This window comes from Staphylococcus pragensis (genome assembly GCF_004785665.1).
GTDB lineage: Bacteria > Bacillota > Bacilli > Staphylococcales > Staphylococcaceae > Staphylococcus > Staphylococcus pragensis.
The window spans coordinates 922,744-1,038,086 of record NZ_SRPJ01000001.1 but is presented as its reverse complement, the minus strand read 5'-3'; the positions used below and the strand labels follow the sequence as shown (position 1 = coordinate 1,038,086).

Sequence of the window (115,343 nt, the reverse complement as noted above, 5' to 3'; positions counted from 1 at the left end):
CTCTGAATCGAGCCATAATAAGACTCCTCCTTTTTCTTTTTTGTTGTTATGAAAAAACAAAAAAGAGTGTTGTATGCTCATCAAGATATGTTGTTTTATGTGTCTTCACCTTATAGCTCCAGTTACATGACACGTCCGCTTCGGGAACAACATAGCGCTCAATAATATACAACTGCTATTTTCGTTAATTCACACAAATTCCATTGTACCAGTATTTTTATATGTGTCAATACATTTATCGTTATTTTGATAATTGATTTTCTAAAATAGATACAATCGCTTCTAAACCTTGTTGGTCTTCTTTTGTGAAACGATTTTTTATAGGAGCATCAATATCTAATACACCAATAATTTCTCCATTTTTATGGATAGGAACTACAATTTCAGAATTACTATTAGCATCGCAAGCAATATGACCAGGAAACGCGTGAACGTCTGCAACTAATTGTGTTTTATCTTCTGATACAGCTGTGCCACATACGCCTTTACCAATTGCGATATGAACACAAGCTGGATGGCCTTGGAAAGGTCCTAAGATAAGTTCATTATTTTCTATTAAATAGAAACCTACCCAGTTTACTTGATCTAACGTATCATTAAGTAAAGCAGATGTATTACTTAAGATGGCTATTAAATTTGATTCATCTTCAATTAGACTAGCAAGTTGCTTTTCTAACAGGCTATAATTTGTTTCTTTGATAACTGTCATAAGAATACCTCATTCAATTATTTTACAAATAAGTATAAAGTGAAAAAATAATCTATCAATTCATTTAATTTTTATTTTAATGAAAGGGAAAGTTACGTTATAATGATGTTAACATAGGAGGAGAATGAGATGGCTGTAATCATTATATTAGCAATATTAATCATCATATTGATTGCTGTTGGTATTATGTTCTACATGCGTTCTAGCAAGAGAAAAATTGTTGAAGAAGCTGAAGAACGTAAATTAAAAATCCAACAACTACCTTTTGAAAAAAATTTAGAGAAACTTTCTGAATTAAACTTAAAAGGTGAAACTAGAACTAAATATGATGCTTTAAAACAAGACACCTTAGATCATACAAACAATTATTTAGCACCAGTTGAAGAAAAGATTCACGATGCTGAACTTCAACTTGATAAATTCCAATTTTCAGGAGCGCAAACAGATATTGATGATGCGCATGAATTAATGGACAGATACGAAGCGGGTTATCAAGCTCAAGTAGATGAAGTAAACGAAATCCTAGCTTTACATAAAGAAAATGAAGAAGTTTATAACAAATGTAAAACGGATTATCGTGAAATGAAACGTGATGTATTAGCGAATAGACATCAATTTGGGGAGGCAGCAGCACCCCTTGAAAAACAAATTGAATCATTTGAGCCTGAATTAGAACAATATGACATGCTTAAAAGTGAAGGTAATTACGTTCAAGCGCATAATCATATTATGGGATTAAATGAATCAATGAATGAAACAAAAGAATATATGGCTGAAATTCCTGAGTTAATTAGAGAAGCTCAAAAAGAATTACCAGGTCAATTCCAAGATTTAAAATACGGTTGTAGAGATTTAAAAGTAAATGGCTACGATTTAGATCATGTTAAAATTGATGGTACATTACAAAGTTTGAAAACAGAATTGAATTTCGTTGAACCAATGATTAGTCGCTTAGAATTAGATGAAGCGAATAATAAACTTCAACAAATCAATGATAAACTTGATGAAATGTATGATTTAATCGAACATGAAGTTAAAGCAAAAAATGAAGTAGAAGAAACTAAAGAAGACATCACTAATGAATTATTTAAAGCTAGAGAAATGAACTATACGTTACGTACTGAAATTGATTATATTCGTGAGAATTACTTTATTAATGAAAGTGACGTTCATAGTATTCGTCAACATGAGAATGAAATTCAAAATTTAGTGACTGTATATGACGATATTCTTAAAGAAATGTCTAAATCGGCTGTAAGATATAGTGAAGTTAAAGACAATTTAGAATATCTAGATGACCATGTAAAAGTCATTAATGAAAAACAAGAAAAATTACAAAATCATCTTATTCAAATGAGAGAAGATGAAGCTGATGCAGAAGATCATCTTTTAAGAATTCAATCTAAAAAAGAAGAAGTTTATCGTAGATTGCTTGCTTCTAATTTAACTAGTGTGCCAGAACGTTTCGTGATTATGAAGAATGAAATTGATCATGAAGTCCGAGATGTAAATGAACAATTTAGTGAGCGTCCAATTAATGTTAAGCAATTAAAAGATAGAGTATCTAAAATTGTGATTCAAATGAACACATTTGAAGATGAAGCAAATGATGTTTTAGTAAATGCAGTTTATGCTGAACGTTTAATTCAATATGGTAACCGTTACCGTAAAGATCACAATAATGTAGATAAAAGCTTAAATGAAGCGGAACGTTTATTTAAAAATAATCGTTACAAACGCTCAATTGAAATCTCAGAACAAGCACTAGAAAGTGTTGAACCTGGTATTACGAAATATATTGAAGACGAAATTACAAAAGAATAAAGATTAGCACATATAATAGGCATGTATCCCTTAAAAATAGGATACATGCCTTTAATTTTTGTTAAAAAATAGTATAATGCTTTAGTGTCTATTTTAAAAAATTATAAAAGGGGAGTTATGAGTATACTAAATCCCGTTTTTTAAATAGTATATTTGATTTGAAAGTGAGTGTTGCAAATGATTTATTTGGACAATGCCGCAACTACTAAACCTCATAAAGCAGTATTAGATTCGTTTGTTAAAGTTAATGAATCTGTTTATTATAATCCAAATAGTCCACATAAAATGGGCTTACAAGCTGAAAAAGTATTAAACCAAGCTAAAGAGCGTATTAATCAACTTTTATTTGGTAAACAACAATTTGATGTCATATTTACAAGTGGGGCAACAGAATCTAACAATATCGCTTTAAAAGGCGTGGCATTACGTAAAAAGCAATTTGCGAATGAAATTATTACCTCTGTCTTAGAACATCCTTCTGTGTTAGAAGTAATGCGTTATTTGGAAACACAAGGCTTTGTTTTAAAATACGTCAATATCAAAGAGAATGGTCAAATTGATATGGAGCATTTATCTTCTCTAATGAATGATAAAGTAGGACTCGTTACTTGTATGTACGTGAATAACATTATGGGACAAATTCAACCCATTGACCAAATAGTAGAATTATTAAAGCAGTATCCGAAAGCGCACTTACATGTAGATGCTGTTCAAGCTTTAGGAAAAGTTCCGATGACGCTTTCAGGTGTGAATAGTGTAAGTTTTAGTGGTCATAAATTTAATGGTCTTAAAGGACAAGGATTGTTATTAATAGATAATAAAGAAAAACTTGAGCCAATCGTTCATGGCGGAGGTCAAGAATATGGTGTGCGTAGTGGTACAGTTAATCTAGCAATGGATGTTTCATTAGTGAAAGCAATTGACATAGCTGTAAATAATTTAGACGAACGCCATAATAAGTTAGCGTCATATAATGAAGAATTACGTTCATATTTTAAAGATTATCAGGGTGTCTATATTAATTCACCTGAAAATGGTGCACCGCAAATTTTAAACATTGCCTTTCCGGGTGTGAAAGGAGAAGTACTTGTCAATGCCTTTTCGAAACTAGATATCATGGTTTCGACGACAAGTGCTTGTTCATCAAAACGAGGTAAATTAAATGAAGTATTATTAGCCATGAACATTCGTGAAGAAAAAATAGAAGGCAGTATACGATTATCACTTGGAGATACAACGACGCAGGAAGATATTAATCAATTTAAAGAAAAGTTTAAATCAATATATATTGAAATAAAGGAGTTGCTTAAATAAATGAAATTTGATCATTTATTAGTAAGGTATGGCGAATTAACGTTAAAAGGAACTAATCGTAAAAAATTCGTCAATGCATTAAAAGATAATGTAATTCGTTCAATACAACCACTTGAAGGTACGCATGTACATGGAAAACGAGACAGAATGTATATTTCACTAACGGAAGAAGCCGATGTTCAAGAAGTCATTTCTCGTGTAACTAAAATTTTCGGAATTAAATCCGTAAGTCCAGTGCATAAAACGACTCAAGATTTAGATGAAATGAAAAACTTATGTGTGAAACTTGCCCAAAATTTTAATAGTGGAGATACATTTAAAATTGATGTTAAACGTGTGGATAAGACGTTCCCACTAGATACGTATGAACTACAAAGAGAATTAGGCGGTACAATATTAAAAGCAACGGAAGATATTACTGTAGATGTTAAAAAACCCGATCATAACGTTAGAGTAGAAGTGCGCATGGACGGTGTTTATATTTTTACAGAAGTATATGAAGGCGCTGGGGGCTTACCAGTTGGTAGTGGTGGAAAAACATTATTAATGCTTTCAGGTGGTATCGATTCCCCAGTAGCAGGTATGGAAATTATGAAACGTGGTGTTCGAATAGAAGCTATTCATTTCCATAGTCCACCATTCACTAGTGAAAAAGCTAAAGATAAAGTTATTGAATTAACACGTATCTTGTCTGAACGCGTCGGCCCTATTAAATTACACATTGTACCGTTTACTGAACTTCAAAAACAAATTAATAAAGTGGTACACCCAAGATATACGATGACATCAACACGACGCATGATGCTTAGAGTGGCTGATATTGTATTAGAACGTATTGGAGCGCATGCGATTGTCAATGGGGAGAATTTAGGACAAGTAGCGAGTCAAACATTAAAAAGTATGTACGCTATCAATAACGTGACTTCGACGCCAATTTTACGTCCGCTTGTTTCTCTTGATAAAGAAGATATCGTCAAGAAAGCTCGTGAAATCGGAACGTTCGATGTTTCAATTCAACCATATGAAGATTGTTGTACTATTTTCACACCTAAAAACCCAGTTACCGAACCAGATTTCGATAAAGTAATTAAGTATGAAAGTGTTTATAATTTTGATGAAATGGTTCAACGTGCTGCGGACAATGTTGAAACAATTACAATTAATAAAGATTATAAGAGTGAAAAAGACAAAGATACTGATGCATTAATAGATGAATTATTTTAAAATTGGTTTAAATAGAAACTAATTTTAGGGGATGGCATCATGGATATCAGTTTAAATATCATTATTATCATTATTGCTTTTGGTTTCTTAGCAGCATTTATTGATGCTGTAGTAGGGGGTGGCGGGTTAATATCTATTCCTGCATTGCTAGCTATAGGCATGCCACCTTCTATAGCATTGGGAACTAATAAGTTAGCGAGTTCATTTGGTTCATTAACCAGTGCGATTAAATTTATTCGCTCAGGAAAAGTGGATTTGTCAATCGTACTAAAGCTTTTTCCATTTATATTTATATTTTCAGCAGGTGGTGCAAGTCTGGCAACGTTTTTACCAGCTCAAGTTTTAAAACCACTTGTTATCGTTATATTAACACTCGTCCTAATTTATACGATATTAAAAAAAGATTGGGGAGACGTTCGTACTTTTTCTAAACTAACGATTGGTAAAGCTATTATTTTTGTAGGGTTGCTATTGTTAATAGGATTTTACGATGGTTTTTTAGGGGGCGGAACGGGTTCTTTCATGCTATTTGTATTATTAATGTTTGGATTTGATTTTTTAAGTGCTGCTGGGAATGCAAAAGTACTTAACTTTGCTTCTAATATAGGGGCATTAATTCTTTTCATTATTTTAGGACAAGTCAATTTCGTATACGGTTTAATCATGGGAGTTAGTATGATTGTTGGATCATATATAGGGGCGCAATTAGCTATTAACAAAGGTGTGGGCTATGTTAAAATATTGTTCATTACAGTCACTGCATTATTAATTTTAAAAAATACTTACGATTATATTGTTCAATTACTAGGAAAATAGTTATATTGAATTTGTTACGACAGTATCAATTAATTGATTTAAGATTTACTACTATCGTATTATTATAGATATAATTTATTAACCAACTTTGGAGGTCGTAACAACATGGCACAAATTACTTTTAAAAATAACCCTATTCATTTATTAGGAACAGAAGTTTCAGAAGGACAACAGGCTCCAGACTTTAAAGTATTAGATAATAATCTAAATGAAGTTGATTTAAGTCAATTTGAAGGACAAAAGAAATTAATTAGTGTAGTACCTTCAATTGATACAGGTGTATGTGATCAACAAACTCGTAAATTTAATGAAGAAGCATCTCAAGAAGATGGTGTTGTCTTAACAATTTCAGCTGACTTACCATTTGCTCAAAAAAGATGGTGTGCGTCAAACGGTTTAGACAATGTCATTACATTAAGCGACCATAAAGATTTATCTTTCGGTAAAAATTATGGTGTAGTAATGGAAGAATTAAGATTATTAGCACGTTCAGTCTTTGTTCTAGATAAAGATAATAAAGTTGTTTATAAAGAATTAGTAAGTGAAGGTACGGATTATCCTAACTTCGAAGCGGCTTTAGAAGCTTACCGTAATATTTAATGATTATATAAATAAATGATTGAAAAGACATAAACACAGGTGTCCATATTTATTTCAAAAACAAGAATGTAGAAACAGTGGTTACATTTTAAAGAAATAAAAAGTATGGACGCTTTTTTATTGGAAAGGAAGTTTATATGACTGAAGAACAAACAATTATGGAAACGTTATTCCGTACGCTTGATGAGAAGGCTAAAGCTTTAAACGAAGAAAATGGTCAAAGCTTTATTGAAAACTTAGGTTTAGCAATGGAAGATGTGTATCAAAATCAAAGAGAGTTGCTTGAACAAGCAACTTTACAGGACAGACGTAAAGCATTCCAATTTGCTTATTTAAGTTTATTACAAGAAGAAACGATTCAAGCGAATCATCAAATTACACCAGATTCAATAGGTTTAATCTTAGGTTTTTTAGTTCAAAAATTTACAAAAGATAGTGATGAATTGCACGTGGTTGATATTGCAAGTGGGGCAGGACATTTAAGTGCTTCAGTTAATGAAGTATTGAAAGATACTACAGTCATGCATCATTTAATCGAAGTGGATCCAGTCTTATCTAGAGTAAGTGTGCATTTAGCTAACTTCTTAGAAATACCGTTTGATGTTTATCCTCAAGATGCAATTATGCCATTACCATTAGAGGAAGCAGATGTCGTAATTGGAGATTTCCCAATTGGTTATTATCCAGTAGATGAACGTAGTAAAGAAATGAAATTAGGTTTTAAAGAAGGTCATAGTTATTCTCATTATTTATTAATTGAGCAAGCTATTACAGCTTTAAGAGCGACTGGATATGCTTTTTTAGTTGTGCCTAGCAATATTTTTGAAGATGAAAATGTAAAACAGTTAGAAAATTTCATTGCTACAGAGACAGAAATGCAAGCGTTTCTTAATTTACCTAAGACGTTATTTAAAAATGAGAAAGCGCGTAAATCTATCTTAATTTTACAAAAGAAAAAAGCAAATGAGACTAAGCCAGTAGAAGTCTTACTTGCAAACATTCCTGATTTCAAAAATCCAAATCAATTTCAAGGATTTATTAGCGAATTGAATCAATGGATGGAAGAAAATCATCCTAAAAAATAAACTGTCATATTCTTGAATTATAACTGTATTAATGGTTAAATAAATATGGATATTTAATTAATAAATTGGAGGACAATAATTTATGTCTAAATTAGTTTTAGCGATTAATGCTGGTAGTTCTTCTTTAAAATTCCAACTTATTAGAATGCCTGAAGAAGAATTAGTTACTAAAGGATTAATCGAACGTATTGGTATTAAAGATTCAATTTTTACTGTTGAAGTCAATGGTGAAAAAGTTAAAGAAGTTCGTGATATTAAAGATCATGAAGAAGCAATTAACATTATGTTAGATAGCTTCAAAAAACACGGTATCATTGATGACATTAATGACATCGCTGGTACTGGTCACCGCGTTGTTCACGGTGGTGAATTATTCCCTGAATCAGCTTTAGTAACTGACGAAGTGGAACAAAAAATTGAATCATTAAGTGAATTAGCACCTTTACACAACCCTGCTAACTTAATGGGTATCCGTGCATTCAAAAAATTATTACCAAATATTCCTCATGTAGCAGTATTTGATACATCATTCCATCAAACTATGCCTGAGCAATCATATTTATACAGCTTACCTTATCAATATTATAAAGATTATGGTATCCGTAAATATGGTTTCCACGGTACAAGCCATAAATATGTATCTCAACGTGCAGCTGCAATCTTAGATAAACCAATCGAAGAATTACGTATCATTTCTTGTCATATCGGTAATGGTGCATCAATCGCAGCTATCGATGGTGGAGAATCAATCGATACTTCTATGGGATTCACTCCATTAGCCGGTGTAACAATGGGTACTCGTTCTGGTAACATTGACCCAGCGTTAATTCCATTCATTATGCAAAAAACTGATCAAACTGCAGACGAAGTACTTAATGTATTAAATAAAGAGTCTGGTTTACTTGGTATCTCAGGTACTTCAAGTGACTTACGTGACCTTGAAAGTGATGCTGAAGAAGGTAAAGAACGTGCTCAATTAGCATTAGACGTATTTGCTTCAAGAATTCACAAATATATTGGTTCTTATGCTACAAGAATGCATGGCGTAGACGTTATTGTCTTCACTGCTGGTGTAGGTGAAAACTCATCAACAGTACGTGCTAAAGTATTAGAAGGTTTAGAATTCATGGGTGTTTATTGGGATCCTAAGAAAAATGAAGCGATTCGCGGCGAAGAAGCTTTCATTAACTACCCACATTCACCTGTAAAAGTAATTGTAATTCCAACTAACGAAGAAGTTATGATTGCAAGAGACACTGTAAAATTCGGTGAATTATAATTTATAAATTTAAGCCATGGTTATGTCTTTTTAAGATATGGCCATGGCTTTTTTTGTTGAACCAGAAAAGGGTGCCTCTTTAAAATGAGGCACCCTTAAATTTAATAGTAATGGTTTTTAGCTTTAAGAATATTGTTGTCTAAATTCTGGTGTAGCTACTTCTGGATGGAAATCTTCTGGAATTTCTTCAGTACGTACGACTAATACATCACAAGGTGAGTGACGTACGATTGCTTCAGATACAGAACCTACGATAAATCGCTCTACTGCATTTAAGCCTGAAGTACCACACATAATTAAATCTACTTTAAGTTCACTTGCTAATTTTTTAGGGATAATGGCTTTAGGAGAACCAAATTCTAAGCGTGTTTCTACATTAGTTACTCCGGCACGTGTTGCGACTTCTTGATAACCTTTTAATAATTCTTCAGAGAAATCACGAGATTTCTCAGTAAATTGAGCATCATAAACTTCATATGAAGAATATGTTCTTGAATCGATAATGTTTACAATAGTTAATTTGGCGTCGTTACGTTTAGCTACGTCTACGGCTTTGTTGAAAGCCCACTCTGCTTCATGTGAACCATCAACTGCGATTAAAATGTTTTTATAAGTTAACATCTTAATAACCCCCTTAGCTTTTCTTACTTATATTTTACCACAAATTTCAGAATATTTAATATTTATATTTTAACAATAATGTGTACTTTTTCTGATTGCGCTTTCATCGGTTTAGCGTTACGATGGTGTTGGAGGTGGATGGAATGAAAATTGGTATTCCAAAAGAGATAAAAAATAACGAAAACAGAGTTGGTTTATCACCAAGTGGTGTACATGCATTAGTTGAACAAGGACATACAGTACTTGTTGAAAAAGATGCAGGTTTAGGTTCATACTTTGAAGATGCAGATTACAAAAATGCAGGTGCTGAAATTGTATCTGATCAATCTGCAGTTTGGGATGTAGAAATGGTAATCAAAGTTAAAGAACCTTTAGAAGATGAATACAAATACTTCAGAGAAGGATTAATCTTATTCACATACTTACACCTAGCTAACGAAGAAAAATTAACTCAAGCGTTAGTTGATAATAAAGTAGTAGGTATTGCATACGAAACGGTTCAATTACCTGACCGTTCATTACCATTATTAACACCAATGAGTGAAGTAGCGGGACGTATGTCTGCTCAAGTTGGTTCTGAATTCTTACAAAAAATTAATGGCGGAATGGGAATTTTACTTGGCGGAGTGCCTGGAGTACCAAAAGGTAAAGTAACGATTATCGGTGGCGGTCAAGCTGGTACAAACGCTGCTAAAATCGCTTTAGGTTTAGGTGCAGATGTGACTATCTTAGACGTTAATCCTAAACGTTTAGCAGAATTAGAAGATTTATTTGATGGCCGTGTAAACACTATTATGTCTAACCCATTAAATATCGAAGAACAAGTTAAACAAAGTGATTTAGTTATCGGTGCGGTGCTTATTCCTGGTGCTAAAGCGCCTAGCTTAGTTACTGAAGATATGATTAAACAAATGAAAGACGGTTCAGTAATCGTTGATATCGCTATCGACCAAGGTGGTATCTTTGAAACTACTGATAAGATTACTACTCATGATGATCCTACTTATGTTAAACATGGGGTAGTTCATTATGCTGTAGCTAATATGCCAGGTGCAGTACCTCGTACGTCTACAATTGCTTTAAATAATGCTACATTACCATATGCTCAATTATTAGCAAACAAAGGTTACCGTGAAGCATTTAAAGCTAACCATGCATTATCTTTAGGTTTAAACACTTATAAAGGTCATGTTACTCATAAAGGTGTAGCTGAAGCATTTGATTTAGAATACACTACTATCGAAGACGCTTTAAAAGAAGATTAATCGATATATTAAAATTAAAAATCCAGTTGAGAAGGGAATTAACCGTCTCAACTGGATTTTTTTATTATTTTTCATAGTGAGTTAAAATTTCATAGCCATCTTCAGTTACTAATATATCATCTTCAATTCGGACGCCTGCCACACCTGGTACATAAATACCTGGTTCAATAGTAATAACCATGCCCGCTTCTAACTGATTAGTATTTGTACTTGATACATCTTGATATTCATGCTCTTCAAGTCCTAATCCATGACCAAGACGATGAGGGAAGTACTCGCCATAGCCTGCATTTGTAATAATATCACGTGCAATTTTGTCGATTTCATTTAATGATACGCCAGCTTTAATTGCACGAATTGCTTCTGTTTCAGCTTCTAAAACAATATTATAAATTTTTTGAGCTTTATCTGAAGGTATTCCGAATTGGACAGTACGTGTCATATCACTACAATAATGATTATAAATAACGCCTAAATCAAATAGAACATATTCATTATCGTTTAAAGTTCTATCGCCTGGTGTTCCATGAGGAGAAGCAGCGTGATCCCCGAATAATACCATCGTATCAAAGCTCATTTCACTTACGCCGAACTTTTTAATTTCATTTTCAATATGATTGACGACTTCTCGTTCTGACACGCCTACTTTTAAGAAATCAACGCCAATTTCAATACATTTATCAGCTAACTCAGCTGCTTTCTTAATATTATTAATTTCATCAGTATTTTTAATATTTCTTAAATTCTTAATAGTTTGGTCGATATCGCCATATTCAGTGACGTTGAAATTCTCAGTTAGTTCACGTTGACGTTTTACTGTCAAATGTTCACTTTCAATTAATAATTTGTTAAAAGTATGAGGTTCAATATCAAATGGATTTTCTGTATCTAAGTAGCCAATGATTTTACCATCGAAAGGTGAAGCTTTAGCTTCTTCAACTTCCATTTTAGGACAGTAAAGTGTTTTCTCACCAGAAGCAGTAATTAATACTGCTAATAATCTTTCGTGAGGCTCACTTCTATAACCAGTAAAGTAAAAGACGTTAAGTGGAGTCGTAATCCATGCTGCATCAGCATTTTCATTATGTAATGTTTGTGTAATTTCGTCTATTTTTGTCATAAAATAAGTATCCTCCTTCAATGCTTTGATTTTAATTTTACGTCTAATAAAGAATAATTTCAAAATTATTGAATAATTTCTAAAGAGATTGTTATTAGGCTTTTTTAGAAAAATGAACTACTACGATCACGTTATCTCGCGCATTTTCTTTAAAAAGTGTTATAAAATTTATGTGCTAGGGTATACTACAACTAACAAGCTATTAGGAGGCTATCAATTATGAAACTTTCATTTCATGGTCAATCTACTATTTATTTCGAAGGAAACGGAAAAAAAGTAATTGTAGATCCGTTTATATCTGGTAATGAAAATTGTGATTTAGATGAACAAAGATTAGATGTGGATTACATCATCTTAACGCATGGTCACGCTGATCACTTTGGCGATGTAGTGGAACTTGCTAACCGTAATCATGCGACTGTCATTGGTTCGGCAGAATTACAAGGTTATTTATCAACATATCATGGCGTTGAGAATGTTCACGGCATGAATATTGGAGGAAAAGCCAAGTTTGATTTCGGTACTGTAAAATATGTTCAAGCATTCCATAGTTCAAGTTTCACACATGAAGATGGCATTCCAGTTTATCTAGGCATGCCTATGGGTGTGATTATTGAAACTGAAGGTAAAACAATTTATCACACTGGCGATACAGGTTTATTCAGTGATATGAAATTAATTGCAGAACGCCATCCTGTAGACGTATGTTTCGTACCAATTGGTGATAACTTCACAATGGGTATTGATGATGCTAGTTATGCAATTAATGAATTTATTAAACCTAAAATTTCAGTACCAATTCATTACAATACGTTCCCATTAATTGAGCAAAATCCTCAAGAATTTAAAGATGCAGTAACAGAAGGGGAAGTTCAAATCTTAGAACCTGGAGAAGCTGTAGAGTTTTAAATAAATAGAAGAATGTTTCGTATTCTCAATATACGATAAATAGAAAAACTCCTATTATATGAGTGGATAACATATGTTTCAAGTCACTCTATAATAGGAGTTTTCTAATATTGAATAAAGTCATTTAACAATTAATACTGGAATAGTCGCACGTTTAGCTACTTTATGACTGACACTACCAAGTACAAATTTCTTTTGAGTTTCAGCTTTACGGTTACTTAGCACAACGATTTCGTATTTACCACTATTAGCATGTTTAACAAGTTCATCTTTAGGATTTCCTCGCACGATGATTTGATCAAAATTAATGCCATAGTCTTCTAAAATATTTCGTGTTTTTTCAAGTTCTCCACTGCGTTTCTCAGTGAGTTCTTCTAAATGTGTGCCACCTTTAATAGATGCTTGAGCATCTTGTTCTCCAATTACATTAAAGATAGTAACAACTGTATCTTCACCAGCTAATTTTGATACTTCTTTCAATGCTTTTTCATTTTTTAAATGTGTGTCAACGCCTAATAATATATGTTTATACATAGGACATTCCTCCTTTAATATAATTATATATAATGTAAATTTATTTTTCCAACGAATATATTTATAATTATTAAATAACGATAATCATTAAATTATTTTGATATTATTATTTTTTATCCGGAAAATGTGTGAAAAAGGAGATTTACTAGGTGTTTTACCAAAAATCGATTTTTTCTAAGTAAAAAGTTATAATATATAGGACATTGTCAGTTTAAAGAGGTAGTTGAATGACTAAACATGAACAAATAATAGCGTATATTGAATCTTTAAAAATCGGTCAAAAAATTTCAGTTCGAAAAATAGCAAAAGTCTTGAGTGTATCTGAAGGTACTGCTTATAGGGCGATAAAGGATGCAGGTCAATTAGGATTGGTAACAACGATTGATCGCGTAGGAACTGTGCGTATTGATAAGAAAAACCGTGAAGAAATTGAAAATTTAACATTTAATGAAATCCTTAAAATTATCGAGGGGGAAGTCATTGGTGGTAAAAATGGCTTAAGCAATAGTGTATCTAAATTTGCCATAGGTGCAATGGAGCTTAAAGATGTCGTAAAATACATCAGTCACCAGACTTTGTTGATTGTAGGGAATCGATCTGATGTACAGTTAGAAGCTCTAAAGAAAGGAAGCGGAATACTCATTACCGGAGGTTTTAAACCCTCTCAAAATATAATTGATTATGCCGATAGTCATAATTTACCAATTTTATCCTCGAATTATGATACGTTTTTAGTGGCTAATATTATTAATAGAGCAATGTACAATCAAATGATACGTAAAGAAATCTTAGTTGTAAATGATATAGTTAAACCTATTAATGATATGACAGTTATATTTGATGAGATGGGTATTGAGGATTATAAAGCACGTGCGAAAGTGACAGGTCATTCTCGTTTTCCAGTTGTAGATAGAAATTGGAAATTAGTAGGCATTATTACTAGTAAAGAGGTTATTCACATGCAAGCTGAAGATACAGTTAGTAAAGTGATGACTAAACGACCTATCAATGTAGAATTAACAACAACTGTGGCAAGTTGTGCGCATCTGATGATATGGGAAGGTATTGAAATTTTGCCAGTAACTACGAGAAATAAAAAAGCAATCGGAGTCATAACTAGAGATGATGTATTAAAAGCGATGCAATTAATTGGTAGACAACCTCAGATTGGTGAAACAATTAATGATCAAATTGCTAAACATATCACTATCACTCAAAATGATATTACAGTAGAAGTTTCGCCATTATTAACGAATCAATACGGTACATTAAGTAAATCTGTATTTGTAGCAATAATTGAAGAAACAATTAAACACGAGTTACGTAAGTTTAAAAAAGTAGATGTAATGATTGAAAGTTTGAATATCATATATATTAAAACTGTCCCTATTGAAACATTCATAAATGTTTCGTATGAAATGTTAGATGTAGGTAGAAACTTTGCGAAGTTAGAAGTTACAATGATGAGTGGTAACGAAAGGGTAGCGAACGCAATGATTATTTGCCAAATGTTTGAGGATATTTAATTAGTAAGTCATGCAGTCTGTTTGGAGCTGCATTTTCAAAAAATAAAAATTGAGGAGAAATCATTTATGGTAGGAATATTTAATGAAATTATGCAAAAAATTGAAGAAGCGGATACGGTCATCATTCACAGACATGTTCGACCAGATCCTGATGCGTACGGTTCACAACTTGGATTAAAATTATATTTAGAACGCAAGTTTCCTGAAAAAACAATATATACGGTAGGACAACCAGAAGTATCGTTAGAATTTATCGGTAGTTTAGATGAAATTGCGGATGAGGTTTATGAAGATGCATTAGTAATTGTATGCGATACGGCGAATGCGCCACGAATTGATGACCAAAGATACAGTAATGGTAAAGGGTTAATTAAAATTGACCATCACCCAGCTACTGACCAATACGGTGAAATCAATTATGTAAATACTGAAGCTTCATCCACAAGTGAAATCATCTTTGACTTTATTACGCATTTTAATGACTTCAATATTATCGATGATGCTGTTGCACGCGTCCTTTATTTGGGTATAGTCGGCGATACTGGTAGATTTATGTTTAATAATACAACACCGCATACGATGGAAGTAGCGAGTCAATTATTGAAATTCTCATTTGATCATAATGCAGAATTAAATAAAATGTCGGAAAAAGATCCTAAAGTGATGCCTTTCCAAGGTTATATCTTCCAAAACTTTGAATTGAGTGAAGATCATGCATTTTGCCAAGTGAGAATTACTAAAGAAATATTAGAAGAATATCAATTATTGCCGAATGAAGCATCTCAATTTGTAAATACTGTAGCTGATATTCAAGGCTTAAAAATTTGGGTATTCGCTGTTGATGAGGGAGACCAAATAAGATGTCGCATACGCTCAAAAGGCATTATCATTAATGATGTTGCTAATCAATTTGGTGGGGGCGGCCACCCGAATGCGTCAGGCGTTTCTGTTTATAGTTGGGAAGAGTTTGAGAAGTTAGCAGAAGCATTACGTCAAAAATTATAAATTTTAAAATGAAAGGAAGTCATGTATGGTTGCACATTTAAATATTCACACAACGTATGATTTATTATATTCAAGCTTGAAAATCGATGATGTTGTTAAAAAAGCGCAACAAAATGGCTATGAGGCGTTAGCAATAACAGATACGAATGTTTTATATGGCTTCCCGAAATTTTATGATGCTTGTAACGAACATCACATTAAACCCATCTTCGGTATGACCATTCACTTGTCGAATGGATTAAATACCGTTGAAACAGTGTTACTTGCCAGAAATAATAAAGGGTTAACTGCTTTGTATCGATTATCATCTGCTATTAAGATGAAGGAGAAAGACCTTGTGCCCTTAGATTGGTTACATAAATATAGTGCTGATCTTGCTATTATTTTTAAAGAGGCTCAAGAAGATCATCAATCTATCATTAATGAATTTGCTAATCATGAAGCGATATATATCAATCACACAAGTGATGCATCAATATATGATTTAAAAACAGTTTGGCTAAAAAATGCTAGGTATCTTGATGCGAAAGATATAGATACTATACCAGCTCTAGAAGCAATTAAAAACAATACAAAGTTAGATTTAGTCAACGATGTCGAGGATATTGAGGAACATTTTTTATCAGAAAATGAACTTCAAGAAATGAAGTTATCTGATAAAATACTGCACAATACTGCAGAACTTGTAAATCAATGTACAGCTGAAATTGAATATCATCAAGATTTATTACCTAAATTTGAAACACCAACTGGCGAAAGCTCTAAAGATTATTTATGGTCACTGTTGCAACAAAAGTTACAGGAATTCGATTTACATCGAGATGAACGTTACGAAGCTCGCTTAAAGCATGAATATAAAATTATAACAGATATGGGTTTTGAAGATTATTTCTTAATCGTAAGTGACTTAATTCATTATGCAAAAACTCATGATGTCATGGTAGGGCCAGGGCGTGGTTCATCAGCAGGATCACTAGTTAGTTACTTACTTGGCATTACAACAATTAACCCGATTAAATATAATTTGCTATTTGAACGTTTCTTGAATCCTGAGCGTGTAACGATGCCAGATATCGATATAGACTTTGAAGACACCAGACGCGAAAAAGTGATTCAATATGTTCAAGAAAAATATGGGGAGCACCACGTGTCTGGTATTGTAACATTTGGTCACTTATTGGCTCGAGCGGTTGCTAGAGATGTTGGGCGAATTATGGGGTTTGATGATATTACTCTTAATGAGATATCTAAGCTTATTCCACACCGTTTAGGAATCACTCTGGATGAAGCGTATCAAAACGATGATTTTAAGCAGTTCGTTCACCGAAACCATCGTCATGAGAAATGGTTTGAAATCAGTCGCAAATTAGAAGGGTTACCTAGACATACTTCTACTCACGCAGCAGGTATTATCATAAATGAGAAACCACTTTATAATTATGTGCCATTAACAACAGGGGATACAGGCTTATTAACGCAATGGACAATGACTGAAGCAGAGCGATTAGGCTTATTAAAGATTGATTTCTTGGGTCTTCGAAATCTTTCAATTATTCACCAAATTATTACACAAGTTAAGAAAGACTTAAATATAGATATTGATATTGAAAAAATACCGATGAATGATGAGAATGTATTTGCGTTACTTTCAAAAGGTAATACCACTGGCATTTTCCAATTAGAATCAGAGGGTGTGAGAAAAGTACTGGTTAGACTTCAACCAGAACATTTTGAAGATATCGTCGCTGTAACCTCTTTATATAGACCAGGTCCTATGGAAGAAATACCAACTTATATTTCAAGAAGACATAATCAAAGTGATATTCAGTATTTGCATCCTGATTTAGAGCCTATATTAAAACGTACGTATGGAGTTATCATTTATCAAGAGCAAATTATGCAAATTGCTAGTCAATTCGCAAGTTTTAGTTATGGGCAAGCGGATATTTTACGTCGCGCAATGAGTAAGAAAAATAGAACCGTATTAGAAAATGAGCGTCAACATTTTGTAAATGGTGCCGTTGAAAATGGTTATGATGAAGCGGTAAGTAAACAAATCTTTGATTTAATACTTAAATTTGCTGATTATGGTTTCCCAAGGGCGCATGCAGTTAGTTATTCAAAAATAGCCTATATTATGGCTTATTTAAAAGTACATTATCCTAATTATTTTTATGCCAATATACTCAGCAATGTAGTAGGAAATGAAAGTAAAACTGCGACTATTATTGATGAAGCAAAAAGTCAAAACTTAAATATTTTGCCTCCTGATATAAATAAAAGCCATTGGTTTTATAAAGCGACTGAATCTAATATATATCTGTCGCTTGGTGCTATTAAAGGTGTAGGCTATCAGAGCGTGAAATTAATCGTCGATGAACGATATCAGAATGGGAATTTCAAAGACTTCTTTGACTTTGCTAGAAGAATCCCTAAACGAATTAAGACAAGAAAATTGCTTGAAGCACTTATATTAGTTGGCGCATTTGATAGTTTAGGTAAGACTCGGGCTACATTGCTAAGTGCTATTGATCAAGTTTTAGATGACGTTTCTAATGTAGAACAAGATGACTTTTTATTTGATATGTTGACGCCTAAACAGACATATCAAGATAAAGAAGAACTCAGTGATCAAATGATTAGCAATTATGAAAAAGAATATTTAGGATTTTATATTTCAAATCATCCTGTTGAAAAATTATTTAACAATAAACAATACTTAGGGATTTTTAAGCTTAAACATCAGATGAATTCTAAACCAATTTTAGTGCAAATTGATAGAGTTAAACAGATTCGCACTAAAAACGGTCAAAATATGGCATTTCTAACGCTTAATGATGGTCGTAATACTATAGACGGGGTCATCTTTCCTGATAAATTTAAGCAATTGGAAACCGTTTTGAAAGAAAATGAAATTGATGTCGTATATGGCAAATTTGAAAAAAGAAATCAACAAATTCAATTAGTGGTCAATTATTTAACTACGATGGATGATTTTGAAGAGAACCAAATTAAAAAGGCGAATCAAATTATTATTCGAAATGTAACAGATATTGAGGAAGTAAAACAGCATCTTTCAAATAGCAAAGAAAATAATATTGAAGTAATGATTTATAACGAAACGTCTAATAAAACAATGACATTAGGTTTCATTAAAAGAGAAAGGGACTACCTCAGTCAATTTATTAATCTATTTAAACCGAGCGATATAAGGATTGTATAACTTTTATATGTAAAAATTTTATGATATAGTTAACTGATGATTAATAAGATAAAATCATCAGTTAATTTTATTTTATATACACATTTGAGTTAAGATAAAAAATAAGTTGTTCGCAATTTTCGTTTAAAAAATATAGATGATTAACAGGGGTTGATTTGATGTCTTTAAGAGATGACGCTTTACAAATGCACAAAGAAAATCAAGGTAAATTAGAAATAATGCCTAATGTAAAGGTAACGAATAAAGAAGAACTGAGCTTAGCTTATTCACCGGGCGTAGCTGAGCCATGTAAAGAGATTCATGAAGATCCTCGTACTGTATATGATTATACTATTAAAAGAAATACAGTTGCTGTTGTCACAGATGGTACAGCAGTATTAGGTTTAGGAAACATTGGCGCTGCTGCTAGTATTCCAGTTATGGAAGGGAAAGCAGTTCTATTTAAAAGTTTTGCAGGAATTAATGGTGTACCTATCGCATTAGATACAAAAGATACTGAAGAAATAATTAGAACAGTTAAACTTATTTCACCTAACTACGGTGGTATTAATTTAGAAGACATTTCAGCGCCACGTTGTTTTGAAATTGAAGAGAGATTAAAGAAAGAAACAAATATTCCAGTATTCCACGATGATCAACATGGTACTGCTATTGTTACAATGGCTGGTTTAATTAATGCCCTAAGAATTGTTAATAAAGATTTATCAGATATTAAAGTAGTGCTTAATGGAGCTGGCGCTGCTGGTATTGCAATTGTAAAACTTTTAGATGCATATGGTGTTAGAAATATGGTTATGTGTGATTCTAAAGGTGCTATTTATGAAGGACGTTCTCATGGTATGAATGAGACTAAAGAATACGTTGCTAAATTTACAAATAAAGACAAAGTAGATGGTTCTTTAGAAGATGTTATCAAAGATGCAGATGTATTTATTGGTGTATCTGTAGCAGATTTATTATCTAAAGAAATGGTACAAACTATGGCTGATGATGCAATCATCTTTGCTATGGCTAACCCTAATCCAGAAATCAAACCTGATGATGCTAAAGAAGCTGGGGCTAAAGTAGTTGGTACTGGACGTTCAGATTTCCCTAACCAAATTAACAACGTACTTGCATTCCCAGGTATCTTTAGAGGCGCTTTAGAAACTGAATCAACTCACATTAATGAAGATATGAAGAAAGCAGCGGTTGAAGCGATTGCTAATTTAATTGAAGAAGATGAATTGAACCCTGACTACTGCATTCCTGGACCATTTGATAAAAGAGTAGCACCTTCAGTGGCCCGTGAAGTTGCTAAAGCAGCAATGGAATCAGGTGTAGCTCGTATTGATGTTGACCCTCAAAAAGTGTACGATAAAACAATGAAATTAACTGATTTAAAATAATAAAAAGTTATTTAATCCAACTTGTTAAATAATTAACCAATAATTCAGTTTGCTATATTTACAGAGAAATTATGAATTAATATTTATTCATAATTTCTCTCTAATATTTTGCAAGCGATTAAAGACGCAAATTCAACATTTTTGTAAACTATAAGGTTGTTTGATAGGTTACGTGGAGGTTTACACATGTTTAAAGATTTTTTTAATAGAAGTAGTAAGAAAAAGAAATATTTAACAGTACAAGATTCAAAACAAAATGAAGTTCCAGCAGGGATAATGACTAAATGTCCTAAATGTAAAAAAATTATGTATACAAAAGAATTATCCGAAAATTTAAATGTATGCTTTAATTGTGATCATCACATTGCATTACCTGCTTATAAAAGAATAGAAGCGATTTCAGATGAACATACGTTTGAAGAATTTGATAAAGGAATGACATCTGCTAACCCATTAGATTTTCCAGGTTATCAGGAAAAAATTGAAAAAGATCAAAAGAAGACAGATTTAAATGAAGCAGTGGTAACAGGTACTGCAGAATTAGAAGGCATCAAATACGGAATTGCTGTTATGGATGCACGTTTCAGAATGGGTAGTATGGGTTCTGTAGTTGGAGAAAAAATTTGTCGTATTATTGATTATTGTACTGAGCATCGTTTGCCTTTCATTTTATTCTCAGCTAGTGGTGGTGCGAGAATGCAAGAAGGTATTATATCATTAATGCAAATGGGTAAGACGAGCGTCTCTTTAAAACGCCATTCTGATGCTGGTTTGCTATATATTTCTTATTTAACTCATCCGACAACGGGCGGGGTATCAGCGAGCTTTGCTTCTGTAGGAGATATAAATTTAAGTGAACCAAAGGCTTTAATTGGCTTTGCTGGTCGTAGAGTCATTGAACAAACTATTAATGAGAAATTACCAGATGATTTCCAAACTGCTGAATTTTTATTAGAGCATGGTCAACTTGATAAAGTTGTGCATCGTAAAGAAATGAAAACAACGCTTGCTCAAATTTTAAAAATGCACCAAGAGGTGAAACCGAATGCTTGATTTTGAAAAACCATTATTTGATATAAAGAATAAAATTGAATCTTTAAAAGAATCTCAAGAAAAAAATGATGTTGATTTGCAAGATGAAATTGATTTATTAGAAGCTTCTCTTGAGAGAGAAACGAAAAAGATTTATACAAATTTAAAGCCGTGGGATAGAGTACAAATCGCACGTTTACAAGAAAGACCTACTACACTTGATTATATACCTCATATTTTTGATTCTTTTATTGAGTTACATGGAGACAGAAATTTCAGAGACGATCCAGCAATGATAGGTGGCATCGGTTATTTAAACGGACAAGCAGTAACAGTAATAGGACAACAACGTGGTAAGGGTACAAAAGATAATATTTATAGAAACTTCGGTATGGCTCATCCAGAAGGATATCGTAAAGCTTTAAGATTGATGAAACAAGCTGAGAAGTTTAAGCGTCCTATTTTTACCTTTATTGATACTAAAGGTGCTTATCCGGGTAAAGCTGCAGAAGAAAGAGGTCAAAGTGAATCTATCGCTAGAAATTTAGTTGAAATGGCTTCACTTAAAGTTCCAGTAATCGCTATTGTCATTGGTGAAGGCGGTAGTGGTGGCGCACTAGGTATCGGTATTTCTAATAAAATTTTAATGCTTGAAAATAGTACATATTCAGTTATTTCTCCTGAAGGTGCATCGGCATTATTATGGAAAGATAGTTCATTAGCTAAGATGGCTGCAGAAACGATGAAAATTACTGCTAAGGATTTACATCAATTAAATGTAATTGATGAAGTAATCAATGAACCACTTGGTGGCGCTCATAATAATATCGAACAACAGGCTAAAGACATTAAAACTGCATTTGTTAAACACTTAGATGAATTAAATAAGCAAAGCGCGGATGAATTAGTCGAAAATAGATTTAACAAGTTTAGAAATATCGGTTCTTATAATGAAAATTAATTTTAAAACTAGAAATCAATACTTTGATTTCTAGTTTTTTTATATTGAATAAGTTAATTTTAATATATAAAACGTTTACATCAATATAAAGCACCTATATTAATGGAACACCTAAAAAAATTGTGGTAATTTAATACTAAAGATAATTCTAGTTAGGAAAGGGTATGTCGTCATGAAGAAAATTGCGGTATTAACAAGTGGTGGAGATTCACCAGGCATGAACGCTGCTGTTAGAGCAGTAGTGCGTAAGGCGATTTATAATGATATTGAAGTTTATGGAATTTATCAAGGTTATCAAGGTTTATTAGACGATGATATTCATAAACTTGAATTGGGCTCAGTTGGAGACACTATCCAACGTGGAGGCACCTTCCTTTACTCTGCTAGATGTCCACAATTCAAAGAAGCTAGTGTTCGTAAAAGAGGAATAGAGAACTTACACAAGCATGGAATTGAAGGTTTAGTTGTAGTAGGTGGAGATGGTAGTTACCGAGGGGCACAACGAATTAGTGAAGAAACGAAGGATATTAAAACTATTGGTATTCCTGGTACGATTGATAATGATATTAATGGTACTGATTTTACAATTGGGTTTGATACAGCTTTAAACACTATCATTGAGAGCGTCGATAAAATTCGTGATACAGCGTCAAGTCATGCTAGAACTTTTATTGTTGAAGTAATGGGGCGTGACTGTGGTGATTTAGCTCTATGGGCTGGATTATCAGTAGGGGCTGAAACTATTTTAGTACCTGAGGCGCACACAGATATTAAAGACATTGCTGAAAAAATTGAAAAAGGTATCAAACGTGGTAAAAAACATTCTATAGTGATGGTCGCTGAAGGTTGTATGACTGGACAAGAATGTGCGGATGAATTAATGAAATATATTAATGTTGATGCACGTGTTTCTGTTTTAGGTCATATCCAACGTGGTGGTAGTCCATCAGGTGCTGATAGAGTACTTGCTTCACGTTTAGGTGGTTATGCTGTAGAGTTATTAATGGAAGGACAATCTGGTAAGGGCGTTGGTATTAAAGACAACAAACTTACTGCAACACCGTTTGAAGACATTTTCAATAAAGATGATCATAAATTTTATAAAGATATTTATGAATTAGCTAAAGAGTTATCTATTTAATTTAGGAGGCTTTTATAATGAGAAAGACTAAAATCGTATGTACTATTGGACCTGCATCAGAATCAGAGGAAATGTTAGAAAAATTAATGAAAGCTGGAATGAACGTTGCGCGTTTAAACTTCTCTCATGGTAGCCATGAAGAACATAAAGCGCGTATCGATACAATTCGTAAAGTAGCTGATAAATTAGGTAAAACTATTGGTATCTTACTTGATACTAAAGGACCTGAAATTCGTACTCACGACATGAAAGATGGCTTAATTACACTTGAAAAAGGTAAAGAAGTTATCGTAAGCATGAATCAAGTGGAAGGTACACCTGAGAAATTCTCTGTAACATACGGTGATTTAATTAACGATGTTGACTTAGGATCTTATATCTTACTTGATGACGGTTTAATTGAATTACAAGTTAAAGACATTGATAAAGCTAAAGGCGAAGTTAAGTGTGATATTTTAAATACTGGTGAATTGAAAAATAAAAAAGGTGTTAACTTACCAGGTATTAAAGTTAATTTACCAGGTATCACTGATAAAGACGCTGCGGATATCTTATTCGGTATTAAAGAAGATGTAGACTACATTGCTGCAAGCTTCGTACGTCGTCCAAGTGACGTATTAGATATTCGTGAGATTCTTGAAAGAGAGAATAATCACAATATTACAATTTTCCCTAAAATTGAGAACCAAGAAGGTATAGATAACATCGAAGAAATTCTTGAAGTTTCTGATGGATTAATGGTTGCTCGTGGTGATATGGGTGTTGAAATTCCACCTGAATCAGTACCAATTGTTCAAAAAGATTTAATTAGAAAATGTAATAAACTTGGTAAACCAGTTATTACTGCTACTCAAATGCTTGATTCTATGCAACGTAACCCACGTGCTACAAGAGCAGAAGCAAGTGACGTAGCCAATGCGATTTACGATGGTACTGATGCAGTAATGTTATCTGGTGAAACTGCTGCAGGTTTATATCCTGAAGAAGCAGTTAAAACAATGAGAAATATTGCCGTATCTGCTGAAGCAGCTCAAGATTACAAAAAATTATTATCTGACCGTACTAAATTAGTTGAAACATCTCTTGTAAATGCAATTGGTGTATCAGTAGCACACACTGCTCTTAACTTAAATGTTAAAGCTATCGTAGCTGCTACAGAAAGTGGTTCTACAGCGGTAACTATTTCTAAATATCGTCCTCATTCAGATATTATCGCAGTTACACCTAGTGAACACACTGCTCGTCAATTAGCATTAGTTTGGGGTGCTTACCCTGTAATTAAAAAAGGTCGTAAAACTACAGATGATCTTTTAAATAATGCGGTTGCAACTGCTGTTGAAACTGGAAGAGTAAGTAACGGAGACTTAATTATTATTACTGCAGGTGTACCAACTGGTGAACAAGGTACAACTAATATGATGAAATTACACTTAGTAGGCGACGAAATTGCTAAAGGTCAAGGCGTAGGACGTGGATCAGTTGTAGGTAAAACTGTTGTTGCGAATAGCGCTAGTGACTTAGAAGGTAAAGACTTAAGTGAATCAATTATTGTTACTAACTCTGTAGATGAAACTCTAGTACCATACGTAGAACAAGCAGTTGGTTTAATCACTGAAGAAAATGGTATTACATCTCCAAGTGCTATTATTGGTCTTGAAAAAGGTATTCCAACAGTAATTGGTGTTGAAAATGCTACTAAAGAATTCAAAAATGATATTTTAGTAACTGTCGATGCTGCCCAAGGTAAAATCTTTGAAGGCTATGCTAACGTTTTATAATTAATTAAAGCCATATAAAATATTAAGCTTTACAATCAATATCATAGGCTAAACCATTACTATTAAATGGTTTAGCCTATTTTTTATGCTTAAAGGAATCACGTGTAAAAGGGTGACGTATGTTTTAAGAAGGAACGATTAAGAATAAGCAATACTAGATTAATTGTTACATAAAAAAACCTTAACTTACCGAATTCGATAAGTTAAGGTTTATGAGCAATATAATTATTTAGTTCTTTTAGCTACTTTTTTATATCTTAAATACATTAATCCTAAAATGATAAACCATAATGGTGTTAAGAAAATCGCATTTCTAGTAGTTTCATTCACGAATAATAAACAGAATACTAAAATGAAGAACACTAGAATTGCATATCCCATATATTTACCACCAGGAAGTTTATAATTAACTTTTTTATGTAGCTCAGGATTTTTTCTGTGATAATTGATATAAGCAATAATAATTAATGCCCATACAATAATGAATAATACAGTAGAAATAGTTGTTACATAAGTAAATACTAGAGTAGCATCAGGGAAGATGTAATTTAGCAATGCTGTAACCAACAATAACGCTGATGATACGATAATTGCAATATGTGGTACACCGTTTTTATTTGTCTTTCTAAAAGAAGGAGGTGCTTGTTCTTGTTCAGATAACCCAAATAACATACGGCTATTTGAGAAGATACCACTGTTACAAGATGATGCTGCTGCTGTTAATACTACGAAATTAATTAATCCTGCTGCAAACGGAATACCAATTAATGAGAATAATCGTACAAATGGACTTTCAGCAGGATCCACTTTATCCCAAGGGATAATTGACATGATTACTGCTAATGCACCCACATAGAATACTAAAATTCTTAATGGTACCGCATTAATTGCTTTTGGAATAGTTTTCTCTGGATCTTTAGCTTCTCCGGCTGTCACACCAATCATTTCGATACCTACGAATGAGAATAGTGCCATTTGGAATGACATAAAGAAACCTGAAGCGCCATCAGCAAAGATGCCATGTTTATATAAGTTAGTGAAACTTGCATGACCAAATTGTGTATTAAACGCGAATAGAATCATAATTAAACCTACAACTATCAAAGCGATGATTGTAACGATTTTGATAATCGCAAACCAGAATTCTAATTCACCAAATATTTTAGCACTTAATAAGTTGAATGCCATTAGAATTAATACACAGAATAATGCTGAAATCCAGTTTGGAATGTGTGGGAACCAGAAACTTACATACTTTGCAACAGCTGTAACTTCGGCCATTCCTGTAATAATCCAACATAACCAATAAGTCCAACCAGTTACAAAACCGGCGAAAGGTCCTATGTATTCATTAGTCACGTCTGCGAAAGAGTGGAAACGGGTATTTTGAATCATAATTTCTCCGAGACCTCTCATGAACATGAATAACATGAAGCCTATAATAATATAGGTGAATAAAATAGATGGACCTGTCATTGCTATCGTTTGTCCAGCTCCCAAGAATAACCCTGTACCAATTGCGCCGCCAATGGCAATTAATTGCACATGACGATTACTCAACCCTCTTTGTAATTTTTCTTCAGCCATAAGACAACTCCCTTACATTTAATTAATATTTATTATGCACTTATATAACCAATTCGACAATTATTTTTATAATTTTTTCTAAAATTTCCTTTAATATTTAGTTAACAAATTGTAATCATTCTTGATAAAAAAATTAAAATTTTCAATATTTTCTTACTAGTTACATTTTAAATTGAAGCATAAAGCCATTGATAACGGGGATTATAGGTTATAAAAGTATCATAATAGTAAATTGGATACACATTAGTTTGATTGTGAAAAGGTATATATTCATTCACAAAATTTAGACAATTAGCTATAATGTTCTTGAAAGCCATTACATTAAGTTAAAGAAAAGGGGAATTGCTTATGGCAGAATTACAAAAAGGTTTAGAAGGGGTAATTGCAGCTGAAACTAAAATCAGTTCAATTATTGATAGTCAATTAACATATGCGGGCTATGATATTGACGACTTAGCAGAACATGCGCAATTCGAAGAGGTTATCTTCCTTTTATGGAATTATAGATTACCAACTCAAGATGAATTAGATACATTAAAAGAAAAATTAAATAAATATATGACATTAAATCCAAGAGTGTATAAACACTTCGAGGAATACGCAACTGATAATGTACATCCAATGACAGCATTACGTACATCAGTTTCTTATATTGCACACTTTGATCCAGATGCTGAAGATGAAACAGAAGAGAATCGTAAAGAAAGAGCGATTCGTATTCAAGCTAAAATTGCATCATTAGTTACTGCATTTGCACGTGTGCGTGAAGGTAAAGAACCTGTAAAACCTAACCCAGAGTTAAGTTATGCAGCTAACTTCTTATATATGCTAAGAGGGGAATTACCAACTGATACAGAAGTTGAAGCATTCAATAAAGCATTAGTTTTACATGCTGATCATGAACTAAATGCTTCAGCATTTACAGCACGTTGTGCCGTTTCTTCTTTATCTGATATGTATTCAGGTATTGTAGCTGCTGTTGGTTCTTTAAAAGGACCTTTACATGGTGGTGCAAATGAACAAGTTATGAATATGTTATCTGATGTTAAATCAGTTGATGAAGTAGATGCTTATTTAGATGAAAAATTCAAAAATAAAGACAAAATTATGGGCTTCGGACATCGTGTATACAAAGACGGAGACCCACGTGCTAAATATTTACGTGAAATGAGTCGCAAAATCACTTCTGAAACAGGAAGAAGTGAATTATATGATATTTCAATTGCAATCGAAAAACGTATGCGTGAAGAAAAAGGCATTATTCCAAACGTAGATTTCTTTAGTGCAACTGTATATCACAGTATGGATATTCCACATGATTTATTCACACCAATTTTCGCAGTGAGCCGTACTTCTGGTTGGACTGCTCATATTCTTGAACAATATCGTGATAACAGAATTATGAGACCACGTGCTAATTATATTGGTGAAAAAAATCGCAAATATGTACCAATCGAAGAAAGATAAATTAATTTATTAAAATAATTTAATTATAATTAATCTTGGAGGTTAAAGTTATGTCAACAGAAAAAATTACTAGAGCTAATGAAGGATTAAATGTACCAAATGAACCAATCATTCCATTTATTATTGGTGATGGTATTGGACCAGATATCTGGAAAGCAGCAAGTCGTGTTATTGATGCTGCTGTTGAAAAAGCATATAACGGTGAAAAACGTATTGAGTGGAAAGAAGTTTTAGCAGGTCAAAAAGCTTATGATGAAACTGGCGAATGGTTACCACAAGAAACATTAGATACGATTAAAGAATATTTAATCGCAATTAAAGGGCCTTTAACTACACCAATCGGCGGTGGTATTCGCTCACTTAACGTTGCTTTACGTCAAGAATTAGACTTATTCACTTGCTTACGTCCTGTACGTTGGTTTAAAGGTGTACCTTCACCAGTTAAACGTCCTCAAGATGTTGATATGGTTATCTTCCGTGAAAACACTGAAGACATCTATGCTGGTATCGAATTTAAAGAAGGTACTGATGAAGTTAAGAAAGTCATCGATTTCTTACAAAATGAAATGGGTGCTACTAATATCCGCTTCCCAGAAACTTCAGGTATTGGTATTAAACCAGTTTCTAAAGAAGGTACTGAAAGATTAGTAAGAGCTGCAATTCAATATGCTATCGATAATGATCGTAAAGCTGTAACTTTAGTTCATAAAGGTAACATTATGAAATTTACTGAAGGTTCATTCAAACAGTGGGGTTATGATGTAGCACATAATGAATTTGCAGATAAAGTATTTACTTGGCAACAATATGATGAAATTGTTGAAAAAGATGGCAAAGATGCTGCTAATGAAGCTCAAAACAAAGCAGAACAAGAAGGCAAAATCATTATTAAAGATTCAATTGCGGATATCTTCTTACAACAAATTTTAACTCGTCCAGCTGAGCATGATGTAGTTGCTACTATGAACTTAAATGGTGACTATATTTCAGATGCTTTAGCAGCACAAGTTGGTGGTATTGGAATTGCACCAGGTGCTAATATTAACTACGAAACAGGACATGCGATTTTCGAAGCAACACATGGTACTGCTCCTAAATACGCAAACTTAAATAAAGTTAATCCTTCATCAGAATTATTAAGTTCTGTATTAATGCTTGAACATTTAGGATGGCAAGAAGCGGCTGATAAGATTACAGATGCTATTGAAGCAACAATCGCTTCAAAAATCGTTACTTATGACTTTGCTCGTCTAATGGATGGCGCTAAAGAAGTTTCTACTTCTGAATTTGCTGATGAACTTATTAAAAATTTAAAATAATCATTAAGTATTAATATCACTCACTTGAAGCTTAGATATAGGCTTCAAGTGAGTTTTTTTGATTAATCTTATAAAAAATTATAATTTAATGACTAAATTTGTTAATATTAAGTTAAGGTTAGTAAAATAATTTCTTAATAAATAGAAAATATTATATTAATTGTTAAGTTTATGTAAATTTAATATGTGGTATGTTATTTTTATTTAAACATCAGTTATAATGTACATGAATGTTATTTCTAATCAGGGAGGCACATTATGTCACAAAAAGTATTAGTGGTGGATGACGAGCAATCCATTGTAACTTTACTAAAATATAATCTAGAAACAGCTGGTTACATCGTTGAAGTTGCATACGATGGGGAAGAGGCACTTGAAAAAGTAAATGAAGTTCAACCTGAACTGATTGTTTTAGATGTAATGTTACCGAAAAAAGATGGAATTGAAGTTTGTAAGACAATTCGATCTGACAAAAACTTAGTTCCAATTTTAATGTTAACTGCTAAAGATGATGAATTTGATCGTGTATTAGGGTTAGAATTGGGCGCAGATGATTATATGACTAAACCTTTTTCACCTAGAGAAGTAGTAGCGAGAGTTAAAGCTATCCTTAGAAGATCGAAATTTGCTAGTGAAGTAGAAAAAGATGATGTGGATGAAGAAGATATAGTAATAGAAAATATCAGAATTAGACCGGAATTCTTTGAAGTCTACAAAGATGATGAATTATTAGAATTAACACCTAAAGAATTTGAATTACTTCTATATTTAATCGAAAGACAAGGGCGAGTGATCACAAGAGAACATATGCTTAATTCAGTATGGAATTACGAATTTGCTGGAGATTCTAGAATAGTTGATGTACATATTAGTCACTTAAGGGATAAATTAGAAGAAAATCCTAAGCAACCTAAATTAATTAAAACTGTACGTGGTTTAGGTTATAAATTAGAAAGACCTAAAGGGTAATGTTAAAGTTTCATCATAGATTACTTCTTCTATTAGGTACCATCACGATTATCAGTTTTATAGGTTTAGGAGCTATTATACATCATACGATTTATCAAATATTATCTACAACACAAAGTGCTGAATTAACCCATATTTCTGAAAATTTTATAAAATTAAATAACCAAAAGAACAATAAAGAAATTACTAATATTGCATCTGACCAACATTTAACGGTTTATATATATAAAAATGACAAGGTTATCTATAAATTGGGTAATCATCATAATTTAAATAAAAATATAGATAATGCTGCTAATCCTTCTGAAATTGTTTATCACAATGAAAATGGACAATTAAGATATACGTTTAAACATAGTATGAATGATAAAAAGATATACATAAGCGGCTTAAATAATGAAATTATTGAGTTACAAAAAAGTATGTGGAAATACTTGTCTATCATTGGCATCTTTGTATTATTGGCAGTTTACTTAGCAGTTAGAAGTATTAATAGAACCTATATCAGACCGATTAATGAAGTTACATATGCAACATCACTTATTGCGGATGGTTATTATCATGTTCGCGTACCAGAAAGTAACGTTAAAGAAACGCGAGCACTTTTTGTTACAACAAATGATTTAGCGAGACGACTTCAAAAGCTTAATAATAAGCAAAAAATGCAATCTAATCGTTTAAAAACAACCCTTGAGAATATTCCAAGTTCAGTCTTAATGATTGATAAGCAGGGAGAAATCGTGATAGCTAACCATGCATATTATGAAGTGTTTAGACCAGGTAAAAAAGTAGAAAGTAAAGACTATACCTCATATCTAGATGAAGAAATACAACGTTTAATACTTGAAGCGTTTAAAACTGAAAAACAAATCTACGATCAGATAGAATTATATATTAATGATGTACATCAAAAATACTTTGATGTTTCATGTATACCAATTCTAAGTAAATCTAAAAAACGTCTACAAGGGCTAGTAGTCGTTATGCATGATATTACAAATTTAAAGAAACTTGAAAATCTAAGACGAGAATTTGTAGCAAATGTTTCTCATGAACTTAAAACACCAATTACGTCAATTAAAGGTTTTGCTGAGACTTTAATTGAAGGTGCTAAAAATGATGAACAATCACTTGAAATGTTTTTAAATATTATTTTAAAAGAATCAAATCGTATTGAATCACTAGTGATGGATTTACTAGATTTATCACATATTGAACAACAAACGGAACTTGAAACAACGTACGTTAACCTTTCAGAATTAGCTTGTAATACGATTGATAATCTTCAAAACCAGGCGAGATATAAAAACATTGCTATTATTTCAGAAATTGAAAAAGATGTGATTATTGAGGCCCATGAAAATAAACTAGCACAAGTGATTACTAATTTATTATCTAATGCGATTAATTATTCTTTTGAAGATAATAAAGTTATAGTGAGAGTTTATCGAGAAGATATTAAAGTTAACTTGGAAATTCAAGACTTTGGTATTGGTATTGATAAAGATGAACAAAAACACATCTTTGAAAGATTTTATCGCGTAGATAAGGCAAGAAGTCGTGATTCAGGAGGAACAGGATTAGGACTATCAATTACAAAACATATTGTAGAAGCACATCATGGTACGATTAATGTTGAAAGCCAACTTGGTAAAGGTTCATTGTTTAGAGTGTCATTTATAGATGAAAAACAATAAAATTTTAAATTACCTGTTTATTTGTATATCGCAAATAGACAGGTTTTTTATTGTTTAGATTTACAGTAAAGTCATTAATTCGTGATGATACAGGGAATATGCTAAAATATAATTAAATTCATTCTGGAGGTTTGCACTTTGAATAAATTAATCTTAATAGATGGTAATAGTTTAAGTTTTAGAGCTTTCTATGCCTTGCCACTGCTTTCTAATAAAGCAGGTATTCATACAAATGCAATCTATGGATTTGCTATGTTACTAGAAAAAATTATGAGAGAAGAACAACCGAGCCACTTTTTAGTAGCATTTGATGCAGGTAAAACGACATTCCGTCATTCCAAGTATAGTGAGTATAAAGGTGGCAGACAAAGTACACCACCTGAATTAAGCGAGCAGTTTCCATATATACGTCAATTATTAGATGCTTATCATATTAAACACTATGAATTAGAAAATTACGAGGCCGATGATATTATCGGTACACTAAGTAAAGAAGCGGATAAGCAAGGTTTTGAAACGATTATAGTAACCGGAGACCGAGATTTAACTCAATTAGCGACTGATAATGTCACTATTTATTATACGAAAAAAGGTGTTACTGACGTCGATCATTATACTCCAGAATTTATTGCCGAAAAATATGACGGATTAACGCCACATCAAATTATTGATATGAAAGGGTTAATGGGAGATACGTCAGATAATATTCCAGGTGTTGCTGGAGTGGGTGAAAAAACTGCGATTAAACTTTTAAAACAATTTGAAACTGTCGAAGGTGTTTATGACAATATTGAATCAGTTTCAGGAAAAAAACTTAAAGAGAAACTTGAAAACAGTCATGATGATGCATTAATGAGTAAAGACCTAGCGACAATAAATTGTGAAAGTCCTATTGAAGTAAATTTAGAAGATACACAACTTAAAAATCAAGAAGACAATAAAGATAAAATTGAGTTATTTAAAAAATTAGAGTTTAAGCAGTTACTTGCTGATATGGATAGCGACGTTCCTGAGACTGAAGATAATTCAGATAGAACATTTGAAATTGAACCTACTTTTGAACATATCGATCTAAAGCATTTAGATGAAGCAGTAATACATTTTGAAATAGATGGTTCAAACTATTTAAAAGATGAAATATTAAAATTTGGTTTCTATACAGGTGAACAACATATTGTTATCAATGCTGACAGTATTAATGATTATCCTGATTTAATCAAATGGCTTGAAGATGAGAATACGATCAAATGTGTTTATGATGCTAAGAAAACGTATGTCGTAGCTCATAGATTAGATATAGATATTAAAAATATTCAATTTGATGTAATGCTAGCAAGTTACATTATAGAGCCTTCAAGAACAATAGATGACGTCCGTTCTGTTGTAACGCATTATCGTCAAAATTATGTAAAAGATGATATTTCTATATATGGTAAAGGTAAAAAACGTAGCATCCCTGATGATGACGTTTTAAACATTCATATCGCTTCTATAACTGAAGCTATTCATGAATCACAACCTTTAATGTTAAAAGAGTTAGAAGCGCATAATCAAATAGAATTATTACAGAACTTAGAACTTCCACTTGCGCGCATCTTAGGTGAAATGGAAGAGACAGGTATCTATACAGATGTCAATGATTTACAACAAATGCAACATGAAATTCAAGAAAAATTGGATACACTTATTAGTAATATTCATAATGCAGCTGGAGAAGAATTCAATATTAATTCGCCTAAACAACTAGGTGTTGTATTATTTGAAACGCTTAAACTTCCAGTCATTAAAAAGACGAAAACGGGTTATTCTACAGCAGTTGATGTGTTAGAACAACTCCAAGGGGAACACCCAATCATAGATTATATTTTAGATTATCGCCAATTATCTAAATTACAATCAACTTATGTTGAGGGATTACAAAAAGTAATTAGTGATGACAAACGTATTCATACACGTTTCAATCAAACATTAGCTCAAACTGGACGCTTGTCTTCAGTAGACCCTAACTTACAGAATATACCTGTTAGACTTGAGGAAGGACGTAAAATTCGTCGTGCATTTAAACCAAACTCAGATGACAGAGTCATACTTTCAGCGGACTATTCTCAAATTGAGTTACGTGTATTAGCTCATATTACGCAAGATGAAAGTATGAAAGAAGCGTTTATTCATGGTCATGATATTCATACTGCTACTGCTATGAAAGTCTTTGGCGTTGAAGCGGATGGCGTAAATGATTTAATGCGTCGTCAAGCCAAAGCTGTTAACTTTGGTATTGTTTATGGAATAAGTGACTATGGTTTAAGTCAAAGTTTAGGAATAACTCGTAAAAAAGCAAAAGCATTTATTGATGATTATTTAGCTAGTTTTCCAGGTGTAAAACAATATATGTCAGATATTGTAAAAGATGCGAAAGCAAATGGTTACGTTGAAACACTATTACATCGTCGTAGATATATACCAGATATTACTAGTCGTAATTTTAATTTAAGAGGCTTTGCTGAAAGAACTGCGATGAACACACCAATACAAGGTAGCGCAGCTGACATTATTAAACTAGCAATGGTTGAATTTGATAAGCAAGTTAAAGAGACTTCTTATCATGCGAAATTATTACTTCAAGTTCACGATGAATTGATATTTGAAGTACCTAAAGATGAAATTGAAGATTTTAGTGCGTTTGTAGAAGACATAATGGAACATGCACTAGATTTAGATGTACCTTTAAAAGTAGATTCAAACTATGGCTCTACTTGGTATGATGCGAAATAGAGAAAGGAAATTGAAATGCCAGAATTACCAGAAGTTGAACATGTTAAAAGAGGTATAGAACCATATATTAAAAATGCTACTATTAAAAGTGTAACCTTTTCAAAAAAAGTAATTGAAGGGAAACGCCAAGGTAAAGAAACTATCATTAAAGGGATAAATCTAGATGGTTTCTGTTTAAATAGTGAAGGTTATACATTAAAAAAAATTGAACGTCGTAGTAAATATATCGTATTTAATATCGAGAAAAATAATAATGAACGTATTTTATTAAGCCATTTAGGTATGGCAGGTGGGTTTTTCATCGTTAATCAATTATCTGAAATAACGACACCTAATTATAGAAAACATTGGCATGTTATTTTTCACTTAGATAATGGCAAAAAACTTGTCTATTCAGACATACGTCGATTTGGAGAAATTCGTAACTTAGCTTCCTTTGACGATTATCCTTCATTTTTAGAAATAGCGCCGGAACCGTTTGATGATGAAGCGCTTGAACATTTTAAAGATTATTTAAATCAAAAGAAAGTACAGAATAAGCCAATTAAACAGATGTTATTAGATCATAAGATTGTCGCTGGCTGTGGCAATATTTATGCGTGTGAAGCGCTGTTTAGAGCGGGAATTCATCCTTCAAGAAAAGTTAAAGGTACAACTGAACTTGAACGTAAAATGGTGTTCTATTATGTTCAAGAAGTTCTAAAAGAGGGTATTGATAATGGAGGTACTAGCATTTCAGATTATCGACATGCAGATGGTAAAACTGGTGAAATGCAACTTCATTTAAATGTGTATAAACAAAGTAAATGTAAAGTATGTGGGCATGACATAGAACAAAAAGTAGTAGCAGCTAGAAATAGTCATTTCTGCCCGCAGTGTCAGAAATAGAAATGAGTGGTGATATTTATGCCTAAAGTGATTGGGTTAACAGGTGGTATAGCAACAGGTAAATCTACAGTTTCTGAACTTTTAACTGCATATGGCTTCAAAATTGTAGATGCGGATATAGCAGCGCGTAAAGCTGTAGCTAAAGGTTCAAAAGGTCTAGAACAAGTTAGAGCGCAATTTGGTGAGGAAGCAATTATTGAAGAAGGTGAAATGGATCGTAAATACATGGGAGAACTCGTGTTCAATCATCCTGAAAAACGCCTCGAATTAAATAAAATCGTGCATCCAATTGTAAGAGAAATTATGGAAGAAGAAAAACATGAATATTTACAACAAGGTCATAATGTAATTATGGATATTCCGCTTCTATATGAAAATGACTTACAAGATACAGTAGATGAAGTTTGGTTAGTATATACTTCAGAAAGTGTTCAAATTGATCGTTTAATGGAACGCAATAATTTGACTGCGGAAGATGCTAAAGCAAGAGTATATAGTCAAATTTCAATTGATAAAAAAAGCAGAATGGCAGATCATGTCATAGATAATCTTGGAGACAAACTTGAATTAAAACAAAATGTTGAAAATTTATTAACTGAACAAGGATTTTTAAATAAAGAATAATTTTAAGCCCCAAATCTTAGTGAAAAAGAAGTTATTAATCATAACACTTTTCGCTAAGATTTTTTTAATAACTAAAACTTATTAAAGTTATATAAAAATAAAATATTTAAATTAGTGGAAAACGCTTTCAAATTCAAATAATTATGTTACACTAATTTTATAAAGTATAACATATAAACAAACAATCAAGGGGTGCTTTAAATGTCAACAAATATAGCAATTAATGGTATGGGTAGAATCGGTAGAATGGTATTAAGAATTGCATTACATAAAGATAACTTAAACGTAGTAGCAATCAATGCTAGCTATCCACCAGAAACAATTGCGCATCTAATTAATTATGATACAACTCACGGTAGATACGATAAAAAAGTAGAACCAATTGAAAATGGTATCCGTGTAGATGGTCATGATATTAAATTAGTGTCAGATCGTAATCCAGAAAACTTACCTTGGAAAGATTTAGATATTGATATCGTCATTGAAGCGACAGGTAAATTCAATCATGGAGATAAAGCAATCAGCCATATTAATGCTGGCGCTAAAAAAGTATTATTAACTGGTCCATCAAAAGGTGGCCACGTTCAAATGATTGTTAAAGGGGTAAATGACGATAAATTAGATGTTCAAGAATATGACATTTTCAGTAATGCTTCTTGTACAACAAACTGTATTGGTCCAGTTGCAAAAGTGTTAAATGATAAATTTGGTATTGTAAATGGCTTAATGACAACAGTTCACGCTATTACTAACGACCAAAATAACATTGATAATCCACATAAAGACTTACGTCGTGCGCGTTCATGTAACGAAAGTATCATTCCAACTTCTACTGGTGCTGCTAAAGCATTAAAAGAAGTTTTACCTGAAGTAGAAGGTAAATTACATGGTCTTGCTTTACGTGTGCCAACTAAAAACGTTTCTTTAGTAGACTTAGTTGTTGATTTAGAGAAGAACGTTACAGTGGATGAAGTGAACGATGCATTCCGTAATGCTGGTTTAGAGGGTATCTTAGATGTTGAGGACGCACCATTAGTATCTGTTGATTTTAATACTAATCCTAACTCAGCTATTGTTGATGCTCAAAACACTATCGTTATGGGTGACAATAAAGTTAAAGTTATTGCTTGGTATGATAATGAATGGGGTTACTCAAATAGAGTAGTTGAAGTTGCTGAACAAATTGGTAATTTAATTGCTTCTGAAAATGCAGTACCTGCTAACTAATTATATATAATAATCTCAATTCTTATTCATAAGGGAAATGAGTCAGACTGTCGACAAAGTATTGATCTTTGCCGGCAGTTTTATTTTTTACATGTATTTGTAGTTATTAGGTAGGTGTTTATTTGTTAAGTAGTGGTGCTTTTTCGGTGGAAAAGGCTTGTGTATGAATCACTCGATACTTTTTTTATTAGGCGTCTGCACAACTACACTTCATCACTCACTTCAGAACTACTAATAAGATTTAAGTTTAATTTAAAATTATTATGTAAACTTTTGAAGGTATATTTACTCATCTGAAGTTTAAGAGTGTTTGGAATAGTTATCTAAGGAAGTACAAATTTTTTATTTTCAATTATTGGACAATATATTGCATCAATATAAGTAAAATAAATAAGGTTTAGATATATAATACCAATTTTAGTTGAAATAAATACAGATTTGGTATTTTAGCTCATAAGTCGACTTCTTTTGTCTCAATTACATTTATAGTATAATGAAGCATAATCTATTCAAGAGGGTGAAAGATATGAAATGCCCAAAATGTAATTCAACGCATTCACGTGTCGTTGATTCACGTCATGCTGATGAAGCTAATGCAATTCGTAGAAGACGTGAATGTGAAAATTGTGGAACTCGTTTTACGACATTTGAACATATAGAAGTTAGTCCGCTTATAGTAGTGAAGAAAGATGGCACACGTGAACAATTTTTAAGAGAAAAAATATTAAATGGACTTGTAAGGTCATGTGAAAAAAGACCTGTACGTTATCAACAACTGGAAGATATTACTAATAAAGTTGAATGGCAATTGCGTGACACAGGTCATACTGAAATCTCATCTAGAGATATTGGGGAACATGTGATGAATTTACTTATGCATGTGGATCAAGTGTCCTATGTACGTTTCGCTTCTGTGTATAAAGAATTTAAAGATGTAGACCAATTACTGGCCTCTATGCAAGGTATATTGAATGAAAATAAACGGAGTGATTCATAAATGAGTTTGCAATCTTATGAATATGGTTTAAGACCTCACGATGGGTTTGAAGTTTATCGCTATTTTTTCTTTAATCATAATCATTTAGATATACTAAATCGTTTATATGTTCCACTAATTGGTACGCAAGCGATTGGTGTTTATCATTACATGAATCAATTTGTAAATGAATCAGTAAGTGAAGCACTAACGCACTACACTATCATGAACGAATTAAAGATCAATTTATTAGAGTTTAGAAAGTCCATGGATGCATTAGAAGCAATTGGTTTAATTAAGACGTATGTGAAACATAGTCATGAACAATCTTTTTTTATTTATGAACTCATTCAACCACCAACAGCATATCAATTCTTTAATGATCCGATGTTGTCTGTTTATCTATACAACGAAGTAGATAATAAAAGATATAAGCGTTTAAAAGCTTATTTTGAAAAGAATGAACCTAATTTAGCAAGGTTTCAACAAGTGACACGTAAATTTACCGATGTTTTTAAAGTGCCTCAAAATAATATAAGTGTAGATTCATCTCCAATAATCAAAGAATCTAATTATTCAGGTATCGATTTATCAAATGAAACATTTGATTTTGATATGCTAAAAGAAATGTTGCAAACGCATTTTATTAGTAGTGAAATTCTTAATAAAGAAGCACGTCAATTAATTATTCAGTTAGCTACATTATACGGCTTAACGCCAGATTCAATGAAACGCATCATTCTGAACTCAATTACAAGTAATCAACAACTTTCTTTTGAAGATATGAGAAAGCATGCTCGTTCCTATTATTTAATAGAACATAATCAGCAGCTTCCTGAATTGCAAGTGAAAACGAGTGATAGTCATCAATCATTACCTGAGACGCAAAATGAGAATGCGCTAAAAGATGATAAAACATCTACTAATGAATGGTTTGATTTATTAGAACAAACGAGTCCAATTGATATGCTTTCATCATGGTCAGAATCTGAGCCAACTTTACAACAAAAAAGAATGATTGAAGAATTAATAGAACGCGAAAAATTGTCATTTGGTGTTATTAACATTCTGCTACAATTTGTCATGCTTAAAAATGATATGAAGCTTCCTAAAACTTATATATTTGAGATTGCCTCAAACTGGAAAAAGTTAGGCATTAAAACAGCTCAGCAAGCATATAATTATGCTCTAAAAACAAAAGAAGATAGTTCTTCTAAAACTTATAATTCAAATCAGTCACGTCGACGCTATTCGAAACATCGTGAAATTGTTTCAAGAGAGAAAACACCAAAATGGCTACAAAATAGAGGACAGCAATCAACGACTAAGAAAGAAGATAATGATGAACAACTTGAGAAAGATAGAGAAGCTTTTCGTGCTCAACTAGCTCAAGACTGGGAGGAGGATTAGATGAAATCTTTTAGTAGTATCATTGGAACAAACAATGAATTAGAACGCCGAATTGCTAAGATAAAGCAACAAGTTTTAAATGATGAAGACGTTAAACATTTTTTAACTCAGCATCAATCAGAATTGACGAATAAAATGATTGATAATGATTTAAATATACTACAAGAGTATAAAGACCAACAAAAGCATTATGATGGGCATGATTATGAACATTGTCCGAATTTCGTTAAAGGGCATATACCTGAACTCTATATTGAAAATGAACGCATAAAAATTAGATATAAACAATGTCCATGCAAAATTAAACATGATGAGGCACGTATTAATTCTCAACTCATTACTGCTCATCATATGCAACGTGATACTCTAAATGCGAAGGTTAAAGATATTTATACAAACGGAAGACATCGCTTAGATATTGCAATGGCGGTTAATGATATTTGTAAAAAGTTAGTGAACAAGGAAAATGTTAAAGGACTATATATTCATGGACCATTTGGAACGGGTAAATCGTTTATATTAGGCGCGATAGCGAATCAATTAAAATCTAAAAACGTTCCATCTACAATTGTTTATCTTCCAGAATATATACGTACATTAAAAAGTGGATTCAAAGATGGAAGTTATGAGAAAAAATTGCAACGCATTAGAGAAGCTAATATTTTAATGTTAGATGACATTGGAGCTGAAGAAGTGACACCATGGGTAAGAGATGAAGTTATTGGCCCTTTACTTCACTATCGCATGGTGCATGAACTACCAACATTCTTTTCTTCAAATTTAAATTTAGATGAACTAGAGCACCATTTAGCTAATACACGTGAAGGTGCTGAGCAAACTAAAGCGGCTAGAATTGTCGAAAGAATTAAGAGTTTAACGAATGCGTATTATTTAGACGGAGAAAATTTACGAAACAATTGAAATTTACAATAAGTGATGTATAATAAACTTAAATCTAAATCGTTGAAATTAATGAAGATATGATAATTTAATTTATATTATACAGAGAGCTAATGTATGGTGTGAATTTAGCTAATATATTAAATTGTTACTCCTTCATTTTAAGGTGCTAGTAATTAGTGCCCGGCTCAAGACCGTTATCTTATGTAGAGATATTTAGTGCTTACTAAATAACTAGGGTGGTGCCGCGACGAACTCGTCCCTTTTTTAGGGGGCGAGTTTTTTTAATTTTCAACGATAATAGAATTTATAATTGGAGGGTTATATAATGGATCAAATTAATATTCAATTCCCAGATGGCAATTCAAAAGCGTTTGATAAAGGAACTACTACTGAAGATATCGCGCAATCAATTAGTCCTGGATTAAGAAAAAAAGCTGTAGCGGGTAAATTTAATGGACAAATGGTTGATTTAACAAGACCATTAGAAGAAGATGGTGAAATTGAAATCGTTACACCTGGAAGTGAGGAAGCTTTAGAAGTTTTACGTCATTCTACTGCTCACTTAATGGCACAAGCTTTAAAACGTTTGTATGGTGATGTGAAATTTGGTGTAGGTCCAGTTATTGAGGGCGGTTTCTATTACGATTTTGATATGGATGAAAAAGTGTCATCTGATGATTTTGAAAAAATCGAAAAAACAATGAAACAAATTGTTGATGAAAATCATAAAATCGAACGTAAAGTTGTTTCTAGAGAAGAAGCTAAAGACTTCTTTAAAGATGATCCTTATAAATTAGAATTAATTGATGCAATTCCTGAAGATGAAAATGTAACTTTATATTCTCAAGGTGAATTTACAGATTTATGTAGAGGGGTACATGTACCATCTACTTCAAAAATTAAAGAATTTAAATTATTATCAACTGCTGGTGCTTATTGGCGTGGTGACAGTGACAATAAAATGTTACAACGTATCTACGGTACTGCATTTTTCGATAAGAAAGAATTAAAAGCGCATTTACAAATGTTAGAAGAACGTCGTGAACGTGATCACCGTCGTATCGGTAAAGACTTAGAATTATTTACTAACAACCAATTAGTAGGTGCTGGATTACCTTTATGGTTACCTAATGGTGCTACTATTCGTCGTGAAATCGAACGCTATATTGTAGATAAAGAAGTAAGTATGGGTTATGATCACGTCTATACTCCAGTGTTAGCGAATGTTGAATTATACAAAACTTCAGGTCACTGGGATCACTATAGAGACGATATGTTCCCACCTATGAAATTAGATGAAACAGAAGAAATGGTATTACGCCCAATGAACTGTCCTCATCATATGATGGTTTACAATAATAGACCACATTCATATCGTGAGTTACCAATTCGTATCGCCGAATTAGGTACTATGCACCGTTATGAAGCAAGTGGCGCTGTATCAGGTTTACAACGTGTACGAGGTATGACTTTAAATGACTCTCATATCTTTGTTCGTCCAGACCAAATCAAAGATGAATTTAAACGCGTTGTACACATGATTCAAGATGTATATAAAGACTTCGGATTCGAAGAGTATACTTTCCGTTTAAGTTATAGAGATCCAGAAGATAAAGAAAAATACATGGATGACGATGAAATGTGGAATAAAGCTGAATCAATGCTTAAAGAAGCGGTTGATGAAATGGGCTTACCATATGTTGAAGCAATTGGTGAAGCAGCATTCTATGGTCCTAAGTTAGACGTTCAAGTTAAAACAGCAATGGGTAAAGAAGAAACTTTATCAACTGCTCAAATTGACTTCTTATTACCTGAACGTTTTGAATTAAATTACATTGGTAGTGACGGCGAAAACCATCGTCCAGTAGTTATTCACCGTGGTGTTGTATCAACAATGGAACGTTTTGTAGCTTTCTTAACTGAAGAAACTAAAGGTGCCTTCCCAACTTGGTTAGCACCAAAACAAGTTGAAATCATTCCTGTAAATGTTGATTTACATTACGATTATGCGAAAAATCTTCAAGATGAATTAAAATCTCAAGGCGTTCGCGTAGAAATCGATGATCGTAATGAAAAAATGGGTTATAAAATCCGTGAAGCACAAATGCAAAAAATTCCTTATCAAATCGTTGTAGGGGATAAAGAAGTTGAGAATAACGAAGTGAATGTACGTAAATACGGTTCACAAGATCAAGAAACTGTTGAAAAAGATGAATTTATTTGGAATTTAGTCGATGAAATTCGTTTAAAAAAACGTAGATAGTCTTGATAAAAATGGATGCTTAATGTATATTACAAATTAGTTAAAATAAAAAAATGAGTTAGAGGTTGCAACTTTAATCAGTAACTCTTCAGAAGTTGTTATGGAACGTACGTTGAAAGAGTGAAAGGTAAAGTTGCCGAAATGAATGATAACCATAATTATCATTTGTTGGGACAGTTATCGAATAGAAACTGTACTGTCACAATTTGTGATGTGCTACCGATATAGATTAAGCAAAAGGTTGCATATCTCTAAGGTATGCAACTTTTTTTATTTCGATTTTTAATTTTACATAAATAAAAGTAAAATATAAATTTGATAAGTTAATTATCAACACATAGCAAATAAAATATTTCTAGTTAGCCTCTACTGTAGGAAAGGAAGCTTCTATGAGTAAAGTCAAAAATCAAGATGACGGCATCAAACGTGGTTTGAAAGACCGTCACATATCCATGATAGCGATGGGAGGATGTATAGGTACAGGTTTATTTATGACATCTGGAGGCGCTATTCATGATGCAGGTGCACTTGGTGCATTAATTGCATATGCTATTATTGGTGCCATGGTATTTTTCTTAATGACTTCATTAGGTGAGATGGCAACTTATCTTCCTGTATCAGGATCATTTAGTACATATGCTACTCGATTTGTGGATCCATCATTAGGATTTGCTTTAGGATGGAATTATTGGTTTAACTGGGTAATTACAGTAGCAGCAGATGTCACTATAGCTGCTCAAGTTATTCAATATTGGACTCCTATGGCTGGTATTCCTGCATGGTTATGGAGTTGTATCTTTTTAGTAATTATTTTTGCCCTTAACTCTTTATCAGTAAGAGTGTATGGTGAAAGTGAGTATTGGTTTGCATTAATTAAAGTAGTAACAGTTATCATATTTATCATTATAGGCTTACTAACAATTTTAGGTATTATGGGTGGCGAGTTTGTAGGATTTGAAACATTCACGAAAGGCGAGGGTCCTATCTTAGGAGGCAACCTTGGCGGTAGCTTATTATCTATTTTAGGTGTATTCCTTGTAGCAGGTTTCTCTTTCCAAGGTACTGAATTAATCGGTATTACTGCTGGTGAATCTGAGAATCCAGAACGTGCTGTTCCTAAAGCAATTAAACAAGTATTCTGGAGAATTTTATTATTTTACATCTTAGCCATTTTTGTAATTGGTATGTTAATTCCTTATGATAGTAATGCTTTAATGGGTGGAGATGACAGTATCGCAACTTCTCCATTCACACTTGTATTTAAAAATGCTGGTTTAGCTTTTGCTGCTTCATTCATGAACGCAGTTATTTTAACTTCAGTTTTATCTGCTGGTAACTCAGGTATGTACGCTTCAACACGTATGTTATATTCAATGAGTAAAGATAAATTAGCATTTGATACTTTTGGTAAAACGAATAAACACGGTGTGCCATATTTAGCATTAGTTGCTACAGGCGTGTTAGTTATTGTTATTTTCTTAGTTCAAAAGCTTAGCGGTGGCGCATATGAATACATTGTTGCAGCAAGTGGTATGACTGGATTTATTGCATGGGTTGGTATTGCCATTAGTCATTATAGATTCAGAAGAGCCTTTGATAGACAACACCATAATAAGAGTGAATTAAAATATAAAGCTAAATGGTTCCCATTTGGTCCTATATTTGCAGGGATTTTATGTGTGATTGTTATTATTGGACAAGACGTAGATTTTATTAAAACAGGGCATTTTGATTTAAATCGCTTTGTTATTACTTACATGGGTATTCCAGTATTTTTAGCATTTTATATCTACCATAAAATTAGATATAAAACAAAATTAATACCGCTTGATAAAGTGGATTTACGTCAAGATGTTAAAATGGATGATATTAAACATCATTAGATAAAAAATAATTGTTGACTTACATGATAAATGCTGATATGATTATTAACGTTGAATACGAAACGAACCAAGTAGAAACACCCGTTTCTCACCTGTAGCGACGCTTTAGGCAGTTGGCAGGTTAATCATGTCACACATTTATTGTGTATGAGTGAAGAGCGGGCGTTATACGTCCGCTCTTTTTACTTGGAACATTTCGTAAAATTTTGGGAGGTGTCAACCATAGCAAAAGATCAAACGCAAGTTAACGAAAAAATTCGTGCAAAAGAATTACGTGTCATTGGCCAAAACGGAGACCAAATCGGTGTTAAATCTAAACGTGAAGCTTTAGAAATGGCTGAACGTGTAGAATTAGACTTAGTGGTAGTAGCTCCAAATGCTAAGCCACCTGTTGCGAGAATCATGGATTACGGTAAATACAAATTCGAACAACAGAAAAAAGAAAAAGAAATGAAAAAGAAACAAAAAGTTATCAACGTTAAAGAAATTCGCTTAAGTCCAACAATTGAGGAACACGATTTCCAAACTAAATTGAAAAACGGACGCAAATTCTTATCTAAAGGCGATAAATGTAAAGTTTCAATTCGTTTCAGAGGTCGTGCGATTACGCATAAAGAAATTGGTCAACGTGTATTAGAAAAATTTGCTGACGAATGTAAAGATATTGCAACTGTTGAACAAAAACCTAAAATGGAAGGGCGTCAAATGTTTATCATGTTAGCGCCTGTAAACGAAAAATAATTCATAATTAGTAGGAGGAAATGAATCATGCCAAAAATGAAAACTCACCGTGGAGCAGCTAAACGTGTTAAAAGAACTGGTTCAGGTCAATTAAAACGTTCAAGAGCTTTCACATCTCACTTATTTGCAAACAAAAATACTAAACAAAAACGTAAATTACGTAAAGCTAAATTAGTTTCTAAAAGCGATATGAAACGCGTAAAACAATTATTAGCTTACAAAAAATAATTGTAGACGTTAAATAAGAACGATAATAAACAGTTATATCTAAGGAGGAATTTAATATGCCACGAGTTAAAGGTGGAACAGTAACAAGAGCCCGTCGTAAAAAAACTATTAAATTAGCTAAAGGTTACTTCGGTTCAAAACACACATTATATAAAGTAGCAAAACAACAAGTTATGAAATCAGGTCAATATGCATTCCGTGACCGTCGTCAACGTAAACGTGACTTCCGTAAATTATGGATTACACGTATCAATGCAGCTGCACGTAAACACGATATCAGCTATTCAAGATTAATGAACGGATTGAAAAAAGCTGACATCAACATCAACCGTAAAATGCTTTCTGAAGTAGCTATTTCAGACGATAAAGCATTCGCTGAATTAGTATCAAAAGCTAAAGAAGCTTTAAAATAATATAAGATAGAAGATTTTATTAAGTCTTCACATATTGTCGACAAAGGTGTTTATACTTTGTCGACATTTTTTTATAACATATTTAATCGACTAGTTATATCAAACAAACCAGTTCTTAATAAATTAAAGCGCTACGAACTAAGAAATAGAAATTGCTTTAATTGTTGTTCGATAGAGGAGTTTGATAAAATACATAAAAAGAATACATTAAATAAGGAGAATAGTATGTCTAAATACGATGAACAAATTATAGTAGTTCCTAGAAAAACAATTTTTGAAGATGAAAAAAATACATTTAATGGATTTTTGTCTAAAAATGATCCTCAAGGAGATAGTATTTTTAATGCTTTACCACACTACGAAGTAAAACGTCGTGGAGATATGGAAGAAGATCCTTCATATAAACAATTAATTTCGTATTGCTTACTTGAAAATGAAAATAATGAATTACTAGTTTATAAACGTTTAAGTGGTGGAGGAGAAAAACGTTTACATGGACAATCTTCAATAGGTGTAGGTGGCCATATGAATGATGTAGTAGGCGCACAATCTATTAATGAAATCTTGCGTGTTAATGCGCAACGTGAACTAGATGAAGAGGTTGGTTTATCAGAACAAAATTCACAAAATATGGATTATATCGGTTTTATTAATGATGATACTAATGAGGTTGGCAAAGTTCACATCGGAGTTGTGTTTAAAATTAAAGTCAATTCCCAAGATATTGAAGTTAAAGAAACTGATACTTTAAAAATTGAGTGGGTTGAACAAGAAAAAATTGAAGACTATGATAACTTCGAAACATGGAGTGCATTAATTTTAAAAGATTTATAAAAAAGGGGGCAAAATAGTGTCAGATATCATCCCTTTTCCTAAAGCGCAAAATAAACTTTATAACGATATTATCGAAATGGATAATCGACAAAATTATGATAAGTTATATAAGTTGTTTGAAGATTACGAAGCACAATACGAATTAGATGACAAACTAGCTTTAATTAAATGTGATATGTTGTATCAGCTTAAGTCATTTTTAGAATTGCGCGAAGAAGCCATCGTTCTTTTGAAAAAAGGTTTACCTTATTATGATGAACTAATGATTTATTATATCAAAGCTTTAAATGGTCTAGGTCAGTACTATGAAGCTATTGAAGTCATCACTCAAATAATTGATGAAGTAAAAGATCATAAAACAAGAATGGCTTTATTTCCTATAAAAGAATATGCACAGTCTCAATTAAATGAAGATAAACATTTAACTAGTCAGTTATTATCCCAATTCAATACTTTAAATTTAAATGAACAAATTAAATTGATAATGAAATTAATTGATAACGGGCACTACGAATTTAAAGAAACGGTAGCATTTTTACTTACAAATGAGGTAAAAGCTAATAATTTGAAAAGTATAATGCTAGAGTATTTGCGATTCGCAGAATATGAAGAATCAATTTCGATAAATAAATATGGATTCTCAATAAGTATCAAACCTTCAAAATTGAAAGGTCTTGAACATACTGAAATGAAGAATAATGTGATACCTAAAGTGACTGAACTACTTAGTGAAGGCGCGCTTAATATATCTAACGAAGCACATCATATTATGAATAATCATTCCATATTGCTTTATCCATTAAATATATTTGAGTTATATAGTGAATTAGATTGGGTAAAAACATATGAAGATTATTTTAAAACAATGATTGGCTTGGAAACAAATGAAGCTAATTCAGAAGTATTACAACTTATTTATATTTTAGATGGTCAAAATTGAGCAAATTAGTTTATATTATATTCAATATTCGTTAAAGTAAGGTTATTGATTTTCTTAAATAAGAGTGAGAAAAGCCCTATAAAACAATGTTTGTTTCCATATTAGACGTATGATATAATAGGGAAGTTGAAAAAATAAAAAATGTAATCATGGAGGTATTATACATGACAGCAACTTGGGAAAAAAAGGAAGGTAACGAAGGATTATTAAAAGTTACAGTTCCAGCAGAAAAAGTAGACAAAGCATTAGATCAAGCATTTAAAAAAGTAGTTAAACAAATTAACGTGCCTGGTTTCCGTAAAGGTAAAGTGCCTCGTCCAATTTTTGAACAACGTTTCGGCGTTGAAGCATTATATCAAGATGCAGTAGATATTCTTTTACCAGAAGCTTATGGTGAAGCTATCGATGAAACTGGAATTAATCCAGTAGCACAACCAGAAATCAATGTTACTCAAATTGAAAAAGGTAAAGACTTCGAATTCGAAGCTACTGTAACAGTTGAACCTGAAGTTCAATTAGGTGATTACAAAGGTTTAGAAATTGAAAAACAAGATTCTGAATTAACAGATGAAGACTTACAAGAAGCCATTGATCACAGTTTAAGTCACTTAGCTGATATGGTAGTTAAAGAAGACGGCGCTGTTGAAAACGGCGATACAGTTAACATTGACTTCGACGGTTATGTTGACGGTGAACAATTTGAAGGTGGCCAAGCTGATGGTTACGACTTAGAAATCGGTTCAGGTGCATTCATTCCTGGATTTGAAGATCAATTAGTAGGATTAAAAACTGGCGAAGAAAAAGACGTAGTTGTTACTTTCCCAGAAGAATATCATGCTGAAGAATTAGCTGGTAAAGAAGCTACTTTCAAAACTAAAGTAAACGAAATTAAATATAAAGATGTTCCAGAATTAGACGACGAAGTTGCTAATGAATTAGATTCAGAAGCTAACTCAGTTGACGAATATAAAGAAAACTTACGTAAACGTTTATCTGAACAAAAAGCTACAGAAGCTGAAAACGTTGAAAAAGAAGAAGCTATTAATAAAGCAACTGAAAATACAACAATCGACATTCCACAAGCTATGATTGATACTGAATTAGACCGTATGGTTCAAGAATTTGGTCAAAGAATTCAACAACAAGGTTTAGATTTACAAACTTACTTCCAAATCTCAGGTCAAGATGAATCTCAATTAAGAGAACAAATGAAAGACGATGCTGAGCAACGTATTAAAACTAACTTAACTTTATCTGCAATTGCTGATAAAGAAAACATCGAAGCTACTGATGAAGACATCGATAAAGAGTTAGAAAAAATGAGTCAACAATTCAACATTTCAGTTGAAGATATCAAAAATACTTTAGGTAATACAGACATCATTAAAAATGACGTACGTATTCAAAAAGTTATCGACTTATTAAGAGACAATGCTAAATACGTTGAAACAACTAAAGAAGATAAATAATTAATTTTCAAAATTAATATATTAAAATTTAAGTAGCAGGTGCATCAATAAATGTATCTGCTACTCTATATTTTAAGCATTATAGTTGTTTACTATAAATTTGCATTGTAGAATGCTATCTAGTATAGTCGTTTAAGAATAGAGGTGTAAATGAATGTTTAAATTCAATGAAGATGAAGAAAATTTAAAATGTTCTTTTTGCGGTAAGGACCAAGATCAAGTTAAAAAATTAGTTGCAGGTAGTGGTGTTTATATCTGTAATGAATGTATTGAATTATGCTCTGAAATAGTAGAGGAAGAATTAGCACAATCTAATTCTGAAGAGTTTACTGAATTACCTACACCTAAAGAAATTATGGATCACCTTAACGAATATGTTATTGGTCAAGAAAAAGCCAAAAAGTCTTTAGCTGTTGCAGTATATAATCATTACAAACGTATTCAACAATTAGGACCAAATGAAGATGATGTTGAATTACAAAAAAGTAATATCGCTTTAATCGGCCCTACAGGTAGTGGTAAAACATTATTAGCGCAAACACTTGCTAAAACACTTAATGTACCATTCGCAATTGCAGATGCTACAAGTCTTACAGAGGCTGGTTACGTAGGTGACGATGTTGAAAATATCTTATTACGTTTAATCCAAGCTGCTGATTTCGATATTGATAAAGCTGAAAAAGGTATTATCTATGTCGATGAAATTGATAAAATTGCACGCAAATCTGAAAACACATCAATTACACGTGATGTTTCAGGTGAAGGTGTACAACAAGCTTTACTTAAAATTTTAGAAGGTACAACTGCTAGTGTGCCTCCTCAAGGTGGACGTAAACACCCTAACCAAGAACTTATCCAAATTGATACAACAAATATCTTATTTATCTTAGGTGGCGCATTTGATGGTATTGATGAAGTAATTAAACGTCGCTTAGGTGAAAAAATTATTGGATTTGCTAGTAATGAAGCTGATAAATATGATGAAGAAGCTTTACTTGAACAAATCCGTCCAGAGGATTTACAATCTTATGGTTTAATCCCTGAATTTATTGGTCGTGTTCCAATTGTTGCTAATTTAGAAACTCTTGATGTAGAAGCATTAAAAAATATTTTAACTCAACCGAAAAATGCATTAGTTAAGCAATATACTAAAATGCTTGAATTAGATAATGTGGAGTTAGAATTCACTGAAGAAGCTTTAGCAGCTGTGAGTGAAAAAGCAATTGAACGCAAAACTGGTGCACGTGGTTTACGTTCAATTATTGAAGAAGCATTAATCGACATTATGTATGATGTGCCTTCATCAGATGATGTAGCTAAAGTAGTGATTACTGCTGAAACTATTCAAGATGAAATCGAACCTGAATTATATGATTCAGAGGGTAATTTATTAAACGATAGTAAAACATCTGCTTAACATAATTAATTATATTTCAAACCCAAATCGCTCTTTAAGATTTGGGTTTTTCTTTTTTACATTAAAAGAGAATTGTTGAGTAGTTACATATTCTTTTAGGTTTACGTTAAAATATATTATAATAAAACAGTTATAATAAACTTTAAAGAGAGAGGATATCATATGAATATTAATCCTAATAATATAGATTTAATTATCAGTGCAGTTCAAGAGGCACAATATCCAGAAACTGGTCTAGCTGAAGTAGCATTAAGTGGTCGTTCAAATGTAGGTAAATCTTCATTTATTAATAGTATGATTGGTAGAAAAAATATGGCTCGTACATCACAACAGCCAGGTAAGACTCAGACTTTAAACTTTTTTAATATTGATGATCAATTAATCTTCGTAGATGTTCCTGGTTACGGTTATGCAAAAGTAAGTAAGTCACAGCGTGAAAAGTTTGGAAAGATGATTGAAGAATATTTAACTAAAAGAGAAAGTTTAAAATTAGTTATACAACTTGTAGACTTACGCCATAATCCTACAGAAGATGACGTATTAATGTATGATTATTTAAAGCATTTTGATATTCCTACATTAGTAATTTGTACGAAAGAAGATAAAATTGCAAAAGGTAAAGTACAAAAGCATATTAAAAATATAAAAGAAAAATTAGATTTAGATCCTGAAGATACCATTATTAGTTATTCATCAATCCAAAATACAAAACAACAACAAATTTGGGATTTAATTTCTTCTTATTTATATTAATTATAATCACTACTAAAGTAAAATATTCTAGTGTGATGAAAGTATGACAATTAATGACAAAAAATTGACGTTAGATTAGAATCTTTCTAATTTATTTGAGCAATCGACTTAAAATCAAAGGTATATATGTTATACTAACATTATTGTTAGTATATGGAGGGCGTTATAAATGCATTTTATTGCTTTAAGTATAAATCATCGTACTGCCGATGTAGCACTTAGAGAGCAAGTTGCTTTTAGAAATGATGCCTTACGATTAGCCCATGAAGATTTATTCGAAACTAAATCTATTTTAGAGAACGTTATTTTATCTACATGTAATCGTACAGAAGTATATGCTGTAGTAGACCAAATTCATACAGGACGTTATTATATTCAAAGATTTTTAGCACGTTCATTTGGATTTGAAGTAGATGATATAAAAGCGATGTCAGAAGTAAAAGTGGGGGACGAAGCAGTAGAACATTTATTGCGTGTCACTTCTGGCTTAGATTCAATTGTATTAGGTGAAACTCAAATTCTTGGACAAATGAGAGATGCATTCTTTTTAGCTCAAGAAACAAATACAACTGGAACAATTTTTAATCATTTATTTAAACAAGCAATTACTTTCGCTAAAAAGGCGCATAGTGAAACTGATATTGCAGATAATGCAGTGAGTGTTTCTTATGCAGCTGTTGAATTAGCTAAAAAGGTATTCGGTAAACTTAAAAGTAAACAGGCTGTCATTATCGGTGCAGGGGAAATGAGTGAGTTATCACTTCTTAACTTATTAGGTTCAGGCATTACGAATATTACTGTCGTTAATAGAACTGAAGAAAATGCAAAAATGTTAGCACAGAAACATAATGTTAAATATGATTCACTTAATTCTTTACCTACCTTATTGGCTTCTGCTGATATTGTGATTAGTTCAACTAGTTCACCAGAATTTATTATTACAAAAAACATGATGAAAGAAGCGGTAGCGCTTAGAAAAGCTAAATCATTATTGTTAATTGATATTGCTGTTCCTAGAGATATTGAGCCAGGTATTAACTTAAATGATAATGTATTTAGTTATGATGTAGACGATTTGAAAGGATTAGTTGATGCCAATTTACGCGAGCGACAAATGGCTGCAGAAATGATTGCAGATCAAATTCCTAATGAAATTCAAAGTCATAATGACTGGGTTAACATGTTAGGTGTAGTTCCAGTTATTCGAGCATTACGTGAAAAAGCTATGGCAATCCAAGCAGAAACAATGGAAAGTATTGATAGAAAGCTTCCTGATTTGTCAGATAGAGAGCGTACAGTTATTTCTAAGCATACCAAAAGTATTATTAATCAAATGCTTAAAGATCCAATTAAACAGGCTAAAGAATTAAGTAATGATAAAAAAAGCAATGAAAAATTAGAGCTATTTCAAAGTATTTTTGATATTGAAGCTGAAAATCCCTACGAACAAGTTAAGGCTCGTAAAGCAGAAAGAGAAAAGGAGCTTTCAGTACGACATATCTTAAGTTTTGAATAAGCATATTTATATGGTGATAATATGCAAGAAACCCTGTTTATTAGATTTCATGAAATTATATTAGTCATATATTTGATAAGTATTCTTTGTTATTTTATAGATTTCGTTAGAAAAAGCTATAAAATTCGAGAGTTAGGTATATACACACTAGGGATTGTTTGGATATTACAAACAATCTCTTTGTCTATATATATGACATCGCATAGTCAGATACCACTCAACTCTCTTTTTGATGTATTTTTCTCTTTGTCATGGATTATTATATCTATTTCGCTAATATTAAATGTTGTGAAAGCATTAAGCTTTTCCGTATTCTTTTTAAATGTCATAGGTTTTATTTTATTAATGATGAATACTTTCCAACCAGAACATTATTCTACGAATGGACAAAGAGTTACAATTATCAATGAGTTACTCTTAATTCATATAGGTTTAGCTGTCCTAAGTTATGCATTTTTTGCATTAGCATTTGTTAATGCATTGTTATACATCATTCAATATCGCAATTTAAGAGAGAAAAAATTTGACCAGAAGTACTTTAGAATTGGAAGTGTAGCTACTTTAGAAACTATTGTATTTTATTCTTCATTGAGTGGCTTAATTATTTTAATTTTTAGTATTATATTAGGAGCGCAATGGGGATTTTATGCAGTAGGAGAAAGTATCTTCACAGATCCTAAAGTGATTTTATCTACAATAATTACAATCCTTTATAGTATGTTTGTAATTGTTCGTCTTAATCAGTGGCTCAAATCAATTCATTTAATCTACTTTAATATTGTGTTATTTTGCTTATGTATGATTAATTTATTTTTTACAGCTCATTTCACTTAATATTTGAAAAGCAATAGGAGGCAGCATGTATGCGCAAATTAGTTGTAGGTTCGCGAAGAAGCAAACTTGCTTTAACGCAAAGTCAACAATTTATTGATAAACTTAAAGAAGTTGATCGAACTTTAGATATAGAAATAAAAGAAATTGTTACTAAAGGGGATCGAATTGTAGATAAACAATTATCAAAAGTTGGAGGCAAAGGTCTTTTCGTTAAAGAAATTCAACATGAGTTGTTTAATAAAGACATTGATATGGCAATCCATTCCTTAAAAGATGTTCCAAGTATTATTCCAGAAGGCCTCACGTTAGGTTGTATCCCAGATAGAGAAGTACCTTTTGATGCGTATATTTCTAAAAACCATACACCTTTAAATGAATTACCTGATGGCAGTATTATTGGTACTAGTTCATTAAGACGTGGTGCACAAATACTATCTAAATATCCTAATTTAAAAATAAAATGGATTCGAGGAAATATTGATACGCGACTTCATAAGTTAGAAACTGAAGATTATGATGCAATTATTCTTGCTGCAGCAGGTTTACGTCGTATGGGTTGGTCTGATGATATTGTAACGACTTACCTAGATAAAGATGTCTTATTACCGGCAATTGGTCAAGGTGCTTTAGGTATAGAATGTCGTAGTGATGATAAGGAATTATTAGAATTACTTCAGAAAGTTCATAATAAACAAGTGGCAGCTTGTGTTACTGCTGAACGTACATTCTTAGCTGCGATGGATGGAAGCTGCCAAGTTCCTATTGGTGGTTACGCCACTAATAATTCAAATGGAGAAATTGAATTCACAGGGTTAATTATGACACCTGACGGCTCTGAGAGATATGAACATACTGAAATAGGCACTGATCCAGTAGAATTAGGAAAAAAAGTAAGTGATGTACTAATTGAACAAGGTGCCTATGAAATTATTAGAAAGCTAAATGAAGAACAACCGCACTAATAGTTAATGTATTTAAACATTAATATAAAATTTAGAGGGGTAAAACAAATGAAACCAGTTATAGTAATGACGCAAACGAGTAATATACAAAGTGATTTAGTGGAAATTGTGCATAAGCCCTTTATCCAAATTCAACCACTTGAGATTGATACTCGATTATTGCAAAATAACTATGACTGGCTTATTTTTACGTCTAAAAATGCAGTTAGATTATTTCAGCCCTATATGGATACACTACAAGTTAAACATATTGCTGTAATAGGGAGTAAAACTGCACAACTATGTCATGATATAAACATTAAGGTAGACTTTGTGCCAGAAGATTATTCACAAGAAGGATTATTGAATAATTTAAGTATAAAAGGGCAAAAAGTATTGATACCAAGTAGTGCACAAGCACGACCTAAACTTCAACAACAATTAGCTATTAATAATAATGTAGTGAAAATCGATTTATACAAGCCTGTTCCTCATAAAAATAATATTCATGACGTCTTAAATATGATAAATAATAATGCAATTGAAGCACTTACGTTTTCAAGTTCATCGGCAGTGCGTTATTATTTTAATGAAGGACTTCCGTCTGACTTTAATCAATATTATGCAATAGGTCAACAAACTGCTAATACGTTGAGAGAATATGGGATCGAACCCTATATAGCTGATAAACAGACGGCAGAAGCACTTATTAATAAAATTATAGAAAGTAGGAATAAATAATGAAATTTGATAGACACAGAAGATTACGCTCTTCAGAATCAATGCGTCGTTTAGTCAGAGAAAACCATGTAAGAAAAGAAGATTTAATTTACCCTATCTTTGTAGTAGAAAAAGATAATGTTAAAAGTGAAATTAAATCTTTACCTGGCGTATATCAAATTAGTCTAAATCTTCTAGATGAAGAAATTAACGAAGCCTACGATTTAGGTATTAGAGCTATTATGTTCTTTGGTGTACCGAATGAAAAAGATGAAGTTGGCTCAGGTGCTTATGATCATAACGGAATTGTTCAAGAAGCAACTCGTAAAGCTAAATCATTACACGAAGACCTACTCATCGTAGCAGATACATGTCTATGCGAATACACTGACCACGGTCACTGTGGCGTTATTGATGATCACACTCATGATGTTGATAATGATAAATCATTACCATTATTAGTGAAAACAGCTATCTCACAAGTTGAAGCTGGTGCAGACATCATCGCACCTAGTAACATGATGGATGGATTTGTTACTGAAATTCGTCAAGGTTTAGATGAAGCGGGTTATTATAATATTCCTATTATGAGCTACGGTATTAAATACGCTTCAAGTTTCTTTGGACCATTTAGAGATGCTGCAGATTCTGCTCCTTCATTTGGGGATAGAAAAACATATCAAATGGATCCTGCCAACCGCTTAGAAGCTTTAAGAGAATTAGAAAGTGACTTGAAAGAGGGCGCAGATATGATGATTGTTAAACCTGCGTTAAGTTACTTAGATATTGTTAGAGATGTTAAAAATAATACAAATATTCCAGTAGTTGCATATAATGTTAGTGGTGAATATGCGATGACTAAAGCCGCTTCACTCAATGGTTGGATTGATGAAGAACGCGTAGTGATGGAACAAATGGTTTCAATGAAACGTGCGGGCGCAGATATGATTATCACTTATTTTGCGAAAGATATTTGCCGTTATTTAGATAAATAATTCATTTTTGAAAAGGAGGACTAAATATGGGATATGAAAAATCACAAGAAGCAATGAAAATTGCCGAAAATTTAATGCCTGGTGGGGTGAATAGCCCAGTTAGAGCATTTAAATCTGTTGATACACCAGCAATTTTTATGGATCATGCTGAAGGCTCTAGAATATATGATATCGATGGTAATGAATATATTGATTATGTATTAAGTTGGGGTCCTTTAATCTTAGGACATAAAAACAAGCAAGTGATTGAGAAGTTACATGAAGCGGTGGATAAAGGTACAAGCTTTGGTGCTTCTACGCTTGAAGAGAATCGATTAGCAGAATTAGTTATCGACCGTGTACCATCTATTGAGAAAGTGCGTATGGTATCTTCAGGAACTGAAGCTACATTAGCTGCATTACGTCTTGCACGTGGTTACACAGGTAGAAACAAAATTGTTAAATTTGAAGGTTGCTATCATGGACACAGTGATTCATTGCTTATTAAAGCGGGTTCTGGTGTAGCAACATTAGGTTTACCTGATTCTCCAGGTGTGCCAGAAGGTACTGCTAAAAATACAATAACTGTGCCTTACAATGATTTAGATGCAATTAAAGTTGCATTTGAGAATTATGGCGATGATATTGCAGGCGTTATAGTAGAACCTGTCGCAGGAAATATGGGCGTAGTGCCACCTCTAGAAGGTTTCTTAGAAGGAATTAGAGATATTACATCTGAATATGGTTCTTTACTTATCTTTGATGAAGTAATGACTGGTTTCCGCGTAGGCTATAATTGTGCACAAGGTTACTTTGGTGTAACACCTGATATTACTTGCTTAGGAAAAGTAATTGGCGGTGGCTTACCAGTAGGTGCCTTTGGTGGTAAAAAAGAAATTATGGATAGCATTGCACCTGTAGGAAACATTTATCAAGCTGGTACATTATCTGGAAATCCTTTAGCTATGACTAGTGGATATGAAACACTTAGTCAACTAACTCCAGAATCTTACGATTATTTCCAAGAACTTGGTGATATATTAGAAAAAGGTTTAAAAGAAGTCTTTGCGAAACATAATGTGCCTATTACAGTTAACAGAGCGGGCTCTATGATTGGTTACTTCTTGAATGAGGGTCCAGTAACTAATTTCGAACAAGCGAATAAGAGTGACTTAGAACTCTTTAGCAATATGTATCGTGAAATGGCTAAAGAAGGCATCTTCTTACCGCCATCACAATTCGAAGGTACATTCTTATCTACTGCGCATACTAAAGAGGATATTGAAAAAACAATTCAAGCATTTGATAATGCATTAAGTCGCATTGTATAATTTAATATAAAATAATGTGAGGTTAAGACTTTAGTCTTAACCTCATTTTAATGAAAGAAGTGAGCGTTAATGTGGATATTAAGACGCAATAATTTAATTTTATTTATTACTGCTGTCGTTATGAGTTTAATCTTGCATTTTGCTCATATCCTTTTACCATTCATGTTTGGTCCCATTATTGCTGCTATATTAGTAGTAAAAGTTTTTAAGTTGAAAGTTCAATGGCCATTTTGGCTCAGTCAAATTGGTTTAATTTTACTAGGGGTTCAAATAGGATCTACTTTTACTAAGAAAGTGATTAACGATATTAAAAATGATTGGTTAACGATTGTAGTTGTCACGATATTACTCATATTGCTCTCATTATTAATTGCATATTTTTTCAAAAAAATAGCTCAAGTTAATACTGAAACAGCAATATTAAGTGTTATTCCTGGCGCACTAAGTCAAATGCTAATTATGGCTGAAGAGAATAAAAGAGCGAATATTCTTGTAGTGAGTTTAACACAAACATCTCGAGTTATATTTGTGGTAGTCTTAGTTCCGTTTATCTCATATTTTTTCAGTAGTGGAGATACTAGCAATCAAACTGTAAGTAAGGCGCCACCGTTAACTGAAGCTCTAAATATTTCTCAAATTCTATTTTTAGCTATTACAATCGGTATTGTTTACTTTATAATGGCGAAGATTCATTTTCCAACTAAACAATTATTGGCACCAATAGCTGTTTTAGTAGTATGGAATTTATCTACACATGCAACATTTACTTTAGATAATGGTATTCTTGCATCAGCACAATTGATTTATATGATTAGAATTGGACTACAAATTGCTAAATTATTAGGAGATTTGAAAGGGCGTCTTGCCATAGCGATCATTTATCAAAATGTTCTTTTAATCATTAGTGCATTCTTAATGGTATTTATCGTACATTTATTTACTCATAGTTCAATGAATGAGTTGTTTTTAGGGGGCGCACCTGGTGGAATGAGTCAAATTGTGCTTGTAGCAATAGCCACAGGGGCCGATGTAGCTATGATTTCGAGTTTCCACATATTTAGAATTTTCTTCATCTTATTCCTCGTTGCTCCAATTATAGGATTTTTCATGAAAAGAAGTATAAAAAAATAGCGAATACTCGTATATACGAGCGTTTGCTATTTTTCTATTTATGTTGAGGCTTGTAAGGACAAGTTTCCAAGTGAGCATCATATAAACCAGCCGCTTCTAAAAATGAAAATACGGTGACTGGACCTAAAAATTTAAATCCATATTTCTTTAGGTCTTTAGATAATTGTGTAGCACGCTCATCAACAGTAATTCTTTCAGACGCATGTCGATAATGGAAGTCAATAGGTTGATGATTGACACATGACCATAAGTAATCACTAAAATTACCATGTTCTTTTTCAATTTCAAGATAACCTTTCGCTTGAGATACAATAGCTTCTAATTTTTTACGATTATGAACTATGTTAGGAAACTCCATTAATTTATCAATATCTTCGTGAGTCATACTTGCTACTTTTTCAGGTTCAAAATTATAAAATGCTTCTTCATAGGAAGATTTTTTCTTTAAAATCGTCAACCATGACAATCCAGCATGTTGAGACTCTAACGCCAAAAGTTTAAATAGCGCTTTACTATCATATAATGGCTGTCCCCATACGTGATCGTGATATTCAAGATAAATGGGATCCTTTGTACCGAACGCACATTCGTTCATAAATATACCTCCAAGAGATTGACTTATTAGGCTTTCCATTATACTATAAATAAGTAATTAAATATATTTATGGGAAGAGTAAGTTTGAATGATAGCAAAGAGAGCATATGGTTGGTGGAAATATGTATAGCATTCTTACTGAAGGTAGCCCACTTGAACTTTTATTGAACTTATGTAGTAAATAAAAGCGTGTTTGAGCGTTAATCATAATTAAGTGCAAGGTTAAAGTTTTCAATCGAGAATTTTAAGCTTGAATTTAGGTGGTACCACGGAACATCCGTCCTATTTTTTAGGAGGGGTGTTTTTTTATAATTAGGAGGTTTTTTCTATGAACATGGAACCTAAGTATAATCCGCGCGAAGTTGAAGCGGGTCGTTACGAAGAATGGGTTAAAAATGGGTATTTCAAACCCTCAGAAGATAAATCAAAAGACACTTATACGATTGTTATTCCTCCACCAAATGTAACTGGTAAGTTACATCTTGGTCATGCATGGGATACAACGTTACAAGATATCATTACACGTATGAAAAGAATGCAAGGTTACGATACGTTATATCTTCCTGGTATGGATCATGCGGGTATTGCTACACAAGCTAAAGTAGATGCAAAATTAAAAGAACAAGGCATTTCTCGCCATGATATTGGCCGTGAGAAGTTCTTAGAACACGCTTGGTCTTGGAAAGAAGAATATGCTTCTTTTATTCGTCAACAATGGGCTAAATTAGGTTTAGGTTTAGACTATAGTAGAGAACGCTTTACTTTAGATGATGGTTTAAGTCAAGCTGTTAGGAAAGTATTCGTTGACCTTTACAATAAAGGCATTATTTATCGTGGAGAACGCATAATCAACTGGGATCCCGCAGCTAGAACAGCATTATCTGATATTGAAGTAATCCATGAAGATGTTCAAGGTCATTTTTATCATTTTAAATATCCATATGCTGACGGTGAAGGTTATATTGAAATTGCTACAACACGTCCTGAAACGATGTTAGGAGATACAGCTATCGTTGTTAACCCTAATGATGAACGTTATAAGGATGTTATTGGTAAAAAAGTTATTTTACCTATTGTTGGTCGTGAATTACCAATTTTAGCAGATGAATATGTTGATATTGAATTTGGTAGTGGTGCTATGAAAGTAACACCTGCACACGACCCAAATGACTTTGAAATCGGACAACGTCATGATTTAGAAAACATCATCGTTATGGATGAAAACGGTAAAATGAACGATAAAGCTGATACATATGCAGGTTTAGACCGCTTTGAATGCCGTAAACAATTAGTAGAAGATTTAAAAGCACAAGATTTAGTTATTAAAATTGAAGAGCACATGCACTCAGTAGGTCACTCAGAACGTTCGGGCGCTGTAGTTGAACCTTATTTATCTACACAATGGTTCGTTAAAATGAAACCACTTGCTCAAAGAGCATTAGATAATCAAAACACAGATAATCGTATTGATTTCTATCCACCTCGCTTTGAAAATACATTCAACCGCTGGATGGAAGAAATTAGAGATTGGACGATTTCTCGTCAATTATGGTGGGGCCATCAAATTCCAGCTTGGTATCATAAAGAAACAGGCGAAGTTTATGTTGGCGAAGAAGCACCAGAAGATATTGAAAACTGGCAACAAGACGAAGATGTATTAGACACTTGGTTCTCAAGTGCGTTATGGCCATTCTCTACGCTTGGTTGGCCAAATGAAGAAGCAGAAGACTTTAAACGTTACTATCCTACAAATGCGCTTGTAACAGGATATGACATTATCTTCTTCTGGGTAGCAAGAATGATCTTCCAAGGTCTAGAATTTACTGATCGTCGTCCGTTTAACGACGTATTATTACACGGTTTAGTTCGTGCTGAAGATGGCCGTAAGATGAGTAAATCATTAGGTAATGGTGTTGACCCAATGGATGTTATCGAAGAATATGGCGCAGACAGCTTGCGTTACTTCTTAGCTACTGGTTCATCTCCAGGTCATGATTTACGTTATTCTACTGAAAAAGTAGAATCAGTATGGAATTTCATCAATAAAATTTGGAACGGTGCGCGTTTCAGTTTAATGAATATTGGTGATAACTTTAACTACAACGATATCGATTTATCTGGTAATTTATCTCTAGCAGATAAATGGATTTTAACGCGTTTAAATGAAACAATTGAAACAGTCACACACTTAAGTGATAAATATGAATTTGGTGAAGTAGGCCGAGCATTATATAACTTCATTTGGGACGAATTCTGTGATTGGTACATCGAAATGAGTAAAATTCCAATGAATGGAGACGATGAAGCTCAAAAACAAACGACACGTTCTGTATTAAGTTACACATTAGATCAAATTATGCGTATGCTACATCCGTTCATGCCATTTGTCACTGAAAAGATTTGGCAAAGTCTTCCTCATGAAGGAGAAACAATTGTAAAAGCATCTTGGCCAACTGTTAAAGAAGAATTTAGCTTTGAAGACAGTAAACAAACAATGCAACAACTTGTTGAAATTATTAAATCAGTTAGACAATCTCGTGTTGAAGTTAATACACCGCTTTCTAAATCTATACCAATTTTCATCCAAGCAAAAGATGAAGACGTGAAAGCGACACTTAATGAAAATGCAGATTATATTCATAAATTCTGTAATCCAAGCGAGTTAGTCATTGATACAAATATTGATATTCCAGAAAAAGCTATGACAGCAGTGGTAGAAGCAGGGAAAGTCGTTCTTCCTTTAGAAGGCTTAATCGATATGGACAAAGAAATCGCTCGTCTTGAAAAAGAATTAGATAAATTACAAAAAGAATTAGATAGAGTTGATAAAAAATTATCTAACGAAAACTTTGTTAATAAAGCGCCTGAAAAAGTTATTAACGAAGAAAGAGAAAAACAACAACGTTATCAAGAAAAATATGATGGTGTAAAAACTAGAATCGAACAATTAAAAGCATAGGAGAATCGCCAATGAATTACCTAGATAGTTTGTATTGGATACATGAACGAACAAAATTTGGTATCAAACCCGGTGTGAAAAGAATGGAATGGATGCTGGATCGTTTGAACAACCCTCAATTAAATATTCGAGGCATTCATGTTGGTGGTACAAATGGCAAAGGCTCTACAGTTGCTTATTTAAGAGCTGCTCTTGTTGAAAATGGCTATGAAGTAGGAACATTTACTTCACCATTTATTGAAACATTTAATGAAAGAATAAGTTTAAATGGTCATCCTATTACGAATGATGAAATAGTTGAATTAGTTGAACGTGTCAAACCTGTGAGTGAGGCATTAGAACAAGAAACTGAACTAGGTGGCGCTACAGAATTTGAAATAATTACGACTATGATGTTTTTATACTTTGGAGAAATTCATCCAGTCGATTTCGTTGTAGTGGAAGCTGGTCTTGGAATTAAAAATGATTCTACTAATGTATTCAAACCAATTCTTTCAATTTTAACAAGTATTGGATTAGATCATACGGATATTTTAGGTAATACTTACTTAGATATCGCTAAAGACAAAGGTGCGATTATTAAACCTAATACACCAGTGATTTATGCGGTGAAAAATGAAGAAGCACTTAAATATATTCGTGATTTAGCTGAAAGTAATGATGCTAAGCCTATGGAATTAGATCGTGAAATTGTAGTGCTATCACAAGATGATGAGTTTACTTATCGTTATAAAGACTATGAGTTAGAAACGATTATCTTAAATATGTTAGGTGAACATCAAAAAGAAAATGCTGCGTTAGCTATTACCGCATTAATCGAACTTAACGAAGAAGATGTCATTGAATTAGATTTCAATAAAATGATTGATGCTATTGAGAGTGTAACGTGGACTGGCCGAATTGAGAAAGTGAAAGAAAATCCATTAATTATTATTGATGGTGCTCATAATAATGAAAGTGTAGAAGCTTTAATAGACACAATTAAAAATTATTACGACACTAAAATGGACATTCTATTCTCAGCTATTAAAGGAAAACCAGTTTCAGGTATGTTGAATAAATTATCGGAAGTAGCTAATACAATTTACTTCACTGAATTTGATTTCCCTAAAGCACTTAGCAAAGATGAACTTGCCGAAAGTATTAATATTGATAATATTCAATTTGTCGACGATTATGTTGAATTTATCAATCAATATGAAGGTGAAGGATTGTTAATTACTGGTAGTTTGTATTTCATTAGTGAAGTAAAAGCTAAAACACAATTTTAAATTTCATAAAGTTATTTAACCACTTAATAACGTACTATTTTAAGTATAGACGTTGATTAGGTGGTTTTTTAAATTGCGTTTATCTGCAGAAATTAATATTTAGAACTTTAAAGTAAGAAATACATTAATTTTTATAATAAATCTATATATTAATAAAATTATACAGTTTACTTTTACCGTATTTTTGCTACAATAATTGAAAGGAGATGTTTCATGTATATACTTTCTTACTTATGTAGTGTTCTTTTTAGCTACTTATATCAATTGAGCTCGATTAATAAACTCTCTTTCAATTACTTTAAATTGCGTTCCAAGTGCGATAACTGTCACCAACTTTTGAAATGGTTTGAACTCTTACCTATTATTAGTTTTATTTGCTTGAAAGGGCAGTCTAACTGTTGTGGATATCGGCTTAATACAAATTATTTTATAGGTGAACTTTTAGCATTTCTAATTATCCCAGTTTCATGTTATATTCCTTCCTCTATACATTTCCCATTGTTTTTAACCACATCTTTATTTCTATTATCAATGGCACTTTATGATATTGATACTAAGACCGTTAATATGAATCTTATAATTATATTAGCCATTATTTCTTTATTTATATCGCATGTTTATATCTTCACTTTTCTAATTTTCTCCCTAATATTACACACATGTTTTTTGATTATGCCAAATCAAATTGGCTATGGTGATATTCTCTTATTAAGTATGCTATCTCTCTTTTATCCCTATAACTTCTTTTGCATTTTTCTTTTATTTGCATTATTAACTGCAATGCCATTCGCATTCTTTACAATTTTAATTAAGAAATCTTCGAACCTCCCTTTTATTCCTTTTATCTTTATTGGTTATCTATTTGCAAATTATTTCTATCCCTATCTTTTAGTTTATTTATAGAAAGGTTGATTTTTTTGAAAATTAAGGACATGGCAGCTACTGAATTACCTAGAGAACGACTGATTCAACAAGGCGCAAAAAGCTTATCTAATAGCGAATTATTAGCGATTTTAATTAATACTGGACGCCAAGGATACTCTAGTATTGATATAGCGAATGATATTATGAACAAATATCCAAATTTAAAAGAACTAAAGCAATTATCTATTGATGATTTAGTAAGAATAAAAGGGATAGGTACTTATAAAGCAACTACCTTAAAAGCAGCATTTGAATTAGGGGAAAGAATGAATACAAGAAGTACACATGAAAAAGTTAAAATTAAATCACCTAAAGATGTTGCTGATATGATGATGGCTAAAATGAAGGATTTAACACAGGAACATTTTGTTGCACTATTTTTAAATTCAAAAAACGTTGTTATGAAAGAAGAAGTAATTTATAAGGGAACGTTAAATTCATCTGTAATACATCCTAGAGAAGTATTTAATGCAGCAATTAGAGCGTCAAGTAATGCAATTATTGTAGTACATAACCATCCTTCTGGTGATGTCTTAAACGTAGTATACTAATCTATAGTACTTAAAGTATTTAAAGAAAGTATAATGGATGATATACTACTTTGGGTACATTATATCAATAGGAGAAATATAAAGTATATAAAGTATTCAAAGTGGGGGAGGAAAAATGAAAGTGCAAAAAATAGTAGTGGATAATAAAGCTTATCCACTATTTATATTGCTTGATGAACAATTTGAAGTAGTTGAACCGGTTATGAGCTTCATTAAATATCTAGATAATACTAATAAGTCACCCAACACTATAAAAACATATTGTTACCACCTAAAGTTATTTTATGTGTTTATGCAGCAAAGAAAAATCTCGTTAGACGAAATTCAGTTTGACGAGTTGGCGAATTTTGTAGGATGGTTACGTAACCCCACAGAAAACGCGAATGTTATTGACATTCACCCAAAAGAAGCTAAAAGAGAGGAATCTACTGTTAATGCTATTCTTAATGCCGTGATTAGTTATCTAGAATATTTGAGTCGTTCTGGTGGCTTTAAAATGCTTGATTTGTTCAATGAAACACGAGGCAGAAACTACAAAGGATTTCTCCATCATGTGAGTAAAGGAAAGCCATATAAAAGAAACGTATTGAAGTTAAGGGAAAAAAAGAAAATGATTAGGACACTAAATCATTCAGAGGTAAAAGAAATCGTAGAAGCCTGTCACACCCTCAGAGATAAATTAATCATAATGCTTATGTATGAAGGTGGGATGCGAATAGGAGAGGTTTTGTCTCTAAGACTGGCAGACATAGTGACTTGGGATAATCAGGTTCACATAACACCTAGAGAAGAAAGTCTGAATGGAGCTTACATAAAGCTTAGAAAAGAAAGAGTAATCCATGTTAGCAAAGAGTTAATGGCTCTCTATACAGACTATCTTGTGCATGAATACTACGATGAATTAGAGCATGATTATGTATTTATAGCATTAAAAGAATCGCATTTTGGGCAGCCTTTAAAATATCAAAGTGTACTCGATCTCGTTCGGCGGTTGAATAAAAGAACAGGTATTGTGTTTACACCTCATACGTTACGCCATACCCATGCGACAGAACTGATTAGAAATGGTTGGGATGCTGCTTACGTCCAAAAAAGATTAGGACACGCACAGGTTCAGACCACTTTAAACACATACGTCCACCTCTCTAACCAAGATATGAAAGAAGAATTTAAAAAGTATCTTGAAGGGAGAGATAAATGACGATGAATACCAAAAGAAAAATTATAAGCTCTGTAGCAATTGGTAAAAAAATAGCAGAAATGAACAGCAAATTAGAAGGATATTGGGCTGATGATAGATGGGATATCAGAAAGTGCCCACTACCTTCAGCAATCGAACTTTCTAAAAGCCCATCTTTAAGAAACCGATGGGTAAATTTTGACCGAGTTGAAAATTTGTGGTTAAGAACCGAATTGAAATTCTTTTTCTATTACCACATGACCAATGAGGTTTGGAATGCTAAAACCGTGTGGATTAGAAAAGGAACTGTAATTAATAAAATGTTGGGTTTCTTAGATATGAAATATCCTCACATAGAGTCAATCACAGAAGTACCAATTGAAAAAGCTATGACTGAATACAGGACTTACTTAGTAGAGCAAGGAGTCAGAATAACAACTACCAATCACAAGCTAAATGCCAAACAAGAAAGAATCACAGTAAAGGCAAATTCATACTATGTGACAAATCTTAAGCAGTTTATGGAGTTTTATGAAGATTATTATTTTGACGGAGAAGAATGGGAAAAGGATGTTTGGGATAGAAGAAAAATGAATCTACCTTCTGATAAAGTCAATCCCACTCAATATGAGTATCTCGTATCTTTCAAAGAGATTCCTAGTATTTATTACAGAGAGCTGACAAAACGATATTGCAAGCTCAAATTAAACACCGTGAGCTTTTCTCATGTAAGCGATATCGCAGGCAGGTTGAAAGAGTTTTTTGTATTTCTTAATAAAAATTATAAACATTTAACAAGACTTCATCAGCTTACCCGAGAGCAAATTGAACACTACTTGGCAGAACTGAATAAATCAGGAATTAAACCGAGCACTTTAATGGGGAAAATATCGGTTTTGGACGGTTTCTTTACTACAATTCAGAAGTTTGATTGGAATGACGTTCCTTCAAAGATACTAGTTTTCCAAGAAGATTATCCTAAGGTACCGAAAGCAACACCGAGATATATTGATGAATACGTTTTGGAGCAATTAAACAGTCATTTAGATGATTTACCTGCTTATATAGCAACTATGGTAATGATCATTCAAGAAGGTGGTATGAGAATCAGTGAGTTGTGTACTTTGAAAAGAGATTGCCTTCTCGAAGATAAGGAAGGTGATTACTTTTTAAAATATTACCAATGGAAAATGAAAAAAGAACATACTATTCCGATATCGAGAGAGGTAGCTGGTCTTATTAAGGCACATGAAAAGCATGTGTCAGAGGAGTTTGGTGGATGTGAATACCTCTTTCCTCGTAAAGATGGCTCTCCATTGAAACAGGATACTTTTAGACGGGAACTAAACGAGGTGGCACATAAGAAAAATATCGTGGATCGAGCAGGAAGCGTTTTTAGATTCCACGCACACGCATTTCGGCATACCGTTGGTACAAGAATGATTAATAATGGCATTCCTCAACATATTGTCCAGAAATTTTTAGGACATGAAAGCCCGGAAATGACGAGCAGATATGCCCACATTTTCGATGAAACATTAAAGGAAGAGTTCTCTAAATTCAAAGAGACGCTTGTGACAAATCAGGGCAGCATTATTGACATAGAAGAATCCGAAGAAGCCAATAAAACTGATCTTCAATGGTTCAAGAAGAACATTAACGCTCAGGTATTGCCCAATGGCTATTGTCGACTCCCGATAATCGCTGGTCCTTGTCCTCACGCCAATGCTTGTTTAGACTGCACACACTTCTGTACAAGCAAAAAGTTCTTATCGCAACATAAAGATCACTTAGCTCATACTAAGGAATTATTAGCTATCGCAAAAGAGAAACAATGGCAACGACAGATTGAAACCAATTCTCGTGTACAAGAGCGACTAGAGCAGATAATAGGCAGCTTAAAGGAGACGGAGTAAATGGGGAAACAATCAAGGAATACTGATAAGATTATTCAACTGGCAAAAGAAAAAAGTCACAATACTAGACTAAATGTAGAAAAGATAATTTCAAAAATGTCATTAGAAGGCAAAACTATAAATTTTAATACAGTAGCTGCAGAAGCAAAAGTCTCGAAATCTTGGTTGTATAAAGAAAGTGATATAAGAAAACAAATTGAAAATATCCGACATCGCCAACTCAATGGAAAAAGATTGAACTCTACGCCTATAAAGAAAAATAAAAAATCAGAAGAAATACTTATCAAAACGCTAAAAGCGAGGATAAAAGAATTAGAGGAAGAAAATGGTCAATTGAAAAATCAAGTTCAGAAATTATATGGTGAGCTTTATTTTAAAGACTAGAAAGAATACTCTGACTTAAACATTTGACATTTCCCCGTCATTTGTTTAAGGTAAATTTAATTAGACGAAGGAAAGGGTGAACCAACTACATGATTAACTAATCCTATTTTTGAAAGTAAACAATCGAAGGTGTTTGATTTACAAATGATGTTTTATTTGTGCTGCCTTCAATTGTGATCTTCAGGATAGGATTAAATTTCTGTAGTTGGCTCTAAAAGAGTCTTTTTTAGAGTACATCTATATTGATTTATGCCTCCTATTCTGAATGAATTAGGAGGCATTTATTGTCTCCGATTATTTTTAAGGGGATGATAATATGAAAATATTGTTAGAGGCTCTTCGTATAAAACACTATGTTCAAGATCGTTTACTGTTGAACATAGATCAATTACAGATTTATCAGAATGACCGAATTGGGTTAGTTGGTGGAAATGGCAGTGGAAAAACAACGTTACTTCACATATTGGATGAAAAGCTTTTTCCTGAAGAAGGTACTGTAACTCAGTATTCACGGTGCGAACTCATTCCACAATTGAAACATATGGAAACAACAAAAAGTGGTGGTGAAGTAACACGAAAATATATTCAGCAAGCACTTGATAAAAACCCAGAACTGTTACTAGCAGATGAACCGACAACTAACCTTGATACAAATTATATAGAAAACTTAGAGCGAAAATTAAAGGACTGGCATGGAGCATTTATCATCGTTTCACATGATCGTGCTTTCTTAGATACTCTTTGTACGAGTATATGGGAAATCAAAGACGGGGGTATAACCGAATACAAAGGGAACTATAGTGACTATATTGAGCAGAAAGAATTAGAAAATCGCCAAGAGCAATTAGCACATGAAAAATATGAAAAAGAAAAGAAACAGTTAGAAGAGGCCATAAAGTTAAAAGAAGAGAAAGCTCAACGAGCTACTAAGAAACCGAAAAATATAAGTTCATCGGAAGCAAGGCTAAAAGGAGCGAAGCCATACTTCGCAAATAAACAGAAGAAGTTACGGAAAACGGCAAAAGCTCTAGAAACTAGACTGGATAAGCTTGAAAAGGTAGAAAAAACAAAAGAACTACCCCCACTTAAAATGGATTTATTGAATTCAGAGACTTTTAAAAATCGGATTATACTCCGTGTTGAAGATGTTTCGGGTGTAATTGAGGAACGAGTATTGTGGAAAGCAGCTAGTTTTTACGTTCGAGGAGGAGATAAGCTGGCAATTATCGGCTCTAACGGTACGGGCAAGACCACCTTTATTAAAAAAATTGTTCAGGATAAGCCAGGTATTTCATTTTCACCATCTGTTAAAATTGGTTACTTTAGCCAGAATCTAGACATATTAGAGCTCGACAAGACTATTTTAGAAAACGTCCAATCTTCTTCACGGCAAAATGAAACTCTTATTCGAACCATTCTAGCGAGAATGCATTTTTTCAGAGATGATGTTCATAAACCAGTAAATGTCTTAAGTGGTGGAGAGCGAGTTAAGGTAGCACTAACTAAAGTGTTCTTAAGTGATGTTAATACGTTAGTATTAGATGAACCAACAAACTTTCTTGATATGGAGGCTATAGAGGCGTTTGAATCCTTATTAGAGGAGTATGAAGGAAGCGTAATTTTTGTCTCCCATGATCGTAGGTTTATCGAAAAAATAGCTACCCGAATCATGATGATTGATAATAAAGAAATTAAAATATTTGAAGGAACATATGACCAATTTAAAGCTAAACAAGCTAGGGAGGAAACACGGGATATAAAAGAGGATAAAAAACTTTTACTTGAAACAAGGATTACTGAGATACTCAGTCGATTGAGTATTGAACCTTCGGAGGAATTAGAAAAAGAGTTCCAAAACCTAATTAACGAGAAAAGAAATTTAGATAATTGAATCACTTTAAGGACATGTCTTTAAAGTGTAAAGGTTATTACAATCGGCTTTTTTATGGATTACTCTTGATATGATGTAACGCCATCTAAAGAAGATATTGCAACTACTATTCGATTGAAAGAATGTGGTCATATTCTCGGTATAGATTTATTAGATCATATTATTATTGGTGATCAAAAGTTTACTAGCTTGGTAGAAGAAGGATATTTTGAGTAAAGTCTTTTTTAAATTCTTTATAGTATGACTTAGTAACTTTTTGTATAATAAGGTTTTAATAAAAGGTTAAGAGGTGTACTATGACAATCTTTTTAATTATTGGTATATTATTGCCCATTATTTATGTAATTAGATTAAATGTTAAACAACAAACGATTCGATTTAAAGAAGTATTAATAACGGTAGGGTTATCTATAATAGGTTTTGTAGTATTTTCAATTTTAGGGGTATTTATTAGTCATCAAAAGGTAGATATCTTTACATTATTAGTTGGAGCTGTTGTTACTGGAATCATTTGGGGATTACTTTTAGCGGGTACATATAAATTTTATAATTATTTAACTCATACTTTTAAAAAATAAATTAATGCTAGCTAAGTAGTCTGAAATCAATCATTAGATACGTAGCTAGCATTTCTATTTTATCGAATATAGGCTGAGAGGGTTTGGAAGTTTTCAAGAATCCAGAGAATACCCTGATAACCTAAATAAAGACATAAAATAACTAAAGCGGCTGAGATAATAAATCTTAAAATAGCAAGGCCTACTTTAAATAATAAAATAACTAATAATGCAATTAATATAACTGTAAGAATATGCATTGTCACACTCCTCACTTAAAAAGTTTGTCAATTACAACATAATATTATTGTAATTCATTTTAGCACAAAAACCTATCATACTTTAGGTAATAGGTCTTCTAGTACCTAAGACTGATGAATAAGAAATGATAGTTATTTATAATGATTAAGATTAAATTAGGAGGGAAAGTAATGCGATTTATTCTGAGTCTCATAAAAAATATTGTTGCAGTTATAGCTATTATTTGCGTCGTCTATATTGCACTAAAATATGCTCCTTTTCTAAGAGAACAAGAATGGAATCCTATTAACCATCCTCCTAATAATGCGCCTATAAGTGAGAATTATAATCAATTTAATAATCCATATCCTACAGATGGTAAACATTATGTTTTAGAAGACAATGACTTATTAAAAAATATTCCGTCTAGTCAAGTGGGGAATGTATTTAAATTAATCGATAAAAATGAATTTATGGCCGTCTCAGGTCTTGGAAGAATGGGATATAATGATCATTATATTGCAGGGCAAAGAGAAGATAAGTTCATTCTTTATAAATTTGGTAGCGATTCAATGAGAGTCTATAGTACTGAAATTGAATTGGAACAAGATTTAAATCGCATGGGGCAAAATATTGAGCTTAAGCCACCGACTGCTTATTAATTGATAGGGCATATATTTTAACTATTTGAAAAGCAAAATTAAATACGTTACAGTTCTATTAGAGATAAAAATTAAAGGTTGGTGTGATTTATGGCAGAACAATCTAAAGAAAAACAAGCTAACGAACAAGCTAAAGCACAAAACTTATTCGCTAAGTGGAGAAAAGATGAAACACTATATAGCGAAGATGAAAAAAAGGAAAATACCGACAAAGAAAAATAATCATTAGATAATGAGTATTAAGGCTTGAAATTGAAATGCTTAATACACTGATTTTAAGGTGTTTTAAGCATAAGATATCAAGCCTCTTTTTTCTTTTTATATGAATAAAGCTTAAAAGGTAAGTATTTAGTGCTTTATTTAGATTATAGAGTAATATAAAATAGTAAAGGACAATTTAAATAACTATCGGTAGAGGTGTTGTGAGTGCAAAAGTTTTTCAAAAATAACAAGTTGATTGTTGTTTTTTGTGCAATTATAGTTTTTATTGCACTGATTGGTTTGTCCATTCGATCGCAAACTCAATCACCTCCGGAGCAATATGTAGGGGATTCTGTTTCATTTGGACAAAGAGTTATTAGTTATCCCGTTAATTTTGTGACTGGAGCAATAAATAACATTTTCAGCTCATCTAAAACAACTGACAATAAAAAAGTTAAAGAATTAGAAGCTAAAAATGAGAAGCTAGAAGCGGAAAATGAATATCTAAAGAAAGAATTACATATGAGTGACGTTTCTAAATATGATGCAATATCAGGAGCCGTTATTGCTCGTAATCCTGATCAATGGATGAATACAGTGATTATAGATAAGGGTAAAAAAGCGGGTGTAGGAAATAACATGGCTGTAATGACAGCTGATGGATTAATCGGCAGAGTAACTAAAGTTAATCAATTTTCTTCACAAGTAGATTTAATTTCTACTAATACGAGAACAGGTAAATTATCAGTTAACATTCAACATGGCTCAAGTAACGTCTTTGGTTTGATTGACCACTATGATAGAAAAAGCCAAGAACTTATTATTAGTAATATCAACAATAAAGATAAAATTTCCAAAGGTGATAAGGTAGTTACTAGTGGATTGGCTGATCAATTACCAAGTGATTTATACATAGGTGAAGTTACGAAGGTAGAAAATGATGAGTATGGTTTAGCTCAAGAAGTAAGAGTTAAAACAGGAGCCAATTTATCACAAATTAATCACGTCTATATTGCTAAGAGAGATGCTAAAACTGTCCCTGAAGAAAGTAGGGAGTAATAATGAGAGTTATATATTATTTAATTATTAGCGCGATACTCTTCTATTTAGACACTATCATCGGTCTCATCATTCCAATGCATATAGGTAATATGGAATTTATATTAGTGCCACATTTAACTTTAATGTTTATACTATTATTAACTATTTATCGTAGTTTAGGCGTTGCCTTGTTGCTGGGTGTATTCCTAGGAATTATTACAGATATTTATTTAGGTAGTATATATGGAATGTATATGTTTGGATATATAGCTATAACGTTACTTTTCGATAAATTTATCAAAGTTTTTTATCGCGATTATACTATGATATTTATATTCAATATATGTGCTTTGATATTATTTGAAAGTTATATTGCACTTATTTATTCAATTGTTGGATTTGTTCAATTTGATATTGTACACTTCTTATTATTGCGTCTAATACCAACAATCATACTTAATAGTGTACTACTCATCATACTTTATCCAATCTTAATTAAAATTTTCAAAAAAACGCAAAACAAGATTGACAGTAAGATATAGGAATGGTAAGATGCAGTAGTTGAGTAGTTTTATAGCTACATACAACCGCTCGCATACAGGTTTAAGTACTTATTTAACAAGTCACCTGTATATGGCGTGACTTATAATATAGGAGGTGCAAAGTATGTTTGCTATTATCGAAACAGGCGGTAAACAAATTAAAGTAGAAGAAGGTCAAGAAATCTTCGTTGAAAAATTAGATGTTAATGAAGGTGATTCATTCACATTTGATAAAGTTTTATTTGTAGGTGGCGATTCAGTTAAAGTTGGTGCGCCAACAGTTGAAGGTGCTACTGTAACTGCTACAGTTAATAAACAAGGACGCGGTAAAAAAATTACTGTTTTCACTTATAAACGTCGTAAAGACTCTAAACGTAAAAAAGGACATCGCCAACCTTATACTAAATTAACTATTGATAAAATCAACGCTTAATCCTTATGATTACTGTTGATATTTCAATAAATGAAGATGGTAAGGTAACAGATGTTATAATGGATGGACATGCTAATCATGGCGAATATGGTCATGACATTGTTTGTGCAGGTGCTTCAGCAGTGTTATTTGGTAGCGTTAATGCTATCTTAGGTTTAACTTCGGAAAAGCCTGACATTGATTACGATGATGACGGTGGTCATTTTCATATTAGAAGTGTAGATACAAATAATGAACAAGCACAACTCATCCTTCAAGCGATGTTAGTTTCTTTACAAACTATTGAAGATGAATATAATGAAAATATCAGATTAAATTACAAGTGAGGTGTATCCCGATGTTAAAATTAAACTTACAATTCTTCGCATCTAAAAAAGGGGTAAGTTCTACAAAAAACGGACGTGACTCTGAATCAAAACGTTTAGGTGCTAAACGTGCTGACGGTCAATACGTTACTGGCGGTTCAATCTTATATCGTCAACGTGGTACTAAAATTTATCCTGGTGAAAATGTAGGTCGTGGTGGCGATGATACATTATTCGCTAAAATCGACGGCGTAGTTCGTTTCGAACGTAAAGGTCGCGACAAAAAACAAGTTTCTGTATACGCAGTTGCTGAATAATTTTGTCTAGTTAACACCAGAAGTGAATACTTCTGGTGTTTTATTTTGTTTAAAATACAATTTGTTTATTTATATAAATTTTATACTTAATGATATAATATTGTCATTGATGAATTAAAAGTAAAAGAGGTGAGATATATGTTTGTCGATCAAGTTAAAATATCTCTTAAAGCTGGTGATGGAGGTAATGGTATCACAGCATATCGTAGAGAGAAATATGTACCTTTTGGTGGCCCAGCAGGTGGCGATGGAGGCAAAGGTGCTTCTGTAGTATTTGAAGTAGATGAAGGATTAAGAACGTTACTAGACTTCAGATATCAACGTCACTTTAAAGCGAAAAAAGGTGAAAATGGACAAAGTAGTAATATGCATGGTAAAAATGCTGAAGACTTAGTCTTAAAAGTGCCACCTGGTACAATTATTAAAAGTGTAGACACTGATGAAGTTTTAGCAGACTTAGTTGAAGACGGACAAAGAGCAGTTATTGCTAAAGGTGGTAGAGGTGGACGTGGAAATTCACGTTTCGCAACACCTAGAAACCCAGCGCCAGATTTCAGTGAAAATGGCGAACCAGGGGAAGAATTAGATGTTACGTTAGAACTTAAATTATTAGCGGATGTTGGTTTAGTTGGTTTCCCAAGTGTCGGTAAATCAACGTTATTATCAATCGTCTCTAAAGCTAAACCGAAAATTGGTGCTTATCATTTTACTACAATTAAGCCTAATTTAGGCGTGGTTTCTACTCCAGATAGTAGAAGTTTTGTAATGGCTGATTTACCTGGTTTAATTGAAGGTGCTTCTGACGGCGTTGGCTTAGGTCACCAATTTTTAAGACATGTAGAACGTACGAAAGTAATTGTTCACATGATAGATATGAGTGGCTCAGAAGGTCGCGATCCTTATGATGATTACCAAATCATTAATAAAGAATTAGTTAATTATAAGCAGAGGTTAGAAGATAGACCTCAAATTATTGTAGCTAATAAAATGGATATACCTGAAGCGGAAGATAATTTAGCGCTTTTCAAAGAAGAAGTAGGAGAAGACGTAACGATTGTTCCTGTTTCTACTATTACTAGAGATAATATTGATCAATTATTATACACAATTGCTGATAAATTAGAAGAAGTTAAAGATATTGACTTCAGTGTAGAAGAAGACGAGGATGCAGGTATTAACCGTGTTCTTTACAAACATACACCTTCTCAAGATAAATTTACTATTACTAGAGACGATGATGGTGCTTATGTAGTAAGTGGTAATGCAATTGAACGTATGTTCAAGATGACAGACTTTAACAGTGATCCAGCCGTAAGACGATTTGCAAGACAAATGCGTTCAATGGGTATAGATGATGCCTTAAGAGAACGTGGATGTAGCAATGGCGATATTGTTAGAATCTTGGGTGGAGAGTTTGAATTTATAGAATAGGAGTGCTTTAAGTGGACAATAAAGATTATAAAAAGTTTTATTTAATACGCGAAGATGTGTTACCAGAATCTGTTGTGAAAACTTTAAAAATTAAAGATGCTTTAAAAAATAATCCGAATTTGTCCATTTTTGAAGCAGTAAAAAGATTTGATTTATCACGAAGTGCATTTTATAAATACCGAGAAACTATCTTTCCAGTAGATGAGAAAATGCTTGAACATCGTGAATTTACGCTTATCTTATATGTGAATGATATTGTAGGTATGCTTGCACAAGTATTAAATACAGTTTCTAAATTAGAATTATCTGTTCTCACTATTCATCAAAGTGTGCCAATGGAAGATAAGGCTACTATCACATTGTCATTAAGTGCGAAAGATACTGCGAAATCAATCGATGAAATTATTATCGCACTACGAGAGATTGAACATGTTTCTAAAGTAGAACTCATCAGTATGAGTATGTAAGGAAGGTCATATATGTACGCGTATATTAAAGGACAATTAACACAACTATTTCCTACACATGTTGTCATTGAAACAACGAGTGGAATTGGATATGAAATACAAACACCTAATTCTTATCGTTTTCAAAAATATTTAAACCAAGAAGCGACTATCTATACTTCATTAATAGTTAGAGAAGATGCCCAATTATTATATGGCTTTATTAGTGAAGAAGAAAAAGATATGTTTTTAAGTTTGATTAAGGTAACGGGCATAGGACCTAAATCAGCCTTAGCTATTTTGGCTACGAGTACGCCAAATGAAGTCAAACGTGCTATTGAAAATGAAAACGATGCATATCTAACTAAATTTCCTGGTATTGGAAAGAAAACGGCACGACAAATTGTGTTGGATTTAAAAGGTAAAGTTCAAATCACTGAAGAAACAAGTGAAACTTTATTCCAAATTGATGGTCAAGCATCAGTAAATGAAAATGTTATTAAAGAAGCTTTATTAGCGCTTGAGGCGTTAGGTTATTCTAAGAGAGAATTAGCGAAAGTTGAAAAAGTGCTTAATAAAGAAAATATAGAATCCGTGGATGAAGCGGTTAAGATAGGTTTAAAAACGTTAGTGTCATAATCTAAATAATTAATTAGACTTGTACAATAAACTTTAAATAACTGGGGGAGATAAATATGGATGATAGAATGGTTGATCAATCTTTACACAATGATGAGTCATCGTTTGAATATTCATTAAGACCAACAAGATTAAAACAATATATTGGCCAATCTTCTATTAAAAGTAATTTAGAAGTCTTTATAAAAGCAGCTAAATTACGTGAAGAACCGCTTGATCACGTGTTGTTATTTGGTCCCCCAGGACTAGGTAAAACTACTTTATCTAATATTATTGCTAATGAAATGGAAGTTAACATTCGAACTGTTTCAGGACCTTCATTAGAGAGACCTGGAGACTTAGCAGCTATATTATCAGGTTTACAACCAGGCGATGTGTTATTTATTGATGAAATTCATCGTTTAAGTAGTGTTGTTGAAGAAGTGTTATATTCTGCTATGGAAGATTTCTTCTTAGATATTATTATTGGTAAAGGTGATGAAGCACGTAGTATACGTATTGATTTACCTCCATTTACTTTAGTAGGTGCTACTACACGTGCAGGAAGTTTAACTGGTCCTTTAAGAGATCGTTTCGGCGTTCATCTCAGACTAGAATATTATAATGAGAATGATTTAAAAGAAATTATTATACGTACTGCAGATGTTTTAGGAACAAAGATTGATGATGAAAGTGCAATCGAATTAGCTAAACGCTCTCGTGGGACACCTCGTGTTGCTAATCGTCTTTTGAAAAGGGTCAGAGATTTCCAACAAGTTAATGAGGATGAACAAATTTATATTGAAACTACGAAACAAGCATTACAATTGTTACAAGTGGATGATGAAGGTTTAGATTATATCGATCATAAAATGATGAACTGTATTATCAATCAATATAATGGTGGCCCTGTAGGTCTTGATACGATTGCAGTATCCATTGGTGAAGAACGTATAACTATTGAAGATGTTTATGAGCCATTTTTAATACAAAAAGGATTTATTGAACGTACGCCTAGAGGAAGAAAAGCTACGGCGTTTGCGTATGAACATTTTAAAAATATAAAAGAATGAGGGAATTTAAATGAATGTTGAGGAATTTGATTATCACTTGCCGGAATCGTTAATTGCTCAAACGCCATTAAAAGATAGAGACCATAGTCGTTTATTAGTACTAGGGCGCGAATCTGGAGAAATGGAACATAAACATTTTACAGATGTCATTGATTACTTTGAAGCGGGAGATACACTTGTTTTAAATGATACGCGTGTCATGCCAGCTCGTTTATTTGGGCTCAAAGAGGAAACTGGTGCTAAAGTAGAAATGTTAATGCTTACGCGTATTGAAGATAATGATTGGGAAGTGTTATTAAAACCAGCCAAACGAATTAAAGTCGGAAATAAATTATCTTTCGGTGAGGGTAAAATTGTCGCTGAGTGTATTAAAGAATTAGATCAAGGCGGACGCATTATGCGCTTGCACTATGATGGTATTTTAGAAGAACGTTTAAATGAATTAGGTGAAATGCCATTACCACCATATATCAAAGAACGCTTAGATGATCCTGATCGTTATCAAACAGTTTATGCAAGAGAAAGTGGCTCTGCCGCTGCCCCGACTGCGGGCTTACATTTCACTGATGATTTATTAGAAAAAATAAAAGCAAAAGGTGTTAATATTGCTTTTATTACCTTACATGTAGGATTAGGTACATTTAGACCCGTAAGTGTAGAAAATATTGACGATCATGAAATGCATAGTGAATACTATCAAATGACACAAGAGACAGCTGATTTATTAAATGAAACTAAAGCTAAAGGACATCGTATTATTTCAGTAGGCACTACATCTACTAGAACTTTAGAAACAATCCGTCGTGATTACGATCGATTTGTAGCAGTAAGTGGTTGGACTGATATATTTATTTATCCTGGTTTCGAATATAAAGCAATAGATGGTTTAATTACTAACTTCCATCTACCTAAATCAACGCTAGTCATGCTTGTATCAGCATTTAGTAGTAAGAAAAATATTTTAAATGCATATAATAAAGCTGTGGAATTAGAATATAGATTCTTTAGCTTTGGTGATGCAATGTTAATTATTTAATGAATGAGAGGTATTAATATGCCAGCAGTTACTTATGAACATATTAAAACTTGTAAACAATCCGGTGCACGTTTAGGCATTGTTCATACTCCACATGGCTCTTTTGAAACACCGATGTTTATGCCAGTTGGAACAAAAGCCACAGTTAAAACAATGAGTCCTGAAGAATTGAGACAAATTGAGGCTCAAATTATATTAGGAAACACATATCATTTGTGGTTGCAACCTGGAAATGATATCATCAAACAAGCTGGGGGCTTGCATAAGTTCATGAATTGGGATGGCCCGATTCTTACTGATTCAGGTGGTTTCCAAGTATTTAGTTTAAGTAATTTAAGAAAAATTTCAGAAGAGGGTGTTGAATTCAGACACCATACGAATGGTTCTAAATTATTCTTAAGCCCTGAGAAATCAATGGAAATTCAAAATGATTTAGGTTCAGATATTATGATGGCGTTCGATGAATGTCCACCTATGCCATCTGAATATAAATATGTTAAAGATTCTATTGAACGTACTACAAGATGGGCAGAGCGCTGTCTTAAAGCGCATAAACGTCCTGAAGATCAAGCGTTATTTGGAATTATCCAAGGTGGAGAGTACAAAGATTTAAGAGAACAAAGTGCTAAAGAACTTGTTGAACTTGATTTCCCTGGATATGCGATTGGTGGTTTATCAGTAGGTGAACCGAAACCAGTAATGTATGAAATGGTAGAACATACTGTTCAATATATGCCTGAAGATAAACCACGTTATTTAATGGGCGTTGGCTCTCCAGATGCATTAATCGAATGTAGTATTCGTGGTATGGATATGTTTGACTGTGTATTACCAACGCGTATTGCCCGAAATGGTACTTGTATGACATCTAATGGAAGATTAGTTATTAAAAATGCTAAATTTGCAGAAGATTTCAGACCACTTGATGAAAATTGTGATTGCTATACATGTAAGAATTATACACGTGCTTATATTAGACATTTAATTAAAGCTGAGGAAACTTTTGGTATCCGTCTTACTACTATTCATAATTTACATTTTCTGCTAAAATTAATGGAAGATATTAGACAGGCCATTAGAGAAGATAGATTATTAGACTTCAAAGAAGAATTCTTCGAACAATATGGACTTAATGTAGAGAACCCTAAAATTTTTAGTAAGGAGAAAACATAATGAACGTTTCAGCATTGATTTTGCCAATAATTTTAATTATTGTGTTTTATTTCTTTTTAATTCGACCTCAACAAAAACGTGCGAAAGAGCATCGTGAAATGATTAGTCGAATTGAAGCAGGTCAACGTATTACTACAATTGGTGGTTTGAAAGGTACAGTAAAAGCTGTAGATGAAACTACTGTAGTAATTACTGTAAATGGTCATGGTACAGAAATGACTTTTGAAAAACCAGCCATTAAACAAGTAGATCCTTCATAATTTATATAAGTTGAAAAGTAGTTATACTTTGATACTTGGATTGCCCACGAAGTTAAAAACTTTGTGGGCATTTTTTTGTGTATGTTTTTATCAAAGGTGCTCTAAGATAGACATTCACTCGTTTAAGTTGTTGCGCTTTCCAGTGGGAAAGGCTCAAGCCTGTAGTCTTGAAGCTCTTTCTTTTCCACCAAGAGTCTTCCAAACTACACTTCGTAATCTACCTTAGAACTATTTACGTAAGTGTGAAGCATTTAAGTTCCTTCCCCAGCTTGCTTAGTTTGTAGACTTTCTATATGAAAGTCTTTGTGCTGGGGCCCCGCACACAACGTCATTCGTAGTTCATCTTTAGAATTTCTTACATAAGTGCTATGCACTTATGTTTATTTATAATCCACACAGGAGTCTCCACAACTACACTTCGTTATCTATCTTAGAACTACTTACTTAAGTGTGTAAGCACTCAAGTTTATCAATAAACCTTAACCCCTCAGGTGTCATATAACTACGTTGCGGAATCTATTTTTTAAAAGAAATAATAAATAAATCGTCTTAGTATAAGTTAAAAATATAATTAGGAAAGTAATGCTACATTTTTAAATTTAAAAGAATGGACATGGGTCTGAATTTCACTAAATGTTGTGTTATGTTAATATAGTTAAGTCATGTTATAACAATGTAATCTTTTATTAACTTGCACGTGGTTAATTAAAAGATTATTCTAATTACATAAGTTAACAATGAGGTGTTCATGTGAAAAAAATTAGTAGGATAATTGCTTTCTTATTAATTGTAGTCCTCCTCTTTGTGGGAATGGGACTTACATATAAGAAAGTAGTTAAAAATGTAAATCTCGGTCTTGATTTACAGGGTGGTTTCGAGGTGCTTTACCAAGTTAAACCACTTGAAGGTGGTAAAAAGATTGATGACAATGCTTTACAATCGACTGCTCGTACGTTAGAAAATCGTGTTAACGTGTTGGGTGTGTCTGAGCCACATATTCAAGTAGAGGATCCTGACCGTATCAGAGTTCAGTTAGCTGGTGTTAAAGATCCTGACGAAGCTCGAAAAATCTTGTCTTCTCAAGCTAATTTAACCATTCGCGATGCAGATGATAAAGTTAAATTAACTGGTAAAGACATTGTACAAGGTTCAGCTAAACAAGAATTTAAACAAGGTACGAATGAACCAGCTGTTACTTTTAAATTAAAAGACCGTGCTAAATTTAAAAAAGTAACGGAAGAAATTTCTAAGAAACAAGAAAACATGATGGTGGTTTGGTTAGATTACAAAAAAGGTGATAGCTATCACAAAGAATTAGAGAAGCCTGAGAATAAACGTAAATACGTTTCAGCCGCTTCTGTTAATCAACCTATTAATTCAGACAGCGTAGAAATTTCTGGTGGTTTCCATGGTCAAGAAGGCGTGGAAAGAGCTAAGCAAATTGCAGAATTACTTAACGCTGGGTCATTACCAGTTGATTTAAAAGAAATTTATTCAAATTCTGTAGGTGCTCAATTTGGTCAAGATGCACTTGATAAAACAATATTTGCATCTGCAATTGGTATTGCTATCATTTACTTATTTATGGTAGGTTTCTACAGATTACCAGGTTTAGTTGCGATTATCGCATTAACTGTTTATATCTATTTAACTTTAGTAGCATTTAACTTTATTTCTGGGGTACTTACACTCCCAGGTTTAGCTGCCTTAGTGCTTGGTGTAGGTATGGCGGTCGATGCAAACATCATTATGTATGAACGGATAAAAGATGAATTGAGGATTGGTCGAACGCTTAAACAAGCCTATAGTAAGGCAAACAAAAGTTCATTTTTAACTATCTTTGACTCAAACTTAACAACTGTGATTGCAGCCGGTGTATTATTCCTCTTCGGTGAAAGTTCAGTTAAAGGTTTCGCTACAATGTTGTTATTAGGTATTTTAATGATCTTCGTAACGGCAGTATTCTTATCAAGATGGTTACTTTCATTACTTGTATCATCTAATTATTTCAAAAAGAAATATTGGTTATTTGGTGTTAATAAGAAAGACCGTCATGATATTAATGAAGGCGTAGATGTACATGATTTAAAAACGTCATTTGAAAAATGGAATTTTGTTAAATTAGCTAAACCATTAATTAGTTTAAGTATACTTATCTTAGTAGCAGGAATTATTATTTTAAGTATTTTCAAATTAAACTTAGGTATTGATTTCTCAGCAGGTACACGTGTAGATATCAATTCTGATTCTAAATTGACACAAGCACAAGTTGAACGTTCTGTTAAAGATATAGGCTTAACGCCAGACCAAGTTCAAATTAACGGTGAAGGCAATAAACAAGCTACCGTTCAATTCAAAAAAGACTTATCTAAAAATGAAGTGATTAAAGTAAATGAGAAAATGAATGATGAATATGGTCATAAACCAACTGTAAATACTGTGTCACCAATGATTGGTCAAGAGTTAGCTAAAAATGCTATGAAAGCTCTTATCTTTGCAGCTATTGGTATCATTATTTATGTATCATTAAGATTCGAATGGAGAATGGGTCTTTCATCTATATTAGCTTTACTTCACGATGTATTTATCATTGTTGCGTTATTTAGTTTATTCAGATTAGAAGTAGATATTACATTCATTGCTGCTGTTTTAACAATTGTAGGTTATTCAATTAACGATACGATTGTTACGTTTGACCGTGTAAGGGAAAACTTGCATAAGATTAAAGTGATTACTGATCCTGAACAAATTGACGATATTGTTAACCGTTCAATCAGACAAACTATGACTCGTTCAATTAATACAGTATTAACTGTTGTGGTGGTTGTAGTTGCAATATTAATCTTTGGTGTAGCAAGTCTATTTAACTTCTCACTTGCACTACTTATTGGTTTAATTTCAGGTGTGTTCTCTTCAGTCTTTATTGCTGTTCCTCTTTGGGGCATTATGAAGAAACGTCAATTGAAGAAATCTGAAAATGGAAAACTTGTAGTGTATAAAGAGAAAAAATCTAATGATGAAAAAATCTTAGTTTAATATTTATATATAAGAACTATTGATGAACTTTGGTTTATCAGTAGTTCTTTTCTTATTTTTAAATAATTTAGTTATACTTATTTATGATGATGTTACTTTTTATTTAATATAATTTTAGGTATAATGGCTCTTGGAAAAAGGAAGGATAGTTGTATGATTAAATCTAAATATAAATGGCTTTATGAACCTCCAACTAAATATATCGCAGATGATGTAGCTAAAGCACATCGATTAACGCCTATTATAAAAAAAGTATTGGAAAGTAAAGCTATTACTAAAGACAGTGATATTAAAGCTTTATTATCTGAATCAACGATTAGTCATGATCCGCGCTTATTAAGTGACATGGATAAAGCAATCGATAGAATTAATCAAGCGATTGATAAAAATGAGCGTATATTAGTGTATGGAGATTATGATGCTGACGGTGTTACTTCTACTACCATTCTCGTCAATACTTTGAGAATGCTAGGGGCTGAAGTAGGATGGTATATTCCTAACCGTTTTACTGAAGGTTATGGTCCTAATGAACTTGCTTTTAGAAATGCTTATGATGAAGGTGTTTCACTTATTATTACTGTAGATAATGGGATACAAGGTCATAACGAAATAAAAATGATACAGGAATTAGGTGTAGATGTGATTGTTACAGACCATCATGAAATTGGTCGTACACTTCCAGAGGCCTATGCTATCGTTCATCCTATGCATCCAGAATTCGATTATCCGTTTCATTATTTATGTGGTGCTGGCGTAGCTTTTAAATTATCTCAAGTACTATTAGACAATCCACCTAATTATTTTGAGAGTTTAACTGCTATAGGAACAATAGCTGATTTAGTTTCCTTAACAGATGAGAATCGTACCATCGTAAAAAACGGATTGGCTCACTTAAATGAGCATTGTCCACCTCAAATTAAAGCATTATTAAATCAAGCTGGCTTTAATGACACGATAAATGAAGAAACAATTGGTTTTATTATCGGACCAAGGCTAAATGCAGCAGGTCGTCTAGAAGACGCCTCACTGGCAGCAGAGCTGCTTATGTCAGAAGATGAGGAAGAGGCCGAGTTTTTAGCTGAACAAGTTGAACATTTCAATATTGAGCGTAAAGATATTGTTGCTCAAATCACTGAAGAAGCATTAGTTATGGCTGAAGAAAAAGTGAACGCTGGCCATCAATTTTTATTACTAGCTAAAGAAGATTGGCACGAAGGCGTATTGGGAATAGTAGCCTCTAAAATCGTTGAAACTTATTCATTACCAACTCTGATTTTAAATATAGATTTAGAACAAAATCATGCTAAAGGTTCAGCGAGAAGTATTGAACAAGTGTCGATGTTTGAAATATTAAGTGCCCATCAAGACTTAATTACTAAATTTGGTGGTCATCACATGGCTGCAGGCATGACAATGGAAATTGATAACATTGAACCATTAGAGCAAGGTTTAAATGAATGGATGGCGAAGTTAACAGAACATACATCGCTAGAACCGACCAAACATGTTACTGTAAAACTCGAAGAAAAAGATATTACGGTTGGCAATATTAATGATATCCAAAAACTAAGTCCATTTGGTACAGATTTTGAAAAACCATTGTTTGAAATTGATGATATAGATGTAACAGATGTTAAAGCAATTGGTAAAGATAAAGCGCACTTAAAACTAGTAGCCGGCGAACAACAATTGCAAAATCTTTTCTGGAAAAATGGGCAACTCGCTACTCAGCTCGAAATTGGACAACCTATTAGTTTGTTAGGCCATTTACAAATTAATGAATGGAATGGTAATCAATCACCACAACTTATCATTCAAGATTTAGCAACCAATGATGAACAAATACTAGATTATAGAAGTAAACGTAAACAATTAGATATAGATCCTAGTAATCATCAGTATGCGTTTGTCATTCATCCTAAAAAGGAAAAATTAGATGACAATTATTATTTTTATGGTGAGGAGATAGACACAACTCATGATATAATTGTATTTCGTGATTTACCGCCAAATCTTGAAAGTGTTCAACAAAGTTTACATGGTTTAACATATTCGCAATTATATTTAATCTTACAACATAGTCAGTCAATTTATTTCGAAGGCATGCCTAATGCAACATTATTTAAAAATTGCTATAAAGCATTATTAAATAAACAAGAAATGAATTTAGTTCAAGAAGGTATGCAATTATGCCAGTATTTAAGAATAAAACCGAATATACTTAAATTTATGTTGAAAGTGTTTCTTGATTTAGGCTTTATTACTGATGAAAATGGTATAATTAAAATAAACAATAATCCAAATAAACAAGCGATTGAATCAAGTCGCATTTATCAAGCTAGACAAGCAAGAATTGAAGTTGAGCAATTTCTACTATATGAAGACTTCTCACAACTTAAAAAATGGATTAAAAATCAAAAGGGCTTAATAATAGGAGGAAATAGATAAATGGATTTAAAGCAATATGTTTCAGAGGTTGAAGATTGGCCAAAAGCAGGTGTAAGTTTCAAAGATATTACAACAATCATGGATAATGGAGAAGCATATGGCTATGCTACTGATCAAATTGTTGAATATGCTAAAGAACGAGATGTGGATATTGTTGTAGGACCTGAAGCAAGAGGATTTATTATTGGATGTCCTGTAGCTTATTCAATGGGCATTGGTTTTGCTCCAGTGAGAAAAGAAGGTAAATTACCTCGTGAAGTCATTCGTTATGAATATGACTTAGAATATGGTAAAAACGTTTTAACGATGCACAAAGACGCTATTAAACCAGGACAACGTGTTTTAATCACAGATGATTTATTAGCTACTGGCGGTACAATTGACGCAGCAATTAAATTAGTTGAAAAGCTTGGCGGCATCGTAGTAGGTATTGCATTTATTATTGAATTAAAATATTTAAATGGTATTGAAAAAATTAAAGATTATGATGTTATGAGTTTAATTTCTTACGATGAGTAAGCATTAATATAAAATGCTTAATTCAAAGCTATTATAACTACACATATAGAAGCGGAATATGAAATCATTTGATGAAAATGACTTTCTCTTCCGCTTCTTTTTTATTAGTAAATGTATAAATTTCTAGGTGCTAAATTTAATTTAACAGCATTTATTTATTTAAAAACTTGTAGTATCATAAAACTATTATTTATAAAAAAGTTAAACCTTTTATAGTGTATTGAACTTTTGATACACTAAAAGTAATACTCGCATTTCTATGACTTTGGAAATGTTATTTTTATACAAATTAAAAGATATTAAAGCGTTTGTAGCTTAATTTTAAAAAGTCAATTAACGGGCAGAGTATTTGGAATATAAGAGAGTTGGGGTGTCATATATTGAATAATGAATATCCATATAGTGCTGACGAGGTGCTACATAAAGCGAAATCCTATTTATCAGCAAATGAGTATGAGTATGTTTTAAAAAGTTATCATATTGCATATGAAGCACATCAAGGTCAATTTCGAAAGAATGGTCTGCCTTATATTATGCATCCAATTCAAGTGGCGGGCATATTGACAGAGATGCGTTTAGACGGTCCAACTATTGTAGCAGGATTCTTACATGACGTTATTGAGGATACACCATATACATTTGATGATGTGAAAGAAATGTTTAATGAAGAAGTTGCGCGTATTGTAGATGGTGTTACGAAGTTGAAAAAGGTGAAATACCGTTCTAAAGAAGAACAACAAGCTGAGAACCACAGAAAGTTATTTATTGCGATTGCCAAGGATGTACGCGTTATTTTAGTTAAACTTGCAGATAGACTACATAATATGAGAACGTTAAAAGCTATGGCTCGTGAAAAACAAGTACGTATTTCTAAAGAAACGTTAGAAATTTATGCACCACTTGCTCACAGATTAGGGATTAATACGATTAAATGGGAATTAGAGGATACTGCCTTACGTTACATTGATAGTGTGCAATATTTCCGTATTGTTAATTTGATGAAGAAAAAACGTAGCGAACGCGAAGCTTATATAGCGAATGCCATTGAAAAGATTGAAGAAGAAATGGGTAATATGAACATTTCAGGAGAAATCAGTGGACGTCCTAAACATATCTATAGTATTTATAGAAAAATGATGAAACAGAAAAAGCAATTTGATCAAATATTTGATTTATTAGCTATTCGTGTCATCGTTAATTCAATTAATGATTGTTACGCAATATTAGGCTTAGTACATACATTATGGAAACCTATGCCAGGTCGCTTCAAAGATTATATTGCAATGCCTAAACAAAATATGTATCAATCTTTACATACGACAGTTGTCGGTCCAAATGGAGACCCGCTCGAGATTCAAATTAGAACATTTGAAATGCATGAAATTGCTGAACATGGGGTAGCAGCGCACTGGGCGTATAAAGAAGGCAAAACTGTAAATGAAAAGACACAAGATTTCCAAAATAAGTTAAATTGGTTAAAAGAATTAGCCGAAGCAGATCATACATCTTCTGATGCGCAAGAATTTATGGAATCTTTAAAATATGACTTACAAAGTGATAAAGTTTATGCCTTTACGCCAGCTAGTGATGTTATTGAATTACCATATGGCGCGGTACCTATTGATTTCGCATATGCGATTCACAGCGAAGTAGGAAATAAAATGATAGGCGCTAAAGTAAATGGTAAAATTGTTCCAATTGACTATGTCCTCCAAACAGGAGATATTATCGAAATCAGAACAAGTAAACATTCTTATGGTCCAAGTAGAGATTGGTTAAAAATTGTTAAGTCTTCAAGTGCGAAGAGTAAGATAAAAAGCTTTTTCAAAAAACAAGATCGCTCATCCAATATTGAAAAAGGTAAATTCATGGTTGAAGCAGAAATTAAAGAACAAGGCTTTAGAGTCGATGATATATTGACGGAAAAGAATATCGAAGTAGTGAATGAGAAATATAATTTCGCTAATGATGATGATTTATATGCTGCTGTAGGCTTTGGTGGCGTGACTGCATTACAAGTGGTAAATAAACTTACAGAGCGTCAGCGTATTCAAGATAAGCAAAAAGCGCTTAATGAAGCTCAAGAGGTGATAAAGTCATTACCTATCAAAGAGGATATTATCACTGATAGTGGGGTATATGTAGAAGGCATTGAAAATGTTTTAATTAAACTTTCTAAATGCTGTAATCCTATCCCAGGGGATGATATCGTTGGATATATAACTAAAGGACATGGTATTAAAGTACATAGAACCGATTGTCCTAACATAAAAAATGAATACGATCGCTTGATTGCTGTAGAATGGGTTAAATCTAAAGACTCTACACAACGCTATCAAGTGGATTTAGAAGTCAATGCTTATGATCGCAATGGTTTATTAAATGAAGTGATACAAGCGGTCAACTCGACAGTAGGTAGTATTATTAAAATTAACGGTCGTTCAGACACGGATAAAAATGCAATTATTACAATTAGTGTAATGGTTAAAAATGTAAATGATGTTTATCGAGTAGTTGAAAAATTAAAACAATTAAGTGATATATATACTGTTTCAAGAGTATGGAATTAATTGAGGTGCAAAAGAGATGAAAATAGTTGTACAGAGAGTAAAACGAGCTTCAGTAAAAAACGGTAATATTCATAATCAAATTGAAAAAGGATATTGTTTATTAGTGGGCGTAGGTAAAGATTCTACCGAAGCGGACGTAGAAGCGGTAGCAAAGAAAATAGTCAATGCTCGCTTATTTGAAGATGAGAATGGTAAATTAAATTTAAATATTCAACAAGTAGAAGGCCAAATCCTTTCTGTTTCTCAATTTACGCTATATGCTGATGTGAAAAAAGGCAATCGTCCTGGCTTTTCAAATTCAAAAAATCCTGAAGAAGCAGAACAACTGTATGAAACGTTTAATACTGCTTTAAGAGATTATGGTATTGAAGTAAAAACTGGGGAATTTGGTACGGACATGGAAGTTGAAATTATCAATGATGGCCCAGTGACAATTATTTATGAAAGTCAGGATGGCAAAGTGATATGAGTAAAATAGATGCATGGTTAACAAAACATGGTCTAAAAAATGGTCTAACGCTTATTGTAGTTATTCTCTTCCTGCTATTTTTAATTTTATTATTCATGTTTATGAATCATGATGACCAAGGTAGCAATCGTATTACGATCACTGAAGATGCTGAATTACGTACAGGTCCCAATGCAGGTTATCCTGTGATTTTTCAAGTGGATAAAGGGGAGAGTTTCAAAAAGATAGATAGGCTAGGTAAGTGGATAGAGGTAGAGAATCATAATGCCACTAAAAAAGGATGGATTGCTGGTTGGCATACAAGCTTGAATATTCCAGAGGATGTTAATAAAAAAGAGAACCCTTTGAAAAATAAGGTCATTGTCTTAGATCCAGGACATGGAGGCAGTGACCAAGGGGCTTCCAGTAATACAGCTAATAAAAGTTTAGAAAAGAATTATACCTTAAAAACCGCTGAAGAGTTAAAACGTGCGCTTGAAAAAGCAGGCGCTAAAGTAAAGTTAACGCGTTCTGATGATACATATGTAAGCTTGGATGATCGTAAAATGGATGGCGATGCATATATCAGTATACATAATGATTCTTTAGATAGCGCTAATGCTAATGGAGCTACGGTATATTGGTATCAAGATAGTCAGGAAACGCTAGCGGAAACGTTAAATGCGAATATTCAAAAGAAATCTATGTTATTTAATAGAGGCACACGTCAAGAAAATTTCCAAGTGTTAAGACAGACGAATAAACCTGCTGTATTATTAGAATTGGGTTATATTAGTAATCCTACAGATGAAATGATGATTAGAGATCCATTGCATAGACAAGTCGTTGAAGAAGCGGTTGTTGATGGCTTGAAACAATATTTTGCGTCATAAGTCTTGCAAACTGAAGCTAAACTCGTTATCATAATGAGTGAACTTTATAAACAATACCGTTAGTATTCTTGAAAAGTTAAATGAAATAGGTAGCAATAACATTTATAATTGCGTAGAGATATAATCCTAGGCTGAAAGATTATACTGAGTAGTTTAACTTTTGAACACAAGAAGAGGTGCTTTAATAAATAAAGCCGGTTTACGTACGTTAAACGTTTTGAGTGGAGAGTAAGATAGTCTATTTTATTCTCAATTAGGGTGGCAACACGGCGATTCGTCCCTTATATAGTTTAGTGCTATATAAGGGACTTTTTTTATTAGAGGATGTTAGGTTATCAAAGTAATAGATAGATGAAGGAGTGATTAGGTGATTAGAATTCCTAGAGGGACTCAAGATATTTTACCTGAAGCGTCTAGTCAATGGCGTTATATTGAAAATAAACTAGATGAATTGATGACATTATATAATTATAAAGAAATTCGTACACCTATCTTTGAAAGTACTGACTTATTTGCACGTGGTGTTGGTGATTCAACTGACGTAGTTCAAAAAGAAATGTACACGTTTAAGGATAAAGGTGATAGAAGTATTACATTAAGACCCGAAGGTACTGCTGCAGTTGTGCGTTCATATATTGAGAACAAAATGCAAGGTAATCCAAATCAACCGATTAAATTGTATTACAATGGTCCAATGTTTAGATATGAGCGTAAACAAAAAGGGCGCTACCGTCAATTTAATCAATTTGGTGTAGAGGCTATTGGGGCTGAAAATCCAAGTATCGATGCTGAAGTGCTAGCGATGGTAATGCACATTTATGAGTCGTTTGGACTTAAGCATTTGAAACTTGTCATCAATAGTATTGGAGATGCGGATTCTCGTAAAGAATACAATGAAGCCTTAGTGAAACACTTTGAACCAGTGATTGATACGTTCTGTGAGGATTGTCAATCACGTTTGCATAGTAATCCAATGCGCATTTTAGATTGTAAAGTTGATCGTGATAAAGAAGCGGTTAAAAATGCACCTCGTATTACAGATTATTTAAATAGTGAGTCAAAAGCATATTATGAAGAAGTTAAAGATTACTTAGATGAGTTAGGCATTAACTATGTAGAAGATCCTAACTTAGTTCGTGGTCTTGACTATTACACTCATACAGCTTTTGAACTAATGATGGATAATCCTAATTATGATGGTGCGATTACTACATTATGTGGTGGCGGTCGCTATAATGGTTTATTAGAATTATTAGATGGTCCAAGTCAAACTGGTATTGGCTTCGCTTTAAGTATTGAAAGATTACTTTTAGCACTTGAAGAAGAAGGCATTGAATTAGATGTTGAAGATGACTTTGATTTATTCATAGTGACTATGGGAGAAGAAGCTGAACGCTATAGTGTTAAACTTTTAAATAATTTAAGAAAACATGGCGTTAAAGCTGATAAAGATTACTTAAACCGTAAAATAAAAGGTCAAATGAAACAAGCAGATCGTTTAAATGCTAAGTATACAGTAGTAATAGGTGATCAAGAACTTGAAAACAATCAAATAGATGTTAAAAATATGGCAACTGGTGAATCAGAAACTGTTAAATTAGATGAACTTGTTAACTTTTTTGAAAAATAATAAAGGAGTGTTAAAAATGAGTAAGAGAACAACTTATTGTGGATTAGTTACAGAAGAATTACTTGATCAAAAAGTAACTTTAAAAGGGTGGGTACACAACCGTCGTGATTTAGGTGGTTTAATCTTTGTTGACTTACGTGACAGAGAAGGCATCGTTCAAATCGTGTTTAACCCAGATTTCTCTGCAGAAGCATTAAGCATTGCTGAAACAGTACGTTCTGAATATGTAGTTGAAGTAGAAGGTACAGTAACTAAACGTGACCCTGAAACGGTAAACCCTAAAATTAAAACTGGACAAGTGGAAGTACAAGTTTCAAATATTACAATAATTAATAAAGCTGAAACACCTCCATTCTCAATTAACGAAGAAAATCAAAATGTTGATGAAAATATTCGCTTAAAATATCGTTATTTAGATTTAAGACGTCCTGAATTAGCTCAAACATTCAAAATGAGACATCAAACAACACGCTCTATTCGTGAATATTTAGATAACAGTGGCTTCTTTGATATTGAAACGCCAGTATTAACTAAATCTACACCAGAGGGCGCACGTGATTATTTAGTACCATCTCGTGTACATGAAGGTGAATTCTATGCATTACCACAATCACCACAATTATTTAAACAATTATTAATGATTAGTGGTTTCGATAAATATTATCAAATCGTTAAATGTTTCCGTGACGAAGATTTACGTGCTGACCGTCAACCGGAATTCACACAAGTCGATATCGAAATGAGCTTTGTAGACCAAGAAGACGTTATTCAAATGGGCGAAGAAATGCTTCGCAAAGTAGTAAAAGACGTTAAAGGTATTGAATTAGAAGGTGAATTCCCTCGCATGACATATGCTGAAGCAATGCGTCGTTATGGTTCAGATAAACCTGATACACGCTTTGGAATGGAATTAATCGATGTATCTCAATTAGGTAAAGAGATGGATTTCAAAGTATTTAAAGATACAGTTGAAAATAATGGAGAAGTTAAAGCAATTGTGGCTGAAGGTGCTGCAGATAACTACACTCGTAAAGATATGGACGGTTTAACAGAGTTTGTAAATATCTATGGCGCCAAAGGTTTAGCTTGGGTCAAAGTTGTTGAAGACGGTTTAAGTGGTCCAATCGCTCGTTTCTTCGAAGACCAAAACGTAGCGACATTAAAAGAATTAACTGGTGCGAAAGCTGGCGACTTAGTTATGTTCGTTGCAGATAAACCAAACGTGGTTGCTCAAAGTTTAGGTGCATTACGTGTAAAACTTGCTAAAGAACTTGGCTTAATTGATGAAACTAAATTAAACTTCTTATGGGTAACTGATTGGCCATTATTAGAATATGATGAAGATGCTAAACGTTATGTAGCAGCGCATCATCCATTTACATCACCTAAAAAAGAAGATATTGATAAATTAGATTCAGAACCTGAAAATGTTGAAGCTAACGCTTATGATATCGTACTTAATGGTTATGAATTAGGTGGAGGATCTATCAGAATTTCAGATAGCCAATTACAAGAAAAAATGTTCGAAGTTCTTGGATTCACTAAAGAACAAGCTAGAGAACAATTTGGCTTCTTATTAGATGCATTCAAATATGGTGCGCCACCACACGGCGGTATCGCATTAGGTTTAGACCGTTTAGTAATGTTATTAACTAACCGTACAAATTTACGTGATACTATTGCATTCCCTAAAACTGCATCAGCTACATGCTTACTTACTGATGCGCCAGGAGAAGTTTCTGATAAACAACTTGAAGAATTATCATTAAGAATTCGTCACTAATTTAAACCCTTAAATATTAAGTTCAAAAAGACTGTTGATAGAGTATCTCAATCTCTGTTAGCAGTCTTTTTTTATACATGAAAAACAGTCACAATAGCTTTTTAAACAACTATAATTATATTATGTAAACTTAAAAATTTAAAATATTTTTTTATCAATATTTTGATTTTCTAACAATTATTAAGGATTTCTTTATTTTAAGGTTTGTGATATTATACGTATATAAGATAGTCATCTGTATTGTACGTATGTTTGCTTTTTATTTGGGCCTAACACTTTTTGATCAGGGAGCCCAATAGGTTTTCTTGCAGCGCACACGCCTCAATAGGAGGACTTGCAAAACAAGAAACAGGGCACCCACCTGTATATAGCAGGCCGAATGATCAAGCTTTTTATAACTACGGCAATTACGGACTCTATCGGTACGCAAGGCTTTTGTCTTGCGTATTTTTATTTGTCTTTTTCTGTTAATATTATGGTAACGTAATGTTTAATAAAGGAGTTCAAAATGAAACATCAATTTTCAAGAAATGAATTAGCATATGGTAAAGAAGGTTTAGATTTATTAAAGAATAAAACAGTGGCTGTGTTAGGAGTGGGTGGTGTAGGTTCATTTGCAGCTGAAGCACTTGCTAGAACTAATATTGGTCATATCATACTTATAGATAAAGATGACGTCGATATTACGAACGTCAATCGTCAAATTCACGCCTTAACAACAACTATTGGCCAAAGTAAAGTAACGCTTATGGAGGAACGAATTAAATTAATTAATCCTGATTGTAAAGTAACGCCTTTACATATGTTCTATACTGAGGAAACTTATGAAGATTTATTTAATAATTACGATATTGATTATTTCATAGATGCTAGTGACACAATTATTTATAAAGTGCATTTAATGAAAGAATGTTTGGAACGTGGCATCAAAGTCATATCAAGTATGGGCGCAGCTAATAAGACGGATCCTACACGTTTCAAGATTGCAGATATCTCTAAAACATATATGGATCCTATGGCTAAAATCATCAGAAATAAATTGAAACGTCAGGGTATTAAAAAAGGTATACCTGTAGTATTCTCAGATGAAAGTCCTATCGTGATACGTGAAGATGTAAAAGCAACAGTAGGGGATCCGAATGCAAGTAACCGTAAAGGTCAAATGCCTCCTTCTTCAAATGCTTTTGTACCTAGTACAGTAGGTTTGATATGTGCAAGTTACGTAGTTAATGACATTCTTAAAGATGTACCAGTTCGACGAATTAAAGATAAAGGTAATATTTAATTAAAAAGACTATGAAATTGAGATGAGTGATCACTCAATATTTCATAGTCTTTAACTTTATCTTTTATTACGAAGATTGTCATATACTGCTTTAAATTGTTGCTCACTTTTTGAAGTAGTCTTTGGTTCGTAATAAATTTTGTTTTTTAATTTATCTGGTAAATATTGTTGAACTACATAGCCATTATCATAGTTATGAGGATATTTATAGCCAATAGCTCTTCCTAATTCTTTTGCGCCTTTGTAATGACCATCTCTTAAATGGTCTGGGATTTGACCAACGTGTCCTTTACGTATATCGCTCAATGCGCTGTCTATTGCTGTAATAGCTGAATTAGACTTTGGAGATAACGAAAGTTCTATTACTGCTTGGCTAAGAGGAATACGTGCTTCAGGGAAACCTAAGCGTTCAGCAGATTGAATAGCTGCAAGTGTTCGTTGTCCAGCACTTGGCGAAGCGAGTCCTACATCTTCATAACTAATGACTAATAATCGTCTGACTATAGTAGGTAAATCTCCAGCTTCAATTAATCGTGCTAAATAATGTAATGCCGCGTTTACATCGCTCCCTCTAATTGATTTTTGAAAAGCACTCATCACATCATAGTGCATATCTCCATCTTTATCACTAACGAAAGCGCCTTTTTGTAAGCAATCTTTAGCATCTGATAGTGAAACATGACGCTGCTCATTTGTTACATCTGCACTTAACACCGCTAATTCTAAAGCGTTTAATGCACTTCTAACATCTCCATGACTTTGAGTTGAAAAGTATTCAAGTGCATCTTCATCAACAATTGGGTGATATAATTTTAAGCCTCGTTCTTCATCTGACAAGGCTCTTTCAAGGGCTACGCGGATGTCATTCTCATCCAAGGGATACAACTCAAATATTTGAGCTCTTGATCGTATAGCAGGATTGATAGCATGGTATGGATTAGAAGTAGTTGCTCCAATTAATACAATCTTTCCATTCTCAAGATGTGGTAATAAAAAATCTTGTTTCGCTTTGTCTAAGCGATGAATTTCATCTAATAATAAAATGACTTGCCCAGACATTTTTGCTTCTTCAACTACTAATTGCATATCTTTTTTAGTATTAGTTACTGCGTTAAGCTGTCTAAATTTATATTCAGTACTTCCCGAAATAGCCTTAGCTATACTTGTTTTACCAATTCCAGGAGGTCCATAAAAAATCATTGAGGATAAACGTTTGGTTTCAACCATACGTCTAATGATACCTTTAGGGCCCACTAAATGTTGTTGTGAAATAATCTCATCTATATTTGTAGGGCGCATCCTTGAAGCTAATGGTTCAGTACTCACGATTTTCACACCTTTCTATTACTATCTTAACTGAAAAAATGCTAAAATGGGAATATATATTATTCGAATTAAGTGAGGTAATGTTATGAAAATATCAACGAAAGGGAGATATGGGTTAACTTTAATGATATCCCTAGCCAAAAGAGAAGGACAAGGGTGTGTATCATTAAAAACAATCGCAGAAGAAAATAGTCTAAGTGACTTATATCTAGAACAACTCGTAGGCCCTTTAAGAAATGCTGGATTAATTCGAAGTGTTCGTGGTGCTAAAGGTGGTTATCAACTAAGAGTACCAGCTGACGAAATTACAGCAGGCGATATCATTCGCTTATTAGAAGGTCCTATTACGATTGTAGAAAGTATTGAGTCAGAACCACCTGCTCAAAAACAATTATGGCTTCGTATGAGAGATGCTGTACGTGAAGTTTTAGATAATACAACTTTAAAATATTTAGCAGATTATATTGAAACTGATGATAAATTAGATGGATATATGTTTTATATTTAAAAACTTTTTGATAAATGAGTTTATTAATATAATAATCGGGTATCTATATAATACATCCAATCGATAATACTTGATTATTAATTGTTATCGTAGATTAAACATAAATTAGTTATTAATTAAATTATGCTTAAATTTGAAAGGAGAATTTCATTATGGGATTCATGGATAAAGCTAAAGAAGCTGCAGACAAATTCAAAGATAGCGATAACGAACAAGTTGATAAAGTAAAAGATAAAATCAACGAATACACTGGCGGTAACGACAGTGACAAAAAAGACAAAGATGATAAATAATTATCAATTTTAGGGACGGTATCTACCGTCCTTTTTTTATACCATAAAACCCTTCAAAAACTATCCAAAATAATTGAAGGGTTAATTATATATAGTATTTAATTATATAAAATTGTGAAATCACCAAGTATAGCTTTATGACGCCTGAGAGATTTAGAATTATTGATGTTCTTAAGTAATCACACACTTACGTAAGTAGTTCTAAGATAGATTACGAAGTGTAGTTGTGAAGACTCCTAGGGGAGCAGTGCTAGTCGAAGACTGCAGGCTGAGACAGCACCCCAGGAAAGCGCAACAACTTAAACGAGTAAATATCTATCTAAGAACTACTTTACTAACTTATTACTTTCGACTATTACTTATTTAAAGATTGAATTACATTTTTCAAGCGCTCAAAGGATTCAAATTGTTTATCTTGATCATAAATATAACTAATACCCATTAGCTCATCAATTTCTCCATATTCTTCAATAAAATCTTCTAATTTCTGTTTAACTGTAGCTTCTGAACCAATTAATGAATCATTAAATCTTTGTTTAGCCATTTCATATTCACGTGGGGTTAATAATCCTTGTAAATCATTTGTTGGTGGTTGAACCGGTTGCATTCTACCGCGAGCAATACCAATAAACACTTGCGCTAGTGTACTTGCTAAATATTCAGCTTCTTCATCTGTTTCAGCAATAATAGCGTTTAAACAAACAATCATATAGGGCTCTTGCAATACCTCAGAAGGTTCAAATAATTCTTTATATATTTGAATTGCTTCTTTCATTTGTTGAGGAGCAAAATGACCAGCAAATACATAAGGTAAACCTTTGCGTGCTGCTAAATGCGCTGAATCTGTTGATGAACCTAGAATAAATAATGGTACATTTTTTCCTACTGCTGGATAAGCACGCACATAGGCTTGTTGATTGCCTGGTCCGAAGTATGTTTGAAGTTGTTCCACTTCTTCAGGAAAGGCGTAAACACCATTATGTTGGTCTCGGCGTAATGCACTTGCTGTCATCATATCTGTACCAGGAGCTCTTCCTAAACCAAGATTCACTCTATTTGGGAAAAGGGTTTCCATAGTACCAAATTGTTCTGCCACTATTAAAGGCGCATGATTAGGTAACATGATACCGCCGGAACCTACCTTGATACTTTGAGTGTGTTCCAATGTATGTTGGATGAGTAATGCTGTAGCTGAACTTACTAAATTAGGTGCATTATGATGTTCAGCAATCCAATATCTTTCATAATCAAGTTCTTCAAGTTTTTGTGCTAACGTAACCATATCGTTAATGGCGTCTTTATCACTTTGACCTTCTTTAATAGGCACTAAATTTAGTGCAGAAAATTTCATATTAGACATTTGCAAAGACTCCTTTATTTTTTACTATGACTTAGTGTAACAAGATGACTAACGATGAGTTATTAATTTGCTCACTACTTATGTAAAAGACATTTTCAAAAATAAAATGTATATAAATAGGCAAGGGATAAATGTTAAAATATTAAGTAATGGAGTTACAAACAACAATGTAGAAAAATTGATAGTTAGGTGCTATTATAGGAACATTGATAATATTGTGAGGAGTGTACAAAATAATGGAAGTATATGCAGACTATGCTGCAACTACCCCAGTTAAACCAGAAGTAATAGATGCAATGATGGAAATTTATCAATCGCATTATGGTAATCCATCTTCAATTCATACAATAGGGCGAGATGCACGTCGCTATCTAGATGAATCTAGAAGAACAGTCGCTAAACTTCTAGGTGCTAAACCTAGTGAAGTGATTTTTACGAGTGGTGCTACTGAATCCAATAACACTGCTATTAAAGGTTTAGTCTATGAAAATGAACATTTAGGAAATCATATCATTACTACTAAAATCGAGCATCACTCAGTACTACATGTCTTTGAAGAACTTGAAAAAGAAGGCTATGATGTCACTTATTTAGATGTAGATGATACAGGTAAAGTTGACTTAGATCAATTAGAAGAAGCGTTAACTGAAGATACGATTTTGGTTTCAATCATGTTCGTTAACAATGAGGTTGGTACAGTTGAACCAATCTATGATATTGAGGATATCGTTGCTCAATCAAGTGCATTATTACATGTTGATGCTGTACAAGCTGTAGGCCATCTTGATATTAAGTTCGAAGACTTCAAGATTGATACTATGAGTGTGACTGCACATAAATTTGGAGGACCTAAAGGCGTTGGCCTGTTATTAGTTAAAGATCAGACACCTATCGAATTCTCTCAATTAGGTGGCGAACAAGAAACGAAACGTCGTGCTGGAACTGAAAATTTAGCGCAAATCGTTGGTTTAACCAAAGCACTTGAACTCGCTGATAAAAATCGAGACAATAACAATATTCATTTAATGCAACTAAAAGAATTGTTTTTAGTTAGTTTACAAGAACGTGCAATTCCTTTCGAAGTGAACGGTTCTATGGTAGAAACAACTGGACATATATTAAATTTATATTTCCCATTTATAGATGTAGAAACAATGTTAACATTGTTAGATTTAGCGAATATTTATGTTTCTTCTGGGTCAGCATGTACAGCTGGGTCAACTACTCCTTCACATGTTTTAGCAGCGATGTATGAAGATGAAGAACGAGCTAAACATTCAGTACGTTTTAGCTTTAACGAACAAACGACTGAGCAAGAAATTAAACATATCGTAGCTGAAATTCATAAGATTTATCATAAATTTAAGGAGGAATAAAATTGTCAAACAAAGATATACGCGTTGTAGTTGGTATGTCTGGTGGCGTTGATAGTTCAGTTACTGCTCATGTATTAAAAGAACAAGGTTATGATGTCATTGGTATTTTTATGAAAAACTGGGATGACACTGATGAGAATGGCGTATGTACAGCAACAGAAGATTATAATGATGTAATTGCTGTATGTAACCAAATTGGTATACCTTATTATGCAGTGAACTTTGAACAAGAATATTGGGATAAAGTATTTACTTACTTTTTAGATGAATATAAAAAAGGACGCACGCCTAATCCGGATGTAATGTGTAATAAAGAAATTAAATTCAAAGCATTCTTAGAACATGCGCTTAAATTAGGAGCAGACTATGTGGCAACAGGACATTATGCTCGTATTCGTCGTCATGAAGATGGGCATGTAGAAATGTTAAGAGGCATTGATAACAATAAAGATCAAACATATTTCTTAAATCAATTATCTCAACAACAATTATCTAAGGTCATGTTCCCAATTGGTGACATTGAGAAAAAAGAAGTACGTAGAATTGCAGAAGAACAAGATTTAGCTACGGCTAAAAAGAAAGATTCTACAGGTATTTGTTTTATTGGTGAACGTAATTTCAAATCATTCTTGTCTCAATATCTTCCAGCTCAATCAGGTGAAATGAGAACATTAGATGGCAAGAAAATGGGTATGCATAGTGGATTAATGTATTATACGATTGGGCAACGTCACGGTTTAGGAATTGGTGGAGACGGAGATCCTTGGTTTGTAGTTGGTAAAAACTTACAAGATAACGTGCTATATGTTGAACAAGGTTTCCATCATAGTGCATTGTATAGTGATTATCTCATTGCTTCAGATTTCTCATTTGTTAATCCTGTTGATTTAGAAGAAGGATTTGAATGTACAGCTAAATTTAGATATCGTCAAAAAGATACTAAAGTATTTGTACAAAAAGAAACTGATAATTCAATTCGCGTGACTTTTGATGAACCTGTACGTGCCATTACGCCTGGTCAAGCAGTTGTATTTTACGACGAAGAAGTTTGTCTTGGCGGGGCTACAATTGATGATGTATATAAAACGACTGGCCAATTAAGTTACGTGGTTTAATTTAAATATTTTTTATGAAAGGCTGGGAATAATAATGTCCCAGTTCTTTTATTTTATAGATTATTTTCATATTTAATACATAAATTTGAGGAGGTTCATAATGATAAAGCAAGAAACAATTTATGAATGGATAAAAGAAGGACAGCTAGAACAAGCACTTCAAGCTTTATTTAATAATATTGAAGAAGAACCAGACGTAGTGGAAAATTATATCAATGCTGGTATTGTCTTAGCAGACGCAGGCGAAGTTGAGAAAGCGGAGCGCTTTTTCCAAAAAGCAATGACAATTGATGACAAGAATGGTGCAGTTTATTATAATTTAGCTAACTTATATTATAATCAAGACCGTTATCAAGAAGCTATCAAGCTATATCAACTTGCTTTAAAATATGATATGGATAAGGTGGATACTAACTATATGATTGGCATGGCATTTAATCAACTAGACTCACATAGAGAAGCTATGCCGTTTTTAATGACTGCAGCTGAACTTGATGATAAAAACGATGCAGAAGTCCAATTTCAATATGGATTAGTGTTATGTCATTTAGAATTGTTTAAGGAAGCTATCAAACAGTTAAAAAATGTACTCACTATTGATTCTAAACATGTTGATGCTTTATATAATATAGGTCTTGCCACATACATGGAAACAGAAGATGTAGATGCGGCGGTTGCTTATTTTGATAAAGCAATTGAAATTGATCCTAAACACTTGTTAAGTCAGCATGCGAAACAAACTTTTCAATCTCTAAAAGCGCAGGAGGAATAATATGTCAGACCCTACACTATTTGACTATTCAATGATTAAGGGAACAGTAGACGCTATTTTATTTCAGAATCAAGATAATTTCTATACTGTTCTTAAAGTTGATACCATAGAAACGAATGAATCATGTGATAACTTACCCACAGTTGTAGGGTTCTTTCCAAATATAGCTGAAGGCGATGTTTATACGTTTAAAGGACAAGTGGTTGAACATCCTCGCTATGGTAAACAGTTAAAGGCTGAAACATTTGAAAAAGAGTTACCACAAACTAAAGATGCTATTGTGAGCTATTTATCAAGTGACCTTTTCAAAGGGATAGGTAAAAAAACGGCTCAAAATATTGTTAATACATTAGGTGAAAATGCGATAAACGATATTTTGAATGATGCTACTGTTTTAGAAAAAGTGCCGAGTTTACCTAAAAAGAAACAACAGCAAATTGCTGAACAAATTAGCGCAAATCAAGAGTCAGAAAAAGTGATGATTCGCTTACACGATTTAGGGTTTGGTCCTAAATTATCGATGGCAATTTATCAATTTTATCAATCAGAAACATTAAATGTATTAGAGAAAAATCCTTATCAACTTGTCTACGATGTGAAAGGAATAGGGTTTCAAAAAGCTGATACATTAGCGCGTAAAAATGGAATTGAATATAATGATCCAGAAAGATTGAAAGCAGGGCTTCTATATACGTTAGAAGAGGAATGTATTAAACAAGGTCATACATACTTGTCTTATCAATTTGTAATTGAAGTTACTCAAGAAATGTTAAGTGACCCGCGTAATAATGAAGTAGTAGAGGTAAATCAATTAGAAGAAGTATTACAGCAACTGGCGGAAGAAACTAAACTTGTTTTTGAAAATGATCGTGTGGCTATACCAAGTCTTTATTATTCTGAATTAAAAAGCGTCCAAAACTTATATCGTATAAAAACGTATAAAAATAAACTCAAAGAAATAGAACAATCCGATTTGCAATTGCATATTGGAGAGATTGAAGACAGTAATAATGTAAGTTATGCGCCTTCACAAAAAGAAGCGTTGCAAACCGCTATTAATTCTAAAATTATGCTTTTAACAGGTGGGCCGGGTACAGGTAAAACGACAGTTATAAAAGGAATTGTTGAGTTGTATGCCGAAATTCATGGCTTATCATTGAATTATTCTGATTATGAAGAAGATGATTACCCGATTGTCTTAGCAGCGCCTACCGGACGAGCGTCTAAACGTCTACAAGAGTCTACAGGATTAGAAGCGATGACAATTCACCGCCTAATAGGTTGGAATCAAGATACACAACCTGAAGATATTTTAGATAATGAAATTAATGCGAAATTGATTATTATAGATGAGATGTCTATGGTGGATACTTGGTTGTTCCATCAATTTCTAAATGCTGTGCCTTTAGACGCGCAAATTATTCTTGTAGGAGATGAAGACCAATTACCTTCTGTAGGACCAGGTCAAATATTTAAAGATTTAATAGATTCTAATGCCTTGCCACGCGTTAATCTTACTGAAGTGTATCGCCAACAAGATGGTTCAAGTATTATTGATTTAGCGCATCGTATGAAACATGGTGAGTCAATCGATATTACGAAACGATATCATGATCGAAGTTTTATTAATTGTAACGTAGATCAAATTCCCGATGTAGTTGAAAAGGTTGTTTCAAGTGCCGTGAATAAAGGCTATGATATGAGCGATATTCAAGTATTAGCGCCAATGTACAAAGGAAGCGCTGGAATAAAGCGACTTAACCAAGTATTACAAAATATTTTAAATCCTAAAAATGATGATGTTAGAGAAATTGAGTTTGGAGATATTAAATTCCGAAAAGGAGACAAAGTACTCCAATTAATGAATAGACCTAATGATAATATTTTTAATGGCGATATTGGCATCATTGTAGGCATTTTTTGGGCGAAGGAAAATGCACTAAATAAAGATGTTCTTGTAGTGGACTTTGAAGGCAATGAAATTACATTTACGCGACAAGACTTATTAGAGTTAACACATGCCTATTGTACATCCATTCATAAATCACAAGGTTCAGAATTCCCAATAGTCATCATGCCGATAGTTAAACAATATTTTAGAATGTTACAGCGACCAATATTATATACGGGGCTTACGCGAGCTAAACAATCATTAGTTTTATTAGGTGATCCAAAAGCGTTTGAAATTGGCTTGAATACGCAAGGACAAACACGTCAAACGCAACTTCGTGAGTTGATACAAGCTTACTTTGAAGTTGATGCACCTTCAACTACTCATTCTAATCAAGATAAGAATGATGAGAATGTCGTCTATAGTTCAAATGAAGAAGATGATATAAGCTCAAATGATGTTCAAGATCAAATTGTTTTAAGTGAAGCAACAATTTATCAAATTAATCCAATGATTAATATGGGGGATGTTTCACCATATGACTTTGTTGAACGTTGACATTTACCTGAAAAATACTTAAAATAAATTTAAATTCACATGAAGATGAGTAGGCAATTTAAACACTTATAGAGAGGCACTGGTTGGTGAAAAGTGCAGGGTTAATTGTTGAACGCTACTTCATGATAGTTTCATATTGTAATTAAGTGATAAACATGATTGTTATTTTGAAATAATCAGTGTGTTTATAACTAGGGTGGTACCGCGAAAACGTTCGTCCCTTGATTGAGGATGGACGTTTTTTTGTTTTTCTTTAATTTTTTAAATAAAGAATGTTTAGGAGTGGAATAAATGAAAAATTTAAAAGCAAGTGACATTCGTCAAATGTATATTGATTTCTTTGTAGAAAAAGGACATATGGTTGAACCTTCTGCACCATTAGTACCGATTGATGATGATTCTTTATTATGGATCAACTCTGGTGTAGCAACATTAAAGAAATATTTCGATGGTCGTGAAACACCTAGAAAACCTAGAATTGTTAACTCTCAAAAAGCGATTAGAACGAACGATATTGAGAATGTAGGTTTTACTGCTAGACACCATACGTTTTTTGAAATGTTAGGTAATTTCTCTATTGGGGATTATTTCAAAAAAGAAGCAATTGAATTTGCATGGGAATTCTTAACAAGTGAAAAATGGATGGCTATGGAACCTGAAAAATTATACGTAACAATTCATCCAGAGGATACAGAAGCATACCGTTTATGGAATGAAGAGGTTGGTCTTGAAGAAAGTCGCATTATTCGAATTGAAGGAAACTTCTGGGATATTGGTGAAGGTCCTTCAGGTCCGAATACTGAGATCTTCTATGATCGTGGTGAAGAGTATGGTCAAAACGATCCTGCAGAAGAAATGTATCCAGGTGGAGAAAATGAAAGATATTTAGAAGTATGGAACTTAGTATTCAGTGAGTTTAACCATAATAAAGATAATACGTATACGCCGCTACCAAATAAAAATATTGATACTGGTATGGGATTAGAGCGTATGGCTTCTATTTCACAAAATGTTCGTACTAACTATGAAACTGATTTATTTATGCCTATTATTCATGATGTTGAGAATGTTTCAGGTAGAAAATATCTAGAAGTTGCTGAACAAGATGTAGCATTCAAAGTTATTGCTGATCATATTAGAACAATTGCATTTGCGATTTCAGATGGTGCATTACCTTCAAATGAAGGACGAGGCTATGTATTACGTCGTTTATTACGCCGCGCAGTAAGATTTAGTCAAAGTCTAGGAATTAATGAACCATTTATGTTCAAATTAGTTGATATCGTGGCTGAGATTATGGAACCTTATTATCCAAACGTTAAAGAGAAAGCTGAATTCATCCAACGTGTAGTGAAATCTGAAGAAGAACGTTTCCATGAAACATTACAAGAAGGTTTAACTATTTTAAATCAGTTAATCGATAAAGCAAAAGCATCTACGCATGAAATCAATGGTTCTGATGCATTCAAACTATATGACACTTATGGTTTCCCAATTGAATTAACTGAAGAACTATCAAGTCAAGAAGGCATTAGTGTTGATATGGCGACTTTCGAAGAAGAAATGCAACAACAACGTACTCGTGCTAGAGAAGCACGCCAAAGTTCTCAATCAATGCAAGTGCAAAGTGACGTATTAAAAAATATCAATACTGATAGTAAATTTGTAGGTTATGAAACTACAGATTACCAAACTACATTAACAGATTTAATCTTCAATGGTGAAAAAGTTGAAAGTGTAGAAGCTGGCGAAACTATTTACTTTGTTCTTAAAGATACACCTTTCTATGCTGTTAGTGGGGGACAAGTAGCTGATAAAGGTACAGTAGGTAATGACAATTTTGAAATTGAAGTTCATGAAGTAACTAAAGCGCCAAATGGTCAAAACTTGCATCAAGGTGTCGTGCAATTTGGACAGGTTACTGTTAATAGTGAAGTAGATGCAAGCGTAAATCGCGATGAACGTAAAGACATTCAAAAGAACCACAGCGCAACACACTTATTACACGCTGCATTAAAAGAAGTATTAGGTGAGCATGTTAACCAAGCTGGATCATTAGTTGAAAGTGAAAGATTAAGATTTGACTTCTCTCACTTTGGTCCGATGACTCAAGAGGAAATTGATCGAGTAGAAAGACGTGTAAATGAAGAAATTTGGAGAGGTATTTCCGTTCACATCCAAGAAATGCCAATAGCTGAAGCTAAAGAAATGGGTGCTATGGCATTATTTGGTGAAAAATATGGAGATATCGTGCGCGTAGTAAATATGGCACCATTCTCAATTGAATTATGCGGTGGTATTCACGTAGATAATACAGCTGAAATTGGTTTATTTAAAATTGTTAGTGAATCAGGTACTGGTGCAGGCGTAAGACGTATCGAAGCACTAACTGGTAAAGCAGCATTCTTATACTTAGAAGAAGTCCAAAATAAATTCAATTCTATTAAAACTCAATTAAAAGTAAAATCAGACAATCAAGTCTATGATAAAGTAGTACAAATTCAAGATGAACAAAAAGAACTTCATAAACAACTTGAACAACGTAATAAAGAAATTACATCACTTAAAATGGGTAATATTGAAGATCAAATTGAAACAATTAATGGCTTCAAAGTACTTGCTACTGAAGTTGAAGTTTCAAATCCTAAAGAGATCAGACAAACAATGGATGACTTTAAATCTAAACAACAAGATGCTATCATCATTTTAGCAAGTGAAGTTAATGGTAAAGTTTCACTTATCGCAACAGTCCCTAAAGAATATACAAGTCAAATTAAAGCTGGAGATATTATTAAAAATATGGCTCCTGTAGTTGGTGGTAAAGGTGGTGGCCGTCCTGATATGGCTCAAGGTGGCGGTACTGAACCTGAAAATATCACAAACTCATTACGCTTTATTAAAGATTACATTAAAAACCTATAACTTTGTAATCAACTAGTGTAAAATTATTATGTAAGATAATTCGTATTAGAGGAGTGTCGCATCTATGGAAAATATTGATAAAACAATGAAGTTTAATTATGAAGAAATCCCTAAAGAAAATGTCGAATCAGTCTTAATCAACGTACATCAAACGCTTGAAGAACGTGGCTATAATGCTGTAAATCAAATTGTTGGTTATTTACTATCAGGTGATCCAGCTTATATTCCACGTCAAAATGATGCCCGTAATCAAATCCGTCATATCGACCGAGATGTAATTATGGAAGAACTTGTTTCAAACTATCTTAAAGAGCATAAACAATAATTTATGTTAACACACAAGATTTTAGGTTTAGATGTAGGAAGTAAAACTGTAGGCATAGCAATTAGTGATTTAATGGGATGGACTGCCCAAGGATTAGACACTCTTAGAATCAATGAGGAAAATAACGAATTTGGTATTGATAAATTAGTAACAATTATCAAAGAACACAATGTAGGTTCAGTAGTAATTGGTTTGCCAAAAAATATGAATAATTCTATTGGATTTCGTGGCGAAGCTTCGTTACAATACAAGAAGTTGCTACAAGAAGCATTACCAGATATAGAAATAATTATGTGGGATGAACGTTTAAGTACAATGGCTGCTGAACGTTCACTACTTGAAGCAGATGTTTCAAGACAGAAGAGAAAGAAAGTTATTGACAAAATGGCCGCTGTATTTATTTTGCAAGGCTATTTAGATTCTATCCAATAAAGGAGATTTAAATTATGACTGAACATAATCACGACCATAACTCTGAGTTAAATATTAGTAATGAAGAAGAATTATTAACATTATTTGATGAAGATGGTAATGAAGTTTTATACAGAAAAATGTTAGAATTCTATCATCCTGAATTCAAAAAAGAATATGTCATTTTAGCCGAAGAAGGCGCTCAATCTGACGACGATGATATGATCGAACTTATCCCTATGATTAACGAACCTGATGAATCAGGCGATGGTGGTAAATTAGTACCAATCGAAACGGATGAAGAATGGGATATGATTGAAGAAGTTGTTAATACAAACATGGAAGAATAGAGATTTAATAGCTATTCTGTTCATGTGAAATTAAATATTAGAATTTAGAATCCCTCCATAATGTGATTTAATTATGGAGGGATTTTTTGTAAATTATATTTTATCTGTCAATTAACACATCATAGTGATATTCAATTAGAATTTTACCGTATGATGATTTCAAACCAAATATAAAGCTTCCATTTTCCAAATTCATTCTTAAATTTAGTTTGAAACTATGGTAAAATATATAAAGTTTAAATCTTATAAGCATATATTAATTATTCAATCAGTCATTAAACAAATAAGTTTTCGAATTAAAACTTTTATTAAGAAGTAAAACTTCCAGTAAATAGACTGATTATTTTTAATGTTATTTTGTATTTTAAAAGGAAGTAAAAAATGGAAGCAAATCAACAGTATTTACTTGGAATACATGAAAAAACAAACAATCATATTGAAGAATTAAGAGCTTATGCTGAAGAACATGCCGTACCTATAATAGATCGATTATCTCTAGAATTAGTAAAACAATTAATTAGAATACATCAAGCTAAAAACATACTTGAAATAGGAACAGCGATTGGGTATAGTTCAATGCAATTCGCTTCAATTTCAGATGATATAAGTATTACGACAATTGAACGTGATGAAGCTATGATTCAACAAGCTAAATCAAATTTTGAAAAATACGGTTATAAAAATCAAATCAGACTAATAGAAGGTAATGCATTAGAACAATATTCTCACGTTAATGACCAAGAATACGATATTATATTTATTGATGCGGCTAAAGCACAATCAAAAAAGTTCTTTGAATTATATACACCTTTACTTAAAAAAGGCGGTCTTGTCATTACAGATAATGTACTTTATCACGGTTTTGTGGCGGATATAGATGTTGTTCGCTCTAGAAACGTTAAACAAATGGTAAAAAAAGTGCAGAAATTTAATACTTGGTTAATGGCTCAAGAAAATTATCAAACTAATTTTGTAAATATGGATGATGGGTTAGCCATATCTATTAAAGGAGAATAAAAATGACAGAATTACTAGTTACCCCTAAATCACTAGCTCATATGGAAACATTAATTGATTTAGGTGCTGATGCATTTGTTATTGGGGAAGAAAAGTTTGGATTACGATTAGCTGGAGAATTTAATCGTGATGATATTAAACAAGCTGTTAAATTAGCGCATGATAACGAGAAAAAAGTTTATGTTGCTGTAAATGGCATTTTCCATAATTATCATTTAAATGCGCTTGAAGATTATATTAATTTCTTACATGAAGTCAACGTCGATCGAATTATATTTGGTGATCCGGCTGTAGTGATGTTCATTAAGCAACAAAGTAATCCGATTCCTCTTAATTGGAACGCTGAAACTATAGTGACGAACTACTTCCAATGCAACTACTGGGGTAAAAGAGGCGCACAACGAGCAGTATTAGCACGCGAATTAAACTTAGACGAAATTATTAATATTAAAGAGAATGCGGATGTAGAAATTGAAGTTCAGGTACATGGTATGACTTGTATGTTCCAATCTAAACGTATGTTACTTGGCAATTATTATACATTCCAAGATAGACAGATGAAAATTCAACGTGATAAAAATGATACTGAATTGTTATTATATGATGAAGAACGTGATAATAAATATCCAGTGTTCGAGGATTATAATGGTACACACATCATGTCACCTAATGATATTTGCTTAATCGAAGAACTTGAACCATTCTTTGAAGCTGGCATTGATTCATTTAAAATTGATGGTGTTCTACAAAGTGAAGAATATATCAATACTGTAACTACTCAATATAGAGAAGCTATAGATTTATATAATGAAGATCCTGAAGCATATGAAGATGAAAAATTTATGTTAGTAGATCCAATTGAAGAAATTCAACCAGAACATCGTCCATTTGATGAAGGATTTTTATACAAACAAACTGTTTATTAAAAGGAGGCGCTTGTATGAAAACATTAGCTGAAATTAATTCAAAAAATAAAACTAAAGTTAAAAAACCTGAATTATTAGCGCCTGCTGGTAATTTGGAAAAATTAAAAATTGCTGTACATTATGGTGCTGACGCAGTATTCCTAGGTGGACAGGAATATGGTTTAAGATCTAATGCGGATAATTTTACAATGGCAGAAATTCAAGAAGGTGTAGAATTTGCTAATCAATATGGCGCTAAAATTTATGTAACAACTAATATTATTGCACATGATGAAAATATCGATGGTTTAGAATCTTACTTAATAGAATTAGAAGCGACCGGTGCAACAGGAATTATTGTAGCTGATCCACTGATTATTGAAGCATGTAAACGCGTAGCACCAAGACTAGAAATTCATCTCTCTACTCAACAATCACTTTCTAATTATAAAGCCGTTGAATATTGGAAAGAAGAAGGTTTAGACCGAGTTGTATTAGCACGTGAAACTGGTGCTATGGAAATGAAGGAAATGAAAGAGAATGTTGATATTGAAATTGAAGCATTCATTCATGGTGCAATGTGTATTGCATATTCTGGTAGATGTACATTAAGTAACCATATGACAGCACGTGATTCTAACAGAGGTGGATGCTGTCAAAGTTGTCGATGGGATTACGATTTACTTTCTGTTGATGAGGATGGAGAACTTGATTTATATTATCAAGATGGCGATGTAGTACCTTTTGCTATGAGTCCTAAAGATTTGAAATTAATAGAATCAATTCCTCAAATGATGGACATTGGTATCGATTCACTTAAAATCGAAGGACGTATGAAATCAATTCACTATATTGCTACTGTCGTTTCTGTTTATAGAAAAGTGATTGATGCGTATGCAGAAGACCCTGAGAATTTTAAGATTAAACCAGAATGGCTAATTGAGCTAGACAAATGTGCTAATAGAGATACAGCACCAGCTTTCTTTGAAGGTACACCAGGATATGAAGAGCAAATGTTTGGTTTACAACAAAATAAAAAGTCACCTTACGATTTTTGTGGATTAGTGCTAGACTATGATTCTAAATCTCAAATTGCAACTATCCAACAACGTAATCATTTTAAACCTGGTCAAGAAATTGAATTCTTCGGTCCTGAAATTGAAAGTTTCAGACAAGTCATTGATGAGATTTATGATGAAGAAGGAAATCGCTTGGATGCTGCACGTCATCCACTTCAAATTGTCCAAATCAAGGTAAATCATCCTATTTATCCTAACAACATGATGAGAAAGGAAATCGGATAATGACGAACACAACTATTATTGGTATTGCAGGCGGATCTGGCTCTGGTAAAACTACAGTTACTAATGAAATTATGAAGAATTTAGAAGGTCATAGCGTAGCCTTATTAGCTCAAGATTATTATTATAAAGACCAATCACACTTAACTTTTGAAGAACGTTTAGAAACAAACTATGACCATCCCTTCGCATTTGATAACGATCTATTAATTGAAAATTTAAAAGACTTACGTAATGGTCATGCTGTAGAAGTACCGACGTATGACTATACTAATCACACTAGAAGTGATGAAACGATTGCATTTGAGCCTAAAGATGTTATTATCGTAGAAGGTATATTTGCATTAGAAAATAAAACTTTACGTGATATGATGGATGTTAAAATATATGTCGATACTGATGCCGACTTAAGAATTTTACGTCGTTTAGTACGAGATACTAAAGAGCGTGGTCGTTCAATGGAATCAGTAATCAACCAATATTTAAATGTTGTCAGACCTATGCATAATCAATTTATAGAACCTACTAAACGCTATGCTGATATTATTATTCCAGAAGGCGGAAGTAATAAGGTCGCTATTGATATAATGACAACTAAGATCCAAACACTTGTAAGTAAACAATAGCTTATAAGTAAACTAATATTACGTTATTTTTTAATTATTCTATAAGTTAAATCTCAGTATGTGAAAAGGAAGATGACATAATGGAAAATCAAAAACAATATCCAATGACTCAAGAAGGTTATGAAAAATTAGAACAAGAATTAGAAGAATTAAAAACGGTTAAACGTCCAGAAGTAGTTGAAAAAATTAAAGTTGCACGTTCATTTGGTGACTTATCTGAGAACTCAGAGTACGATGCAGCAAAAGACGAACAAGGTTTTATCGAACAAGATATTCAACGAATTGAACATATGTTACGTTATGCTTTAATTATTGAAGATACTGGCGATAACAATGTAGTACAAATTGGTAAAACAGTAACATTTGTAGAATTACCTGGTGATGAAGAAGAAAGTTACCAAATTGTTGGTTCTGCAGAAGCAGATGCCTTTAAAGGTAAAATTTCAAATGAATCACCAATGGCTAAAGCTTTAATTGGTAAAAACTTAAATGATGAAGTTCGCGTACCACTTCCAAATGGTGGCGAAATTAACGTTAAAATCGTAGATATTAAGTAATTTATATAACACTTCAAATGTCAGTTTAGATATTTGAAGTGTTTCTTTAGTTTCATACGAAAAATATTGTAAAATTAACATTTTTAAATTGTTTTACCTTTAAAATAAACATTTTACGGTATAAATATGACTAAATCTTTTTAAAAATTATAAATTTTTCATGACAAATTGTATTTTATATGCTTAAATAACTATGTAAATACAACTAAATAAATGCTATGAATACAATAAAGTAAGCGATTACAATTTTGTCCTTACTTTTTTTATTATTCTTAATTTGAAATACTTATTAAACAATTACGATTTACAAATGTTATAATTTTTTTATAAATATTGTTTTATGTCTAGCTAAGCTAATCACATTTTCAAAATAAAAAAAATCAAAGCTAATTTATTAGTGGAACTTGTTTAGAAATGTAAGTAGCTTTTAGAGGGGGGAGGCATCATATTGGAAATTAAAGTTATAAATGAACAATCAATTTTACTTTATTTCAAAGAAGAAATTAGTGAACAAAACTATAAAGATGTAGATACAACTACACAATACATACTTTCAAAAAATATTTCAGCTATTAGAGATGTTGTACCTTCATATCGAGCAATTATGATTAATTTTGACAATAAGCAATTAAATTATGAACAGCTTATAACACAACTAGAATTAGATGATATTGAACTTTCTACATCAAATAAGAATGATGATAAGAAAGTGATACATATTCCAGTACTATATAACTTAGAAGTTGGTCCAGATTTAGAGGAAGTTGCAAAACACAATAACTTAAGTATTGATGAAGTAATTAAAATCCACACTGATAATGAATATTTAATTTATATGCTAGGCTTTATGCCTGGATTCCCATTTTTAGGTGGATTGGATAAACGTTTACATACGCCTCGTCGTTCTGAACCAAGAGTCAAGATTAATGCTGGTTCAGTAGGTATTGCTAATAATCAAACAGGTTTATATCCATCAGATTCTCCAGGAGGATGGCAAATCATTGGTCGTACACCTTTAAAAGTCTTTGATCAATATTCAAATCCAATGACGCTTTACGAAGCTGGTGATTATATTAAATTTTATGCGATTGATGAATCTACTTTTAAAGAAATAGAAACTGAAATTGCAAATAATAAATTTAATAAAGAAAAGTGGGTGACTAATAACTATGAGCATTAAAATTATTAAGCCTGGTCTCTTTACTACAGTACAAGATTTAGGGCGTTATGGTTACCAACATTTAGGATTTTCAAGTGCTGGTGCAATGGATCGAAATAGTTTCAAATTAGGTCAGGCTTTAATCAATAATGAGGGACCAAGCCTTGAATTTACAGTTATAGGCCCAACCATTGAATTTCAAGAAGATAATACTTTCGTTATTACTGGTGCTAAATTTAATGCTAAGTTGAATCAACAAGAAGTGGCACATAACACAGTAATGTTCGCTGCAAAAGGCGATAAACTTGAAATAGGTTCTGCTATAGAAGGTGCTCGTGGCTATTTATTCTTTGGTCGTCCATTAGACATCAT

The 115,343-nt window shown here is 32.7% G+C and carries 102 protein-coding genes, 1 other RNA gene, 3 pseudogenes, 1 riboswitch and 4 other annotated features (2 of these 111 only partly in view); of the genes and pseudogenes, 96 read left to right on the top strand and 10 right to left on the bottom strand.

The features are described 5' to 3' along the window. Positions 1–16, bottom strand: partial view of a 30S ribosomal protein S4 gene (rpsD, locus tag E2558_RS05110; RefSeq protein ID WP_126567105.1) — the 5' portion only. The gene continues 587 nt to the left of window position 1, outside the view; the window shows 16 of its 603 coding nt (coding positions 1–16); its start codon is at positions 14–16; its stop codon lies off the left edge, out of view. Positions 17–241: 225 nt separating this feature from the next. Further along, on the bottom strand, positions 242–709 hold the full coding sequence (locus E2558_RS05105; protein WP_126567104.1) for a GAF domain-containing protein: 468 nt from the start codon (positions 707–709) through the stop codon (positions 242–244). 129 nt (positions 710–838) lie between these two features. Here E2558_RS05105 and ezrA point away from each other — a divergent pair, with 129 nt between their 5' ends. The 7 genes from ezrA to E2558_RS05070 all read left to right on the top strand — a co-directional run bounded on the left by ezrA (position 839) and on the right by E2558_RS05070 (position 8,851). Continuing rightward, positions 839–2,533, top strand: coding sequence for a septation ring formation regulator EzrA (gene ezrA, locus E2558_RS05100; RefSeq protein ID WP_126567103.1), 1,695 nt, complete (start codon positions 839–841; stop codon positions 2,531–2,533). A gap of 177 nt (positions 2,534–2,710) precedes the next feature. Beyond that, entirely contained in the window at positions 2,711–3,847 is a 1,137-nt protein-coding gene (locus E2558_RS05095) for a cysteine desulfurase family protein (RefSeq protein ID WP_126567102.1), read from the top strand. After that, entirely contained in the window at positions 3,848–5,071 is a 1,224-nt protein-coding gene (thiI, locus tag E2558_RS05090; protein WP_126567101.1) for a tRNA uracil 4-sulfurtransferase ThiI, read from the top strand. 39 nt (positions 5,072–5,110) lie between these two features. Next, positions 5,111–5,887, top strand: coding sequence for a TSUP family transporter (locus E2558_RS05085; protein ID WP_126567100.1), 777 nt, complete (start codon positions 5,111–5,113; stop codon positions 5,885–5,887). Between the two features lie 105 nt (positions 5,888–5,992). Then, positions 5,993–6,487 carry a thiol peroxidase gene (gene tpx / locus E2558_RS05080; protein WP_126567099.1) on the top strand — a complete coding sequence of 165 codons (495 nt, stop codon included), beginning with the start codon at positions 5,993–5,995 and terminating at the stop codon, positions 6,485–6,487. A gap of 137 nt (positions 6,488–6,624) precedes the next feature. Continuing rightward, on the top strand, positions 6,625–7,572 hold the full coding sequence (locus E2558_RS05075) for a class I SAM-dependent methyltransferase (protein ID WP_126567098.1): 948 nt from the start codon (positions 6,625–6,627) through the stop codon (positions 7,570–7,572). Positions 7,573–7,654: 82 nt separating this feature from the next. After that, a complete protein-coding gene (locus tag E2558_RS05070; protein WP_126567097.1) occupies positions 7,655–8,851 on the top strand; it encodes an acetate kinase in 1,197 nt (398 codons plus the stop codon). Between the two features lie 123 nt (positions 8,852–8,974). Here the strand turns inward: E2558_RS05070 and E2558_RS05065 are convergent, their stop codons facing one another. After that, positions 8,975–9,472 (bottom strand): universal stress protein, encoded by a 498-nt coding sequence (locus E2558_RS05065; protein WP_126567096.1) that lies wholly within the window; start codon positions 9,470–9,472, stop codon positions 8,975–8,977. 143 nt (positions 9,473–9,615) lie between these two features. Between E2558_RS05065 and ald the strand changes: the two genes are divergently transcribed. Continuing rightward, a complete protein-coding gene (gene ald, locus E2558_RS05060; RefSeq protein ID WP_103328137.1) occupies positions 9,616–10,737 on the top strand; it encodes an alanine dehydrogenase in 1,122 nt (373 codons plus the stop codon). A 64-nt stretch (positions 10,738–10,801) separates the two neighbouring features. Here the strand turns inward: ald and E2558_RS05055 are convergent, their stop codons facing one another. Beyond that, the gene (locus E2558_RS05055; RefSeq protein WP_126567095.1) at positions 10,802–11,857 is read right to left on the bottom strand and encodes a M24 family metallopeptidase; all 1,056 of its coding nucleotides are present in this window, start codon (positions 11,855–11,857) and stop codon (positions 10,802–10,804) included. 219 nt (positions 11,858–12,076) lie between these two features. On the opposite strand from E2558_RS05055, the gene E2558_RS05050 reads away from it, so the two are divergent. Continuing rightward, a complete protein-coding gene (locus tag E2558_RS05050) occupies positions 12,077–12,766 on the top strand; it encodes a metal-dependent hydrolase (protein ID WP_126567094.1) in 690 nt (229 codons plus the stop codon). A gap of 120 nt (positions 12,767–12,886) precedes the next feature. On the opposite strand, the gene E2558_RS05045 is transcribed toward E2558_RS05050, so the two are convergent. Further along, on the bottom strand, positions 12,887–13,300 hold the full coding sequence (locus tag E2558_RS05045; RefSeq protein ID WP_126567093.1) for a universal stress protein: 414 nt from the start codon (positions 13,298–13,300) through the stop codon (positions 12,887–12,889). Between the two features lie 227 nt (positions 13,301–13,527). Here E2558_RS05045 and E2558_RS05040 point away from each other — a divergent pair, with 227 nt between their 5' ends. The 8 genes from E2558_RS05040 to pyk all read left to right on the top strand — a co-directional run bounded on the left by E2558_RS05040 (position 13,528) and on the right by pyk (position 25,354). Then, positions 13,528–14,826 carry a DRTGG domain-containing protein gene (locus E2558_RS05040; protein WP_126567092.1) on the top strand — a complete coding sequence of 433 codons (1,299 nt, stop codon included), beginning with the start codon at positions 13,528–13,530 and terminating at the stop codon, positions 14,824–14,826. Positions 14,827–14,892: 66 nt separating this feature from the next. Beyond that, positions 14,893–15,831 carry a DHH family phosphoesterase gene (locus tag E2558_RS05035; protein ID WP_126567091.1) on the top strand — a complete coding sequence of 313 codons (939 nt, stop codon included), beginning with the start codon at positions 14,893–14,895 and terminating at the stop codon, positions 15,829–15,831. A 25-nt stretch (positions 15,832–15,856) separates the two neighbouring features. After that, a complete protein-coding gene (locus E2558_RS05030; protein ID WP_126567090.1) occupies positions 15,857–19,054 on the top strand; it encodes a DNA polymerase III subunit alpha in 3,198 nt (1,065 codons plus the stop codon). A 158-nt stretch (positions 19,055–19,212) separates the two neighbouring features. Next, positions 19,213–20,442, top strand: coding sequence for an NADP-dependent malic enzyme (gene ystJ, locus E2558_RS05025; RefSeq protein ID WP_126567089.1), 1,230 nt, complete (start codon positions 19,213–19,215; stop codon positions 20,440–20,442). A 186-nt stretch (positions 20,443–20,628) separates the two neighbouring features. Continuing rightward, positions 20,629–21,495, top strand: coding sequence for an acetyl-CoA carboxylase, carboxyltransferase subunit beta (accD, locus tag E2558_RS05020; protein ID WP_126567088.1), 867 nt, complete (start codon positions 20,629–20,631; stop codon positions 21,493–21,495). Further along, the gene (locus E2558_RS05015) at positions 21,488–22,435 is read left to right on the top strand and encodes an acetyl-CoA carboxylase carboxyltransferase subunit alpha (protein WP_126567087.1); all 948 of its coding nucleotides are present in this window, start codon (positions 21,488–21,490) and stop codon (positions 22,433–22,435) included. The genes accD and E2558_RS05015 overlap by 8 nt, the downstream gene beginning before the upstream one ends. A 172-nt stretch (positions 22,436–22,607) precedes the next feature. Continuing rightward, positions 22,608–23,576, top strand: a complete 969-nt coding sequence (pfkA, locus tag E2558_RS05010) for a 6-phosphofructokinase (RefSeq protein ID WP_126567086.1) — start codon at positions 22,608–22,610, stop codon at positions 23,574–23,576. Between the two features lie 17 nt (positions 23,577–23,593). Then, entirely contained in the window at positions 23,594–25,354 is a 1,761-nt protein-coding gene (gene pyk, locus E2558_RS05005) for a pyruvate kinase (RefSeq protein ID WP_126567085.1), read from the top strand. Between the two features lie 225 nt (positions 25,355–25,579). Here the strand turns inward: pyk and E2558_RS05000 are convergent, their stop codons facing one another. Further along, positions 25,580–26,941, bottom strand: a complete 1,362-nt coding sequence (locus E2558_RS05000) for an amino acid permease (protein WP_126567084.1) — start codon at positions 26,939–26,941, stop codon at positions 25,580–25,582. 348 nt (positions 26,942–27,289) lie between these two features. Here E2558_RS05000 and E2558_RS04995 point away from each other — a divergent pair, with 348 nt between their 5' ends. The 28 genes and pseudogenes from E2558_RS04995 (at position 27,290) to E2558_RS04860 (ending at position 59,581) form a co-directional block, all read left to right on the top strand. After that, complete coding sequence (locus tag E2558_RS04995; protein WP_126567083.1) at positions 27,290–28,408, top strand: citrate synthase; 1,119 nt, start codon at positions 27,290–27,292, stop codon at positions 28,406–28,408. Between the two features lie 50 nt (positions 28,409–28,458). Next, positions 28,459–29,727 (top strand): NADP-dependent isocitrate dehydrogenase, encoded by a 1,269-nt coding sequence (gene icd, locus E2558_RS04990; protein ID WP_126567082.1) that lies wholly within the window; start codon positions 28,459–28,461, stop codon positions 29,725–29,727. Between the two features lie 258 nt (positions 29,728–29,985). Next, positions 29,986–30,696, top strand: coding sequence for a response regulator transcription factor (locus tag E2558_RS04985; protein WP_103299175.1), 711 nt, complete (start codon positions 29,986–29,988; stop codon positions 30,694–30,696). Then, complete coding sequence (gene pnpS, locus E2558_RS04980) at positions 30,696–32,393, top strand: two-component system histidine kinase PnpS (protein WP_126567081.1); 1,698 nt, start codon at positions 30,696–30,698, stop codon at positions 32,391–32,393. The genes E2558_RS04985 and pnpS overlap by 1 nt, the downstream gene beginning before the upstream one ends. A 138-nt stretch (positions 32,394–32,531) precedes the next feature. Further along, a complete protein-coding gene (gene polA / locus E2558_RS04975; protein WP_126567080.1) occupies positions 32,532–35,165 on the top strand; it encodes a DNA polymerase I in 2,634 nt (877 codons plus the stop codon). Between the two features lie 15 nt (positions 35,166–35,180). Continuing rightward, a complete protein-coding gene (mutM, locus tag E2558_RS04970) occupies positions 35,181–36,053 on the top strand; it encodes a bifunctional DNA-formamidopyrimidine glycosylase/DNA-(apurinic or apyrimidinic site) lyase (protein ID WP_126567079.1) in 873 nt (290 codons plus the stop codon). An 18-nt stretch (positions 36,054–36,071) separates the two neighbouring features. Then, positions 36,072–36,677: a dephospho-CoA kinase gene (gene coaE, locus E2558_RS04965; protein ID WP_126567078.1), complete on the top strand. Its 606-nt coding sequence runs from the start codon at positions 36,072–36,074 to the stop codon at positions 36,675–36,677. Positions 36,678–36,878: 201 nt separating this feature from the next. Continuing rightward, positions 36,879–37,904, top strand: a complete 1,026-nt coding sequence (gene gap / locus E2558_RS04960; protein ID WP_126567077.1) for a type I glyceraldehyde-3-phosphate dehydrogenase — start codon at positions 36,879–36,881, stop codon at positions 37,902–37,904. Between the two features lie 526 nt (positions 37,905–38,430). Further along, complete coding sequence (gene nrdR / locus E2558_RS04955) at positions 38,431–38,901, top strand: transcriptional regulator NrdR (RefSeq protein ID WP_126567076.1); 471 nt, start codon at positions 38,431–38,433, stop codon at positions 38,899–38,901. Next, positions 38,902–40,075 (top strand): annotated as a pseudogene (locus E2558_RS04950) (replication initiation and membrane attachment family protein); the annotation flags it as partial. Between the two features lie 215 nt (positions 40,076–40,290). Further along, positions 40,291–41,211 (top strand): primosomal protein DnaI, encoded by a 921-nt coding sequence (gene dnaI, locus E2558_RS04945; protein ID WP_126567074.1) that lies wholly within the window; start codon positions 40,291–40,293, stop codon positions 41,209–41,211. Positions 41,212–41,518: 307 nt separating this feature from the next. Then, entirely contained in the window at positions 41,519–43,456 is a 1,938-nt protein-coding gene (gene thrS / locus E2558_RS04940) for a threonine--tRNA ligase (RefSeq protein ID WP_126567073.1), read from the top strand. A 51-nt stretch (positions 43,457–43,507) separates the two neighbouring features. Next, positions 43,508–43,683: riboswitch (Lysine riboswitch) on the top strand. Positions 43,684–43,845: 162 nt separating this feature from the next. Beyond that, a complete protein-coding gene (locus E2558_RS04935; RefSeq protein WP_126567072.1) occupies positions 43,846–45,339 on the top strand; it encodes an amino acid permease in 1,494 nt (497 codons plus the stop codon). 63 nt (positions 45,340–45,402) lie between these two features. After that, positions 45,403–45,530 (top strand) — a sequence feature (ribosomal protein L20 leader region). Between the two features lie 22 nt (positions 45,531–45,552). Beyond that, positions 45,553–46,080, top strand: a complete 528-nt coding sequence (gene infC, locus E2558_RS04930; protein ID WP_126567071.1) for a translation initiation factor IF-3 — start codon at positions 45,553–45,555, stop codon at positions 46,078–46,080. Positions 46,081–46,107: 27 nt separating this feature from the next. Then, positions 46,108–46,308 carry a 50S ribosomal protein L35 gene (gene rpmI, locus E2558_RS04925; RefSeq protein WP_002448990.1) on the top strand — a complete coding sequence of 67 codons (201 nt, stop codon included), beginning with the start codon at positions 46,108–46,110 and terminating at the stop codon, positions 46,306–46,308. 56 nt (positions 46,309–46,364) lie between these two features. Next, entirely contained in the window at positions 46,365–46,721 is a 357-nt protein-coding gene (gene rplT, locus E2558_RS04920) for a 50S ribosomal protein L20 (RefSeq protein ID WP_103298707.1), read from the top strand. A gap of 225 nt (positions 46,722–46,946) precedes the next feature. Then, positions 46,947–47,555 (top strand): NUDIX domain-containing protein, encoded by a 609-nt coding sequence (locus E2558_RS04915; RefSeq protein WP_126567070.1) that lies wholly within the window; start codon positions 46,947–46,949, stop codon positions 47,553–47,555. 16 nt (positions 47,556–47,571) lie between these two features. After that, the gene (locus tag E2558_RS04910) at positions 47,572–48,495 is read left to right on the top strand and encodes a hypothetical protein (protein ID WP_126567069.1); all 924 of its coding nucleotides are present in this window, start codon (positions 47,572–47,574) and stop codon (positions 48,493–48,495) included. Between the two features lie 164 nt (positions 48,496–48,659). Then, positions 48,660–49,964 carry a trigger factor gene (tig, locus tag E2558_RS04905; RefSeq protein ID WP_126567068.1) on the top strand — a complete coding sequence of 435 codons (1,305 nt, stop codon included), beginning with the start codon at positions 48,660–48,662 and terminating at the stop codon, positions 49,962–49,964. A gap of 154 nt (positions 49,965–50,118) precedes the next feature. After that, on the top strand, positions 50,119–51,381 hold the full coding sequence (clpX, locus tag E2558_RS04900) for an ATP-dependent Clp protease ATP-binding subunit ClpX (protein ID WP_126567067.1): 1,263 nt from the start codon (positions 50,119–50,121) through the stop codon (positions 51,379–51,381). A gap of 162 nt (positions 51,382–51,543) precedes the next feature. Further along, on the top strand, positions 51,544–52,134 hold the full coding sequence (gene yihA / locus E2558_RS04895) for a ribosome biogenesis GTP-binding protein YihA/YsxC (RefSeq protein ID WP_126567066.1): 591 nt from the start codon (positions 51,544–51,546) through the stop codon (positions 52,132–52,134). A 169-nt stretch (positions 52,135–52,303) separates the two neighbouring features. Further along, positions 52,304–53,650: a glutamyl-tRNA reductase gene (hemA, locus tag E2558_RS04890; RefSeq protein ID WP_126567065.1), complete on the top strand. Its 1,347-nt coding sequence runs from the start codon at positions 52,304–52,306 to the stop codon at positions 53,648–53,650. A gap of 21 nt (positions 53,651–53,671) precedes the next feature. Further along, positions 53,672–54,484 (top strand): cytochrome c biogenesis protein, encoded by an 813-nt coding sequence (gene ccsA, locus E2558_RS04885; protein WP_126567064.1) that lies wholly within the window; start codon positions 53,672–53,674, stop codon positions 54,482–54,484. 29 nt (positions 54,485–54,513) lie between these two features. Then, positions 54,514–55,446, top strand: coding sequence for a hydroxymethylbilane synthase (hemC, locus tag E2558_RS04880; protein WP_126567063.1), 933 nt, complete (start codon positions 54,514–54,516; stop codon positions 55,444–55,446). Positions 55,447–55,494: 48 nt separating this feature from the next. After that, on the top strand, positions 55,495–56,166 hold the full coding sequence (locus E2558_RS04875) for a uroporphyrinogen-III synthase (RefSeq protein ID WP_126567062.1): 672 nt from the start codon (positions 55,495–55,497) through the stop codon (positions 56,164–56,166). Then, a complete protein-coding gene (gene hemB / locus E2558_RS04870) occupies positions 56,166–57,140 on the top strand; it encodes a porphobilinogen synthase (RefSeq protein WP_126567061.1) in 975 nt (324 codons plus the stop codon). The genes E2558_RS04875 and hemB overlap by 1 nt, the downstream gene beginning before the upstream one ends. Before the next feature lie 26 nt (positions 57,141–57,166). Further along, positions 57,167–58,450, top strand: a complete 1,284-nt coding sequence (hemL, locus tag E2558_RS04865) for a glutamate-1-semialdehyde 2,1-aminomutase (RefSeq protein WP_126567060.1) — start codon at positions 57,167–57,169, stop codon at positions 58,448–58,450. Between the two features lie 69 nt (positions 58,451–58,519). Further along, a complete protein-coding gene (locus tag E2558_RS04860) occupies positions 58,520–59,581 on the top strand; it encodes an AbrB family transcriptional regulator (protein WP_126567059.1) in 1,062 nt (353 codons plus the stop codon). A gap of 34 nt (positions 59,582–59,615) precedes the next feature. On the opposite strand, the gene E2558_RS04855 is transcribed toward E2558_RS04860, so the two are convergent. Continuing rightward, on the bottom strand, positions 59,616–60,176 hold the full coding sequence (locus E2558_RS04855; RefSeq protein ID WP_126567058.1) for a DNA-3-methyladenine glycosylase I: 561 nt from the start codon (positions 60,174–60,176) through the stop codon (positions 59,616–59,618). Positions 60,177–60,237: 61 nt separating this feature from the next. Further along, positions 60,238–60,464: a binding site (T-box leader), on the top strand. A gap of 40 nt (positions 60,465–60,504) precedes the next feature. On the opposite strand from E2558_RS04855, the gene E2558_RS04850 reads away from it, so the two are divergent. The 10 genes and pseudogenes from E2558_RS04850 to E2558_RS04805 all read left to right on the top strand — a co-directional run bounded on the left by E2558_RS04850 (position 60,505) and on the right by E2558_RS04805 (position 71,830). Next, the gene (locus E2558_RS04850) at positions 60,505–63,135 is read left to right on the top strand and encodes a valine--tRNA ligase (protein ID WP_126567057.1); all 2,631 of its coding nucleotides are present in this window, start codon (positions 60,505–60,507) and stop codon (positions 63,133–63,135) included. Positions 63,136–63,146: 11 nt separating this feature from the next. After that, positions 63,147–64,406, top strand: coding sequence for a bifunctional folylpolyglutamate synthase/dihydrofolate synthase (locus E2558_RS04845; RefSeq protein WP_126567056.1), 1,260 nt, complete (start codon positions 63,147–63,149; stop codon positions 64,404–64,406). 213 nt (positions 64,407–64,619) lie between these two features. Continuing rightward, positions 64,620–65,309 carry a prepilin peptidase gene (locus E2558_RS12605; RefSeq protein WP_126567055.1) on the top strand — a complete coding sequence of 230 codons (690 nt, stop codon included), beginning with the start codon at positions 64,620–64,622 and terminating at the stop codon, positions 65,307–65,309. 14 nt (positions 65,310–65,323) lie between these two features. Then, a pseudogene (gene radC, locus E2558_RS04835) lies at positions 65,324–65,863 on the top strand (RadC family protein); the annotation flags it as partial. A 133-nt stretch (positions 65,864–65,996) separates the two neighbouring features. Continuing rightward, positions 65,997–67,082 carry a tyrosine-type recombinase/integrase gene (locus tag E2558_RS04830; protein WP_000867968.1) on the top strand — a complete coding sequence of 362 codons (1,086 nt, stop codon included), beginning with the start codon at positions 65,997–65,999 and terminating at the stop codon, positions 67,080–67,082. Further along, positions 67,079–68,977 carry a tyrosine-type recombinase/integrase gene (locus E2558_RS04825; protein WP_000178564.1) on the top strand — a complete coding sequence of 633 codons (1,899 nt, stop codon included), beginning with the start codon at positions 67,079–67,081 and terminating at the stop codon, positions 68,975–68,977. Before E2558_RS04830 ends, E2558_RS04825 begins: the two co-directional genes overlap by 4 nt. Next, positions 68,978–69,361, top strand: coding sequence for a DUF6262 family protein (locus E2558_RS04820; RefSeq protein WP_000517973.1), 384 nt, complete (start codon positions 68,978–68,980; stop codon positions 69,359–69,361). A gap of 316 nt (positions 69,362–69,677) precedes the next feature. Beyond that, complete coding sequence (locus E2558_RS04815; protein WP_000698182.1) at positions 69,678–71,252, top strand: Vga family ABC-F type ribosomal protection protein; 1,575 nt, start codon at positions 69,678–69,680, stop codon at positions 71,250–71,252. Positions 71,253–71,324: 72 nt separating this feature from the next. Further along, positions 71,325–71,468, top strand: a pseudogene (locus E2558_RS04810) (JAB domain-containing protein); the annotation flags it as partial. Positions 71,469–71,548: 80 nt separating this feature from the next. Further along, the gene (locus tag E2558_RS04805; RefSeq protein WP_126567053.1) at positions 71,549–71,830 is read left to right on the top strand and encodes a hypothetical protein; all 282 of its coding nucleotides are present in this window, start codon (positions 71,549–71,551) and stop codon (positions 71,828–71,830) included. A 59-nt stretch (positions 71,831–71,889) separates the two neighbouring features. Here E2558_RS04805 and E2558_RS04800 read toward each other — a convergent pair whose 3' ends face one another. Next, positions 71,890–72,069 (bottom strand): hypothetical protein, encoded by a 180-nt coding sequence (locus tag E2558_RS04800; protein ID WP_126567052.1) that lies wholly within the window; start codon positions 72,067–72,069, stop codon positions 71,890–71,892. Between the two features lie 171 nt (positions 72,070–72,240). On the opposite strand from E2558_RS04800, the gene E2558_RS04795 reads away from it, so the two are divergent. The 24 genes from E2558_RS04795 to E2558_RS04680 all read left to right on the top strand — a co-directional run bounded on the left by E2558_RS04795 (position 72,241) and on the right by E2558_RS04680 (position 96,199). Continuing rightward, positions 72,241–72,711 (top strand): DUF4930 family protein, encoded by a 471-nt coding sequence (locus E2558_RS04795; protein ID WP_126567051.1) that lies wholly within the window; start codon positions 72,241–72,243, stop codon positions 72,709–72,711. Positions 72,712–72,801: 90 nt separating this feature from the next. After that, a complete protein-coding gene (locus tag E2558_RS12535) occupies positions 72,802–72,933 on the top strand; it encodes a hypothetical protein (RefSeq protein WP_126567050.1) in 132 nt (43 codons plus the stop codon). 204 nt (positions 72,934–73,137) lie between these two features. Further along, positions 73,138–73,971 (top strand): rod shape-determining protein MreC, encoded by an 834-nt coding sequence (mreC, locus tag E2558_RS04785; RefSeq protein WP_126567049.1) that lies wholly within the window; start codon positions 73,138–73,140, stop codon positions 73,969–73,971. A 2-nt stretch (positions 73,972–73,973) separates the two neighbouring features. After that, positions 73,974–74,495 carry a rod shape-determining protein MreD gene (mreD, locus tag E2558_RS04780; RefSeq protein WP_126567048.1) on the top strand — a complete coding sequence of 174 codons (522 nt, stop codon included), beginning with the start codon at positions 73,974–73,976 and terminating at the stop codon, positions 74,493–74,495. 33 nt (positions 74,496–74,528) lie between these two features. Next, positions 74,529–74,607: a sequence feature (ribosomal protein L21 leader region), on the top strand. A gap of 12 nt (positions 74,608–74,619) precedes the next feature. Continuing rightward, complete coding sequence (rplU, locus tag E2558_RS04775) at positions 74,620–74,928, top strand: 50S ribosomal protein L21 (protein ID WP_002448968.1); 309 nt, start codon at positions 74,620–74,622, stop codon at positions 74,926–74,928. 5 nt (positions 74,929–74,933) lie between these two features. After that, positions 74,934–75,254 carry a ribosomal-processing cysteine protease Prp gene (locus E2558_RS04770; protein WP_126567047.1) on the top strand — a complete coding sequence of 107 codons (321 nt, stop codon included), beginning with the start codon at positions 74,934–74,936 and terminating at the stop codon, positions 75,252–75,254. A gap of 11 nt (positions 75,255–75,265) precedes the next feature. Then, the gene (gene rpmA, locus E2558_RS04765; protein ID WP_011275573.1) at positions 75,266–75,550 is read left to right on the top strand and encodes a 50S ribosomal protein L27; all 285 of its coding nucleotides are present in this window, start codon (positions 75,266–75,268) and stop codon (positions 75,548–75,550) included. 138 nt (positions 75,551–75,688) lie between these two features. Next, positions 75,689–76,981 (top strand): GTPase ObgE, encoded by a 1,293-nt coding sequence (obgE, locus tag E2558_RS04760; protein WP_126567046.1) that lies wholly within the window; start codon positions 75,689–75,691, stop codon positions 76,979–76,981. A gap of 11 nt (positions 76,982–76,992) precedes the next feature. Further along, complete coding sequence (locus tag E2558_RS04755) at positions 76,993–77,448, top strand: ACT domain-containing protein (protein ID WP_126567045.1); 456 nt, start codon at positions 76,993–76,995, stop codon at positions 77,446–77,448. A 12-nt stretch (positions 77,449–77,460) separates the two neighbouring features. Next, complete coding sequence (gene ruvA / locus E2558_RS04750; RefSeq protein ID WP_126567044.1) at positions 77,461–78,066, top strand: Holliday junction branch migration protein RuvA; 606 nt, start codon at positions 77,461–77,463, stop codon at positions 78,064–78,066. Positions 78,067–78,122: 56 nt separating this feature from the next. Then, positions 78,123–79,118 (top strand): Holliday junction branch migration DNA helicase RuvB, encoded by a 996-nt coding sequence (gene ruvB / locus E2558_RS04745; protein ID WP_103328454.1) that lies wholly within the window; start codon positions 78,123–78,125, stop codon positions 79,116–79,118. Between the two features lie 10 nt (positions 79,119–79,128). Next, complete coding sequence (queA, locus tag E2558_RS04740) at positions 79,129–80,154, top strand: tRNA preQ1(34) S-adenosylmethionine ribosyltransferase-isomerase QueA (protein ID WP_126567043.1); 1,026 nt, start codon at positions 79,129–79,131, stop codon at positions 80,152–80,154. An 18-nt stretch (positions 80,155–80,172) separates the two neighbouring features. Next, positions 80,173–81,327, top strand: a complete 1,155-nt coding sequence (gene tgt / locus E2558_RS04735; protein WP_135789020.1) for a tRNA guanosine(34) transglycosylase Tgt — start codon at positions 80,173–80,175, stop codon at positions 81,325–81,327. Further along, the gene (yajC, locus tag E2558_RS04730; RefSeq protein ID WP_103166575.1) at positions 81,327–81,587 is read left to right on the top strand and encodes a preprotein translocase subunit YajC; all 261 of its coding nucleotides are present in this window, start codon (positions 81,327–81,329) and stop codon (positions 81,585–81,587) included. The genes tgt and yajC overlap by 1 nt, the downstream gene beginning before the upstream one ends. A 750-nt stretch (positions 81,588–82,337) precedes the next feature. Beyond that, the gene (secDF, locus tag E2558_RS04725; RefSeq protein WP_126567041.1) at positions 82,338–84,623 is read left to right on the top strand and encodes a protein translocase subunit SecDF; all 2,286 of its coding nucleotides are present in this window, start codon (positions 82,338–82,340) and stop codon (positions 84,621–84,623) included. A 153-nt stretch (positions 84,624–84,776) separates the two neighbouring features. After that, complete coding sequence (recJ, locus tag E2558_RS04720) at positions 84,777–87,071, top strand: single-stranded-DNA-specific exonuclease RecJ (protein ID WP_126567040.1); 2,295 nt, start codon at positions 84,777–84,779, stop codon at positions 87,069–87,071. Continuing rightward, the gene (locus tag E2558_RS04715) at positions 87,072–87,590 is read left to right on the top strand and encodes an adenine phosphoribosyltransferase (protein ID WP_126567039.1); all 519 of its coding nucleotides are present in this window, start codon (positions 87,072–87,074) and stop codon (positions 87,588–87,590) included. A gap of 380 nt (positions 87,591–87,970) precedes the next feature. Then, positions 87,971–90,160: a RelA/SpoT family protein gene (locus tag E2558_RS04710; RefSeq protein WP_126567038.1), complete on the top strand. Its 2,190-nt coding sequence runs from the start codon at positions 87,971–87,973 to the stop codon at positions 90,158–90,160. Between the two features lie 16 nt (positions 90,161–90,176). After that, entirely contained in the window at positions 90,177–90,629 is a 453-nt protein-coding gene (gene dtd / locus E2558_RS04705; protein WP_126567037.1) for a D-aminoacyl-tRNA deacylase, read from the top strand. After that, positions 90,626–91,501, top strand: a complete 876-nt coding sequence (locus E2558_RS04700) for an N-acetylmuramoyl-L-alanine amidase family protein (RefSeq protein ID WP_126567036.1) — start codon at positions 90,626–90,628, stop codon at positions 91,499–91,501. The genes dtd and E2558_RS04700 overlap by 4 nt, the downstream gene beginning before the upstream one ends. 367 nt (positions 91,502–91,868) lie before the next feature. After that, the gene (gene hisS, locus E2558_RS04695; RefSeq protein ID WP_126567035.1) at positions 91,869–93,131 is read left to right on the top strand and encodes a histidine--tRNA ligase; all 1,263 of its coding nucleotides are present in this window, start codon (positions 91,869–91,871) and stop codon (positions 93,129–93,131) included. Positions 93,132–93,147: 16 nt separating this feature from the next. Next, entirely contained in the window at positions 93,148–94,914 is a 1,767-nt protein-coding gene (gene aspS, locus E2558_RS04690; protein WP_126567034.1) for an aspartate--tRNA ligase, read from the top strand. A 229-nt stretch (positions 94,915–95,143) separates the two neighbouring features. Then, positions 95,144–95,334: non-coding RNA, 6S RNA (gene ssrS, locus E2558_RS04685), on the top strand. An 88-nt stretch (positions 95,335–95,422) separates the two neighbouring features. Then, complete coding sequence (locus tag E2558_RS04680; RefSeq protein ID WP_126567033.1) at positions 95,423–96,199, top strand: tRNA threonylcarbamoyladenosine dehydratase; 777 nt, start codon at positions 95,423–95,425, stop codon at positions 96,197–96,199. Between the two features lie 57 nt (positions 96,200–96,256). On the opposite strand, the gene E2558_RS04675 is transcribed toward E2558_RS04680, so the two are convergent. Then, positions 96,257–97,525, bottom strand: a complete 1,269-nt coding sequence (locus E2558_RS04675) for a replication-associated recombination protein A (RefSeq protein WP_168210214.1) — start codon at positions 97,523–97,525, stop codon at positions 96,257–96,259. A gap of 85 nt (positions 97,526–97,610) precedes the next feature. Between E2558_RS04675 and cymR the strand changes: the two genes are divergently transcribed. Together cymR and E2558_RS04665 are read left to right on the top strand one after the other, a co-directional pair. Next, entirely contained in the window at positions 97,611–98,033 is a 423-nt protein-coding gene (cymR, locus tag E2558_RS04670; RefSeq protein ID WP_103297199.1) for a cysteine metabolism transcriptional regulator CymR, read from the top strand. Positions 98,034–98,185: 152 nt separating this feature from the next. Then, entirely contained in the window at positions 98,186–98,326 is a 141-nt protein-coding gene (locus E2558_RS04665) for an SAS049 family protein (protein ID WP_126567031.1), read from the top strand. 355 nt (positions 98,327–98,681) lie between these two features. Here the strand turns inward: E2558_RS04665 and E2558_RS04660 are convergent, their stop codons facing one another. After that, a complete protein-coding gene (locus E2558_RS04660) occupies positions 98,682–99,686 on the bottom strand; it encodes an LLM class flavin-dependent oxidoreductase (protein ID WP_126567030.1) in 1,005 nt (334 codons plus the stop codon). 236 nt (positions 99,687–99,922) lie between these two features. On the opposite strand from E2558_RS04660, the gene E2558_RS04655 reads away from it, so the two are divergent. The 15 genes from E2558_RS04655 to E2558_RS04585 form a co-directional block, all read left to right on the top strand. Beyond that, positions 99,923–101,062, top strand: a complete 1,140-nt coding sequence (locus E2558_RS04655) for a cysteine desulfurase family protein (protein WP_126567029.1) — start codon at positions 99,923–99,925, stop codon at positions 101,060–101,062. A gap of 2 nt (positions 101,063–101,064) precedes the next feature. Beyond that, positions 101,065–102,177 (top strand): tRNA 2-thiouridine(34) synthase MnmA, encoded by a 1,113-nt coding sequence (mnmA, locus tag E2558_RS04650; RefSeq protein WP_126567028.1) that lies wholly within the window; start codon positions 101,065–101,067, stop codon positions 102,175–102,177. Positions 102,178–102,277: 100 nt separating this feature from the next. Beyond that, complete coding sequence (locus tag E2558_RS04645; RefSeq protein WP_126567027.1) at positions 102,278–102,949, top strand: tetratricopeptide repeat protein; 672 nt, start codon at positions 102,278–102,280, stop codon at positions 102,947–102,949. A 1-nt stretch (position 102,950) separates the two neighbouring features. Next, on the top strand, positions 102,951–105,398 hold the full coding sequence (gene recD2 / locus E2558_RS04640) for an SF1B family DNA helicase RecD2 (protein WP_126567026.1): 2,448 nt from the start codon (positions 102,951–102,953) through the stop codon (positions 105,396–105,398). Positions 105,399–105,431: 33 nt separating this feature from the next. Then, positions 105,432–105,623, top strand: a binding site (T-box leader). Between the two features lie 66 nt (positions 105,624–105,689). Further along, entirely contained in the window at positions 105,690–108,320 is a 2,631-nt protein-coding gene (gene alaS, locus E2558_RS04635) for an alanine--tRNA ligase (RefSeq protein ID WP_126567025.1), read from the top strand. Positions 108,321–108,384: 64 nt separating this feature from the next. Then, positions 108,385–108,645 carry an IreB family regulatory phosphoprotein gene (locus tag E2558_RS04630; RefSeq protein ID WP_126567024.1) on the top strand — a complete coding sequence of 87 codons (261 nt, stop codon included), beginning with the start codon at positions 108,385–108,387 and terminating at the stop codon, positions 108,643–108,645. Positions 108,646–108,648: 3 nt separating this feature from the next. Then, positions 108,649–109,077, top strand: a complete 429-nt coding sequence (gene ruvX, locus E2558_RS04625) for a Holliday junction resolvase RuvX (RefSeq protein ID WP_126567023.1) — start codon at positions 108,649–108,651, stop codon at positions 109,075–109,077. 14 nt (positions 109,078–109,091) lie between these two features. Continuing rightward, on the top strand, positions 109,092–109,406 hold the full coding sequence (locus tag E2558_RS04620; protein WP_103298274.1) for a DUF1292 domain-containing protein: 315 nt from the start codon (positions 109,092–109,094) through the stop codon (positions 109,404–109,406). Between the two features lie 381 nt (positions 109,407–109,787). Further along, positions 109,788–110,423: an O-methyltransferase gene (locus E2558_RS04615; protein ID WP_126567022.1), complete on the top strand. Its 636-nt coding sequence runs from the start codon at positions 109,788–109,790 to the stop codon at positions 110,421–110,423. Positions 110,424–110,425: 2 nt separating this feature from the next. Then, entirely contained in the window at positions 110,426–111,349 is a 924-nt protein-coding gene (locus E2558_RS04610) for a peptidase U32 family protein (protein WP_126567021.1), read from the top strand. A gap of 14 nt (positions 111,350–111,363) precedes the next feature. Continuing rightward, positions 111,364–112,632, top strand: a complete 1,269-nt coding sequence (locus E2558_RS04605; protein WP_126567020.1) for a peptidase U32 family protein — start codon at positions 111,364–111,366, stop codon at positions 112,630–112,632. Further along, positions 112,632–113,255 (top strand): uridine kinase, encoded by a 624-nt coding sequence (udk, locus tag E2558_RS04600; protein WP_126567019.1) that lies wholly within the window; start codon positions 112,632–112,634, stop codon positions 113,253–113,255. Before E2558_RS04605 ends, udk begins: the two co-directional genes overlap by 1 nt. Before the next feature lie 80 nt (positions 113,256–113,335). Continuing rightward, a complete protein-coding gene (greA, locus tag E2558_RS04595) occupies positions 113,336–113,812 on the top strand; it encodes a transcription elongation factor GreA (RefSeq protein WP_103298269.1) in 477 nt (158 codons plus the stop codon). Positions 113,813–114,260: 448 nt separating this feature from the next. Beyond that, positions 114,261–114,992 (top strand): 5-oxoprolinase subunit PxpB, encoded by a 732-nt coding sequence (pxpB, locus tag E2558_RS04590; protein WP_126567018.1) that lies wholly within the window; start codon positions 114,261–114,263, stop codon positions 114,990–114,992. Beyond that, positions 114,982–115,343, top strand: the 5' portion of a protein-coding gene (locus tag E2558_RS04585) for a 5-oxoprolinase subunit C family protein (protein ID WP_126567017.1). Its footprint extends 640 nt past the window's final position; 362 of the gene's 1,002 nt are visible here — the first part of the coding sequence; the start codon lies at positions 114,982–114,984; its stop codon lies beyond the right edge, outside the window. Before pxpB ends, E2558_RS04585 begins: the two co-directional genes overlap by 11 nt.

Bases quoted from the DNA above. Each gene is read 5' to 3' on its own strand.
- E2558_RS04850 (WP_126567057.1), top strand. From the start codon at position 60,505: ATGAACATGGAACCTAAGTATAATCCGCGCGAAGTTGAAGCGGGTCGT.
- pyk (WP_126567085.1), top strand. From the start codon at position 23,594: ATGAGAAAGACTAAAATCGTATGTACTATTGGACCTGCATCAGAATCA.
- E2558_RS05095 (WP_126567102.1), top strand. From the start codon at position 2,711: ATGATTTATTTGGACAATGCCGCAACTACTAAACCTCATAAAGCAGTA.
- tgt (WP_135789020.1), top strand. From the start codon at position 80,173: ATGCCAGCAGTTACTTATGAACATATTAAAACTTGTAAACAATCCGGT.
- ruvB (WP_103328454.1), top strand. From the start codon at position 78,123: ATGGATGATAGAATGGTTGATCAATCTTTACACAATGATGAGTCATCG.
- aspS (WP_126567034.1), top strand. From the start codon at position 93,148: ATGAGTAAGAGAACAACTTATTGTGGATTAGTTACAGAAGAATTACTT.
- clpX (WP_126567067.1), top strand. From the start codon at position 50,119: ATGTTTAAATTCAATGAAGATGAAGAAAATTTAAAATGTTCTTTTTGC.
- E2558_RS05055 (WP_126567095.1), bottom strand. From the start codon at position 11,857: ATGACAAAAATAGACGAAATTACACAAACATTACATAATGAAAATGCT.
- alaS (WP_126567025.1), top strand. From the start codon at position 105,690: ATGAAAAATTTAAAAGCAAGTGACATTCGTCAAATGTATATTGATTTC.
- E2558_RS04855 (WP_126567058.1), bottom strand. From the start codon at position 60,176: ATGAACGAATGTGCGTTCGGTACAAAGGATCCCATTTATCTTGAATAT.
- ruvA (WP_126567044.1), top strand. From the start codon at position 77,461: ATGTACGCGTATATTAAAGGACAATTAACACAACTATTTCCTACACAT.
- coaE (WP_126567078.1), top strand. From the start codon at position 36,072: ATGCCTAAAGTGATTGGGTTAACAGGTGGTATAGCAACAGGTAAATCT.
- cymR (WP_103297199.1), top strand. From the start codon at position 97,611: ATGAAAATATCAACGAAAGGGAGATATGGGTTAACTTTAATGATATCC.
- tig (WP_126567068.1), top strand. From the start codon at position 48,660: ATGACAGCAACTTGGGAAAAAAAGGAAGGTAACGAAGGATTATTAAAA.
- E2558_RS05105 (WP_126567104.1), bottom strand. From the start codon at position 709: ATGACAGTTATCAAAGAAACAAATTATAGCCTGTTAGAAAAGCAACTT.
- mreD (WP_126567048.1), top strand. From the start codon at position 73,974: ATGAGAGTTATATATTATTTAATTATTAGCGCGATACTCTTCTATTTA.
- E2558_RS04655 (WP_126567029.1), top strand. From the start codon at position 99,923: ATGGAAGTATATGCAGACTATGCTGCAACTACCCCAGTTAAACCAGAA.
- ccsA (WP_126567064.1), top strand. From the start codon at position 53,672: ATGCAAGAAACCCTGTTTATTAGATTTCATGAAATTATATTAGTCATA.
- E2558_RS04770 (WP_126567047.1), top strand. From the start codon at position 74,934: ATGATTACTGTTGATATTTCAATAAATGAAGATGGTAAGGTAACAGAT.
- E2558_RS04630 (WP_126567024.1), top strand. From the start codon at position 108,385: ATGGAAAATATTGATAAAACAATGAAGTTTAATTATGAAGAAATCCCT.
- recJ (WP_126567040.1), top strand. From the start codon at position 84,777: ATGATTAAATCTAAATATAAATGGCTTTATGAACCTCCAACTAAATAT.
- E2558_RS04660 (WP_126567030.1), bottom strand. From the start codon at position 99,686: ATGTCTAATATGAAATTTTCTGCACTAAATTTAGTGCCTATTAAAGAA.
- ystJ (WP_126567089.1), top strand. From the start codon at position 19,213: ATGTCTTTAAGAGATGACGCTTTACAAATGCACAAAGAAAATCAAGGT.
- icd (WP_126567082.1), top strand. From the start codon at position 28,459: ATGTCAACAGAAAAAATTACTAGAGCTAATGAAGGATTAAATGTACCA.
- E2558_RS04875 (WP_126567062.1), top strand. From the start codon at position 55,495: ATGAAACCAGTTATAGTAATGACGCAAACGAGTAATATACAAAGTGAT.
- E2558_RS05075 (WP_126567098.1), top strand. From the start codon at position 6,625: ATGACTGAAGAACAAACAATTATGGAAACGTTATTCCGTACGCTTGAT.
- thrS (WP_126567073.1), top strand. From the start codon at position 41,519: ATGGATCAAATTAATATTCAATTCCCAGATGGCAATTCAAAAGCGTTT.
- E2558_RS05040 (WP_126567092.1), top strand. From the start codon at position 13,528: ATGACTAAACATGAACAAATAATAGCGTATATTGAATCTTTAAAAATC.
- E2558_RS05035 (WP_126567091.1), top strand. From the start codon at position 14,893: ATGGTAGGAATATTTAATGAAATTATGCAAAAAATTGAAGAAGCGGAT.
- E2558_RS04605 (WP_126567020.1), top strand. From the start codon at position 111,364: ATGAAAACATTAGCTGAAATTAATTCAAAAAATAAAACTAAAGTTAAA.
- rpmA (WP_011275573.1), top strand. From the start codon at position 75,266: ATGTTAAAATTAAACTTACAATTCTTCGCATCTAAAAAAGGGGTAAGT.
- E2558_RS04935 (WP_126567072.1), top strand. From the start codon at position 43,846: ATGAGTAAAGTCAAAAATCAAGATGACGGCATCAAACGTGGTTTGAAA.
- E2558_RS04815 (WP_000698182.1), top strand. From the start codon at position 69,678: ATGAAAATATTGTTAGAGGCTCTTCGTATAAAACACTATGTTCAAGAT.
- E2558_RS04795 (WP_126567051.1), top strand. From the start codon at position 72,241: ATGCGATTTATTCTGAGTCTCATAAAAAATATTGTTGCAGTTATAGCT.
- rpmI (WP_002448990.1), top strand. From the start codon at position 46,108: ATGCCAAAAATGAAAACTCACCGTGGAGCAGCTAAACGTGTTAAAAGA.
- E2558_RS04620 (WP_103298274.1), top strand. From the start codon at position 109,092: ATGACTGAACATAATCACGACCATAACTCTGAGTTAAATATTAGTAAT.
- hemC (WP_126567063.1), top strand. From the start codon at position 54,514: ATGCGCAAATTAGTTGTAGGTTCGCGAAGAAGCAAACTTGCTTTAACG.
- hemA (WP_126567065.1), top strand. From the start codon at position 52,304: ATGCATTTTATTGCTTTAAGTATAAATCATCGTACTGCCGATGTAGCA.
- E2558_RS04860 (WP_126567059.1), top strand. From the start codon at position 58,520: ATGTGGATATTAAGACGCAATAATTTAATTTTATTTATTACTGCTGTC.
- E2558_RS05050 (WP_126567094.1), top strand. From the start codon at position 12,077: ATGAAACTTTCATTTCATGGTCAATCTACTATTTATTTCGAAGGAAAC.
- dtd (WP_126567037.1), top strand. From the start codon at position 90,177: ATGAAAATAGTTGTACAGAGAGTAAAACGAGCTTCAGTAAAAAACGGT.
- queA (WP_126567043.1), top strand. From the start codon at position 79,129: ATGAATGTTGAGGAATTTGATTATCACTTGCCGGAATCGTTAATTGCT.
- E2558_RS04985 (WP_103299175.1), top strand. From the start codon at position 29,986: ATGTCACAAAAAGTATTAGTGGTGGATGACGAGCAATCCATTGTAACT.
- E2558_RS05085 (WP_126567100.1), top strand. From the start codon at position 5,111: ATGGATATCAGTTTAAATATCATTATTATCATTATTGCTTTTGGTTTC.
- greA (WP_103298269.1), top strand. From the start codon at position 113,336: ATGGAAAATCAAAAACAATATCCAATGACTCAAGAAGGTTATGAAAAA.
- E2558_RS12535 (WP_126567050.1), top strand. From the start codon at position 72,802: ATGGCAGAACAATCTAAAGAAAAACAAGCTAACGAACAAGCTAAAGCA.
- mutM (WP_126567079.1), top strand. From the start codon at position 35,181: ATGCCAGAATTACCAGAAGTTGAACATGTTAAAAGAGGTATAGAACCA.
- E2558_RS04800 (WP_126567052.1), bottom strand. From the start codon at position 72,069: ATGCATATTCTTACAGTTATATTAATTGCATTATTAGTTATTTTATTA.
- E2558_RS04830 (WP_000867968.1), top strand. From the start codon at position 65,997: ATGAAAGTGCAAAAAATAGTAGTGGATAATAAAGCTTATCCACTATTT.
- E2558_RS05065 (WP_126567096.1), bottom strand. From the start codon at position 9,472: ATGTTAACTTATAAAAACATTTTAATCGCAGTTGATGGTTCACATGAA.
- E2558_RS05015 (WP_126567087.1), top strand. From the start codon at position 21,488: ATGCTTGATTTTGAAAAACCATTATTTGATATAAAGAATAAAATTGAA.
- rplT (WP_103298707.1), top strand. From the start codon at position 46,365: ATGCCACGAGTTAAAGGTGGAACAGTAACAAGAGCCCGTCGTAAAAAA.
- E2558_RS04715 (WP_126567039.1), top strand. From the start codon at position 87,072: ATGGATTTAAAGCAATATGTTTCAGAGGTTGAAGATTGGCCAAAAGCA.
- udk (WP_126567019.1), top strand. From the start codon at position 112,632: ATGACGAACACAACTATTATTGGTATTGCAGGCGGATCTGGCTCTGGT.
- nrdR (WP_126567076.1), top strand. From the start codon at position 38,431: ATGAAATGCCCAAAATGTAATTCAACGCATTCACGTGTCGTTGATTCA.
- ezrA (WP_126567103.1), top strand. From the start codon at position 839: ATGGCTGTAATCATTATATTAGCAATATTAATCATCATATTGATTGCT.
- E2558_RS12605 (WP_126567055.1), top strand. From the start codon at position 64,620: ATGTATATACTTTCTTACTTATGTAGTGTTCTTTTTAGCTACTTATAT.
- ruvX (WP_126567023.1), top strand. From the start codon at position 108,649: ATGTTAACACACAAGATTTTAGGTTTAGATGTAGGAAGTAAAACTGTA.
- E2558_RS04665 (WP_126567031.1), top strand. From the start codon at position 98,186: ATGGGATTCATGGATAAAGCTAAAGAAGCTGCAGACAAATTCAAAGAT.
- E2558_RS04700 (WP_126567036.1), top strand. From the start codon at position 90,626: ATGAGTAAAATAGATGCATGGTTAACAAAACATGGTCTAAAAAATGGT.
- E2558_RS04995 (WP_126567083.1), top strand. From the start codon at position 27,290: ATGGCAGAATTACAAAAAGGTTTAGAAGGGGTAATTGCAGCTGAAACT.
- E2558_RS04915 (WP_126567070.1), top strand. From the start codon at position 46,947: ATGTCTAAATACGATGAACAAATTATAGTAGTTCCTAGAAAAACAATT.
- dnaI (WP_126567074.1), top strand. From the start codon at position 40,291: ATGAAATCTTTTAGTAGTATCATTGGAACAAACAATGAATTAGAACGC.
- E2558_RS05045 (WP_126567093.1), bottom strand. From the start codon at position 13,300: ATGTATAAACATATATTATTAGGCGTTGACACACATTTAAAAAATGAA.
- gap (WP_126567077.1), top strand. From the start codon at position 36,879: ATGTCAACAAATATAGCAATTAATGGTATGGGTAGAATCGGTAGAATG.
- E2558_RS04680 (WP_126567033.1), top strand. From the start codon at position 95,423: ATGAAACATCAATTTTCAAGAAATGAATTAGCATATGGTAAAGAAGGT.
- E2558_RS04805 (WP_126567053.1), top strand. From the start codon at position 71,549: ATGACAATCTTTTTAATTATTGGTATATTATTGCCCATTATTTATGTA.
- hemL (WP_126567060.1), top strand. From the start codon at position 57,167: ATGGGATATGAAAAATCACAAGAAGCAATGAAAATTGCCGAAAATTTA.
- pfkA (WP_126567086.1), top strand. From the start codon at position 22,608: ATGAAGAAAATTGCGGTATTAACAAGTGGTGGAGATTCACCAGGCATG.
- E2558_RS04610 (WP_126567021.1), top strand. From the start codon at position 110,426: ATGACAGAATTACTAGTTACCCCTAAATCACTAGCTCATATGGAAACA.
- E2558_RS04820 (WP_000517973.1), top strand. From the start codon at position 68,978: ATGGGGAAACAATCAAGGAATACTGATAAGATTATTCAACTGGCAAAA.
- E2558_RS05030 (WP_126567090.1), top strand. From the start codon at position 15,857: ATGGTTGCACATTTAAATATTCACACAACGTATGATTTATTATATTCA.
- E2558_RS04845 (WP_126567056.1), top strand. From the start codon at position 63,147: ATGAATTACCTAGATAGTTTGTATTGGATACATGAACGAACAAAATTT.
- pnpS (WP_126567081.1), top strand. From the start codon at position 30,696: ATGTTAAAGTTTCATCATAGATTACTTCTTCTATTAGGTACCATCACG.
- E2558_RS05000 (WP_126567084.1), bottom strand. From the start codon at position 26,941: ATGGCTGAAGAAAAATTACAAAGAGGGTTGAGTAATCGTCATGTGCAA.
- yihA (WP_126567066.1), top strand. From the start codon at position 51,544: ATGAATATTAATCCTAATAATATAGATTTAATTATCAGTGCAGTTCAA.
- recD2 (WP_126567026.1), top strand. From the start codon at position 102,951: ATGTCAGACCCTACACTATTTGACTATTCAATGATTAAGGGAACAGTA.
- yajC (WP_103166575.1), top strand. From the start codon at position 81,327: ATGAACGTTTCAGCATTGATTTTGCCAATAATTTTAATTATTGTGTTT.
- E2558_RS04645 (WP_126567027.1), top strand. From the start codon at position 102,278: ATGATAAAGCAAGAAACAATTTATGAATGGATAAAAGAAGGACAGCTA.
- E2558_RS04825 (WP_000178564.1), top strand. From the start codon at position 67,079: ATGACGATGAATACCAAAAGAAAAATTATAAGCTCTGTAGCAATTGGT.
- E2558_RS05070 (WP_126567097.1), top strand. From the start codon at position 7,655: ATGTCTAAATTAGTTTTAGCGATTAATGCTGGTAGTTCTTCTTTAAAA.
- accD (WP_126567088.1), top strand. From the start codon at position 20,629: ATGTTTAAAGATTTTTTTAATAGAAGTAGTAAGAAAAAGAAATATTTA.
- obgE (WP_126567046.1), top strand. From the start codon at position 75,689: ATGTTTGTCGATCAAGTTAAAATATCTCTTAAAGCTGGTGATGGAGGT.
- ald (WP_103328137.1), top strand. From the start codon at position 9,616: ATGAAAATTGGTATTCCAAAAGAGATAAAAAATAACGAAAACAGAGTT.
- hemB (WP_126567061.1), top strand. From the start codon at position 56,166: ATGAAATTTGATAGACACAGAAGATTACGCTCTTCAGAATCAATGCGT.
- tpx (WP_126567099.1), top strand. From the start codon at position 5,993: ATGGCACAAATTACTTTTAAAAATAACCCTATTCATTTATTAGGAACA.
- E2558_RS04615 (WP_126567022.1), top strand. From the start codon at position 109,788: ATGGAAGCAAATCAACAGTATTTACTTGGAATACATGAAAAAACAAAC.
- thiI (WP_126567101.1), top strand. From the start codon at position 3,848: ATGAAATTTGATCATTTATTAGTAAGGTATGGCGAATTAACGTTAAAA.
- rplU (WP_002448968.1), top strand. From the start codon at position 74,620: ATGTTTGCTATTATCGAAACAGGCGGTAAACAAATTAAAGTAGAAGAA.